The organism is Eubacterium sp. AM46-8 (assembly GCF_003466705.1).
GTDB lineage: Bacteria > Bacillota > Clostridia > Lachnospirales > Lachnospiraceae > Lachnospira.
The window spans coordinates 115,344-230,686 of record NZ_QSEU01000001.1 but is presented as its reverse complement, the minus strand read 5'-3'; the positions used below and the strand labels follow the sequence as shown (position 1 = coordinate 230,686).

Below are 115,343 nucleotides of genomic sequence, written 5' to 3'. Positions count from 1 at the left end.
AAGTGGTCGCTGTGGCAGGACGTTTGACTTCCTGTGTTTTTTCCGCACTCGGCTTTGAAGCTGTGGCTGGTCGCTCATGGGGACGGGTAGCTCCCGTTGTCGCTGATCCGTCAGCCTTTCGCTGTACCTGCCTTGCTTCTTGTGCCTTTTGAAGCTCCATACGCTTGTCAGCGATATTTTTCTTATGCTGTTCCTGCTTTTCCAAGCGTCCCGTCTGTCTGGACTGCTGTTCCTGCACCATGCCACGCTTAAAGTCAGACACGCTGGACTTTGCCTTTTCCTTTGCGGAATACACCGCATAAGCGGTCTGTGTCGGCATATCCTTGATATTCTCTTTGACAGCGTTTGCCTTGTCTTTCACTTTATTTTTCGTATCTAAGACAGCACCCACCTTTGAGCCTGCACGCTGTCCCATGCTGGAAGTGGTATTGCCCCGATTTTCTTTAGAAGCTGTATTTTTTCTTTCAGCTCGTTTTCCAGCAACGGCACTTCCAGCCACCGCACCAGCGACACCGCCCGAAATACCGCCAGCACTTACCGCCCTTGCAATACGGTGTTCCATACGCCTAGCCCTATGTCGCATAAACAGATACGGTCTGCGGAAAATTCTTCGTCCCATGCTTTGACTGTCATTAGCGTTCAAAGAGAACATACTCATTAAATCGCCCAGCTTCATGTAGATACCAGCGAAACATACTATCTGCAAAAACGCCACCATGAAAAACGGATAGTCTGTGGATATGTTATAAAACATACTGGAAATACTGAACGCCACCGTTACAATGAGCGTTATTCCTGCCCGTGTCATAATGGTATTAAACACCCTCACGATTGCCTGCTTTGCCATGCTTTCATAGCTCGGTATCATGGAAAGTAGAAAACTGATAGGTAAAAACATTGCAAAGATAATAAAAAGTATCTGGCTGAACAACATCATGCCCGTAAGTAAGAATACAAATATTGTTATCCCTAAATTGAAGAACAGTAGGAAGAACACCATGCCTAAACGGTTTACAACCTGCGGTATCGTCAGATTGTTGTTGTCGTTGTCCTCAATTTCTGTTTTCACGACTTCCTCTCTGGTTTTCCCGTCCTCGTCCTCTGGACTTGCCGATACAAGAGCGACCACACGGTCTGTCCCGATTTCCTCAGCGTTGCTGTTGCCGAATTGTAGAAGTAGCCACGGCTGTTGTACTTGAATAGAAAATAGGCTGTCCCGTATCAAGTCCACGCTGTCCTTGCCCTCGCTGTCAGAATTGGGGAGCATGATTTTTGTTCCCAAGTCCAAAGAAGCGGTACTGATGTCTGATGAAAATTCATTTATCTTCTTGATGTAGTCGGGAGCATAGGCAATAAAAGAAGCGGACAGCACGAACACCACCACAAAGTTGATAACGGCGTGAAGTGCCTTGCTGGTTTCCCGTTTTATCAGTCCCGTATAGGCAACATACATTCCCACCACTAAGATAATAAGAAGCAGAAAACCAACATAGAAGCCCGTAGAAGAAAAGCCGTTCTCGGTAACGCCTGCAAGGGTCTGTATGCTTTTTCCGATACTGTCTGCCATATCATTGATGAAGTCCAGTTTATAGGCTTCCTGCACCACATAGCCCGTAGCATTGCTTAAATAAAGGCTTATCGTCCAGACAAAGTTAGTAATGCAGTAAAGTCCGTACTGCACCGATTTTCCGATACCGTCCAGCCAGTTCCACGGAAGCCACGACCAGCTATTATCTACATAAAAATCAAGCTGGTAGTTGGAAAGAGGATATTTGGAATACAGATTTTCTGCGTTTATGGTATCGTCCACAAGCCCCGTCGCATGAGCCACCGTCCCCAGAAGTGAAAGCAGGATAAGGGAGAGTGCCACCACGAACAGAGCCATTTTGAGAACGTGGAAAATCTTCTTTTTTGTGAACGCACCTTTTATCCTTTCTTTCATCACTCCACCTCATTTCTCTGTACGGGCGGTCTGGTATCAAAAGCGTGTAATAGTTCTTCAAAGACTGGGTGTATCTGCACCACGCCGACACGCCCATATAAGTCCTGCAATAAGCATTGTCCGTTCTCCAAATCACGAAGCCGTTTCTGGTTGTTTTCGTCGTCTTTGTCGATACCGAAAAACTCTAAGGTCTGCTTTATCTCGTTAATATCGGTACTACGAAATGCAAATTTCAAGCCGATATTGTTTTTCAGACTTTCCTTTGAAACATCATAGGCAGACTGGGTAACGAAATAAACGCCTGCCTGCATAGCTCGTCCAGCACGAACTAGCTTGTTAGAGAGCGTTTCTCCTTGTGCCACATTTAAGAACGCCCACGCTTCGTCCAAATCGACAATCTTAAAAATACTTCTGTCCGAATGGATAAAATCAAGGGCAAAGGTACTAATCACAATCAGCATAGATACCGACAATAATTCAATAGTCGTGTATTCTTCAAAGGTCGTGTCCTTATCTGGCAGTACAAGGTCGGCTACTTGAATGATATTGAGCTGGTTATCAAGGCTGATTGCATTTTCCACCGTACCGTCTGAAAACAGCAGATGTGCAAAGTCGTAGTCCGTGAAGCTGTCGATATGGTCTGCGATATTTCTTGATATGGGCGTATCTTCACGGCGTAGCTCGTCTATTACATGGAGCAAGCCCCGACTGTCGCTCTGGGTAACGGAACGAACCGCTTTTCGTAACACGGGGAATTTTTCGCCGTCCCTAGAGGAAATACCCGTAAGGAATGTTAAGATGTCGATTGCCAGACTTTCAGCGTCTTTTACATTCTTCATAATCACGAATGGGTCAAGAAGTCCTGCATTTCCTTTATCGCTGGTTAAGTTTACGATATTGATTTCATGGGCGATTTCTGGGAGCGTTTCTTTCCAGTTGCCACGCTCTGATTTTGGGTCTAAGATAACCGCTTGTCCCCCAAAAAGAACCGAATAATACACCAGAAGATTGTTGCAAAACGACTTCCCACCGCCAAGCGAACCGACAAAAGCAGAAGCAAGGGCATTTGTAACTGTGCCTTTTACGCCCTGCGAAGCTAAAGACGGTTGCAGGTACACATTTCTTCCCGTATCAACGGAATAGCCCATATAGATACCCGTGCTTTCTCCTAACTGCTGGGTCGCTCCAAAGCCAAGCCCAGCCAAGAAGTCTGATTTTACATACTGCACATAGTCATTGATATATCGCTTGCTGGCAGGAAAAAATTCAGAATGAAGCCCCAGCATATCCCCAGCAGGACGCACCAGCTTTACATTAAGGTCGTCGTAAAAGTCCTTGACTTCATCACAACGGCGTTTCAGCTCGTCAAGATCGGGTGCAGACACCCGTATAACGTAGCTTAACTTATACATACTTTCTTTGCTCTGGTCTAAATCGGTTTCCAGCTCGTCCACGCTGTCTAATGCGTCCACCACATTTGAGCTGGTTTCACTTCCTGCTTGATAAGCGTGATTGTCAAGGTCTTTCAATTCCTTTTTCTTATTTCTTACTGTGGTAAGTGCTTTTCGGTTCTCCACGATTTCTACATTCATAGAAGTATCAACGGGAAATGTGAATTGCTGTTGCTGGAAATAGAAGATTTCAGACGACGGAAAATCAAGCTCGCCAACAATCGCATTGACAGTAAAGTAGGACACATAGCTTTCCTTGTCCTCATGTTCCAATCGTAAATACCGCTGGCTTTCCTCAATCACACACCTTGTCGGGCGGATAAGGTCGTAGTATTTTATCAGCGTTTCTTTCTTGTAGTTTTTCTTTGGTAGCTGGTACTCATAATCTTCATAGGCGATACCGTCCCTGCCGTAAAGATGTTCCATGAGATACCCAAAATCATTGATTTCCAAGCGACGCACCTTAAAGCGACGGGAGATTTTATTTTCCAGTAACTTTTCCATTTTCATGTAACGGTTGATTTCATTATTCGGCATGGAAACAAAGTCATTCATCAGCGTGTGGTTTACTTCATGGAGAAATTCTGTGAACGTCAGCCACGCCGATTTTTTGATGTTCTTCAGATTGAACTGTTCTTCCGTAACCATGAGCTTAAAGCCAAGAAAAAAACGGTAGTCCACTTGATTGTCCCCAATCATAGATACTAACGCTTCGGTCTGTTCGTCTATCTTCTGGCAGGCAACTTCCTTTAATTTTCCAGTTACCAGCTTCTTTGACTGCTCCTGCATACTGCGGATTGAGCTTTCTGTGGCAATCTGCAACGCATGAATTTTACCCTCACGGGACTGTGCAATGAGCTGTCGAAAGCTGTCATGCACGATAAATTTCTGCTCTGCGGATAGGAAAGAATAGTTATACGGTATCAGCTCATAGTAGGCGAATACCTCATTGTCCTTGTTCCAGACAAGGTTATTGTCAATATATTTTATCGGGAACATAGTTCACACTCCTTACTGCCGTGATTGTTTCATTCAAGGTCTGCTTATGCAGTTTTACGGCTTTTCCTGCATAAGTGATTTTAGGTCGCAGGGCATAGGTTATCTGTGATTTCAAAAAGCTGTACGGCTTCTTTCCGTCAAAGGTTTTCTGCGACATAAACCAAGTGAGAGCAACAGGAATACCGAAGTATTTGAGAAATGCTCCCTCAATCATGGAAAGTGGGGGAATATCCCCAAACAGAATGATGATAAATTCTGTAATCACAAACCATGTAATCTGTGTAAAGGTAACGGGAAAGGGCAAGTTAAAGTCATTGATTGCATACAAGACTTTTTCCACGTTCCAGATACCCGTATAAGATTTAATCTTTTTCAAGTTCTTTCAGCTCCTTTCGTAAGTTCTTCAAAGAGAAAAGGACAGCCATGTTTCAGACTGTCCCTTAAAAGAGAAATACGCTGTCAGTAGCAACAATGCTTGTCGCTGATCGTCCAGCGTTAATATGGTATCTCGCACATACCTCGGCTTGTTTCAATAAAGCAACCGCTTATATCCAAATCTCGCCCAAAAGCTTCATAGTCAATGTAGTTCTGTAAGCTGGGTGGAATGTCCCCAAGTGCCTGCAATTCGTCTATGTAGTAATAGGCAACGTCTGTCATAGTTTCACAGTCGGGATAATAATAAATGTCGTCCTTGTGTTCCACGACTTCTTCCAGCGTCCCGTAGTGACTGATAAATTCGTCCAGACATTCTACGATATAGTCGGGAAGTTCCTCTATCATTTCATACATAGAGTTCAGTTCTTCAATGGAAACATACTCGCCAATCGCAATGGGAAAGTTATCGGTATCATGGATTGCGTATTCCTCATACTGTTCATTCAAGCCGATTTTTTCTTTCACATCTTCCTCGTCAATAGGAAATGTGAACCAAGCACCAACTAAATAGCCCTCATTGTATTTGCCAAGATTAGCAATGTAAACCGCCATATCATCAATCATAAGCACCACCTCATTTCCTACTCTGGCAGTTCAAAGATACCGTGTTCTGTTACTAAAAATTTCCCGTGTTCCTGCAAGTGAGAAGCGTAAGCTTCAAAATCGAAATAGTATTCTTGACAGTCCTCAGATAAATGTTTGAACGTCGGGTCGTTCATCAGCTTTTGCCTTGCAACATCTATCATGCTTTTGCAGTCGGGATAAACGGTAATCACGTTTCTACAAATATAAAGTGCTTCTAAATTCTCAAACACGGTAAGAAGTGCTGTATATTCTTCCTGCATATCGCTTGAAAGCTGGCGGTACATAAAATCTAATTCGTTGAGCTGGTACACGCTTGTATGTTCGTGGACTTCATCAGCATAAGGCAACACCTTTTCGATAATACGGTAATCCCCACTTTCTGCACCGATACCTAACTTTTCTTCAAACTCGGCAACATCTATCGGCAGTTCAAACCAGTATGATATTGTTTCTTCGCCAGTTGTTCCTTTCGTTTCCACCAGCACCCTTGTTTCCTGCATTGTTCCTCACGTCCTTTCTGTTGTTTCATCACATCTTTTAAGGTCTGGTACGACATACCAAACACATATTTAGAAAAATCTTCTAACTGTCTTTCTTCATAATCGGCAGAGTTCAGTCGTTTCATTTCCTGCCACACCTTACGCTTGTAAGAGGGCAGGTCAGAAAGATAATCGCAACCGACTTTTACCTGCATATCTTTAAAAACATCGTTCATTTCATCACTCCAATCTGAAATTTTGGTAAGAAAAAAGCAGTCAATCCTAAGACTAACTGCTTTGTGTGTATGGATATGAAATTATCGCTTTCTATATGTGAGTACAATGCCGATTACAGAACCGATAAAAACAAAAGGTGCTAACCTTACAAACAAAAACTCGAACCCATGTAGTAGAGTGCCTACAATCGCTAATTCTGGGTTATTAAAATCCCAAGTCAAATATTCGCTATTCATAGTTGCAAGAGCAATAAATACTACTGCAATAATTACACATACTAAAACAAGTGAATAGCGAATAGTTTTAATTTTCCTTTCGCTTTTTTTAGCAAATTGAAGATTGATAATTTCAAGTTTTTCAGAAATATTCTTTAAATCTCCCTCGTTCAAACATTCTTCTTGTACGGTTTCTCCTAGCAAGGTACTTACAGATGTATCAAGTTCTTCTGCTAACAAAACAAGCATACTTGAGTCTGGAACAGATAAACTTTTTTCCCATTTAGATACTGTTTGCCTTACTACATTTAGCTTTATAGCTAATTCTTCTTGTGAAAGTCCTTTTGCCTTTCGTAGATTTCTAATATTTTCGTTTAACATAACCTATGCCTCCTTTGTTTTGATACAACTATTAAATATCAAAACAGCCGTTGCCACAAGCAACGCAAATTAACATCTGTTATTATTGCACCAAATTCATTTCTATCACGTAATTCATATCCACATTATACCATTCTCATATATGTGCTACAATAAAAATCGCTATGCACCGATAATCTTATTGAACAGCTCTAACAGTACATCTTTCACACCGCCAGCATTGAATACCAAGCCGACAGCAATTAAGGCAACTACCAAGAAGCCGATAAGTTTTGAAAACTCACGCTTGAAACCTAAGTAGATACCGATAACCACGATCGACATAAGCACCAAGCTTTGTGCATTTGATAAAAACCATTGATACAAATTTTGTCCGAAATTCATTTAATTGTCCTCGCTTTCTTTTAATTGTTTCATTTCATAGTCAGCTTCTTTGCCGACATTCAAAATACACATCAAGACTACGCCGATACCCATTCCCATAGATACCAGCAGGAAGTCTTTTAATAATACCCACATTTTTTATCACTCCTAACTTTCCACCAAATCTTTTGCAGGGGTCGTCTGTTGTTTGATTATCATTTCATGCTTTTCTGTGAGCTTTGCCTGCTGTTCGATTGTTTCCATGTAGTCTGTACCGTTTCCCTTATCAATCTTTTTCAGCATTTTTAAGGTCGGTGCTACCTGCCTTTGTACCCAACGCAATGTACGGTCTAAGGTGTAAGGCTCTGGCTTTGTCGTCAGCTTTAAGCTCTGTCTGTTATCGCCGATAAACCAAGCCCAACGGTCATTGAGTTTCCAGTCATTTTTCCGCTTGTCTGGTTCTTCATCAACAAACCGCACATACTGGTTGATGATAGAAAAGGCGGTCTGCTCTGCGTCATAATAGGTCAGCAAATCTCGTACTGCATAATAGGCACGTTCATTGCGAAGCCGTATCTCAAAACGATTGATAATGTCGGCTTCTTCCAGCGGTGTTCCTAACTTGACGTACTGCTCATAGTCCTTTTCATAGATACAGAAATACACATCTGATTTCAATGAACCAAGATAAAGGGTACGCCCCATATATTCTCTGTCGTCCTCTCTGTGCTTGATAAGCTCGCCCGACTGGTAAAACTTATAACTTCTGGACTTTCCGATATATTCCCGTTTCCTGCATTTTTCCGCAAGCTCTGGAATATCCAAAATGCCCGTATGGTCGTTGATAGCAAGGTCGATACGCTTCATCACGCCACCGTCTACGAGTGCGTCCATAAGAAAGTCATACCAGCTTCTTTGCTGTGCCAGCAGGTAACTTTCAAACTGTCTGCAACCACGCCCCTTTAATTCTAAAAGGACACCTTTTTCTTCGTCAGCCGACGTATAGATAAAGATGTCCCCTAAAGAATAATGCTCCGTATAACTGTAATGTCCGTAATCTTCATGGAGCATATAATTGATATTCAGTTTTAATATGTCTTTGATGATGTGCTGTATATCCAGCGTGGGAAAACGAATTTTCACATAATCAAACAGCATGGTAAGCGGTGCTTCTGGATTGAACCTTGCCAGTTCTTTATGCAGAGTTTCCAGAAGTTCTTTTGACGGCTTCATTTTTCCACTTTCTATCTTGTTGAGATATTCCCTTGTGATACCAGAAGCCAACGCCAACCTGCCTTGTGAGATACCATAAGCAATCCGTTTCTCCCGTAATTCTTTTATCCATTGTTCTTCATTCAGAACCATACCCCCAATCTGTAAAGTGTGAAGTTTTTTTAGGCGACTTCACAACTGAATTTTGCTAGAAAACCATGCCAGAAGCCTTATGTTTCCTATGTTTTTCGTCTATTGTCTATTTGCAAACGTACCCCTCTGTTAGATACCGAGGGGTTTTACCTGCTGGCGTGGCTTACGCCACACCAGCAACGGCTAGTCCGTGCCGTCGCCTTTCGCTTCGCACGTCGCCGTCCCGTCCTGCCTTGCTTGTGCAAGAGAGCCGATAGTCTGCAAAAAATCATGTCCTTTCGGGACTAAAGGCGTGTAAAACTCACTGATAACACTTGTTCCCACATCACAATAGCCACGCCCTTTGATACGCTTCTGGAAAAACTGCTTTTTCACATCTGAACCAAACAGCATACCGTAACCTAATTCGCTGATACGCCCAAGTCCCACACGGAAATTGAAGTTATCTCTGATACCGTCCGAGAAATACTTTGCATCTGGACGCTGGCAGGCAACGATAAGGAAATAACCTGCTTGTCGCCCTAACATAACGATTTTCTTTAACTGGCTAAGTAGGCTCACGCTTTCTTTTGTCCCCAGCATTTCAAAAAATGCCACATATTCATCAAAGATAAGAAAGCAGGGTGCAGTCCCAGATAGGCGTAGTTTTCGCCCGTCTTATAGTTCGGGTGTCGCTTCATTTCCTCACTTCGCTGTACCATGCCCTCATAAAAGGCATTGACGCAATCTATCATTTCTTCTTTGGTGTGATACACATTTCCCATAACTGTCCCTAAGTCTGCAAGGTCAGCGTTCTTCGGGTCTAAGATATAAAGGACAGCGTTGGTATGCAGTAAGGCTTCAATGAGCGTCAGCAGAAAATAGGTTTTACCGCCACCAGTCCCACCAGCAATCAGAGCATGAGGGAGTGCGTCATATTCCCAGACAAGATTTTTCATCAGTCTAAGACAGCCGTTTTCTGCCCGTACTTCATCAATGGTAATGCGGTTCGCTATCATATCATAAAGCAGGGTATATTCGATATAGCCGTCATGCAGGGTCTTGTCGGTCAGCTCACAATACAAGCCACTTTCCAATTTATCCTCTAACCGTAAAAGCTGGTCTTGATATTTTCCTAATGTGATTTCACATCGGATATGAAGCAGTCCCTTTTCCATTTGATAATAAATCTTTGGAAACCAGACGATTTTTTCCCTTGATCTGCTTTGCAGGTCAGTAAAAAAAACGCTGTCTTGTATGGTATCGGCTTCATACCACTTATTTTCCAGTATCATTCTTGCCAGCTTTTGACGGTGCAGGAGCTTCTTGAAACTGTCATAACAGAAGCGGTAATACAGAAAAGCGACCAATGCACAAACACCAGTCGCTATCAGTATGGTTATGAAGTTGTAAGGGGAAAGCGTCAAGCCGTTCTCTAACAAGCTGAAATGCTCCCAATCAGTACACATGAACTGTTTTATATTTAGTAGCAAAAGAACCGCCACAAATACAAACAGAAGCGTTCCTATGGAAAAATGGTAGACAAGGTGCTTGTCGCTGGCTCTGATACGGTGTCCTTTGTTCCAAATCTTACGCATAAATCAATCACTCCTTTCTGGGTAAGAAAAAAGCAGTCAATCCTAAGACTAACTGCTTATATCATTATTCGTGTTTTTTCCCAACAATATAGGTTGTTACTAACATTCCTATCAGCAAAATAATTATAGCTGGATATTTTACAGTATTCCATAATGAAATGCCACCAACTAAAAAACTGATATAGCAAATAATAGGATATAGAATAGCAGTTCCTAATGTAAATACTCTAAATACTGTTAATACATATCCCCAGTTTGCATTATTAAAAGATAGCCCTGCCATGTGTATTCTGAAAATTCCTTGTGATACAAAATTAACTTTATTTGTATCATAATATGTCGGTAATAATTCTTTCGCAAAAATGCAAAGCCAACTTGCAAACAAAAGCATTAACAAAGATATATACAAACTATCTCCCATTTGTTCTATGGAAATTCCAGAAACAGTTAATAATATTGCCTCTATAACTACCACACCGATTGAGATAAGAAATGCAAATATCCAGTTCTTTTTTCGTTGATGAATTGTATCACGCAACGACAAGTCTAACGAGTTTACAACAAGAGTTTCTACCACATCACTATTTAATGTCTTGTTCTCTTTTAATTTTTCTCCTTGTAAAAGTTCTGTTACTGTAATACCAAGTATATCAGCAATAGGGATAAGTAATGTAACATTTGGCATACTGTTTCCACGTTCCCATTTACTAACTGTTTTATCCGACACAAACAACTTATCTGCTAAGTCCTTTTGTGTCATTTGTTTTTCTTTTCGCACTTCGGCTAAAAATTGTCCAAATTTTTCATTGTTGATTTGATACATTTGTGCCACCTCCTATCGTTATTTTAACCATTTACGATAAGGTAGGCAATCTACTAACGGGAGAGTACCTCTATTTTTCTAACTTATGAGGAGAATTTTTATTTTTTCGGCTGTCCCTGCGGTGTATGGTTCTGTGGACTTCCTGCGTTCTGGTTTCCTTTATTCTTCAATACAATATCCTCTGCCTTTACATACCAGTCCACATCTGCACCCGTATAGGTCTTTCGTGATACCGTATCGGCTACGGGATTGACAAGCTCCACAACTGCATTGTACGGAAATTCCCTTAACGGTACTTCTGGCGGTATAGACACGGGGATAATTCCACCATGCAGACTGCACTTCAAATCATAGATACGCTTTTTAAGCTGGGTACTCGGTGTCCCGTCCTCATTCTGTAAGAACACATCACGCACTGCTGTAAATTTTAATTCTCCAAATGTTTTCTCTTTGTCAATAACAAATCCGTTTGATAATCTCATAACTTCTTCACTCCTTTACTTTTCTTCAACTGCTACAATATCATCAGCAACTAATACATAATCGGTATGTCCCATATCCCCGATTGCGTAACCTCTGCCGTATAACTTCGGATTGACAAGTTTTACTTTCTGCTCATACTTGAACTTCTTTTCGCCAGCCTGCACGGGAATTTCTACCACAACATTTTCGCCTTTCTGTACGTCGGAATAAAGGTTATAGCCTCGTCTGGCTAAGACCCTGCGATTATTTTTATCTCTTTCAAAGACTGGCTCGCTTTCGCCTGCAAATTCAAGAGTTCCAAAAGACTGTGCCATATCTGGCACGACATATTTCATTTCCATATTGTTTTACCTCGTTTCTTTCTATATTTGATAAGTTTTTTAATTGTGATTTCTTATTCTGGCGGTTTGGGAAGTACCAGCAATCCCTCAGATAGTAAAGGGTAAAATCAATGCTTACGCACCCTTGACTATCCGTGTTCTTGCAGGTTGTAGGCAGACAAGCCAGAATAAGCAAAAATCTGCCGTTTGACAGCTTCGGCGGAGAGCGTGATTTTTCTTTCATCATACCGTTACCGCCTTATGATTTCTTCATTTTACGGCGTTTGTAAAGATATGTTCCAGCCAGTCCACCAGCAGACGCAAGCAACATCACAACAAATGCCATTACATTTGTACTGTCGCCCGTTTTGGGACTGTCGCTAGGTCTGTTAGGCTTTTCTGGTGTCGGTGGTGTTTCGGTTTTCTCTGGTTCTTCTGGCTTTTCCTTAAAAGTAATCGTCTGTCCCTTATCCTCAATATCCTTATGCTCGGTAACTTTCTTCGGCTCGTCTGGATTGCTTAAATCGTATAATTCCTCAAAAGTTACAAGCTGTTTGCCGTCAAGAGAAGTAGCGTCAAACGTAAAAGCAACTTCCACTTTCATAGTTTCGCTGTCAGCAATAAAAGTGTAATCACTTTCCACACGTTTTCCATTGATAAGAAGTTCTGCATTTTCTTCTTTCAACATCTGCCAGCCCACAAGTTTGTACTGTGTACCGACTTCTAAGCCCTCTAAGGTTACGGTATCAATGATTGTAACGTCTTTTCCTGCTTTAAGCTCTTTGTTGCCGTCCTTATCGGTAGCGGTAGTATGTATCTTGATGATACGCTCTGTGATAAGTACCGTTTGCCCGTCGTCCTCAATGTCTTTGTGTTCTGCAACTTTTATGGGTTCGTCTGGATTGCTGAAATCATATAATTCTTCAAAGGTAACAAGGTTTTTGCCACCTAAAGCAGACGCATTGAATGTATAGGAAATTTCCACTTTCATTTCTTCATCATCAGCGACAAAGGTATAATCGTTTTCTACACGTTTCCCGTCAATGATAAGCTCGGCGTTTTCTTCCTTTAACATCTGCCAGCCTTTCAACTGATACTTTGTGCCTTTTGTAAGTCCGTCTAATTTGACAGTATCAACGATTGTAACCTCTTTTCCTGCAAGGATAGTCTTTTCGCCGTCTTTGCTGGTCGCTGTGGTATGAATAGAGATTTCTTTCTCGTATTCATCAGTCAAAGTCCCTAAATCAATCACAAGATTATTTCTTGATACCACGATTTCAAAAGGTGGGATAAGCTCAAAGCCTTTGTTGCTTTCAGAGCGTAATTCCTCGATGATGTAGGTATCATAAGGTAACGCACCCTTGCTGTCGTCTGGTTCAGAAGTTCCAAACCATACACCGTCCTCGCTGGTCTTGCCTGCGTTTGTATTGTGCTTATGAGAAGCCCATTCAGCAGAAGTGGAGAATTGCCCGTTATCATCAGTTACCACTACATGATTTTCACCCGTCGTCTTGCTTGTGATCCTAAAGGGAACATTAGCAAGACGCTTGTGTGTACCTGCACCGATTTTTACACCCTCAATATCTCCACGCTTAATCTGATTATAGATAGAATGAGCTTTGTCGGTTAAGTCCACGATTTTTCCATTTTCTGTGATTGTAAAATCAATCGGTTTTGCACCGTCAGTTAAGTAACCATCGGGAGCTTCACTTTCAACGATACGGAATTTTCCATAGGGTAAGAGGTCAGCAGAAGTAGAAGCGATACCCTCAATATCGGTACGAATTATCTTTACCACTTCATTTTTCTTGTATAACTTACCCTCAACCAATACTACATTATCATTTAAGGAAATGATGTCAAAGGCAGTATCTTTCAAAGTGGCACTTCCTTGTGGTTTGGTATCGCCCGTTTCTAAATCTCGTTTCTGAATTTTGACACCGCCACGGATAACCTTGTCAGATACGGAAAACTGGTTATTTCCAGTTAATACGGCAAGGTCGCCGTCCTCGGTAATCTGTGTAAGGTATAAGCCTTTTATCTGTTCGAACTTATCGCCAGCCTGCATATATGCACCCTCTAACAAGTATCCGTTTGGAGCTTTTATTTCCTCAACGGTTAGTGTCCCAAGTGGAAAAACCGCTTTACCGTCCTGCATATAGAAACTGTCGCCAGATACTTTGTATGTGTCCGCTAATTTTGTGATGTAATGAGTTATCCCATTGCTATCAGTTTCAGCGATTGTCTTTGTAACCCATGTACGAGTAGCTTCGGCAGGGAGATTGTCTTTGTTATAGAAGCCTGCATAATACTTCCATGTAAATTCCGCACCTGCTAAAGAAGCATTCCCCTGCGGATTGTCTTTCTGTGTTTCCATATCTATCTTGAAAAGCTCAATCAAAGTGTCTGTTACTTTCGGTGTATCTGATACTTTCAAAGTCGCTGTTTTTCCAGCTTCAACCTTTAAGGAATATACAGTTTTATCTACTTTATATCCTGCTGGTGCGGATAATTCCTTGATATAGACTGTGCCTGCTTTTACCTCTACAACATCTGTATTTCCGTTTTCATTAGTCGTAAGGGTGGCAAGCTGTTTTGTGCAGTCCTTATCAGCAAAGACACCATAGGTTGCACCAGCGATTGAGTAATTCCCGTTACCGTCTGTAATGCTGGCATTACTAGAAGTCTTTTGCAGTTTTGCATTTCCAACATTCAGTTTCGCCCAGAATTGTCCCAATTCCTGCCCCTCGCCAGATAGATATAACCGCCACATTCATAGCGTCCTTTATTTTCTTTGACAAAGGCTTTTGCACCAGAGAAAACTTCGTCCTGCGTAGTCTTTGGAATTTCATCATAAGAAGCTCGCACGTTATCACATTGCCAGCCAAGATGTACGCTCAATTTCTGCCAGACAACACATTGTTCCAACAGATAGACTTGTTTATAGTTCAATTCCTTGTGAGCTTCGCCATACTGTTTGACATACTCTAAGGATAACGCCACATCTGAAATCTGGTCGGCACTCATGCGTGAGCTTGCGTCAGCTCTGGTCTTATAGCCGTTCTTAAAATCTGTATTGATGTCAATACAATAGGCAGTTTCGCCCTCGACTTTCATATAGCCCTCATTGAATGTCGAACCAATAGAACCGTCATTCATTACTTTTTCAATGATACCGACACGTTCTGCACTTTCCGTCCAGTATTGCTTGCTTTCTGCATGAACGGGTGTAGTCGGTAAAGCAGTAACGACAGTTGCAAGAGCTAAGAAGCCCGTACACAATCGTTTCCATGTCTTTTTCATAAATCTAATGCTCCTTTCATTTTGGGTATAAAAATAGACGCTCATTTCTGAACGTCTACATTATTGAAAGGCTTGTCCTCTCACACATATTTTATTTTAATAGGTACAACAGTTGCCTTTCTCCTTGTATTTTCGTTGTTTTCATTACTTGCGTTATCTACAACCCCCATGTCCGGCATCTACAGCAATCTTATATTGAGCCATAATATCTCCGATAACATTAATCATATTATTGTATGCAAAAGACATAATAAGCGTACCTGTCACATATATTTATCTTAAGATGAGAAAGAGGACAGATTATGAACGTTGGATATGTACATACATTTGAAGTGCCAGAAAATAATATTGATAAAGGCCGATTGAAGGTAAGTGTTGTCAATGAAGAAAATGTGCCAATTAAAGGAGCGGCTGTAAGACTGTCGTATACAGGAAATCCTGATAATATAATAGGAGAAAGTGGTACAGACGGAGACGGGATAAGTATATTTAACGACTTAAGAACGCCTCCAATTGAATATAGCATGGAACCGGGGAACAGGCAGCCATTTTCAGAGTATGACATAGCTGTAAGTGCGCCAGGATTTGATAATGTAAATATATCAGGCAGTGATATGTTTTCGGGGGCGCTAAGCATTCAGAATGTAAAGATGTCTGCAAGGGATAATTCACAGAATAATATAGTCATACCTGTTAACACATTATATGGAGATTACCCACCTAAGATTGATGAGGAAGAGATTAAGCCTATGGGACAGTCGGGTGAAATTGTGCTTGACAGAGTTGTTGTTCCTGAAATTGTAGTTGTACATGACGGACCGCCTAAAGATACTGAGGCAGATAATTATTATGTTACTTATAAGGACTATATTAAGAATGTGGCAAGCTCTGAAATATATTCAACATGGCCGAGGCAGACAATTGAGGCAAATGTGCTTGCTATTATGTCATTTACATTAAACCGGGTATATACAGAATGGTATAGAAACAAATTTTATGATTTTACAATAACATCATCAACTGCATATGACCAGAAATGGGTTAATGGAAGAAATGTGTTCGAAAGTATATCACAGGTAGTAGATGATATATTTGACAATTATATATCAAGACCTAATGTAAAGCAGCCAATACTTACACAGTATTGTGATGGAAAGAGGGTGACATGTCCTAACAGACTTTCACAGTGGGGAAGCAAGTATCTGGGAGATCAGAATTATTCATCGATTGATATATTAAGATATTATTATGGTCAGGATGTGTATATTAATGCGGCAGAACAGATAAGCGGAATTCCTTATTCATGGCCGGGAACTAATCTTGATATAGGTTCATCAGGACAGAAGGTAAGACAGCTTCAGGAACAGCTTAACCTTATAGGAGAGTATTATAGTTCTATTCCGGTCCTAAGTACTGATGGAATATATGGTGAGCAGACGGCAGCAGCGGTTAAGGAATTCCAGCGGATATTTAATCTGCCACAGTCAGGAATAACAGATTTCCCTACATGGTTTACAGTATCAGAAAAATATGTTGCACTTGCAGGACTGGCAGAATTATAAGAATGTTAATGAGGTATGTAAGGCTGTCACTTTGTGGCAGCCTTTTTAGGAGGAACATTTAAACAGCCTGTCCAAGACATGTCTTAATGTCATCTTCTGGATTGCTTATAAGTCTTAACTGGAAAGTGTCTACAAGGTACTGTAATACATTAGGGCTTAAGAATGCTGGAAGTGTCGGACCAAGATAAATATTCTTAATACCAAGGCTTAACAGGGCGAGAAGGTCTGCAACAGCCTTCTGCTCATACCATGAAACAATAAGAGATAAAGGAAGTCCATTGACATCTGTATCAAATGCATCTGCAAGGGCATTGGCAATAAGAATAGCAGAATATACATCATTACACTGTCCGATATCAAGAAGCCTTGGAAGTCCGGCAACTGTGCCGAAATCAAGCTTATTAAAACGATATTTGCCGCATGCAAGGGTGAGAATCATGCAGTCATCAGGAACCATAGTGGCAAAATCAGTAAAATAACTTCTGCCAGGTCTTGCACCATCACAGCCACCAATCAGGAAAAAATGTCGTATCTGTTTTGATTTTACTGCTTCAACAAGTTCGCCTGCATGAGATAGAGCAGCTTCATGTCCGAATCCTACTAGAATTTCTTTTACTTCCTGTTCTTCGGTAAATCCTCCAAGTTCAAGAGACTGTTTTATGATTTCAGAAAAATCCTTTTCACCGTCAGGCTTCTTTTCTATATATTTTATGCCATCCCAGCCTACAACATTAGTAGAATATATACGGTCTTTATATGTGTCTCTTGGACGCATGAGACAATTGGTTGTCATAAGGATACAGCCGGGAAGATTATCAAACTGTTTTTGCTGGTCCTGCCATGCGCCGCCAAAATTACCTACAAGATGCTTATATTTTTTAAGACCTTCATAACCATGGGAAGGGAGCATTTCCCCGTGGGTATATATATTAATGCCAAGGCCTTCGGTCTGTTTAAGAAGCATTTCAAGGTCTTTAAGGTCATGACCTGAAACAATGATGAAGGGACCTTTCTTAATGTGAACGTTGACCGGGTGTGGTGATGGATTACCATATATGGTTGTGTTTGCTTCATCAAGTTTTTTCATTACCTCAATAGCCATATCGCCTGTTTTAAGAGTCAGACGGATAAGTTCTTCGACAGTCAGGGTGTTATCTGTTATGGCTTCGAGTGCAATGATATAGAAATTGTCAACATTATCACTATAGTATGAAAGTTCCCTTGCCTGATGACCGTAGGCGCTTATTCCTTTAAGACCATAAAGAATAGTCTGTCTTAATGAGCGGATATCAGGATCCAGAGTTTTGTCGTACATAATGCCTGCCATTGGCGCGTCACGCAGCATATCAGCTTTAGTTTCTGGCAGTTCGTATGCAGCAGATGGGGTAATATAATCAGTTGTCCCTACTATATTTTTTAGATTATTTTTGATGTCCTGTGATTGTTTAAGAAGATGGACATGGTCATCTACATTGAAATTAACATTGGTAAGAGTGGTAAAAAGACAATTCTCAATAAAGCTGACAACGGATTTGTCAACATTAAGTCCTGAATCCAGAATATGTCTGGCATAGAAGCTGATACCTTTCAGCTGATAGATAAGCAAATCCTGAAGATTGGCTATTTCTGGCGTCTTTCCGCATACGCCGAGTTTAGTGCAGCCTTTTCCGCCGGCTGTCTGTTCACATTGATAGCAGAACATATCGTATCCAAGATCCATATTATTACTCATATAATACTCCTTTTTGATTCATAATTATTAATTAATATTATGAATCCTGAATATCTGATTTATTCATAAATTTGTATGATATGACAATTTAATGATATAAAATGTATGGTACAATATTATATAGAAAGAATATGTGACGGAATCCGTCACATCCTTATCAAAAAGGAGATACGTGTTATGCATATATCAAAGAATTCTGCAACTCAGATTGTTGAAGAAATTTCAAAACTTGTTAAACAGAATATTAATCTTATGGATGAGACAGGACATATAATTGCAAGTTGTGATAAATCCAGAATAGGGGATTTTCATTATGGTGCATATAAGATTATATCTGAAAATCTTGAGGAATATTATATTGATGAAGATGATTTATCAAAAGGTATAAAAAAAGGAATTAATCTTCCACTTGAACTTGATGGCGGAATAGTAGGAGTGATAGGAATGACAGGTGGATATGAAGAGGTTATAACGTCTGGAAAACTGTTAAAAAAGATGACGGAAATTCTTTTGATGGAGAGTCGTGCAAACTATAGACAGCTTATGAATAAGCGTGTAAGGAATGCTTTTTATGAAGAATGGCTTATAAATGGAGGATATAAGAATGCTGATTTAGAAGACCGTGGAATGGCTTTGGGAATAGATATTAATAAGCCAAGAAGAGTGTTTATTGCCAGCATAGATGAGTTGGACAACCTTAAAGATTCACAGCAGGGACAGTCTCAGATTGCAAAATTTGAAAATGATGTTGATGCATTTTTAAAGAGAAATAATTATAAAATGCATTTCAGGAATGCTTCAAGACAGATAATAATCATAGATAATATGGATACGGAAAATGTGGTTAAATTTGCAGGAGAGCTGGCAGAATATGTGTGGGAAAAAGATAAGTTTGAACTGAATATTGGTATAGATTCAGCCCAAAGCTATGATATGCATGAAGCTTATGTTGAAGCACATAGGGCATGGACGGCTGCAGCTGAAAAACATGAACAGATTATATGCTATGAGGATATTAGTCTTGAACTTTTAATAAGCAATGTACCGACAGAGATTAAGCTTGAATATTTAAAGAAGGTATTTAAAGATATGGATTATAATGATATATGTGAAAATATTGCGTTGATGAAAGCGTATTTTAATGCACAGGGATCAATACAGAAAGCAGCAGACAATCTGTATATTCATAAGAATACATTACAATACAGAATATCAAAACTGAAAGAAATAACAGGACTTGATGTCAGGAAACCAACAGAAAGTCCAGCGTTGTATCTGGCATACATAATTACTGATGAATTAATTAATGAAAAATATGATTTACCATTATTGTTACATAATACAAAATAAAAATGATATTATGTGCTGTGTAACATTTTGCTATTAAACTTTACATGCTATTATTGTGTCATACAAAGCACAAAGATTTGTGCAAACCGTACAACAATAAAAAAGAAATGAGGTGTTTTTATGACAGGAGTAGCATTAATAATTGCATTTGTCTTGGCTATCATTGTGATGATAGTTGCAATTTCTAAGTTTAAGGTTCATCCTTTCTTAGCAATTATGGCGGTATCACTTATTCTTGCAATGTTGGCAGGGATTCCATTTGTTGATACTGTAAAACCAGACGGAACGAAGGTGTCTGGAATTCCAACAGTTATAGGAGCTGGATTCTCAGGTACATTCAGCAGCATCGGTATTGTTATTATATTAGGTGCATTGATTGGATCGGTACTTGAAAAAACAGGAGCAGCATTGAAGCTGGCAGATATGGTAATTAAGGTAGTAGGAAAGAAAAGACCAGAACTTGCAATAGAGCTTATGGGCTGGGTTGTTTCAATTCCTGTGTTCTGTGACAGTGGTTTTGTAATTCTTAATCCAATAAGAAAAGCACTTGTAAAAAGAACAGCAGTTTCAAGTGTAGCAATGACAGTAGCACTTTCAGCAGGACTTTATATTTCTCATGTGTTTATTCCACCAACACCAGGTCCGATAGCAGCCGCTAATACACTTGGAGTTGGAGATAATCTTTTACTTGTAATGGGACTTGGTGTTGTATGTTCAATATTTCCTCTTATTGCAGGTCTTGTATATGCTAAGTTTATTGGAAAGAGAGTAAAGAGTGCTGATGAAGTAACAGACAATGGAGAGGTTACTAAGACATATGAAGAATTAGTTGCAGAGTATGGAAAGCTTCCTAATGGATTTAATGCGCTGGCTCCAATTCTTGTACCAATCATTCTTATGGCACTTGGTTCAATTTCATCAATGGCTGGCTGGACCGGCGCACTTGACATAGCATGCCAGTTCCTTGGAAAACCAATTATAGCACTTGCTGTTGGTACAATATTCGCAATAATACAGCTTGCAACAGCACATAAGATGTCCGATTTTTACAATATTACCAATGAGACATTAAAGACAGTTGGTCCTATACTTTTTGTAACAGCAGCCGGTGGTGTATTAGGAAAGGTTATTTCATCAAGCTCAATGGTTGCATTTATTACACAGCATGCAGAAGTGCTTTCAGCAGTTGGAATATTCTTCCCATTCCTTCTTGCAGCAATATTAAAGACAGCACAGGGTTCTTCGACAGTTGCAATTACAACAACGGCAGGTATCATTGCTCCACTGCTTGGTGCACTTGGACTTGCTTCACCTGTTAAGACAGTACTTTGTGTAATGGCTATAGGCGCTGGTGCCATGACAGTATCACATGCTAACGACTCATACTTCTGGGTAGTTACTAATTTTGGTGACATGGATCCTGAACAGGGATATAAGACACAGACGGTATGTACATTAATAATGGGTATTGCAGCAATGGTTGAAATATTTATTCTTTCATTGATTTTATAATATATTTATAATATAAATGTTACATAATGCGGCTATACTTATGAGAACTATATGGACTTATTAGTATGACCGCATTATTCTATATAATAAAAGTTATAATAATAATACATTTAGAACAATATCAGGAGGATTATATATGGTTATAGGCTTTGTTGGATTGGGAATAATGGGAAAACCGATGGCAAAGAATCTTTGCAGAGCTGGATACACATTGATTGTTAATGACCATCACAAGGAAAATGTCGATGAGCTTGTACAGGCAGGTGCCAGAAGTGGTGATTTAAAACAGATTGGCATGGAAAGTGATGTAGTTATAACAATGCTTCCAAACAGTCCACAGGTAAAGGATGTAATGCTTGGGGAAAATGGTATTGCAGGCTATATGAAAAAAGGAACATGTTTTATAGACATGAGTTCGATTAATCCTGTCGACAGCAGATATATTGGTGATGTATTAAAAGAAAAAGGAATTGATATGCTTGATGCCCCTGTGTCAGGAGGAGAACCTAAAGCAATAGATGGAACAGTTGCATTTATGGTTGGTGGAGATGAGAAAACATTTGATAAGTATAAACAGATTCTTACACATATGGGGTCATCAGTTACAAGATGTGGTGAACTTGGAGCTGGAAATACAACAAAACTTGCCAATCAGATACTTGTTGCATGTAATATCCAGGCAGTTTCTGAAAGTTTTATTCTGGCAAAGAAAGCAGGAGTAGATCCTAAATGTGTATTTGAGGCAATAAAAGGCGGACTTGCAGGTTCTACTGTTATGAATGCCAAAGTTCCAATGATGATAGAGGATAATGTAGAACCGGGCTTCAGAATTGATTTACATATTAAAGATTTGAATAATGCACTGGAGTGTGCACATAGTGTTGGAGCTCCAGTACCCATGACGGCACAGGTTCAGGAAATAATGCAGTATCTGCATAATAATGGAGATGGAAGCAGCGACCACAGTGCAATTATACATTATTATGAAAAACTGGCAGACACAAAATTATAAATGTTGTTGACAGGTTATTATAATGTCAGGAAGGAGAATCTTATGAATAAAGAATTAAGAGCGGTTGCAGACAATATAATTGATGCGGCAATTAAAGCAGTTCTTCCGGATGAAGCAGTTAAGAGAACACTTAATGATACTAAATTTGATGGAAAGGTTATTCTTGTAGCAGTAGGAAAAGCCGCATGGCAGATGGCAAAGGCGGCAAGTGACTGTCTGGGAGACAGAATAAATGAAGGAATTGTAATAACGAAGTATGGACATGTAAAAGAGCCGATTGAAAGAATAGAATGTTTTGAGGCAGGCCATCCTGTTCCAGATGAGAATTCATTTAAAGCAACACAGGCAGCTATTGAGATGGTAAGCGGACTCAATAAGAATGATACAGTGCTTTTTCTTCTTTCAGGTGGAGGAAGTGCTTTATTTGAGAAGCCGAAGATTACAGGAAAAGAATTGCAGGATATAACTAATCAGTTACTTGCATGCGGCGCGGATATTGTTGAGATTAATACGATAAGAAAACGCTTATCAGAAGTAAAGGGCGGACGGTTTGCAAAATTATGTGAACCGGCGCATGTATTATCAATAGTATTATCAGATATACTTGGTGACCCACTGGATATGATTGCTTCAGGTCCGGCATGTGCAGATACAACAACATGTGAAGAAGCATGGCACATTGTAGAAAAATATAATCTTAATATAAGTGCAGATGTAAAAAAGCTGATGGATATTGAAACACCAAAGAAACTGGATAACGTAACAACATTTATTAATGGAAGTGTGCGTGAATTATGCAGTGCAGTATCAAGGGAATGTTCAAAGTATGGATATGAACCAGTAATGCTTACGGACCAGTTATGCTGTCAGGCAAAAGAAGCCGGAAGTTTTCTTGCATCTATAGCAAAGACACATTGTAAGTCAGGAAAGAAGCTGGCATACATAGCAGGCGGAGAAACTGTTGTTAATATTACCGGACATGGTAAAGGCGGAAGAAATCAGGAGATTGCATTATCAGCAGCAGAAGGTATTAAGGGAATGTTAAATGCAGCAGTATTCAGTATAGGCAGCGATGGAACAGACGGACCTACGGATGCGGCAGGTGGATATAGCGATGGTGATACAGCAGGAGTCTTAAAGAATAAAGGAATAGATATATTTGAAGTGCTTAAGAATAATGATGCTTATAATGCATTGAAACTAACAGAGGGGCTTATTATAACAGGTCCTACGGGAACAAATGTTAATGATGTTTCTGTGCTTCTTATAGGATAATATATTAAAATAGTACTACTGTGAAAAACAATCCCAGTGGTACTATTTTTTTGGAAAAATATTTTTAAAATGTATGAATTTGTGTAATGATGGTTGCACCTAAACCTGACTTTAATATTATAATCTTAAAAATTAATATTAAACAAAGCGACAGCCCCTTTTTGTGCAAAACATTATTCAGCCTGTATGGATTATTTCTTTCGAGAACCGTATATTTCATGAACTTTGGATTCAAGCTCCGCTATTCTTGATTCCTGCTCTGCTTTATACTGTTCATATTCATCATTGGCAATCTGAGAGAGAGTTTCTTCATTCTCGAGTGCTTCAAATGCCTGTGAAAGAGTATATGAATTAATAGAGCCTTCGCTGATCTTACTGCTTAGTTCTTCAAGAAAGCCTGTTATAGTAGAATCATTAATAGTTCCATCCTGCATATCTGCAAAATCAAATATCATTACGGCATCATTATTAGTTGAAATAGCCTGATTAATCAGATTGGTAAAAGCATTTGACGAACGGATAAAGCTGTAGGAAATGTATAACATTCCATTAGAAGCAGTTCCTGATGCAAATGTTTCGTTATAGCAGACAAGATGGCTGTAATCATTATCAAGTAATGATTTACGGGCTTCATCTGTATCATATGTATGTCTTAAGAAAAATGTTTCTTTAAGATTATAATTATTCTTAGTAAGATTATTGCGGACTTTTATTGCAGATGCAAGGACATCATCATCAAAGGTCATGCCTGAAAGCAGAATGTCGTAATTGTTATTCTGTGATTTTCTTATTATAGAGTCCAGCTCTTTGCTGTCGATAGAACAGTCAGCAATTATTGTTGGCGTGAAATTATAACCGGTCATCAGTTCTCTGATTGTATCAATATCATTGGCAGAAGCAGGAACGAATGCAAGAGTAGCACCTGCATTGGAGTTATCTGGGCTGCCAAGCTTCTGCTTTCTTGACTGAAGCTCGGCGTATATGTCGTTGATTTCATCCTGATATGGAGCAGCTTCTTTTTCAAGATTATTTAGCTCGTTCTGATTCTGTCTCTGGCTTCTGACTGCGAAAAACGAGCAGACACAGAGAGCACACACTGCTATAGTAATTATAATTTCATATATTTTTTTCATCGTTATATACTCCATTCATTATTTTATAGGAAAGTGTATCTTAAGGTGTTGATAATGTCAATGTATAGCACATAAGTACAGAAGAAGCAACAGTAAAAAGGGTCGAGCCAAGGCTTTATATTTTTTTAATAAATTCATTAGCACTCACCTCTTGACAGTGCTAACAATGAGATGTATAACATCAATTGTAAGAGGAAAACAATAGTTAAACAGTGAAGTTAAGATTTCATTGTAGCAGAAGGAGGTAATCGTATGAACATTAATAAATTTACACAGAAGTCTATTGAGGCTGTTAACCAGTGCGAGAAGATTGCCTACGATTATGGTAATCAGGAGATTGATCAGGAACATTTTCTGTACAGTCTCTTAACTATAGAAGATAGTCTTATCGCGAGCCTGATAGAGAAGATGGGAATTGATAAGGACACATTTATTAAGAATATTGAGACTCTGCTTAGCCAGAAGAATAAGGTTTCAGGAAATGTACAGCTTTATGTAAGCAATGATCTTAATAAGGTTTTAGTAAATGCAGAAGATGAAGCAAAGAGAATGGGTGATGCATATGTTTCTGTTGAACACCTTATGCTTGCAATGATTGCAGCACCTAACAAGGGTATCAAGCAGCTTTTTAAGACATATGGAATTAACAGGGAATCATTCCTGTCAGCCCTTGCGACAGTAAGAGGCAACCAGAGTGTTACCTCGGATAATCCAGAGGCAACTTATGATACTCTTAGCAAATATGCTACTGACCTTGTAGAAAGAGCTAAGGACGGAAAGCTTGATCCGGTTATCGGTAGAGATAATGAAATAAGAAATGTAATAAGAATCCTTTCCCGTAAGACTAAGAACAATCCGGTTCTTATCGGTGAGCCTGGTGTTGGTAAAACAGCAGTTGTTGAAGGACTTGCACAGAGAATCGTGAGAGGTGATGTTCCAGAAGGCTTAAAGGATAAGAAGCTTTTTGCACTGGATATGGGCGCGCTTGTTGCAGGTGCAAAGTATCGTGGTGAGTTCGAAGAAAGACTTAAGGCTGTACTTGATGAGGTTAAGAAGTCTGAAGGTCAGATAATTCTATTTATTGATGAAATTCACACTATTGTCGGTGCAGGTAAGACAGAGGGTGCTATGGACGCAGGTAATATGTTAAAGCCAATGCTTGCCCGTGGTGAACTTCATTGTATAGGTGCTACAACTCTTGATGAGCACAGAGAGTATATCGAGAAAGATCCGGCACTTGAAAGACGATTCCAGCCAGTTATGGTTGATGAACCTACAGTTGAGGATACTATTTCAATTCTTCGAGGTCTTAAGGACAGATACGAAGTGTTCCATGGAGTTAAGATTACGGATGGTGCACTTGTAAGTGCAGCTACTTTGTCAGACAGATACATTTCAGACAGATTTCTACCAGATAAGGCTATTGACCTTGTAGATGAAGCATGTGCAATGATTAAGACTGAACTTGATTCAATGCCTGCAGAACTTGATGAGAAGAGAAGAAAGATTATGCAGCTTGAGATTGAGGAGGCTGCCCTTAAGAAAGAGACTGATAATCTTAGTAAGGAAAGACTTGACGCATTACAGAAGGAATTGTCTGAATTAAGGTCTGATTTCAATATCCAGAAAGCTAAATGGGACAGCGAGAAATCTTCTGTTGATCAGGTAAGCAAGTTAAAGGAAGAGATTGACAAGATTAATACCCAGATAGCACAGGCTAAGAGAGAATATGATCTTAATAAGGCAGCAGAGCTTCAGTATGGTAAGCTTCCACAGGCACAGAAGGCTTTGGAAGAAGCTGAAAAGAAGTCAAGTAACAGAGATATGAGCCTTGTTCATGAAAGTGTTACAGAGGAAGAGATTGCTAAGATTATATCAAGATGGACTGGTATTCCGGTTAGCAAGTTAAGTGAGTCTGAGAGACAGAAAACTCTTAATCTTGATGAACAGCTTCACAAGAGAGTTATAGGACAGGATGAAGGTGTTACTAAGGTAACAGAGGCAATCATAAGGTCTAAGGCTGGTATTAAAGACCCGACTAAGCCGATTGGTTCATTCCTGTTCTTAGGACCTACAGGTGTAGGTAAGACAGAGCTTGCAAAGGCACTGGCTGAGAGTCTGTTTGATGATGAATCTAATATTGTAAGACTTGATATGTCCGAGTACATGGAGAAGTATTCAGTATCCAGACTTATCGGAGCGCCTCCAGGATATGTAGGTTATGATGAGGGTGGACAGCTTACAGAAGCTGTAAGAAGAAAACCATATTCAGTTGTTCTTTTTGATGAAGTTGAGAAGGCACATCCAGATGTATTTAATGTCCTCTTACAGGTACTTGATGATGGTCGTATCACTGATTCACAGGGAAGAACTGTGGATTTCAAGAACACTATAATCATAATGACAAGTAACATTGGTTCTTCGTATCTGCTTGAAGGCATTAATCCTGATGGCTCAATCAAGCCAGAGGCAGAGGAAGCAGTTATGGGTGATTTAAAGAATCATTTCAGACCTGAATTCCTTAACCGTCTTGATGAGATAATTATGTTCAAGCCTCTTACTAAGGATAATATCAGCAATATTATCAATCTTCTTGTTGCAGATGTTAACAAGAGACTTGCAGATAAGGAACTTGAGATTGTTCTTACAGATGCAGCCAAGGATTTCATAGTTGAGAACGGATTTGACCCAATGTATGGTGCAAGACCGCTTAAGAGATATGTTCAGAAGACAGTTGAGACACTGGCTGCCAAGTTAATACTTGCAGGCAATATCAATACAGGTGATGATATTGTTATTGACCTTGTAGATGGAAAGCTGACAGCCAGAGCCGCTGCGAGGGCTGTTCAGGGATAAAGCCTGATATTGAAATAAAAGCCTACTAAACTATTGCGTAATGCAAGTTTAGTAGGCTTTTGCTGATTTATGAAGTGCTGTCAATCTATTTTAATCAGATTAAGACATATTTATACAGAACTAGATAAACTGATTCTTTTCAGTATTATACTCATAATTAATTGTCTTTAACTTATCAGTTATCTCTTTTTCTGAAACCATATAAGATTTGCACAGTTCCTCTAATGTATTGTAATTGTCTCGAAGTTGTGTATTGACAAAGCTTAAAAGCATAACAGGGTCTTTAGGCATAGAAAAATCCTCCTTATATTGTGTTTTCAGTGATGGTTCTATTGTTGTACTATTTAGTACAGCATGAATATTTTCCCATATTAAGCATATTCTGTAAATGTAAGGCTTGTATATAAAATTGTATTAATTTTAGTACATTTGTGGTTGCACTAAAATGATTACTATGTTATAATTTTAACAACCTAAAGAAAATGGACTACTTGAATAACTGAATATTAAACTATGGAGGTTTTGTTATGGGTAAGAAATGGGTGTATTTATTCACAGAGGGTAACGCAGATATGCGAGAGCTTCTCGGAGGTAAAGGCGCTAACTTGGCAGAGATGACTAATATCGGTCTTCCTGTACCACAGGGATTCACAATTACAACAGAAGCTTGTACCCAGTATTACGAGGATGGTAGAGAGATCAATGATGAGATCATGGGACAGATTAACGAACATATCGAGAAGATGGAACAGATTACAGGAAAGAAGTTTGGAGATATGGAGAATCCACTTTTAGTTTCTGTTCGTTCTGGAGCCAGAGCTTCAATGCCAGGAATGATGGATACTATTCTTAATCTTGGACTTAATGAGGCTGTTGTTAATGTTATTGCACAGAAGTCTGGCAATCCAAGATGGGCATGGGACTGCTACAGAAGATTCATTCAGATGTATTCAGATGTAGTTATGGAAGTTGGTAAGAAGTATTTTGAAGAGCTTATTGACAAGATGAAGGATGAGAGAGGGGTTAAGCTTGATGTAGAGCTTACAGCGGATGATCTTAAGGAGCTTGCAACACAGTTTAAGGCTGAATATAAGTCTAAGATTGGCAAGGATTTCCCAGATGATCCTAAGGAACAGTTATACGGAGCTATTAAAGCTGTATTCCGTTCATGGGACAACCCAAGAGCTAATGTATACAGAAGAGATAATGATATTCCTTATTCTTGGGGAACAGCAGTTAATGTACAGTCTATGGCATTTGGTAATATGGGGGATGACTGTGGAACTGGTGTTGCATTTACAAGAGATCCTGCAACTGGTGCTAAAGGACTTTTTGGAGAGTTCCTTACTAACGCACAGGGTGAAGATGTTGTTGCCGGCGTAAGAACTCCAATGCATATTCAGGAAATGAGTGAGAAGTTCCCAGAAGCATTTGAACAGTTTAAGAATGTGTGTGCAACTCTGGAGGAACATTACAGAGATATGCAGGACATGGAATTTACAGTAGAGCATGGTAAGCTGTTCATGTTACAGACACGTAATGGTAAGAGAACAGCACAGGCAGCATTAAAGATTGCATGTGACCTTGTAGATGAGGGAATGAGAACAGAGAAGGAAGCAGTTGCAATGATTGATCCTCGTAATCTTGATACACTTCTTCATCCACAGTTTGATGCAGCTGCACTTAAGGCTGCAACTCCAGCAGGAAGAGGTCTTGGAGCATCTCCTGGCGCTGCATGTGGTAAGATTGTTTTCTCAGCAGAAGACGCAGAAGAGTGGAATGCAAGAGGCGAGAAGGTTGTTCTTGTAAGACTTGAGACATCGCCAGAAGATATTACAGGTATGAAGGCTTCACAGGGTATTCTTACTGTAAGAGGAGGTATGACAAGCCATGCAGCGGTTGTTGCAAGAGGTATGGGAACCTGCTGTGTATCTGGCTGTGGTGATATTGCAATGGATGAAGCTAATAAGAAGTTCACACTTGCAGGCAAGGAATACCATGAAGGAGATTATATATCTATTGATGGTACAACAGGCAACATATATGATGGGCAGATTCCTACGGTTGATGCCAAGATTGCAGGAGAGTTTGGAAGAGTTATGGAGTGGGCTGATAAGTACAGAAAGTTAAAGGTTCGTACTAATGCAGATACTCCTAAGGATGCCAGGAAAGCAAGAGAACTTGGAGCAGAAGGTATCGGACTTTGCCGTACTGAACATATGTCTTCGAAGAGGACAGAATTGCAGCATTCAGAGAGATGATATGTTCTGATACTGTAGAAGAAAGAGAAGCAGCACTGGATAAGATTCTGCCATATCAGCAGGGAGATTTCGAAGCACTTTATGAGGCACTTGAAGGTAATCCTGTAACTATCAGATTCCTTGATCCACCTCTTCATGAATTTGTTCCTACAGAGGAAGAAGATATTAAGAAGTTAGCTGAATCACAGGGCAAGTCAGTAGAGACTATTAAGAATATTATTGCAAGTCTTCATGAGTTCAATCCAATGATGGGACACAGAGGATGCCGTCTTGCAGTAACATATCCAGAGATTGCCAAGATGCAGACAAGAGCTGTTATCAGAGCTGCAATCAATGTTAAGAAGGCACATCCAGACTGGAATGTTAAGCCTGAGATTATGATTCCGCTTATCTGTGAGGTTAAGGAATTAAAGTATGTAAAGAAGACTGTTGTTGAGACAGCAGATGAAGAGATTAAGGCAGCAGGAATCGACCTTGAATATGAGGTTGGTACTATGATTGAGATTCCAAGAGCTGCACTTACTGCTGATGAGATTGCTAAGGAAGCTGATTTCTTCTGCTTTGGTACTAACGATCTTACACAGATGACATTCGGATTTTCAAGAGATGACGCAGGTAAGTTCCTTAATGCATACTATGAATCTAAGATATTTGAGAATGATCCATTTGCAAAGCTTGACCAGAATGGTGTAGGTAAGCTTATGGAGATGACAATAAAGCTTGGAAGACCGGTTAATCCGAATCTTCACATAGGTATCTGTGGAGAGCATGGTGGAGATCCTTCATCAGTCGCATTCTGCCACAAGATAGGTCTTGATTATGTGAGCTGCTCACCATTCAGAGTACCTATTGCAAGACTTGCAGCAGCACAGGCTGCTATTGCAGAAGAGAAATAATCCAATTTCTGACCATAACACGAGTTTCGGGGCATGGAAGGCGAAAGCTTTTCATGCCCCGAAATGTTTAAAATGGATGTAAAATGGAATATTTTTTCATTGCCCTAAATTTTATTATGTTCTATAATAATATGAAAATATATATTGATTGGAGCGTATTATGGAACAAAAGAAAATCGAACCTATTCGTGATGCCAGAAAGCTTGGTAAAGCGAAGATGCTGATTCTTGGTATTCAGCATATGTTTGCCATGTTTGGCGCAACTATTCTTGTACCTATTCTGGTATCAGGATACTTTCAGGCTGCCTGTGGTGAGGAACTTACCAGAGGTCTGTCTGTATCAGTAACACTTTTCTGTGCAGGTTTTGGTACATTGATATTCCACCTGTGTACTAAATTCAAAGTACCTGCATTCTTAGGATCTTCCTTTGCATTTCTTGGTGGATTCTACACAGTAGCTAATCTTGACAGCGGTATGTATGCTGGAATGTCAGCTAATGATAAAGCTGCTTATGCATGTGGTGGTATATTTGTTGCCGGAATGCTTTACTTTGTACTTGCACTTATAATTAAGCTTGTTGGAGTCAACAGAGTTATGAAATTCCTTCCACCTGTAGTTACAGGACCTATCATTATATGTATCGGTCTTTCACTTGCAGGTTCAGCTATTACAAATGCTTCAACTAACTGGTTACTTGCATTTGTTGCACTTGCTGTAATTATTATATTCAATATATGGGGCAAGGGACTTTTCAAGATTATCCCTATTCTTATGGGTGTAGTAATTTCGTATGTATTTGCACTTATTCTTAATGCATGCGGAGTACATAATCCTGATGGTTCAGCAATACTTAATTTCTCATCAATTGCATCTGCTTCATGGGTAGGAATTCCAAAGTTCCAGTTTATGAAGTTTGATGTAACAGCAATCCTTGTAATGGCACCTATTGCTATTGCAACAATGATGGAGCATATCGGAGATATGTCAGCTATTTCGGCTACAGTTGAAGAAAACTACTTAGCAGATCCAGGTCTTCACAGAACACTTATTGGTGATGGTGTTGCAACAGCATTTGCAGGTGCAATTGGAGGTCCGGCTAATACTACATATGGTGAGAACACAGGAGTTCTTGAACTTTCTAAGGTATATGACCCAAGAGTAATCAGAATTGCAGCAGTATTTGCAATTATACTTTCATTCATACCTAAGTTTTCATCAGTTATATCAACTATGCCAACAGCAATTATCGGTGGTATATCATTCATGCTTTATGGTATGATTTCAGCTATCGGTGTAAGAAATGTTGTTGAGAACAAGGTTGACCTTACTAAGTCAAGAAACCTTATTATTGCAGGTGTTATATTTGTATGTGGTTTAGGCTTCGGTGGTGGACTTACATTTACAATCGGTGGAACATCTATAACACTTACAGCACTTGCAATCGCTGCTATAGCAGGTATTCTTCTTAATGCTATATTACCTGGTAATGATTATGAATTCGGTAAGAATCCAGCAGGTGACAGCAGCCGTGGAGTTTATGTTATGAACACAGACTCTGAAAAAGAAGAATCAGAAGATAATAAGTAAATAACAATAAAATTTGGAGGTACTTAATAATGATGGATTTTGAGAATGAGAAGAATATAACTATATTTACACATCCACTTATCCAGCATAAGATTTCAATTCTTAGAGATAAGAAAACAGGAACTAATGAATTCAGAAAGCTCGTTGAAGAAATAGCTATGCTTGAAGGCTTTGAGGCTTTATCAGACCTTCCGACAGAAGATGTTGAGATTGAGACACCTATTGAAACTTGTATGACACCTATGATTTCAGGCCGTAAGCTTGCAATTGTTCCTATCTTAAGGGCAGGGCTTGGTATGGTTCCTGGTGTACTTTCTCTTGTACCAACTGCTAAGGTTGGACATATTGGAATGTATCGTAATGAAGAGACACATGAGCCGGTACCATATTACTGCAAGCTTCCACATCCAATTGAGGAAAGAACTATTGTTGTAACAGATCCGATGCTTGCAACAGGTGGTTCGGCAGTTGATGCAATTGACCAGATAAAGAAGGTTGGCGGAAAGCAGATTAAGTTCATGTGTATCATAGCTGCCCCAGAGGGAGTTGAAAAGCTTCATAAGGCGCATCCAGATGTTCAGATATACATTGGACATCTTGACAGAGAGCTTAACGCAGATGCTTATATTTGCCCAGGACTTGGGGATGCCGGAGACCGAATCTTCGGAACTAAGTAAATAATTATGGGCATGTAATTGCTTTGTGTTAAGAGATATGATAGTGTGTAAAATGCGGCTCCCAACGGGAGCCGTTTTTGTAACTTATATTATTTAATTAAGGAGATTTCGATGAGCAAGGAGGAAAACAGAAAGAATTTTTCTAAATATGTATCGCAGAATATTCTCGGAATGATAGGGTTTTCATGCTACGTTCTTGCTGACTCGTATTTTATATCTATAGCAAAGGGAGCAGACGGACTTACAGCATTAAATCTTGTTATGCCATTATATAGTATAATATTCTCAATAGGTGAGATGATTGGCGTAGGCTCAGCTATAAGGTATGCGATTAGTAAGATTAAAAAAGATGCAGATGCAGATGATTATTTCTGGAATGCATTAATATGGTGCATAATATCAAGTATGATATTCGTTTTTGCCGGAATATTTTTCTCAGCAGATATCATGCGTGTTCTAGGAGCTGATGAACATATTGTGGCAGTTGGGAATAATTACACTAAGATATTCATGTGTTTTGCACCGATGTTTATGTGTAACTATGTGACTAATGCATTTGTGAGAAATGACGGAGCCCCGGGAATTGCCATGAGTGCAACACTTTTTAGCAGTCTGTTTAATATAGTGTTTGACTATATTCTCATGTTTCCGATGAATCTGGGAATGGAAGGTGCAGCACTGGCAACAGCTTTGTCGCCGATTATCGGTATGGGAATATGCAGCATACATTTCTTCTCTAAGAAAAGCAGTGTCAGGCTTGTTGTGTGTAAGCCTTCAGTAAGAAAACTTGTGGCAGGAAGCCAGCTTGGTGTATCGGCATTTGTAGGAGAGATGTCGTCAGCGGTCATTACACTTGCTTTTAATTTCGTAATACTTAAGCTGACTGGTAATGTCGGAGTAGCTGCATACGGAGTTGTGGCTAATATTGCAATTGTCACAACTGCGGTATTTAATGGTGTTGCACAGGGAAGTCAGCCACTTATAAGCAGTTGTTTCGGCATGGGAGACAAGGATGGATGTACACAGTTAAAACGAATGGGATATACAACAGCATTTGTACTTGCAGCGGTTATGTATAGTATATTGTTTATATTTGCAGAACAGTTTGTCGCAGTGTTTAACAGTGAAGGTTCAGAAATGTTAAGGCTTTACGCAACAGAAGGCGTTAAGTTATATTTTATTGGAATATTCTTTGCGGGAATTAATATTGTAGGTGGCGGTGCATTCAGTGCAACAGAGGATGCGTTTAAAGCGGCAGTTGTTTCTGTGGCAAGAGGGTTTGTGCTGATTTTAGGCGCGGTTTTTGTGATGTCAGCACTTTTTGGAATGACAGGTGTATGGCTTGCGTATGCTGTCGCTGAGGGAATAACAACATTTATAATGCTTGTAATGGCGCTGAGAGTGTGATAGAATATTTGCGGACAAAATTATCCCAGAGATTGGGAAAATATGAAAGGAGTCTATATAATTATGAGCAATATTGCAGACAAATTTGAAGAACTTGGAGTAATTCCAGTAGTAGTATTGAATGATGCTAAAGATGCACTTCCATTAGCTAAGGCTTTAGTTGAGGGTGGTCTTCCTTGTGCAGAGGTTACATTCCGTACAGCAGCAGCTGAGGAATCTATCCGTCTTATGCATGAAGCATATCCAGATATGGTACTTGCAGCAGGTACAGTACTTACAACAGAGCAGGTTGACAGAGCTGTAGCAGCTGGTGCTTCAGTTATCGTAAGCCCAGGATTTGATCCAGAAATCGTTGATTACTGTATTTCTAAGAACATTCCTGTTATGCCAGGTATCGTTACACCTTCAGAGCTTGCTCAGGCTGTTAAGAGAGGCCTTACAAGAGTTAAATTCTTCCCAGCTACAGCTGCAGGCGGAATCAAGATGATCAAGGCTATGTGCGCAGCTTACACTAATGTAAGAATCATGCCTACAGGTGGTATCAACACAGCTAACCTTGAGGAATTCTTATCATGCGATAAGATCTTCTGCTGTGGTGGTTCATGGATGGTTAAGGGTGATATGATTAAGGCAGGAGAATTTGACAAGATTAAGGATATGACAGCAGAGGCTGTTGCTCTTGTTAAGAAGATCCGTGGCTAATCACCAGTGATTGTTAATAGCAAATATACATATAAACCCCGTATTCTGTTTTGCAGTATACGGGGTTTTGTACGTATATTATGTTTTTTAGTGAATTACAGATTAGAAAAAATATTCTCAATTTCTTCATGCGGAAGTACAAGAGCAAATCTTACATGACCTTCGCCAAGGCTTCCGAAGCTGCTTCCTGGTGTACATAAAACACCAGTCTTATTAAGAAGTTCCATAACATAATCAGCTGAACTGGTATAACCCTCAGGAATGGCAGCCCATACAAACATTGTGCCTTTAACATCAGCAGGTTTAAGTCCAAGCTTCTTAATTCCAGCTACGAGAGCATTTCTTCTTAACTCATATTCGGCACGGTTGTCAGCGACATATCCTTGCGGACCGTTAAGTGCAGCAACAGCAGCTTTCTGATATATAAAACTTGTTCCATAGTCGAATTGTGAGCGGACAGTTTTGAATTTTCTTACGATTTCACGGTTTCCGATAAGGAATGAAAGGCGCAGGCCGGTAAGATTATAAGTCTTAGAAAGAGAGTTGAATTCAACTCCGACTTCCATAGCACCTTCGTGGCTTAAGAAAGAGCCGCCAATTTGTCCGTCATATATAATCTCAGAATATGCGTTGTCGTGAATAATAATGATGTTATATTTCTTAGCAAATGCGATGAGCTTATCATAGAATTCATCAGGTGCAGTAGCACATACAGGGTTCAATGGATAAGAAACAACCATCATTTTGGCTCTTTTTGCAGTGTCTTCATCAATAGAATCAAAATCTATAAGATAATCATTCTCTGGAAGAAGATTGTAATAAGCAATCTGTGCATCGCACAGGAATGGTCCAATCTCAAATATAGGATATCCCGGATTAGGAACTAAGCATAAATCTCCCGGATTGCATAAAGCAAGGGCAATATGAGCCATACCTTCCTGAGTTCCGAATACAGAGGTGACTTCATCAGGTGTGATAACGGTGTTGTAACGGCGTTTGTACCATTTGCATACAGCGTCAAGTAATTCATCAGTATCACCAAGTGAGTACTTGTAATTCTCAGGGTCAAGTGCTGCCTCTGAAACAACCTTCATAACAGATTCATCAGGCTTGAAATCAGGAGTTCCTACAGTAAAGTTATATACCGGCTTTCCCTGTGCAAGTCTGTCATTCTTTTTCTGATTAAGTATATTAAAAATGTTGCTGCCAAAGCGGTCAGCTCTCTTAGAAAATTCAATATTCATATGTATACTCCATTTCTTTAAATGCGTATCTGCATGCATTTTATCCAGACCCGAAATATAGAAAAATTTCAAGCCTATCGAATAAGATACTAGCATAATTAACAAAAGTCAATTTTAAGGTGTATTTTTTGGCGAAAATGTGATAGCTTTATATATGTAAGTAGAAATAAAAATAAGATATGGCGGTTTGCAAATGTTACATACAGGAACATTAAACGGTAGAATGCAGACAGAAAGGAAAGGTAGAAGATATGTCAGTACAGGATTATCTTAGTGCAGTAAAGATTGGTAAAAAAGAATATCATGCGTGTGTAAATAAGGGTACGTACCCATATCTTCCGGTTTTGGAGGATATTATTGATGAAAACACTATTGACAGAGAAGTCAGTCTTGGAAGTGACCAGATTCCGTTAAGACTTGTGGTTGGAACATGTACAGCAGGTAGAACTACTGCATTTGCAGACAACTTCATGCCTATACTTGACTGGGGAACAGAATTTTCAGCAAAGTGGGCTTCGCTTAGCGACAGTCAGGTGAATGAAGGAATAAGAGACGATATTAAAGTATATGAGTACATGAATAAGTTCTATGTGCTTGAAGGTAATAAAAGAGTCAGTGTACTTAAGTATTTTAAGGCAGTGACAGTAAGTGCACAGGTTATAAGAAAGATACCTAAATACAGTGATGATCCTGATGTTAAGATATATTATGAATTCATGGATTTTTATAAATCTACCAAGTTAAATGATATATATTTCAGTAAAGAGGGCAGTTTTACAACTCTTATGGAGCTGGTTGGAATTACACCAGGAGAACCAATGGATGAGGATGATAAGAAAGATCTTGTTTCGTGCTATCTTAATTTCAGGCTTGCTTATGAATCAAGAGGAGGGGATAAGTTTGATTTCCCAACAGGAGATTCATTTTTACGCTTCATTCATATTCACGGATATGATGCTGTTAAGAAGATGACTAAGTCTGAAATGGCAAAGAATGTCGCCAAGACATGGGCTGAATTCGAGCTTCTTGATGACAACAGCGAGGTGGAACTTAAGATGACGCCGGCAGCAGCACCTAAGAAGAATATATTAAGCTATCTGCTTCCAATGGGTGGAGGAGTTAAGAAGCTTAAGGTTGGATTTGTGTATGAAAAGACACCGCAGGATTCAGAGTGGTGTTATGCACATGAGCTTGGAAGACAGTATATTGATGATACATTTGGTGACCAGATAGAGACATATGTTGAGGAGAATGTGATACCGGAGCAGAGTGATGAGGCGGCAATCAACAGACTTATAGAGAAAGGCTGTGACCTTATATTCGTGACATCTTCGGCGATGAATATGGCTGGACTTAAAGCCGCAATTGCACATCCGTCAGTAAAGATTCTTGACTGTTCTCTTAACATTTCACATAAATATATCAGATCATATTATGCTAGAATGTTTGAAGCAAAGTTTATAACGGGAATTATTGCCGGTTCACTGGCTGATGACGATAATGTTGGTTATATAGCTGATAATCCGGTTTATGGGGCATGTGCGAATATTAATGCATTTGCATTGGGAGTAAAGTTTGTTAATCCAAGAGCCAAGGTTTACCTTGAATGGAACAGTATTAAGGATAATGATTCTGAGGGGAATCTTGCTAAGAAGAATATAAGCATCATTTCTAATCAGGATATGATAACTCCGGGCAAGAGTAAGAGAAAGTTTGGGTTGTATAAGGCAAGTAATTCAGATAAGCATCTGGCTATGCCTGTATGGCACTGGGGTGTTTTTTATGAGAAGCTTATCCAGAGCATTATGAGTGGTTCATGGAGCAAGGATGAGGACGGCGATAATGTAAAAGCACTTAATTACTGGTGGGGAATGTCGGCAGGAGTTGTTGATCTTATATATTCAGAGAGTCTGCCATCAGCAACTAAGAGACTTGTAAAGCTCTTTGAGAAAGAACTTAAGGAAGCAAGGTTCAGAGTGTTTGAGGGTGAATTAAAAGATCAGCATGGTAATATAAAGGTTGAAGAAGGGAAGCTTATTGATCCTGAACATATAATTACTATGGACTGGCTGCTTGATAATGTGGTTGGCAGACTGCCTCAGTATGATGAACTTACAGATAATGCAAAATTAAAAATGGCACTTCAGGGTGTTGTCAAAGAAGAAGAATAGAAAGCATGCTGCCTGCAGTGGTGGCTGGGGAATTATTAATGAAAATACTTGTGTTAGCGGATGTTGAATCAAAGTACTTATGGGATTATTTCGAAAAGGAAAAATTGGAAGGCATAGATCTTATACTTTCAGCAGGGGATTTAAAGCCCCAGTATCTGTCGTTTCTTGCATCATTTTCGAAAGTACCTATTCTTTATGTGCATGGCAATCATGATGACTGTTATGATATACAGCCACCAGATGGATGCATTGATATAGAGAATAAGATATATGTGTATAAAGGTGTCCGTATTATGGGACTTGGTGGTTCTATACGCTATAAGAAGGGAAAAAACCAGTATACACAGAAAGAGATGAATCACAGAATTAATAAAATGTGGCTTTCAATAAAGAAGAACAGGGGCTTTGATATACTGCTTACACATTCACCGGCAGCGGGCATAAGTGATGGACCAGATGAACCGCATAAGGGTTTTGAAGGCTTTAATTATCTTCTTGAAAAATACAAGCCTAAGTATTTTATTCATGGACATATCCATAAGACATATCAGGTTAAGTTCAAGCAGGAATATCAGTATAACGAGAATACCAGAATAATTAATGGGTATGAGAAATATATATTTGAATATCCGGATACATAATAGATACCATGATACGTTTATCCAATTGTAAATGTATCATGGTGTTTTTGCGTTTTGTATAAATTATTAATATATATGGTACCAAAGTACTATGTAATATAAGTTTATTGAAATGTCAAAATGTGATAAAATTTAATACAAAGTTAGTGTAATTTAAAATATATTGCACAAAGAAATGTATCAGGAGGAAAAATACAATGAAAAGATTTAAAGACATGAAAAGCAAATGGGCACTGATTCTTGCATTTGTAATGATTGTGAGCGTTGTCGTACCAGCAGTTCTGTTTTCAGCAACTGATAATGTTAATGCTGCAACAGGAAAATCTTATGACAAAACAAGTCTTTCTTACACAGGAACTTATACAGATATAAGCCTTAAGAAGGATGCAGATTTTAAGAATGCAAAGTATGTATCATCTTCAGATGAGATTATTAGTGCATTACAATCAGCTAAAGCTGGAGATGTAATCATAATCAAAGGTGGAACATACAAGTTTTCTACAAGTGTTATTGTTAATAACACAATTAATGGACAGGATGGTTCATACATAATTGTTAAAGCAGAAGATAATCATGATGTTAAGTTTGATTTTTCTGCACAGGTATTTAATAGTCAGAACAGAGGTTTTATACTTGATGGTGATTACTGGTATTTTGGCGGTATTAATTTCTATGGAGCTGGTGATAACGGAGTATTGCTTGCTGGTAATAATAACATTTTTGAAAGATGTGTATTTGAAGCAAACAGAGATACAGGTCTTCAGCTTTCAAGGTATGATACAACTGCTGCAACTAAAGATTTATGGCCATCTAACAATCTTATTATTAATTGTACAGCATTTAATAACTGTGATTTTCCTGAGCAGGGAGGTACAGGAGAGAATGCAGATGGATTTGCAGCAAAGCTTACATGTGGCGAGGGAAATGTCTTTGATGGATGTATATCATACTGCAATTCTGATGATGGATGGGATTTATATGCCAAGACAGCTACAGGACCAATAGGTGTCGTAACAATTAGAAACTGTGTAGCATTTGCCAATGGAACATTAACTAACGGCACGCATTATGCTAATGGTGATATGAATGGTTTCAAGCTTGGCGGTTCAGGTGTAGGTACACCACATAATGTACTTAATTGTCTGTCATTTGATAATGGAGCAACAGGATTTACAGATAACAATAATCCATCAGCACTTACACTTACTAATCTTACAGCATGGGGTAATGGAAAGAATGCCAAAAAGGGCAATTTCGTATGCTACAGAGCTGGTTCAGGGGCCGAATATTCAGGCCTTATTTCAGTAAATGCAGTTGATTCAGATAAGTTTATGGGTAATGTGAAGAATTCTATATATTATAATTCTAAGAAGTACTATCAGCTTTCAGGCGATTCATTTACACAGATTCTTAATACAAGCGCAGGATATAAGTCAGGAACAGTGGTGAATAACCCTTCAAGTGCATCTGGAACATTTAAGAATATTAATAATACAATTAAATATACAGATAATATTGACAAACTCTTAAGAAATGCAGATGGAACAATCAATATGAATGGTCTCTATGAGACAACAGGAAGTTATTCATCTATGGGTGCAAAGTTCAATGTTGCTAACCAGATTGTATATGTAACTGGTAAATCATCAGATAATGATAAAGAAACAGAGGGCAGTTCAGAAAATACATCAGAGACAACAACAGCGCAGGAGACAACAACAGCGCAGGAGACAACTAAGTCAGACGAACCGGTATCAAGTGCTGCACATGTAATGAATTTTACAACTGATATTACAGAACAGAACGCTTACTTTACTATTTCGGGTAATTATTCAGAAAGCAAGGGAAGTGTTATATACAACGGTATGACACTTACAAAGTGTCTTAAGATTGAAACTGCAACAAGCATATCATTTACATGTGATACAGATTCAGAACTTACACTTGTATTCAATAGTAATTTTGCTAAAAAGATTAAAATTGACGGAGTAAAGACTGCAGCAACTAATGGTATTGTTAAAGTTAAAGTTGCAAAGGGAACGCATACAATAACTAAGGGTGATACTACTAATCTCTTTTATATTTCTGTAGCACCACTTGGTTCTCAGCAGGAGACAACAACAGCAGCACAGCAGACAACAACAGCAGCACAGGAGACAACAACAGCAGCACAGCAGACAACTACAGTTGGTCAGGAGGAATCAGCAACTAAGGGTACAGAGCAGGAGATAACAACAGCCAAGACAGAAAAGACTTCAACTGCAGCAAGTGGAGAAGTATCTGATAACTCAACCAAAACAGGTGACAGCAGTCATGTAATGGTATACGTGATTGTACTTGCAGCATGTGTAATAATATGTGTGGGTGTAGTAGTATTTTCAGCTAAGAAAAAGAAATAATGCTAAAAAACTCAAAAATCTCTTGCATTATCCTATAGGCTGTGATATATTTTCTTAGACACAAAAACAAATGTCCGTCACAGAAAGACAGAACAGAGGGAAGTGTCTTTGAGATTTTATATATTGAAGGAGTTAAAAATGAGCGATAAGTTAAGAGTTGGTATCCTTGGCGGTACAGGTATGGTAGGACAGAGATTTATAACATTACTTGAGAATCATCCTTGGTTTGAGGTTGTTTTAGTAGCAGCTTCAGGACGTTCAGCAGGAAAGCTTTATGAAGATGCTGTTGAAGGACGCTGGAAGATGCAGACACCAATGCCAGAGTTCGTTAAGAAGATGACTGTATATGATATGGATAAGGATTTTGATGAAATTGTTTCTAAGGTGGATTTCGTATTCTGTGCAGTTAATATGCCTAAGGACCAGATTAAGGCTATAGAGGAAAGATATGCTAAGGCAGAAGTTCCAGTTGTTTCTAATAACAGTGCTAATCGTTGGACACCAGATGTTCCTATGGTTGTTCCAGAAATCAACCCAGAGCATCTTGAAGTTATTAAATATCAGAGAGAAAGACTTGGTACTAAGAGAGGATTTATCTGTGTTAAGCCTAACTGTTCAATCCAGAGCTACACACCTGCTCTTAATGCATTAAAGGAATTCGGACCAAAGCTTGTTGTTGCAACAACATATCAGGCAATCTCAGGTGCTGGTAAGACATTTGAACAGTGGCCAGAGATGGTTGAGAATATCATCCCTTATATTGGTGGCGAGGAAGAAAAGTCTGAGAAAGAGCCTTTAAGATTATGGGGTAAGATTGAGGATGGAAAGATTGTTCCTGCAAGTGATCCGGTTATCACATGTCAGTGTATCAGAGTTCCAGTTCTTGATGGACATACAGCAGCTGTATTTGTTAACTTTGAGAAGAAGCCAACTAAGGAACAGATTATTGAAAAGTGGAGAAGCTTCAAGGGAGTTCCACAGGAACTTAATCTTCCAAGTGCTCCAAAGCAGTTCATCCAGTATCTTGAAGAAGATGACCGTCCACAGGTTAAGCTTGATGTAAATTATGAGAACGGAATGGGTGTTTCACTTGGCCGTTTAAGAGAAGACAGTGTGTTTGATTATAAGTTTGTTGGCCTTTCACACAACACATTAAGAGGTGCAGCAGGTGGAGCTGTTCTTATTGCAGAGCTTCTTAAGGCACAGGGTTATATCACTCCTAAGGATGCAGAATAATTAAATTCTAATATACACACATACCAGAAAAGAGATGTCAGAGATGGCATCTCTTTTTACTTGCTTAAAAACCTATTATGATATAAAATTATGAAACGACTTAAAGAGTAAAGAGGGGACATTTACATTGAAGGAAAATTATTTTTACGCTATGCTGTCGAGAATGAAATATATTAACAGATGGGGACTTATGCAGAACACACGTCATGAGAATCTGTGTGAGCATAGTCTTGATGTAGCATTCATAGCACATGCATTAGGAATTATTAACAACGAGATATATGGTGGGGATATTAATGCTGAAAGACTTGCAATTCTAGGCATGTATCATGATGTGACAGAGATAATTACAGGTGATTTGCCAACTCCGGTAAAGTATTACAATCCGGTTATAAGAAATGCATATAAGGAAGTGGAGCATGTTGCAGAGGATCAGATGCTGTCAGGTCTTGGAACAGATATAAGAGAACGTTACAGAGGTGTGTTATCTGAGACAGAAGAGGAAGAAGCACTTTGGAAGTATGTCAAGGCTGCCGATAAGATGTCAGCTTATATCAAATGTCTTGAGGAAAAGAAGTCTGGCAACATGGATTTTGCTGATGCAGAAAAGACAATACATCAGGCTATTGTTGATATGAATATTCCGGAAGCAGATTATTTTATGAAAGAATATATACCGGCTTATATGGGAACTCTTGATGCTTCAGGAGAATAATAATTGTGTAATAGACACAGAAATGAGGGATATAATGGGAAAATCCGTATATATCGCGGAAAAACCAAGTGTAGCGCAGGAATTTGCAAAGGCATTGCACGTGAACTTCACAAGAAAAGACGGATATCTTGAGGGTGGAGACCATATTGTGACATGGTGTGTCGGACATCTGGTAACTATGAGCTATCCGGATGCTTATGACCCTAATCTTAAGAGATGGAGCTTTGATACGCTACCATTCATACCGAAGGAATTCAAGTATGAGGTTATACCTGCAGTTGCAAAACAGTTTAATATAGTTAAAGACATTCTTACAAGGGATGATGTTGAATATATATATGTATGTACCGATTCGGGACGCGAAGGAGAATATATATACAGGCTTGTGAGGCAGGAAGCAGGCGTTAAAGGCAAAAAAGAACGCCGCGTGTGGATTGATTCGCAGACCGAGGAAGAGATTCTTAAAGGGATTAATACTGCAAAGGATATATCTGAATATGATAATCTGAGTGATTCAGCGTATCTTCGTGCGAAGGAAGATTATCTTATGGGAATTAATTTCTCAAGAGTTCTTACATTGAAATATGGACGCAATATTGCCAATTATCTGCACCTTGACAGGGCGGTTGTATCTGTCGGAAGGGTTATGACATGTGTTCTTGGAATGGTAGTAAGAAGAGAACGGGAGATAAGAAGCTTTGTAAAGACACCTTTCTACAGAGTTATTGGACAGGCACAGGCTGAAAATTCAACATTTGATGCAGAATGGCGTGTAAGTGATAAGAGTATGTATGCTGGTACGCCATATTTATATAAGGATAATGGTTTTAAGGACAGGGAGAAGGCAGAGGAGCTGGTTAATTTCTTATCTGACCCGCTGCCAGCACAGGGAGTAGTTGATTCTATTGAGAGAAAAAAAGAAACCAAGAATCCACCACTTCTGTACAACCTTGCCGAGATTCAGAATGAATGCAGCAAGCTGTTTAAGATAAGCCCTGATGAGACTCTTAATATTATTCAGGAGCTGTATGAAAAGAAGCTAGTTACTTATCCAAGAACTGACGCGAGAGTGTTATCAACAGCGGTAAGTAAGGAGATACATAAGAATATAGGCGGACTCAGGAATTTTGCTCCTGTGAAGGAGATTGCAGAGCATATATTGCAGAATAATATGCAGAAGGGGATTGAAAAGACAAGATATTGCAACGATAAAGCAATAACAGACCATTATGCGATTATTCCGACAGGACAGGGCTTTAATAATCTTAAGACTTTGTCAGTCACAGCAGCCAGAACTTATGAGATAATTGTAAGAAGATTCTTAAGCATATTCTATCCACCAGCTATTTATCAGAAGGTAAGTATTGCCAGTGATGTGAAGAATGAAAAGCTGTATGCTTCATTTAAAGTGCTTGTAGATGAAGGGTATCTTAGCGTAGCTAAGAACTCATTTGCAAAGGCGAGAAATGATGCAAAAGTAAAGGATGATGATAGCGTCGATAATAAGGATGATAATAAATGTGATGCGGCTTTATTCGAGGTATTGAAAAAATACAGAAAAGGTTCTACAATCACATTTAATGGGTTTAATATCAAAGAAGGTGAAACTTCACCTCCAAAGAGATATAATTCAGGTTCTATTATTCTTGCAATGGAGAATGCAGGACAGCTTATTGAAGATGAGGAACTGCGGGCACAGATTAAGGGTAGTGGAATAGGAACAAGTGCTACAAGAGCAGAGATTCTTAAAAAACTTAATACTATTAAGTATATTTCTATTAATTCTAAGACACAGATTATTACGCCTACATTTTTAGGTGAGATAATATATGATGTTGTAGACAATTCTATCAGGCATCTGCTTAATCCGGAGCTTACGGCAAGCTGGGAAAAAGGACTTACAGGTGTAGCAGAGGGGAATATTACAGCAGATGAGTATATGGAGAAGCTTGATGGTTTTGTTTCAAGAAGAACAAGGGCTGTTATGGCATTAAGGAATCAGGCTGGTCTTGTAGGACTTTTTAATGATACGGCTAAGAATTATAAGTAAATGAATGAAAGGAATTAAATATATGTGCGGAATTGCAGGATATGTAGGAGACAGAGAAAGCGCAGATGTACTTGTAGATGCATTATCTAAGCTTGAATACAGAGGATATGATTCAGCAGGTATTGCAGTATTTGATCATGGTAATATCAAGGTTAAGAAGTGCAAGGGAAGACTTGCCAACCTTGTTGAGAAGATGGATGAAGAAGGAAAACCACAAGGACATGTTGGAATTGGCCATACAAGATGGGCTACACATGGGGAACCATCAGATATCAATTCACATCCACATGGCAATAAGAGAGTTACTATTGTACATAATGGTATTATTGAGAATTACAAGAAGCTTAAGGATTTTCTTATTGGAGAGGGATATAGCTTTGCAAGTGAAACAGATACTGAGGTTGCAGCAAAGTTGCTTGATTACTACTATGATGGGGATCCGATGAAGACTATTGCAAAGGTGTTATCAGAGATTAAGGGTTCATACGCACTTGGAATTATGTTCAGGGATTTCCCTGATGAAATATTTGCAGTAAGAAAGGACAGTCCTCTTATTGTTGGTGTTGGAGAACATGAGAATTTCATAGCATCTGATGTACCGGCTATTATTCATTACACAAGAGATTATTATCTTCTTGACCAGAATGAGATTGCAGTTATTAAGAAGGATTTAGTTAAGATATATGATGTTCATGGCAATGAGATACATAAGGAATTAAATACAGCTGACTGGGATGTTGATGCTGCAGAAAAGGGCGGTTATGCTCACTTTATGCTTAAGGAAATCCATGAGCAGCCAGATTCTGTAAAGAGAACTATCATGCCAAGAATTACAGATGATATGCCTGATTTCAGTGCCGAAGGATTCAATCCTGACAAGTTAAAAAGTTACAATAATATATATATTGTTGCGTGTGGTACAGCAATGCATGCCGGAATGGTTGGTAAATATATAATAGAGAAGATAGCAAGAGTATCTGTAACTGTTGATATTGCATCAGAGTTCAGATACAGAGATCCTCTTATTAATGAAGGTGACCTTATGATTGTTATATCACAGTCAGGTGAGACTGCTGATACTAAGGCTGCACTTGAACTTGCAAAACAGGCAGGCGCTGATACTATGGCAATCGTTAATGTTAAGGGTTCTTCAATTGCTAGAGAAGCAGATATGGTTGTATATACACATGCAGGTCCTGAGATTTCAGTTGCTTCAACTAAGGCATATATGGTTCAGATATCAGTTATGTATTTAATTGCATTTGAATTAGCTTATGCTAATGGAAAGATGGATGAGGCAGAATGCAGCAGATACACTAAGATGCTTGAAGAAGTACCTGAGGTTATTGAAGAAGCCATTGCACTTGAGAGTAAGTGTCAGTTTGCAGCTTCTAAGCTTATTAATGCAGACAGTCTTCTTTATATAGGACGAGGTCTTGATTATGCACTCAGTATGGAAGGCTCTCTTAAGTTAAAGGAGATATCTTATATTCATTCTGAATCATATGCGGCAGGAGAGCTTAAGCATGGAACTATCTCGCTTATTACAGAACAGATGCCTGTAATTGCAATAGCAACACAGAAGAATCTTGAGGAAAAGACTATAAGTAATATTAAGGAAGTTAAGTCAAGAGGCGCATTTGTAGTGCTTATTGCAGAACCAGAGCTTGATATTGAGGATGGAGTGGCAGATATTGTTATTAAGCTTCCACAGGCAGATCAGCTCCTTATGCCTATGGTTGCGGCAGTTCCGTTACAGCTTATTGCCTACTATACAGCAGTTCTTAAGGGCAACGATGTTGATAAGCCAAGAAACCTTGCAAAATCTGTTACTGTTGAATAATTGATATAAAGAGGATATTAGATATGAATAACGATGCATTAAAGATAAGTAATCTGTACGACCTTAATGAAACTATTGCGGCAAAAGTGTTTGAAGGCTGTACATATCCATGGGAAGTACTTGCAAAGATTGGTGATTTTATTGTAGAACTCGGCAATACCCTGCCGGAAGATGAATATGAGATGCGTGGGGAGAATATATGGGTTCACAGAACTGCAAATGTATTTCCATCAGCTTATATTGCAGGACCTGCAATTATTGGTAAAGATGCCGAGGTAAGACACTGTGCATTCATCCGTGGAAAAGCTATTGTAGGTGAGGGTGCTGTTGTAGGTAATTCAACTGAACTTAAGAATGTAATTCTTTTTAATAAGGTTCAGGTTCCGCATTATAATTATGTTGGTGACTCAATTCTTGGCTTCAAGGCTCATATGGGTGCAGGCTCAATAACATCTAATGTTAAGTCTGACAAGAAGCTTATTACTATTAAAGGACCTGACTGCAATATTGATACAGGTATCAAAAAGATTGGTGCTTTCCTTGGAGACAATGTTGAGGTTGGTTGTGGCAGCGTACTTAATCCTGGAACAATTGTTGGAAGAGAGAGTAATATTTATCCGCTTTCAAGCGTAAGAGGCTTTATTCCGGCAGGTTCTATATATAAGAAGCAGGGCGAAGTGGTGACTAAGAGATAATTATGTGAAATTTTTGTTTTATTAATGTAAAAATGTTGTGTCTCACATTGACTAATGCAAAAGTTTGTGAGAAAATAGTCAAGGCTTGGACGACGGCTTCTGGCCGTCGTTTCATTTATAGTAAACACTATGAATTACGAAAGGAGTAATAAGATGATTTACACACAGGAAGTAGAGAATATGTGTCCAGTAGCACAGGGCGTTCATCATGGAGCAGCTCCAGTGCCAACAGAAGGTAAATGGGTACAGAATAAGAAGGTTGAAGATATTTCAGGTTTTACACATGGTGTAGGCTGGTGTGCTCCTCAGCAGGGTGCATGTAAGCTTACTCTTAATGTTAAGGAAGGTATCATTCAGGAAGCTTTAGTTGAGACTATCGGATGTTCAGGTATGACACATTCAGCAGCTATGGCAGCAGAGATTTTACCAGGACTTACAGTTATGGAAGCTCTTAACACTGACCTTGTCTGTGATGCAATTAACACAGCTATGAGAGAGTTATTCTTACAGATCGTTTACGGAAGAACTCAGAGCGCATTCTCTGAGGGCGGACTTGCAGTTGGTGCTGGTCTTGAAGATCTTGGTAAGGGACTTCGTTCTCAGGTTGGTACTATGTATGGTACATTAAAGAAAGGTCCTCGTTACCTTGAGATGGCTGAAGGTTATGTAACAGGTATTGCCCTTGATAAGGACAACCAGATTATCGGTTACAAGTTTGTCAGCCTTGGTAAGATGACAGACTTCATTAAGAAGGGTGATGACCCTACAACAGCATATGAGAAGGCTTGCGGACAGTACGGAAGAGTTGCAGATGCTGTTAAGATTATTGACCCAAGAACAGATGAAGAAGTTAAGTAAGGAGGACAATTAGAATGGCTTTATTTGAATCATATGAGAGAAGAATAGATAAGATTACTTCAGTTCTTAACAGCTATGGTATAGCTAGTATTGAAGAAGCTGAAAAGATTACTAAGGATGCCGGATTAGATGTATATGCTATGGTTAAGGGTATCCAGCCAATTTGTTTTGAAAATGCATGCTGGGCTTACACAGTAGGTGCAGCAATCGCTATCAAGAAGGGTGCAAGAAAGGCTTCAGAAGCTGCTGCAGCTATCGGTGAAGGTCTTCAGGCATTCTGTATTCCAGGTTCAGTTGCTGACCAGAGAAAGGTTGGTCTTGGACATGGTAACTTAGGAAAGATGTTACTTGAAGAAGAGACAGAATGTTTTGCATTCCTTGCAGGTCATGAATCATTCGCTGCTGCTGAAGGTGCTATCGGTATTGCAGAGAAGGCTAACAAGGTTAGACAGAAACCTCTTAGAGTTATCCTTAACGGTCTTGGTAAGGATGCAGCTAAGATTATCTCAAGAATTAACGGATTCACATTCGTTGAGACAGAGATGGATTATTCAACAGGCGAAGTAAAGGAAATCTCTAGAACAGCATACTCAGATGGTCTTCGTTCTAAGGTTAACTGCTACGGTGCTAACGATGTAACAGAAGGTGTTGCAATCATGTGGAAGGAGAATGTTGATATCTCTATCACAGGTAACTCAACAAACCCTACAAGATTCCAGCATCCAGTTGCAGGTACATATAAGAAGGAAAGACTTGAAGCTGGCAAGAAGTACTTCTCAGTAGCTTCAGGTGGTGGTACAGGACGTACACTTCACCCAGATAACATGGCAGCAGGTCCTGCTTCTTATGGTATGACAGATACTATGGGACGTATGCACTCAGATGCTCAGTTCGCAGGTTCTTCATCAGTTCCAGCTCATGTTGAAATGATGGGATTAATCGGAATGGGTAACAACCCTATGGTTGGTGCTACTGTAGCTGTAGCTGTTTCCATCGAAGAAGCTGCTAAGAACGGTAAGTTCTAATAAATAAATACAAAACCTGTTAATAAAGGCTTTTGAGGGCTTTCATATCGAGTTTGTCTGATGTGAAAGCCCTCTTTTTGTTTAGTATTTGGCTTATTATTGTGGAATGAGAGAGGAGGATTAATGGCAATGTATATGCATAATATGACATCAGCGGAAAGAGTACAATGGGAGAAACTCACAGACGCAGTAAGACATGATTTTACCAGAATTGATACAGGAGATATACCAAGAGAAACTTTGGAAAAAGTTGTATGTGATATGACAAGGGAAGTGTTGATGTTATATTTGAATTCACAATAACTCTGGGTTTTTCTTGACATTTTAATAAGAAATGTATAATCTTTTACGGATGGATAAATGAAAAGGAATGGAAAGGAATATTATGAGCTTCTCAGTTAAGAAAATAAATGCGAAGCATATTGCATTTGCAGCCATGGCTATAGCACTGGCATTTGTAACTTCTATGATTAAAATAATTAAGCTGCCAATGGGTGGCTCTGTAACATTGTTCAGCATGTTTTTTATTGTACTTATTGGATATTGGTATGGGTTAAAGGCAGGATTAGCGTCTGCGATTGCATACGGGGTATTGCAGCTGCTGGTTGATCCATACATTCTGAATATTCCACAGGTAATGCTGGATTATATACTGGGATTTGGAATGCTTGGTTTATCAGGAATATTTTCAAAGTCAAAGAATGGACTGATTAAGGGGTATGTAATAGGAGCAGCTGGAAGGTTTGTCTGCTCATTTCTGTCAGGATGGATATTTTTTGCGGTATATACTCCGGAATTCTTTAATAGTGCAATACTTTATTCATTTGTTTACAATGTCTCATACATAGGTCTTGAAGCCGTAATAACTCTGATTGTTATATCACTGCCACCTGTCAATAAGGCACTTTCTTATGTTAAGAATAATCTTGTATAGGAAAGTTATATAGAAATAAAAAGCTCATGGGGATTAACAATATCCTCATGAGCTTTTTAGTCGGCGTGACAGGATTTGAACCTGCGGCCTCGTAGTCCCGAACCACGCGCTCTACCAAACTGAGCCACACGCCGATGCCTAAATGTGATTTATATATTATAGCGTATCTACAGAGAAGTGCAAGCAAAAAAGCAAAATATATTTACATATTTGGTATTATAACTTTAAAATCAGGAATGAACAGACTTGCAAAATGTATCATAAAAGGGCAAAATATATTCATATTATTTCATTAATTACTAATTGATTATTAAAGATGAGAAAGAAGGATAGATATGGGACACGAACTTACTAAGAATGATATCAAAAAGATGGAAGAAGAGATTGAGTACAGGATACATGAGGTAAGAAAGGCTGCACTTGATGATGTCAAGGAGACAAGGGCTCAGGGGGACTTAAGTGAGAATTTCGAGTATCATGCAGCAAAAAGGTTTAAGAACAAGAATGAGAGCAGAATAAGATACCTGCAGAGAACTATTAAGAATGCGACTGTTATTGATGATTCATCAGCAGATGATGAGGTTGGCGTTAATAATACGGTTGAGGTATTGTATGAGGATGATGAAAGCACGGAGACTATTAAGATTGTTACTACAATCAGGGCTGATTCGTTAAGCGGTATGATCAGTATAGAGTCGCCCCTAGGCAAGGCACTTCTTGGACATAAGAAGGGTGACAGGGTTCTTGTACAGGTTAATCCACAGGTTGAATATTATGTTGTTATAAAAGATATATCTAATACTGATGATTCTGATGATAACATAACAAGTTATTAATAAAATATAAAATATATATTATTAGGTTGACACGATAGCGGAATACTTATATAATCTTAATATACATTTGTTTGTGTAAGATTATTATAAGGGGTGCCGCTTTTGCAGTTTAATAAAGCACAGATTCAGGCTATACAACATAATAAAGGACCGTGTATGGTAATTGCAGGACCAGGTTCTGGAAAGACTACAGTTCTTACACACAGGGTAAGGTATCTTATCGACAGATGCGGGGTCAAGCCGTCTGATATTCTTGTTATTACATTTACTAAGGCTGCAGCAGAGCAGATGAAGTTTAAGTTTAAGGGGCTGTCAGAAGGTAGAAGTTCAGCAGTAACATTTGGCACATTTCATGCAGTATTTTTTACCATACTTAAGGCAGCATATAATTATTCTGCACGCTGCATTATTACGCCACAGGTACAGCATGAATTCGTGAAAGACCAGATACACAGGCTTGAATTGGAGTATGATGATGAGAAGGAAGCTGTAGATGGTGTTTTATCTGAGATAAGCCGTGTTAAGGGTGAGGCTGTTAATATAGATGAATATGAGAGCAGATGCATTCCGCCACAGAGCTTCAGAATAATATACATGGCTTATGATGATATGCTTGTAAGAAAGCATCTGATTGATTTTGATGACATGATTGTACAGTGCCGCGAGCTTCTGATGCAGAGAGAAGATTACAGGAGGGCGTGGCAGAATAAATATAAGTACATTCTGATAGATGAATTTCAGGATATTAATAAGGCACAGTTTGATGTTGTGAGGATTCTTGCTGATGAATACAGAAATCTTTTTGTGGTGGGGGATGATGACCAGAGTATATATGGATTCAGGGGTTCTGCTCCACAGATAATGTTAGATTTCAATAAGTATTATAGTGATGCAGTGAGAATTGACATGTGTATTAATTACAGGTCAACGGGCAATATTGTGTTTGCTTCAAGGGCTGTAGCAGAGGAGAATGAGCATCGTTATTATAAAGATATAACGACGTACAATTCACAAGGAGATACTGTGTCTGTATATGAATTTAACAGTCTGAATGATGAGAAAGCATTTCTTGTATCAGAGATAAGAAGACTGATTGATACTGGAATAGCTGCTGATGACATTGCTGTGTTATCAAGAACTAATGTAATTGGGAATATGTATATGTCAAGGCTTGAAAGTGATGGAATTCCATGCTGCGATTACTCGGTAGTACAGGATATATATGAGCACTGGATAAGTAAGGATATTCTTACATATATAAGGATAGCACTTGGCAGCAGGGAAAGAATAGATTTTCTGCGGATTATTAATAAGCCGCTCCGATATATAAGCCGTTCATATATTACACAGCCGGCAGATATTAATGCATTGAAGAGAGGCTATGAGGGGAATGAACAGATGAGTAAACAGGTAGAAAAGCTGGTGTCTGATATTAGTATGATAAGAAGTATGCCTCCATTTGCAGCTGTTAATTATATAAGAAAGGGTGTTGGTTATGATGAGTATATAAGGAATTATATATATGAACACAAGGCTGATAAGGAAGAATTATATAATGTGCTTGATGAACTGGCACACAGGGCTTCACAGTATATGAATCTGTCACAATGGCTTGATGGTATTGCAGAATACATCAGGCAGTGCGATAAAGACAGACAGAATAATACATCAGACGGTGTGCATATGCTTACAATGCACAGCTCTAAAGGTCTTGAATATAAGATTGTGATGGTGATGGATGTATGTGAGGGAATAATACCGTATAATAAGGCGGTTTTAGATGAGCAGATAGAAGAGGAGAGAAGACTTTTTTATGTTGCTATGACAAGGGCAAAAGAAAAGTTGTATCTTCTGTACCCCAAGCAGAGATACAACAAAGATACAACCCGGTCACGCTTTATAGAAGAGCTTCTTACTGCTCGTTATCCTCTTCTTCGTACAGATCTTCATATTCCATAGCATCTAATTCTTCATCAAATGCTTCAGATACAAGCTCATATTCTTCATCAGATTCAATATTCTCAAGTACAGGTTCGTTGTCGCCTTCAACCTTGTATCTATAAAGATATACCTCATCGTTGTCTGCAGCTTCACCCTCAAGTGGAAGAAGTGCGATATAGTCGTTATCTCCAGCAGGGAATATGCGTATTATTGCACATTCACATTCTGTGTTATCGTCAAGCATAAGAGTTACTGTGTTATATTCCTGATTATTATTCTCCATAATGTCTCCGTTCTGCCAGTAATGGCTTTAGTATTTTCTCTACTCTAACAAATATTATGTATAAAAGCAATGAAAATAAAGAAAAAACACTTGCCATTTTATTATGTAAGGTGTATATTATGCATAAGTTAATAATTTAAGTCAAAGGGGACGATTTTAGCAACAACGCTAGGATTGTCCCCTTTTTGGTTAAATTAATAGCATTTACAACGAATATTATAATCTGGAGGTTCACGCCATGGATAAAATCGATAAGAAGATAATTACATTATTACAGCAGAATGCAAGAATGCCATTAAAGGCACTCGCCGAGAATGTTTTCCTTTCATCACCGGCTGTTTCAGCAAGAATTGAGAGACTTGAGAAGGAAGAGATTATTGAAGGATATGAAGTTAAGATTAATCAGTTAAAGCTGGGATATCATATAACAGCATTTATTAATCTTGAAGTTGCTCCTGTGCAGAAACCGGATTTCTATCCATTTATCAAGTCATGCCCTAATGTTGTTGAATGTAACTGTGTAACAGGTAATTATTCAATGCTATTAAAGGTTATGTTCCCGAGCACTATGGAACTTGATACATTTATCGGCCAGCTTCAGAAATTCGGAAGAACAAGCACACAGATTGTGTTCTCAACACCTGTTGCGCCAAGAGGTATTGATGTTAATCAGGAGATGCCTACAGATAATTAATCAAAAGTTCATAATTATTTCACCTATTAGCACTGTCAGACACTTGCTGTTTTGGCAGTGTTTTTGTTATAATTATCTAAGTTTAAATTTCGTGTTACGAGGAGGAATTATGAGTAAGGCTTCAGATATATTAGATAATGTAAGTAAGGTGATTGTGGGAAAGAGAAATGTTTCGGAACTTGTTCTGACAAGTATTATTGCCGGTGGGCATGTTCTTCTTGAAGATGTTCCGGGAACAGGAAAGACTATGATGGCGAAATCATTTGCCAAAAGTATAGATGGTGAATTTTCAAGAATTCAGTTTACACCAGACCTTTTGCCGTCTGATATAACAGGCGTACATGTGTACAACCAGAAAGAGGGGGAGTTCGTATTCAGAAGAGGTCCTGTATTTGCTAATGTTATTCTTGCTGATGAGATTAACAGAGCAACACCGAGAACTCAGTCGGCACTTCTTGAGTGTATGGAAGAACATCAGGTTACTGTTGATGGAGAATATTCTAAACTGGCAGAACCTTTTATAGTAATTGCAACGCAGAATCCAATTGAAACAGCAGGAACATATCAGCTTCCAGAGGCACAGCTTGACAGATTCCTTATGAAGATTAATATGGGATACCCGGAAAAAGATGATGAGGTACTCATTCTTAACAGATTCCTTACATCTAATCCAGAAATAACTCTTGAAAAAGTGGCAACCTGTGAGGATATTATTGCAATGAAGGAAGATGCTAAGAATGTATACATTCATCCGGTGCTTATTGAGTATATTGTTGAACTTGCAAGAATGACAAGAAATGAAGAAAATGTATTAACAGGTGTCAGTCCAAGAGGAACACTTGGCATGCTGAATGCTGCAAGAGCATATGCGTATGTATCAGGAAGAGATTATGTTGTGCCAGAGGATATTAAGATTTTGGCACCATATGTATGGGCACACAGACTTGTTTTACAGGCTGGTTTTATGAACAGAGATAATAAAGAACAAATCATAGGCAATGTTGTCTCGAAAACAGCAGTTCCTACTGAAGATTGGAATAGATAATGAATGTTTTGTTAATGCTTTTAGGTGTACTGATTGTGTACCTTGCTGTAAAGCTTGTGTACAGATATAACTGGAATAAAAATCTTACAGTGAGTCTTGAATTTGATAAAAAGCATGTGGTTAAGGATGATATTGTTAATATTACAGAAGTTGTTACTAATGCCAAGAGACTGCCACTTCCTTGTATTAATCTTAAATTTCAGGCTGCAAGAGAATTGCTTTTTACAGGTTCAGATACTAATTCAAGCGTATCGGATAAGACTTACCGTAATGATGTATTTTCTCTTCTTTCTAATCAGAGAATTACAAGAAAGGTTCCTGTCAGGTGCACAAGAAGGGGCGTTTACCGCATTTCAGGCCTTGAGATTGTATTTTCCGGCTTGTTTATGAATGAAATTAATGTTCTAAAGACTGGTAATAACTGTGAAATAACAGTATATCCAAAACCGGCAGACCCGACAGTGTTAAAACCAGTGAACAGCAGGATTTCAGGAGAAGTAGAACGAAAAAAATATATGCTTGAAGATCCATTTGTATTCAGAGGAATAAGAGACTATACGGGTAATGACAGCCTTAAGAATGTCAACTGGAAAGCAACGGCAAGAACCGGCAATCTTATGGTTAATGAATATGATGAGTCTGTCAGCCGGAATGTATGCATTCTGCTAAATCTCGAAGAAGACGGAGTGTTAAGGTATGATGCGGTTGACGAACAGGCTATAAGTATTGCAGCAGGAATATCACAGATGCTAATTGCATGTGGAATAAATGTTTCAATGCTCAGCAATGGATGTGATGTTGATACAAAGAGTCCGGTTGTAATAAATAATGGTTCTGGAACAGGACATCTCAATAATATTAATACTGCACTTGCAAGAATTGATACAGGAATTGCTATGGAAGAATACTCTGCTATGCTTGAAAAAATTCTTGAGCCGGATAATATGAGAATAGAAAGTGGATATGTATATGTTTTATCTCTGCAAGCAGAAGAAAGAAATTGCAGAGTGTTATTAATAAAATCAGCAGGCTTCAGGCGGATATGGTATGGATTGTACCACATTTTCCAGGAGATGATTATGGACTGGAATTATGTGATTTTGAGCCGGTTGGATGGGAAGTTAAGTGAGGAGAAGCAATATGAGTGAGTCTGTTGCGCGTTCAGGAAATAAAACATTATATGCGGCACGGTCAGTTGTGGAATTACTTAGTCAGTGTGTTGTTTTTATGGCATTTGCTGCAATGATAATTCTAGGGGTTGTTAAAAAATCTGATGAATATATTTTATATGCCACGCTGGTTACTATTCCTGTAGTTATTACATTTTTTGCAAGAAAATATATAAAGTCGTTGTTTCTTTTTGCAATGATTCATATAGTACTTATTGCAGCAGCAATTATGCTTGGAAGAACAGATGCTGAAAGTACGGCATATTTTGTAAGTGTGTTTGTTGTATGTGTACGATCTGTAAGTGTAAGGATTGCTAATGTAAGAAAAACTGAATATATGAAGGAGTCGCGGTTCAGCACTAAAACAGAAGATGTTAATGATGATGAAAAGAAAGCGGTAATGCAGACAACAGAGAGAATGTCAGTGGTGTATTGCATTGTTATGATTGTTGGAAGTACATTTGGAGGACAGAATGGCAGTACAAAACTTGTAAGTTTTGAATCTTTGATGTTTGCCCTTTTTATAATTCTTTTCCTTATAGGGAATCAGCTTAAAGGAGTTAATGATTTATTTATAAGTAATACAGGTAAATCCGAATTCCCAGCAAGAAGAATAACAGGCATTAATATGGCAACTGTGGCTGTTGTAGCTGTATTAATGATAATGGGAATGCTTCTGTTCTACAGAGGAGATGGTGGTAATATATTTGCACTGATGGGAAGTATCTTAGGTGTAGTATTCAGACCGCTTCTTAAATTGCTGCTCATGCTTATGAAAGAAAATGACGAAGCTCTGCCTCAGCAGCCAACTCAACCAATTAATAAGGATGATGCTTTGTATGACGAAACAGAGATAAAAGAATATGCGGATAATCCTGTTATGCAGGCAGTTTTCGTTGCTTTCACAGTGGTTATTATTACAGGGTTATTGATTGCTGTTATATATGTTATTGTAAGATATGCGAGAAAGTTCAAGGAATCAGGGGATGATAATGGAGATGAAGTTGAATTCATAGGAACAGGCAGGCATGAAAGAAAAATCAGAAGGTCTAAGCATGCTGTGGAGAAAACCAATCTTGCGGTTAATATGCAATATAGAAAAGCATTTAAAAATGCAGCGATGCCGGATAAGAGAAAAAGAAAAGAAAAGATGGCTGCAAAAAGTTTGGCTTATATGCAGCCTGAGGATATCACAAGAAATAATATTACTTCAAATGCTGTGACTGCTGAAAGAATTACAAGAAGTTATGAAAAAGCAAGATATTCTGATAAGAATATTTCCAAAGAAGAACTTGAATTTATGCTTGACTTTATAAAAAATGACAAGTATAATAAGCATACATAATAAGTAAATGCTGTGAAGAGGACTATTAGATAGGAACCAGAGTCAGAGAACTGCCGGGTGGTGCGAGGCAGTCGAAGGAACTTATTGAACTCGCCTTGGAGCTGCTACCTGAAATCATTATGAGAAGTAGGAGTAGCCGGAAGCCAACCGTTATAGTGGACAGAATATAATGCAATACATTTGTTGTACGTATTCAGTGAGTGCATAGCATAGCTATGAAGAAGAGTGGTAACGCGTGAGATTTATCTTTCGTCTCTTTGGGTAGAATTGCCCATGGACGAAAGATTTTTTTATGCTTATCTTTAAGGAAGCCTTTACTTATTAACAATACATATTTATATTTTCAGGAGGTTTTAGGAATGTTTGATTACAGACAGTATGAAAGAGGCTATTTTATGCCACCAGTTAAGTGCAATGACTGGGTTAACAAGGAGTATGTTGATAAGGCACCAATCTGGTGTTCGGTTGATTTAAGAGATGGTAACCAGGCTCTTGTTGAACCTATGAGTCTTGATGAAAAGCTTGAATTCTTCCAGATGTTAGTTGAAGTTGGATTTAAGGAAATTGAGATTGGTTTCCCTGCAGCTTCTGAGACAGAATATGAGTTCTGCCGTACACTTATTGAGAAGAATATGATTCCTGATGATGTTACAATCCAGGTTCTTACCCAGGCAAGACCACATATTATTAAGAAGACATTTGAAGCCGTAAAGGGTGCTCCGAGAGCAATAGTTCATGTATATAATTCTACTTCATTAGCACAGAGAGAACAGGTATTCAAGAAGTCTAAGGAAGAAGTTAAGCAGATTGCTATTGAAGGTGCTAAGTTATTAAAGGAACTTGCTGAAGCTGATGGAGGAAACTTCCTTTTTGAATACAGTCCAGAGAGCTTTACAGGAACAGAACCAGAGTATGCACTTGAGGTATGCAACGCTGTTGTTGATATCTGGCAGCCAACTCCTGATAAGAAATGTATCATCAATCTTCCTGCTACAGTTGAGATGTCACTTCCACATGTATTTGCAAGCCAGATTGAATATATGTCTAAATACATGCACAACAGAGAAAATGTTATTATTTCTCTTCATCCACATAATGACCGTTCGACAGGTGTTGCTGATGCAGAGTTAGGACTTCTTGCAGGAGCAGATAGAATTGAGGGAACACTTTTTGGTAATGGTGAGAGAACAGGTAATGTAGATATTATTACACTTGCGATGAATATGTATATGCAGGGTGTTAATCCTGAACTCAATCTTTCTGATATGCCACATCTTGCAGAAGTATTTGAAAGACTTACACAGATGAAGATTGATGACCGCCATCCATGGTGTGGTAAGCTTGTATTTGCAGCTTTCTCAGGTTCACATCAGGATGCTATATCTAAGGGAATGCATTACAGAATAGAAAATGATCCTAATAAATGGACAGTTCCATATCTTCCAATTAATCCGGAAGATGTAGGACGTACATATGATTCAGATGTTATAAGAATTAACAGCCAGTCTGGTAAGGGTGGTGTTGCTTATGTCCTTGAACATAATTATGGAATGATTGTTCCTAAGGCTATGAGAGAAGATCTGGGTTATGCTGTTAAAGATGTATCGGATGTTAATCATAAGGAACTTTCAGCAGATGAAGTTCTTGAGATATTTGAGAAGAGATATAAGAAATACACACCAGTATTCAAGATTTCTGAAGTACATTTCAAGCAGATTAATGGAATACAGACAGTCGTAACTATTAATGAGAATGGTGAGAAGTACAATGTTGAAGATGGCGGTAATGGTCGTCTTGATGCTGTAAGTAATGCTCTTGCCAGCCACTTTGGAAAGCCTTGCGATATCTTCTGTTATGAAGAACATTCATTAAAGAAGGGTTCTGATTCTAGTGCCATTGCATATGTTGGTATCACAGGAGATGATGGAAAGAATTACTTTGGTATTGGTATAGACCATGATATCATCAGAGCTTCTATTGATGCGTTAGAGTCAGCCATGAACAGAAGTCTTGAAGCTTAATATATTATTTAATTGAATAATCTGTAATAGTACCCATGTCCTTAACGTATACTAGAATGATAACGATTAAGGAACATGGGTTGTTTTATTTATGTAGAATTAAAAAATCCCCCTCAAAGGGGGAAGCGGTACTATAGTACTAATGCTATTATACGCTTGTGGGGAGAAAATATAGTTAAAGGGGTAAAACTATTGATTCAAACATTTCGGAGGGATGGTAATGTTTTTAAGAAAACGATTAAGTAGTTTGAGTGCAAAGTCGAAGAAAATTATTAGTGGTGTTCTTGTTGCAGTAATGGTTGCTGGTTCTGTGATTGCGGGAACTTCATTAAAGGCTGGGGCATATTCTAAGACACAGGATGTACTTGATGAACTGTTAGGAGCAGCTAAGCCATATGGTGTGGTTGCAGATGAATTTAAGAACGCTAATCATAATCAGACATGTTTTGCAACCAATAATCTTGTCATAACAGACCAGTGGCTGAGTGCCTGGCTGGATATGAGTGTGGGAACAACTTATATCAGAAGTTTTGATAACACAGGTTCGGCTGAGGTGTTTATTGACAGGAATGCATTTAATAATCTTGTTCTAGGAACAGATTACGATTATGTTCCGACGGAGAACAAGTGTTATATTAAAGGTGCTGACGGAAAAAGAACAGGGGCTGTCATTAACGTCAACAACTGTAAAGATACAATCAATGTTTATTATGCTGAAGATTATATGGACGTAACTGCAGCACTTGATAAGGTGTATGACAATTTTAAAGAATATGCAGATATTTCTGATGAAGAAGCTGACATCGTTATCAAAGCTAATGATGAGAAAAAGATTGATCTTTCATCATTTAAGGATAAGCAGATTGTAGTTGTTAATATGTATGCAAGTAATTATAAAGACTGGCAGGGCAATAAAGTATCAACTTATTATGGAGAAGGTCAGTTAAGTATAACTAATAAGGCTGATGGTCAGTTTGTTATTATGAATCTTTTAGGTGCAGATGGAGATGCAGAGGTTAAGAGATTCAGCATTAATGGAAAGAATTCAGGCGGATTAACAGATGTTGATATATCTGATACAGTAATATTTAATGCTGTTAATGTTTCAGGTAAGCTCAACATGGGGGAGATATGTGGTATAGTAGTTGCTCCAAGAGCAGATGTTACACTTACATCAACATGCAATGGAAGGGCAATTGCAAATACATTCGTTAATATTAATGGTCAGATGCATTTCATATCTGATTGCCAGCAGGAAGGTACAACAGCAAAGGAAACTGCTGCTGAGACAAAGGTTGATGAGTCCACAAAGATTGCTGAAGAGACTAAGGTAAATGAGACAACAAAGGCAGCTGAAGAAACAAAGGTAAATGAGACAACAAAGGCAGTTGAAGAAACTACAGTAAGTGATACAACAAAGGCTGATGCAGTAATTAAAGCTGATGATACAACAAAAGCTGAAGAGTCGATAAAGACAGGGGATGCGACTAAGAAAGCTGATGATATATCAGGCACAGATGTTACTAAGAAGAGTGGCGAAGTTGCTGGAGATGAAGAACAGGTAACAGGAAAAGACGGAGTGGCAATTGATGGTTCAAGAGTAAGAAAGAATGGTGAAGTTGCTGCTAATGAAGAAGTTGTAAAGACAGGTGACAACAATCATGTCTGGGTATATGTTATAGTTCTTGTAGCAGCAGTTGTTATATTCGGAACAGTTATTGTTATAAGCAAGAAGAATAATAAAAAATAATATTTACTATTAATTATTATTAAGGCACAGCATATATTGTTGTGCCTTTTTTATTGGAGTGGTATTGAAGCACTCTGTTTTTTTATGCTATAATGCAATATGTATGAGTCAAAGTAGGCTCTAAACACAAAATACAGTGAAGAACAAGGAGATGGAAGTTTTATGAAACATTTGATACTTGCATCGGGTTCACCAAGACGAAGAGAATTAATGAGTCAGGTAGGACTTGATTTTACTGTTGTTACAAGTGATGCAGATGAGAATATTAAAGAGATGGAGCCGGAAGATTATGTAAGAGAATTATCTTCTGCTAAGGCACAGTCTGTATTAGAGCAATATGCAGATAAAGAGGATTCTGTAATTGTTATAGGTGCAGATACTATTGTTTACCATAAGGGAGAGATTCTTACCAAGCCTAAGAATGAAGAGGATGCATTCAGAATACTTAAGTCTTTAGAAGGTCAGATACATCAGGTGTATACAGGTGTAACTATATGCAGTGCACATAAGAATGTAAGTTTTTATGAAAAGACTGATGTGTGGGTATATGATATGACTGATGAGGAAATCAGGGATTACATTAGCACAGGAGAGCCTATGGATAAGGCTGGTGCATATGGCATTCAGGGAAAATTCGCAGCATACATTAAGGGGATTGAAGGCGACTATAATAACGTTGTCGGACTGCCTGTTGCAAGACTTGTACATGAGCTTAAAGTATTTTAAGGAGAAAACATATGGTTAAATTCGTAGCAAGTGACCTTGATGGGACACTGCTTCTTAACGGAGCACAGAGCATTGATGAATCGGCTATACAGTATATCAATAAACTTGTTGACAAAGGCGTTATATTCGCACCAGCTAGTGGCAGGCAGATAACGAGTCTTAAGAGACTTTTTGGCGCTGTCAGTGATAAGCTTGCATATATTGCAGAGAATGGTGCTCTTGTGGAATACAAGGGTGAAACTATTGGAAAGACTGCGATGGATAGGAAGCTTGCGTTAGAGATAATTGAGGATGTAATTGAGCAGCCTAATTGTGAGGTGCTTGTATCAGGAGAACATACGGCATATATTAAGCCTAAGTCTGAAGAATATTATTACAGAATGACAAAAGTGGTCAATTATCATACTACATTAGTCGATAAGTTTACTGACATTGATGAGGATATATTAAAGATAGCTGTGTGTGATATGACAGGAATCAAGAACTCTAAAGAACATTTTATTAACAAATGGAGTGATAAGGCTTCAGTACTTGTATCAGGAGAACTTTACTTAGACCTTATGGATACTAATGTCAATAAGGGGAGAGGAATTGAACAGATACAGAAATATTTCAGCTTAAAACCTGAAGAATGTATGGCATTTGGTGATAATTATAATGATATCGCTATGTTGGATAAGGTATATTATTCATATGTTATGGAGAAAGCTATAGAAGATGTTAAGAAACACGGGCGTTTCGTAACAGGATGGGTAGAAGGAACATTAAGAGAGCAATTTAAGGATATAAGATAAGGAGATTTAAGTTATGGATAAACATATTGATGAGTGTGCGAAGGTGTTTTTAAGAGATCAGAAACAGCTTTTCGATGAGCCTGTTGCATATGATTTACAGGAGGCTAAGGAATTCTTAGAGGACTGTATGGCAGTATACTGCAAGGATATTAAAGAGTTAAGAGAAGTTATGGATGATGAAGGTATGGATGTATCTGATTTAAGCAATGATGAGCTTCTTGAGCAGTTAGAAGTATTCAAGCTTGATAATGGCGGATATTTCTTCGTGGAAGGATAGTACAGATGCGTATAAATGTTGTATGTGTAGGCAAGATTAAGGAAAAGTTTTATACCCAGGCAGTTGATGAGTATTCCAAGAGACTTTCAAGATATTGTAAGTTGGATATAGTTGAACTGGCTGATGAGAAAACACCGGATAATGCAAGTAATGTTGTCAATGAACAGATTAAGAATAAGGAAGGGGAGAGAATCCTTTCTGTCATTAAAGATGATGCTTATGTATGTGCACTTGCAATAGAAGGAAAAATGCTTGATTCTGTTGAACTTTCTGAGAAGATTGACAGACTTGGAATAGAAGGAACAAGTAACATAACATTTGTAATAGGAGGCTCTTTGGGACTTGCAGATGCAGTACTTAAGAGAGCTGATTATAAGCTGAGTTTTTCAAGGATGACATTTCCACACCAGCTTATGAGAGTTATTCTTTTGGAACAGATATACAGGGCTTACAGGATTATGAAGAATGAGCCATATCACAAATAATTAAAGAGGATAGAATATGAAAAGAAGAAAAAAACCATTTATTATATTAGCAGTTATTCTTGTTGTAGTTTTATTGGTTGCAGGATATATTAAGTTCTTTAATGGACGTCTGATATATTTTACAACAGGAATGAAGAGCGGTGAGCTTATTAAGACAGCAGGACAGAAGATAACTTATACATGCGAGGCAGATATTCTCATGTCTGATGTGAAGAAGGAATATGAGGAAATGTTTGGCAGTAATATATGGAGAGAGAAAATTGGTGATGCTGATTTTGAAAGCTATATTAAGGACCAGATTAAGAGTAAGTTAATGCGCGTCAAGGCTATGAATGTTAAGGCTAAGGAACGCGGTGTTGTGCTTGGAAGAGAAGAAAAAGATTCTGTGGGTAAGGCTGTTGATGCATTTTACAATGAATTAACAGAATCGCAGATAAGCAGTACAGGAATAACTAAGGATAAACTGAATACAATGTTTACTGAATTTGCAATAGCACAGAAACTCTACGATGACCTTACTTCCAGCATGGATATTGAAGTAAGCGCAGATGAGGCAAGAGTTATTGATATCCAGTATATTGTATCAGATTCAGAGGAAGATATTAATAAAGCATATAATCTTGTGAATTCAGGAAGTTCATTCTTTGCTGTTGCCAAGGAATACAATGCGGATGGCGAATATGAGTACGAACTGAAACGTGGCGAGATGGATGCAGCATTTGAAAAAGCAGCATTCAATCTGTCTACTGGTGAGATGAGCAGTATAGTTGAGTCAGCAGGCAGATATTACATTATAAGATGTACATCGGATAATGATAAGGCTAAGACCGAGGTTAATAAGTCTGCAATTCTTGAAAAGAGAAAGTTAGAGCAGTTTAATACTGATTTTGAGAAATATGAAGCTGGTATATATATGGAATTTAATAATAGCGAATGGAAGAAATTAAGTATTCAGGATGCGTATACGTTGGGAAGCAGCTTTGAGGATACTTTCAATGCGTATTTTGGAAAGTAAAGAGGAGAGTAATTAATAATGGCAGCTAATAAATATGATGCTAACAGTATATCAATACTGGAGGGTCTTGAAGCGGTAAGAATGAGACCAGGTATGTATATTGGAAGTGTCGGAACAAAAGGTCTTAATCATCTTATATATGAGATTGCGGATAATTCAGTGGATGAACATCTTGCGGGTTTTTGTACACAGATAAATGTAACTCTTAATGATGATGGAACAGCAACTATCAAGGATAATGGACGAGGTATTCCTATCGGAATCCATCCTAAAGCCGGAATACCTGCGGTTGAGGTTGTATTTACAGTACTTCATGCAGGCGGCAAGTTCGGAGATGGCGGATATAAGATATCAGGAGGACTTCACGGCGTTGGTGCATCTGTAGTTAATGCACTTTCTGTATGGCTTGAGGTTGAGATAAGAGTTGATGGTGGTGTGTACAAGCAAAGATACGAGCGTGGAAAAGCAACAGCGCCGCTTGAAAAGATTGGTACATGCAGAAAAAATGATACTGGTACAACTGTTACATTTCTTCCTGATGGAGAAATATTTGAAAAGACTAGATTCAAAGCAGACGCGATAAAGAGCAGGCTTCATGAGACTGCATATCTTAATCCGGGGCTTACAATTGAGTTTGAAGATAAGAGAAAGGGCAGTGAGGATAAGGAAACTTTCCATGAGCCTGACGGACTTAAGGCATATATCAAAGACCTTAACAATGGCAAAGAGACAGTATGCAATATCGTCTACTTTAAGAAGAAGCAGGAAGATATTGAGGTTGAAGTAGCATTTCAGTTTGTTAATGAATTTGAGGAAAATATTCTTGGCTTCTGTAATAACATATACACTCAGGAGGGTGGAACGCATATTACAGGCTTTAAGACCAAGTTTACAATGATTATCAACCAGTATGCGAGAGAACTTGGCATCTTAAAGGATAAGGATGCGAACTTTACAGGTCTTGATGTAAGAAATGGTATGACTGCAGTTGTTGCAGTTAAGCACCCTGCACCAAGATTTGAGGGACAGACCAAGACCAAGCTTGATAATCCGGATGCTGGTACAGTTGTTGCAAATGTAACAGGAGACGAGGTACAGCTTTATTTCGACAGACATTTGGACGACCTTAATGCAGTAATTGCATGTGCCGAAAAATCTGCGAAGATAAGAAAAGCGGAAGAAAAAGCCAAGACAAATATGCTTACAAAGCAGAAGTTCTCTATAGACAGCAACGGAAAGCTTGCCAACTGTGAGAGCAAGAATCCGGAGGAATGTGAGGTGTTCATTGTTGAGGGAGATTCAGCTGGAGGTTCAGCAAAGACTGCAAGAAACAGAAGAACTCAGGCAATTCTTCCAATCAGAGGTAAGATTCTTAATGTTGAAAAGGCAAGTATAGATAAGGTACTTGCCAATGCCGAGATTAAGACAATGATTAATTCATTCAACTGTGGATTTTTAGAGGGCTACGGCAATGACTTTGATATCAGCAGATTAAGATATAATAAGATTATTATCATGACTGATGCCGATGTGGATGGAGCACATATTGATACACTGCTTCTTACATTTTTCTACAGATTCATGCCTGAGCTTATTAATCAGGGACATGTATATATTGCTACACCACCTCTTTATAAGGTTGTTCCTAAGAAGGGCGAGGGTGAATATCTATATGATGACAAGGCACTTGAGGATTACAGAAAGAAGCATACTTCAGGAACATTTACACTTCAGAGATACAAAGGTCTTGGAGAGATGGATCCTGACCAGCTATGGGAGACAACTCTTAATCCTGAAACAAGAATTTTAAAGCAGGTTGAGATTGAGGACGCTAGGCTTGCAACTGAGGTTACAGCAATGCTTATGGGTACAGATGTACCACCTAGAAGAGAATTTATATATACGCATGCTAATGAAGCTGAGATTGATGCGTAAAAGCTAAAGGAGTAGAAAATGGCTGAGAAGATTATAAGGACTGAGTATTCTGAGGTTATGCAGAAGTCCTATATAGATTATTCCATGAGCGTTATTACAGCAAGAGCACTTCCTGATGTAAGGGACGGTTTAAAGCCGGTACAGAGAAGAGTGCTGTATGCCATGGACCAGTTGGGGCTTAATTACGACAAGCCTCACAGAAAGTCTGCACGTATCGTTGGTGATACAATGGGTAAATACCATCCACATGGTGACAGTTCAATATATGAGACACTTGTTGTACTTTCACAGGATTTTAAGAAGGGTATGGCGCTTGTTGACGGACACGGAAACTTTGGCTCTATCGAAGGTGACGGAGCTGCCGCCATGCGATATACAGAAGCTAAGTTAAAGAAGTTCACACAGGATGTATATCTTGCTGACCTTGATAAAAATGTTGTGGATTTCGTGCCTAACTTTGATGAGACAGAAAAAGAGCCTGAGGTTCTTCCTGTAAGAGTACCTAATCTGCTTGTAAATGGTGCAGATGGTATTGCGGTTGGTATGACAACTAATATCCCTCCACACAATCTTTCAGAGGTTGTTGATGCAGTATGTGCATATATGGATAATGAGGATATCACAACAGACGAGCTTATGCAGCTCTGCCCTGGGCCGGATTTTCCTACAGGTGGAATTGTAATTAATAAAAGCGAGCTTGGTGCAATATATGAGACTGGAACAGGTAAGATTAAGTTAAGAGGCAAGGTTGTATTTGAGCCTGCCAAGAACCGTTCTGAGAAGGACAAGCTTGTTATTACAGAGATTCCATATACAATGATTGGTGCTAACATAGGTAAATTTATATCTGATGTTGTAAGCCTTATAGAAACTAAGAAAACTACCGATATTGTCGACATTTCCAATGAATCTTCTAAGGAAGGAATAAGAATTGTCCTTGAACTTAAGAAGAACGCTGATGTCAAGAATCTTGAAAATCTTCTTTACAAGAAGACCAAGTTGGAAGATACATTTGGCGTAAATATGCTGGCTATCGTTGATGGAAGACCTGAGACCTTAGGTATTAAGGATATAATAAAACACCACATTAATTTCCAGTATGAGCTTGCTACAAGAAAGTACACAACACTTCTTGAAAAGGAGAAGGCTAACAGGGAGATTAAGGAAGGTCTTATAAGAGCATGTGATATTATTGACCTTATTATCGAGATATTACGAGGCAGTGCTAATCTTAAGATGGCTAAGGACTGCCTTGTCAATGGTAATGTCGAGGGAATCAAGTTTAAGTCAGAGCAGTCAAAAAAGCAGGCTGCAGGTCTTGATTTCACAGAGAGACAGGCTGGCGCAATATTAGAAATGCGTCTGTATAAGCTGATTGGCCTTGAAATTCTTAATCTTCAGAAGGAATATGATGAATGTGTCAAGAAGATTGAGAAGTATGAAAAGATACTTGGCAGCAGAAAAGAGATGGCTAAGGTTATCAAGTCTGACCTTCTTAATATTAAGAAGGAATATGGTGTTGAAAGAAGAACTGTAATTGAAGACGGCGAAGCTGCTGTATTTGAGGAAAAGAAGATTCCAGAGATGGAAGTTATGTTTATTATGGACAGATTCGGATATGCAAGAACCATTGATATGGCTGCATTTGAGAGAAATAAAGATGCTGTATTTAATGAGAACAAATATGTCATTCCGGTAATGAACACAGATAAAATCTGCATATTTACTGATACGGGAGACATGCATCAGTTAAAGATAAAGGATCTGCCATTCACTAAGTTCAGAGATAAAGGCACACCGATTGATAATCTGTGTAACTATGACAGCTCTAAGGAGATAATTGTGTACATTACTCCATTTGAACGACTTAAGAATCAGAAAATGCTGTTTGTCACAAGACAGGGAATGATGAAGCTTGTAGACAGCGAAGAATTCCAGGTTGCAAAGCGTACAGTTGCATGTACCAAATTAGCAGATGAAGATAAGCTTATCGGAATGTATTCAACAGACGCAAGAGTAGAGATTTATTCAAAGTTCTCACTTGATGGAGAAATCAAGGAAGAAGAGGTTGTCGAGAGCAACCAGAATGTAATTGTACAGACAGAAAATGGAGTGTTCTTAAAATTTCCATTAACAGACATTCCAATGAAGAAGAAGAGTGCTGTTGGCGTAAGAGGAATCAAGCTTTCAAAGGATGATTATATAGAAGATGTATTCCTGCTTACAGAAGGTGACGAGTTCACAATGGAATATAAGGGCAAGAGTATCAGCTTTGCCAAGATGAAGACGGCACACAGGGATACTAAGGGAACTAAGATAAGAGTATGATTTTAACGGTTGGGGAGTCGAAGAAGTGCTTCACACCATCACAACTAAGGTAAGCGGTCCTAGTTGCTGTAAATGCCGCCATATACAGAGTTTATAACGGTGCTGGAAATCAAAACGCGCTTCGCTTGAACGAGATTTCCAGCACCGAACTTTTGTATATGGCGGTATTAACACCCACACGGACAGCTTACAATTTAGTTGTGATAGTGTGAAGCACTTCTTCGACATGACAACCAACCTTCATATATATGATCATTATTACAAGCTTTTTGCTACAGCTAAGCTCTGTTTATTTGTGGTGGCGGGGATGTTGGGGAGATGTGAAGATAACTGAATGTAAACTGACCGTGTGGGTGTTATATGCCGCTGTATACAAAAGAGCGGGGAGGAAAAGCTCGTTCAAGCGAAGCGCGTTTGCTTTTCCTCCCCGTAATAAACTCTGTATATAGCGGCATTTACAGCCACTAGGTCAGTTTACCTGAAGTTATCTTTACATCTCCCCAACATCCTGTACAACCCCGAAATACTATTTAATTCTCTTCCATATATTTATCATAAATAGCAATAACCTTATTCATAACCTCCGGTCCCGGAGCACCAAGAGTAAGTCGCTTATCTACACAAGTCTGAAGGCTGATTGCCTCGTAGATATCTTCATCAAATACAGGGCTTACAGCCTTGTATTCTTCAAGTGAAAGGTCATCAAGTGCAATATTTTTCTCAATGCACATAAGAACAAGCTGGCCGACAATACCGTGGGCTTCTCTGAAAGGAACTCCCTTTTTAACAAGGTAGTCAGCAGCATCAGTAGCATTAGTGAAGCCGTTCTTTGCTGAAGCTTCCATTCTCTTATTATTGAATTTCATTGTATCAATCATGCCCTTGAAAAGGCTGATGCAGCCTTTGGCTGTGTCAAATGCGTCAAATGATAATTCCTTATCCTCCTGCATATCCTTATTGTAAGCAAGAGGAATACCCTTCATTGTTGTAAGAAGGCTCATAAGAGCACCATATACTCTGCCTGTCTTACCTCTTACAAGCTCTGCGATATCAGGGTTCTTTTTCTGAGGCATAATAGAGCTTCCTGTACTGAAAGCGTCATCAAGTTCTATGAATCTGTATTCATTAGAATTCCAGATGCATATTTCCTCAGAGAAACGGCTTAAATGCATCATGATAGTTGATAATGCAGATAAGAATTCAATAAGGTAATCTCTGTCAGAAACAGAATCCATGCTGTTGAGTGTTGGTCCGTAGAAACCGAGAAGAGAAGCAGTAAGTTCTCTGTCTAATGGATAAGTTGTTCCTGCAAGTGCACCTGCACCAAGAGGGCAGTAATTCATTCTTTCATATATGTCGCGAAGTCTGCTTCTGTCGCGCTTGAACATTTCGAAATATGCACCAAAATGATGAGCAACAGTAACAGGCTGTGCCTTCTGAAGGTGAGTAAATCCAGGCATGAATGTATGAGTGTTTTCTTTCATGATTCTTAAGATAACAGCCATAAGCTCTTTAAGCTCAGCATCAGTATTAAGAACTTCCTGTCTTGTGAAAAGTCTCATATCAAGAGCAACCTGGTCATTTCTGCTTCGTCCGGTGTGAAGCCTCTTTCCAGCATCACCGATTCTCTCGATAAGGGTAGCCTCCATAAATGTATGGATATCCTCGTATTCATCAGTGATTTCAAGCTTTCCTGATTCAATATCAGCAAGAATGCCCTTAAGACCTTCTACAATCTGTTCACTTTCGTTCTCAGGAATAATTCCCTGCTTGCCAAGCATAGTAGCATGTGCGATACTTCCTTCAATATCCTGCTTATAGAACTTCTGGTCAAATGAAATTGATGCATTGAAGTTGTTAACAAGCTCATTAGTTTCTTTGGTGAATCGTCCACCCCATAATTTCATTTATAAATCCTCCTTGGTTTCATTGTCTTTTAAATTATAATCTGATGTATCATCTTCGAAATCCGGAGATTCGAGATTATCAAAATCATTCATTTCATCAAGAATAGTTTCTTGTATATTCTTATTAAGGAAATTGTAGTCCTCATTATCAGAATGAGATTCTGCAACAGATTCTATAACAGGAAGTTCAAGATACTTTCTGATGAAAACAGGCCAGTTATAAGTATGTATTCTGCCGTTCCTTATAAGACGGGCAGACACATATATGCCAATCAATATAATAATGCTAAATGCAGTTAAAACGCAACCCAATATTAAATTGTGTGGAACATACCTTAATTCAAGTGAGTGTGTTCCGGCTGGAACATCAACACATAACAAAGCGTTCTTCCATACAAATGTATCTACACGTTTGCCATCAACATATACAGACCATCCGGCATCGTACGGAATAGAAAACAGAACAGTCTTGTCAGAAGATAAGCTGATTGATCCTTTAAAATGAGTATCTGTATATGAATCAACCTGATAACTTTCTGCATTGAGAATATTGTAAGCTTTGATTAACTTATCAGAATCAAGCATATAAGCAGTAAGATTCATACCTGTTTCGGCGGTAACTTCCACTGTGTCAGATTTTGTGACATAACCTACATCAATAATTCTGTTATTACTCTTTAAGTTACTGTAAGAATAAGATTTGTCTGAATTATTAAGCGTTACGGTTATGTAATCAACGGACTGGTTGGCAGCTATAAGATACAAATGTCCATCTTTTTGTGGCTTTATAGTACACTCTGATTCGTTAGGAAATTTATCAACTACAGTGAATACATCACTTATCCCTGTCATATTCTGAATCATAAGATTCTGGTTTTCAATACTGTTATTGGCAGTCATGAAATTCATTTTGGAAGCAGACTGTTCATTAATAGCAAATCCTATCGGAAGAGTATAATTATTTTTATATATGAACTCACCGTCACTTCCTGTATAGTAGCTTCTTAAATTACTTTCTGCAAGAAGCTTGTTGCTTATGGTATATTTAACAGAGAATATCATATCAGTTACTTCTGTGAGACCATTGCATCCATATGCATTGGTTGAATTCTCTAAACCAAGATAATTGAATAGTTTTGATATACCTGCATTACATGTAGAAGAAAATGTGGATACAGTTTTGTAATTATGCCATGCACCATCATTTTTGGTTCTTGCACCAAAAAGCTTGTCCATACGGTAAAATGAATCGTCGTTATCAGCAACTGTTTTAGTAACAGTCTTTACTGCATCATAATCAAGAAGATATGATGTACGGCTCGTTGTACCGATACCTGTCGAATCCATATTAAGAGTACATTCTATGATTGATACAGAAAATGTAAGCAGAAGTACAAGCGGTATTTTAAGCTTTGCATTATTGTTAATAAACATAAGAAGAGCATATAACAATATGAATATTCCACTTACATATGCAATCTTGAATGAATAAGTACTTCCCTCCGCCATAAATAACTGTTCAAAAAGAACAAGCAGACCGATTGAAATCCATAATGAAGTACCAATCTGTTTATTAGATAACTCTTTTATATTATATACAGCCTCAAAACACATAGTAAGAACAAAAAATATGTAGATAAAAGACTGTCTGCATGGAAGACTGTTTGGAAAATGCAGCCCGTGCCATATATAATTAGGTATATTGAGGTTAAATGCTGTTAAGAAAATCAGAAGAATTATACATTTTCCGATTTTTTCACGGGCATTGATTTTTTTGCACATAACATAGAGCGGAATAAGCAAAAATACAGCAACACCACAATATATGTTAGGAAAATGTTCAAGTCCGAGATGGACAGGAACATTAATAAGCTGCCTTGTAAGCATTGAAAGTATACTGAAATATGATTTTAACTGTGCAGGAAATGAAGTGTCACTTGATGCAGATAAAGAAAATGTATAAAATTCTGGCAGTAAAAGGCAGGCACCAAGTCCGCCTGCGAGGAGTGAATATATACAGAAATTAATGAATTTCTTTACATATTGTAATATGCTTACCGGACCATTATATGAAATCATAAGTACGATAAAGTAAATAACAACAGAAATACATACCATGATTGAAATATAATAGTTGGTAAATATACATAATCCCAGTGTTACACAGTAGAAGATACATTTATTTTCATTAACAAGTCTTTCAAGACCAAGCATTATAAGTGGTAATAACATTACGCAGTCAAGCCACATGATGTTCCAGCTGTATGCTGCAATGAATCCGGACATTCCATAGAACATGCCAAACAGGGCAGCCATACAGTTTTTAGTATTAAAATGTTTAGTTATGTAATATGTTATTGCAAGACTGCTGCCAGCAATTTTTAATATGATAAGAGAATTCATAATCTCAATCATATATTTCTGCGGAAATAATACAATAAACCAGTTCGCAGGACTGGCAAGATAATACGCATATAATGATGTAAAGTTAGTTCCCATACCAATATCCCATGAATAGGTAAGACTTTCACCATTCCTTATCTTGTGCCACAATTCTGAAAAGAAAGGGGCATACTGGTGATACATGTCTGATCTTAGATAGCAGTCGCTTCCCCATGGAAATATTTCCCGGGTATAATAGAGTGCTACCATCATAATTAAAGGAAGCACAAATGCTATTACATAAGTCAGATTAGAATTAAGAATTGATTTCTTTGAAGATGTCATGGCTTTCCTCCCTTAGCCGATAATAGTAACATTTTACCAAAGAACGAAAAAAGTGTAAACAATTATAGTTAAATTAGACTTGTATTCGATAGGACAATTTTGTAAAATAGAAAGGTACGCAAAAGGGATTTCCTTAGGGTAATACTTAAGGAGAGTGTACATGGATTACAAGCAATTATATAAGAAACACAAAAAAGCTGTACAATACACAATATGTGCAGTTTTTATAATGATAGCAGGTGTTATATATCTGGCTGGAAGAAAGAATATGTCTGCGTCTGAGGACACATTTGCAGATAAGGGTGTCTTAAAAGGTACAGAAGAAGTGAGTGGTACTGATTATGAAACATTAGTCAGTGACATATATGTGTATATATGCGGACATGTTAATTCACCAGGGGTTGTTAAGTGTCAAAGCGGCATGAGATTATATGAGGCAGTTGAACTGGCGGGAGGGGCTGATGATTCTGCTGATATGTCTTTAGTAAATCTGGCAGAACCGGTTAATGATGGGGAACGTATATATATACCATCATATGGTGAAGATATACCTGTTATGGAAGAAGAGACAAATGGGCTTATTAATATTAATAAGGCAACGGCTGAGGAACTGATGACGCTTCCGGGGATAGGAAGTTCAAGGGCAGCAGATATAGTAAGTTACAGGACAGATAATGGCAGATTTCAGACCATAGAAGATATTATGAAAGTATCTGGAATTAAGGAAGCTGCATTTAACAAGATAAGGAATTACATATGCGTATGATGAAGGCATATTGGTGAAAAGTAAAAGGAGTGGATTATGGCAGGCAGAGTTTTGGTTGTTGATGATGAGAAAATGATTGTTAAGGGACTTAAGTTCAGTCTTATGCAGGATTACAGTGTTGTAGACTGTGCTTATGACGGAGAGGAAGCCCTTGAATATGCTAAGAACAATGAATATGACATAATCCTTCTTGATATAATGCTTCCTAAGCTTGATGGATTGTCAGTATGCCAGCAGATAAGAGAATTTTCAGACGTTCCTATTATTATGCTTACAGCCAAAGGTGATGATATGGATAAAATACTTGGACTTGAGTATGGTGCAGATGATTATATTACCAAGCCATTTAACATTCTTGAGGTTAAAGCGAGAATGAAAGCAATCTTAAGAAGAAATTCAGTTACAGAAAAGAAGGTTGCAAAGAGTAATATAATTAATGCAGGTGATATGAAGATAGACTGCGACAGCCGTAATCTTTATATTGCGGGAAGACCGATTAATCTTACAGCCAAGGAGTTTGACCTTCTTGAACTGTTGGCAGTTAATCCTGGCAAGGTATACAGCAGGGATAACCTTCTTAAAGCTGTTTGGGGACAGGATTATTCAGGCGATGGCAGAACAGTGGATGTCCATATGAGAAGACTTCGTGAGAAGATTGAAGATAATCCAAGTGAACCAAAGTATGTTCACACTAAGTGGGGAGTAGGTTACTATTTTAATGTTTAATAAAAATAAGAAAAGAAATGACCATAGAAGAATCTTTTTTGACAGGGGATTTGAGTCTTTTTTTAGGTTCATTAATAAATATTCAACAAGACAGTTTGCGGTTGCTGCAGTTATAATTGCGGCGGCTGTAATCAGTACATTTGAAGGATTTGAATATATATATAAGGAGTCTGTAATTACAAGACAGACAGCTATAATACAGAATGAAGCTGTTCTTATTGCAGCAGAGTATTCTAATTATGAGAGTCTTGATGCGGCAGAGAATAATAATATGAACAGCAGGCTCAGCAGTTATTCAGCACTTAACCAGATAAGAATAAGAGTTGTTGATCTTAATTATGTTGTCAGTGTTGATACTTATTCAATTGATACGAATAAGACAATTCTTAATTCAAGAGTATTCGATATATTCAGTAATCATAAGAACAGTTCAGGATATGATAAGAAGACCGGCAATATACAGGCTGCAGTTCCTGTATACAATGATTCGGGCACATTTATAGCTGTTCTTATTGCAGATCTTGATTATACAGAGATTGATGCAATGTTTCATGATGTTAACGGACAGAATAATAATATCAAAGTCGTTATCATAACAATATGCCTGGTAGTACTTATTATAGGGATATATTTACTTAACAGACCGGTAAAGCGTGTGCTTGATATTGTTTCTAATGTAAGTGCAGGACACACTGATGAGCGGATTCCTGTTAAAGGTTATACAGAGATACGTGAGATAGCTGATGATTTTAATAACATTATGGACAGGGCTAATGAGACAGATCAGTCCAGAGCAGAATTTGTATCTAATGTGTCACATGAATTAAAGACTCCTATTACGTCAATCAAAGTGCTTGCAGAGTCACTTAATACTCAGGAGAATGTTCCTTTAGAGGTGTATCAGGAATTTATGCAGGATATTGTAAGTGAGATTGACAGGGAAAGTAAGATTATTGAAGATCTTCTTACACTTGTAAGAATGGACAAGTCAGCAGCAATACTTAATATTTCATCTGTTAATATGAACGAGCTGCTTGAGATGACACTCAAGAGGCTTAAGCCATTGGCACAGAAAAAGAATATTGAACTGCTTTTTGAAAGTTTCAGACCTGTTGTTGCACAGATTGATGAAGTCAAGATGACACAGGTTATATCCAACCTTGTTGAGAATTCTATCAAATACAATGTGGAAGATGGATGGGTACATGTTTCACTTAATGCAGACTATCAATATTTCTATATAAGAGTTGAAGATTCAGGAATAGGAATACCAGAAGAAAGCATTAATAAGATTTTTGAGAGATTTTACAGGGTTGACAAGGCAAGATCCCGTGAAACAGGCGGAACAGGACTTGGACTTGCAATCGTGAAGAACATTATTCTCATGCATCATGGTACAATAAAGGTTCACAGTGAAGAGAATATCGGAACAACATTTACAATGAGAATACCGCTTAATTATGTTGACAGCCAGCAGTAATGCAGACAGAAGTATGCCGGTGGAATAATTATAAGCCGTTAAGAATTACAAGATAAAAAGGAGGCAGTTATGATGGGACATATAAGGAAAGCTATTATGAAATTAACATTCGTTATAATTGTTATTTCAGTCACATTTATAACTGTTTCATGTTCTTCGCAGAAGGAAGGAACTGCATATTCTGTATATTATCTTAATGAAGATGGAACATCACTAACTGAAGGCAGGGTGTACATTGAAAGTCAGGATGCTGTTTCTGTTGCAAATGAACTTATTGAAAAAATGAATGTGGCAAAAGGCAGGCATACAAGCATAATTAAGCCAGTGTATGTATCGCAGCCGGCGGTTGAAATTAATGGAATATATGCAGATGTCTATTATGACAGCTCTTATTATGGAATGAAACCAAGTACTGAAGTACTTTACAGGGCAGCAGTTGTAAAAGAATTGTCACAGATAAGTGATGTTCTGTATGTAAGATTTTATGTTGATGGTAAGGATGCTGTGTATGAAGATGGAACAATCATAGGAAATATGAGTGCAGAGGATTTCGTTGATACACAGGAAGGGGATATTGCAGATGTGAAGTGGAAAACAATTAATCTGTATTTCGCTAATAAATCTGGTGATGCTCTTGTAAAGAACAGTCAGAGAATCTGTTATAACAAGAATGTATCTGTAGAGAAGGTTGTTGTAGAACAGCTTATCAAAGGAACAAGTGAAGCAGGATGTTATCAGAGTATACCATCAAGCACCAAGCTTCTCAGCATATCAGTTGTAGACAAAATATGTTACGTTAATTTTAGTCAGGAATTCGTGAATGATATGGTTAATGCCAGGAGTAATATTGCAATATATTCGGTTGTTAATTCACTTGCCGGACTTGATGGTATTGACGGTGTAAAGATTATGGTAAAAGGCAATTCTAATCTGATGTACAGAGATGTTATAAGTCTTGATACAGTATTTTATATGAATAATGAACTTATTAATAAAGATGTAACTGATAATTAGTTGATTATGGTGGTCGTTTCTGGAAAGGATTTTATTGAGAAGGCCATTTTTAGTGGCAGCAGTTCTAAGCGTTGCTGCCGTATATTTTTCTGTATATGCTTCTGCATATATCGTGATTATAGTGGGGATTCTGGTGGCTGCCGGATTTCTCATATATCTCAAGCACACAGGAATCCCCATATTTTATGTGCTTTTTATTATGATGTTTCCAGTTATGTGTCTAAGAACTAAAGATTATACAGATAAGCTGCAGTTTCAGGGAAACCTGTCTGAAAAGTTGTATACTGCAGATGTTAAAGGTTATGTAACGGGCATTATGCGTGGAGACAACTCATATACAATCCAGATAAGGAATGCACGAATAACTCTGGATTCATGTGGAACCCGGTTAAAATGTGGCATAAATATATACTCTAAAGAAGATTCTTTCGTTGCTGGCGATTATGCAAATCTTAAGGTCAGCCTGAAAGACTACAGTATGCCTACCAATGAGGGGCAGTTTAATTCGAGAAAATATTATACATCACAGGGATTCATATATTGTGCAGATGTGATTGAGGTAATAGAAGTAAAAAGGGACAACACGTATCTTTCTTATGTATACAGATTGTCTGAGTCTGTAAAAAATATATATAAAAAAGTGTATTCTTCGCATAATGCCGGAATTATGCAGTCAATTGTGCTTGGAGACAGATCAGGGCTTGATGATGATGTGAAAATGCTTTACCAGAAGAATGGAATATCACATATTCTGGCTATAAGTGCACTTCATGTTTCACTTGTAGGAATGTGTATATATGATTTTCTGAAAAGAAAGACAGGAAGAATAGTATCGGCATGTATCAGTACATTTCTTATCCTGTCATATCTGTGTATGACAGGATACAGTGCATCTGCAAGCCGGGCAGTGATAATGATTCTTGTATATATGCTTGCTGATGTGCTTGGAAGAACGAGTGATGGAGCAAATACACTAGGCATTGCAACTGTTATTCTTCTCTGGATTAATCCGTATAATATTGTTAATTCAGCTTTCTGGCTGTCATTTCTTGCTATGTCAGGAATTATATTTGTTAAACCGCTGCTCTCTGATGATAAATCAATATTAATATATGTAAAACGTCCAGATAAAAAGCATATTACATTCAAGCAAATGATTGTGTTCGGGTTAGCGGATTCAATTATAACAGGAATTAGCATTACAATAACAACACTGCCTGTTATGCTTGTTATATCTGGTCAGGTGCCTGTAATAAGTCTGTTTCTTAATATAATTGTGATTCCGCTTATGTCCGTTATAATGATGAGCGGAATATTTACAGGGATTACAGGAATGTTTTCAATTGGTGCTGCATGCTTTTTTGCAGGTGCTGGTGGGTATATACTTGATTTCTATAATGTGCTTTGTAAAATTTCATCACATTTTAAATATGCTGTAATAGTTACGGGAGCACCGGATAATTCAAGAATTGTGTTATATTTCATGGTTCTTATAGTCTGGGTGCTAGTGCATGTTTTATTAAAGAATAAAAGAGCAGATACTATATGTCTGGGTCTTCTTATGCTGGTTATGACAGGACTTCATTATGATATCAATGCAGATATGAAGGCAGCCATGCTTGATGTGGGACAGGGGGATTCTATTGCTGTGCATACTAAGGATGGTCTGAATGTTTTATTTGATGGAGGAAGCACGACAAAGAAGAATGTTGGTAGATATACTATATACAGTTATCTAAAGCATTGTGGGGTAAGAAAGCTTGATTATGTATTTGTCAGTCATCCTGATAAAGATCATATCAATGGAATATATGAACTTATTGAAATGCGAGACAATACATTTGAGATTGGAACTGTTGTGCTGCCGGAAATCAGGCGGAATATGGCAGTAAAGAAGCAGGTTGATGATGATATGTCGAAGTTAGAGAAGACATTGAAAGCTGCTGGGATTAATGTTGTTTATGCTGTTGCAGGTGATTGTATTAAATCGGGAGAATTTTCGGTTAAGTGTATGCACCCATGCGATGGTTACGATTACGAGTCAGCTAATGATTATTCTGCTGTATATCTTGTAGAATATGGAGATTTTTCTATGCTTATGACAGGTGATGCGGAAAAGAAGGCAGAAAAGTGCATTGTTGAGGATGTCAATAGGATAGCAGGAGATGCTGACACATCAGCACGGCTTGTGTCAGTTAATATATTGAAAGTCGGACATCATGGAAGTAAGGGGGCAAGTTCAGAAGAATTTTTAAGTTATGTAAAGCCTGAAACTGCATTGATATCTTGTGGAGCAGGTAATTCATATGGACATCCTCATACGCAGACTTTACAGAGATTGTCGGGGATTGGAGCAAAGGTGTATAGGACAGACGAAAGTGGAGAGATTGCGGTGCGTGTCAGGGAGGGCTCGTATAAAATTGAGATGTTTAAAAAATTGAAAGGATAGAACCGAGAAGATGCGGAACAGATTGTGAGGAAATATTTTTCAACTTGAACCACTGGTACATATCTGATACTATTATTAAAGATTAGAAACGGAGGCAGCAGGTTTGAAGGTCATAAGTGATGATATTAAGAAGGGTGAATTTAAGAGCGTGTATCTTCTGTATGGAGAGGAAGAGTATCTTAAGAAGCAGTACAGAGACAGATTAAAGAATGCTATAGCTGGTGACGATACAATGAATTATTCATATTATGATTCGGATAATGCCAGCGTTAAGGATATAATTGATGTGTGTGAAACACTGCCTTTTTTTGCCCAGAAGAGACTTGTTATAATGGAAAATACCGGTTTTTTGAAAAGTTCTAATGACGAGCTTGCAGATTATATTAAGCATATTCCTGATTATCTTGTTATTGTTATGGTAGAAAAAGATGTGGACAAGCGTAATAAGGTATATAAGGCGGTTGATTCTGTCGGGTATGTATGCGAGATGAAGCCACAGACAACTGCTACTCTTGAAAAATGGATAGCGGGACTTCTGGCTAAAGATAGTTTAAGAATAAGCCGTGATGCATGTGACCTGATCCTTGATAAGACAGGTGCAGGCATGGATTATATAAAGCAGGAGACTGAGAAGCTTGCAAGTTACTGTCAGGGAAGGGATGTTGTGACAGTAGAAGACGTTGAGAAAGTGTGTGCCACACAGACGACAAGCCATATATTTGACATGATAAGTGCGATTGCCAACAAGAAACAGCAGCAGGCACTTGATTTATATTATGATTTATTGGAATTGAAAGAACCTCCGATGAGAATACTATATCTTATAGTCAGACAGTTTAACGGAATATTGCAGGTGAAAGACCTTATGTCAAGGGGAGTTTCAGGGAAAGAGATTGCCTCAAGGATAGGAGCTGCACCATTTGTTGCCGGTAAATATCAGGCACAGGCAAAATATTTCGAGATGAGTACACTTCTTGATGCATTGAATGAATGTGCGAGAACGGAAGAAGCAGTTAAGCAGGGAAGGCTTAATGACAGGCTGGGAGTAGAGCTTATTATAATTAAATACAGTAAATAAAAAAGAACCCGGTGCGAGTGGGTGTCAGCACCGGGTTCTTTAAATTATTAAAATTCTTATTAAGCCATTGCGTTAACAGCTTTAGTAATGTGAGATACTTTTCTTGCAGCAGCGTTCTTGTGGAAGATTCCCTTAGAAGCAGCTTTCTCGATCTCAGCTATAGCAACAGGGAGAGCTTCGTTAGCAGCAGCCTTGTCACCAGCAGCAACAGCAGCCTCTACCTTTTTGATATAAGTCTTAACTCTAGACTTAATCGCCTTATTTCTTTCAGCTCTTACCTGACTTGTAATTACTCTCTTCTTAGCAGATTTAATGTTAGCCAATCCGTACACCTCCAAATCATAATTCAATAATAATATCTGTTTCGCATTAAAGCCGGACACGGACGATCTAATGTAAACATACTCACACATTTTATAGTAGAAAAATCTATATGTCAAGAACCAAATGAAGATTTTAGTATAAAAATTTGATTTTTCTACACAATATGTTGTGAGGTGATATGAAAAATGGATAATATCGTGGTGAGAACTGACCTTGCAGTCGAAGCTAATGAAGAGGCTATGAATGGTAGTGGAAGACTAAAAGGCATCAGATTAAGGGAAAGTAAGAAATCAAGAATGGGTGTTAAAGTCACAGAACTACAGGTAACAAATCATTTGGGCGAAGCCGCAATAGGAAGACCTAAGGGAACGTATCTTACAATAGAAGCAGATGAGATTACAGGCGGTGACGAGGACTATGCCAAAGAGGTCATATCTACACTTGCAGGATATATATTCAAGCTTTTAAAACGGATGAATAAGAATGTAAAACCAGAGAGAATCCTTGTTATAGGACTTGGCAACAGAAATATAACATCGGATTCATTAGGCCCTGAGGTTGTAGATAACATTTATATTAATATAAGAGAGGGCGGGGATACCGGAGTATGCACGCTTAGTCCGGGAGTTATGGCACAGACTGGAATTGAAACAGCTGGAATTATTAAAGGTGTTGTAAGCCAGATAAAGCCAGATGTATGCATTGCGATAGATGCGCTTGCAGCAAGAAGCGTGAACAGATTAAATAGTACAATACAGCTTTCTGACCAGGGAATTAATCCCGGCTCAGGTGTTGGTAATCACAGAATTGGAATAACTAAGGATAATATTGGTGTACCGGTGCTTGCAATTGGCGTTCCGACTGTTATAGATGCGGAAGGTATTATTCAGGGGGCAGGTAAAATGTATGTAACCCCGAAGGACATTGATTCAGACATCAGGAATATAAGTATTATAATATCCAAAGCAATTAACCGTGTTGGCGTTCATATTCATGGATGACATGAATACAATATAATGGTAACGCAAAACAAGGAGGCTGTATGGGTGATAGGAAGTACAGGCCTGTGTATATGTTTATATTCACAGGCTTAATACTCATGGTGATTATGATGAATTATAGTTTTAATCTTATATATTATGTTCAGAACAGAATCTATGAAAATGCAGTAAAAACGTTGTTTCCTGTAGAAACATATTTTGAAGATAACTATGATGAAAATTCAGGTTCTGTATGGGTTGACTCGGAATATGTTTTCGGAATGACACAGGATGATAAAGTTCCGGCAACGCAGACGGATGAAGGAGTTGTCGAGGCAGGAGCAGGAGCACTTTCACAGGATACACAGCAGAGTGCACCGGGAAATGTCTATAATATATCAGATTTAAGAAATTATGATTTTCTTATGAAATTCTACACAGTCACATCAATTACTAATCTTACACCAGAAATAATGCGTCCTGATGAGTTTCTTGCAAAAGACCTGTCTTTGGAGAAAAATGTGGATTCTCCGCAGATACTGATATTTCACACACATTCACAGGAAGGATTTACGGATACTGCAGAAGGAGACACATCTACAACAATAATCGGAGTAGGCGATTATCTTACAGATTTACTTACTAATACATATGGTTATAACGTATATCATGATACAACTGTATATGATTATGTTGACGGAAAGCTTGACAGAAGTAAAGCGTATACATATGCAGAAGAAAATGTTGCAAGAATACTTGAAGAGAATCCATCAATTGAGGTTGTAATTGACCTTCACAGGGATGGAGTTCCTGATACAACGAGACTTGTAACGGAAGTAAATGGTGTATCAATGTCTAAAGTTATGCTGTTTAACGGAATAAGCTATAGTAAGACAAAAGGAGATATAGGATACCTTTACAATGCCAACAGGGATGATAATCTTGCAATGAGTCTGCAGATGTATCTGTTAGGAGAAGAATATTATCCGGGTTTGTTAAGAAAAATATATATTAATGCATACCGCTACTGCCTTCATATGAAAGGCAGATCAATGCTTATTGAGGCAGGAGCACAGACTAATACCAGTACAGAAGTAAAAAATGCTATGGTACCATTAGCTGATATGCTTGACAGACTGCTAAGAGGGGAGAAAGCTTACACGGAGTGATTGACGTATGTCTTGTTTTTACTTCGCATATTACCTATAATAATTATCACATACTAATAATAGGAGGCAGATATGAGTAGTAACAACATTTTAGCAGACTTACAGCCACAGGCTGTGTTTAAATATTTTGAACAGATATGTGCAATTCCACATGGTTCTGGTAATGTGAAGAAGATAAGTGATTATCTGTGTGAATTTGCAAAAGAAAGGAATCTGTGGTTTAAACAGGATGAAAGTTATAATGTAATAATCAAGAAACCTGCCAGTGACAGTGAAAGCAAGGCGGCACCGGTTATTCTGCAGGGACATATTGATATGGTAGCAGTAAAGACAGATGATAAGGTTAAAGATATGGAAAAGAAGGCCTTGACCTGTATATAGAAGACGGATATGTCAAAGCCGACCGCACAACTCTTGGCGCAGATGACGGAATAGCAGTAGCTTACGCACTTGCAATATTGGATAGTAAGGAAATGAGCCATCCACCAATAGAGGCTGTCTTTACAGTTGATGAAGAGGTTGGGATGACAGGTGCAGAGGCGATTAATCTTGACTGCCTTGATGGTAAGATTATGCTTAATATAGACTCTGAAGAAGAGGGAATATTCCTTTCGGGATGTGCAGGCGGAGCAACTTTAAAGGCTTCTTATCCATTGAATAAATCGGACATTACAGGAACAAAGATTACAATAAAGATTAACGGACTTACAAGCGGACATTCTGGAACAGATATAATATGCCAGCGTGCTAATGCTAATATTCTGATGGGACGACTTCTTTTTGCAGTTAAAGAATGTGTTAATATTGTAAGCATATCGGGTGGTGAAAAAGACAATTCTATAGCTCCATTTGCCAATGCGGCAATAATGACTCAGGAACCAGATAAGGTTACCGAGCTTCTTAATAATACTGCAAATGTATTAAAAGAGGAATATTCAGTAACAGACTCACAACTTATTATTACAATAAAAAATGAAGCTGAAAGCAGATGCCAGGCATGTGATGATAAAACAAGCCAGATGATAATAAATGTGCTTAATTATATACCTGATGGTGTTATTAAGATGAGTAATGATATTAAAGGTTTGGTGCAGACATCACTTAATCTTGGTGTTGTTAGTTCTGATGAATCAGCATTTTATACAACATATCTTGTAAGGAGCAGTTCCCAGAGCGAGAAAGAATACCTTACAGATAAAATTGGAGCGATGACTGATTATCTTGGTGGAACATATGAACTTGCAGGAGTATATCCGGCATGGGAATTTAAGAAAGATTCTGCGATAAGAGACATGCTGTGTGATTCTTATAAGAAGCTTTTTGGAAAGGATGCGCTTGTAGAAACAATGCATGCAGGTGTCGAATGTGGAATTATGGCAGCTAAGATTGACGGACTTGACTGTGTATCTTTCGGCCTGATATAATTGATATTCATACTGTCAAAGAGAAACTTGATATTGAATCAACAAGAAGAACATGGGAACTTATAACTGAAGTTCTTAAACAGCTTGCATAACTTAATAACTATATCTTGTATATGTCGTATCCGGGGAAATGCATTTTTGCAAGCAGAAACCTACCAGATACGACATTTTTATACCGATTATAACATAAAAATGACGGATTATAACAAAAAGGTCACAATACTATATATATTATTGACAAATATTATATATTAATATAATCTTATACTCGTACAAAACATTTATATTTATCCATGCGCAGGGATATGAGAATTTGAAAGGGAAAGGTATATGGAGTATAAGAAGTTTGTCGAATATATTAAGAAGAATACAGAGTATATTGCAGGAGAGGGAGGCAATGTTACTATCAACCATGTGATTAAGAATAATGGTTGCGAGATGGATGGACTTGTAATTATGGAAAAGGGGAAGGATATTGCACCGACTATATATCTTGAGGGGTTTTATGAGGAGTATACCCGGGGAGAGAATATCAGAAATATTATAAAACAGATTGAGACTGTATATGAGGAGAATAAAAATAATGTCACATTTGATGTTAATATTCTTAAACAGTTCGAGACAATAAAAGACAAGATTGTCTATAAGGTTGTCAATTACAGAAGCAATGAAAAGCTGCTTGAGCAGGTTCCGCATAAAAGAATACTTGATCTTGCTGTGGTGTTTTATTGTCTGCTGGACAAGGAATACGAAAAAAGTGCGACAGCGCTTATATACAATAATAATCTTAAGAACTGGAAAGTAACAATTGATGATGTTTATAAAGCTGCTCTGAAGAATACCCCTGACCTTTTGCATTGCAGGATAAGTTCAATGGCTTCGCTTTTTGAAAAATGTGGGGTTAATGTTGATGGAAAAGAGATTGATTTAAGAGATTATGTTCCATCTGATATGTACATTCTCACTAATGAAACGAAGCTCAACGGTGCAGCATGCATTCTTTATGAGAATGTATTATATGATTTTGCACAGAAGCTTGGTGAGGATCTGTATATACTGCCTTCATCAGTGCATGAGGTTATACTGCTTCCTAAATTGTCTGTGTTCGAGAAGGATGAACTTGTTAATATGGTAAGGGAAGTTAATACTGAAGGGGTAGCAGCAGAGGAAGTTCTGTCGGATCATGTGTATGAGTATAACAGAACCCAGAGACTTATAACTATGTAGAATAATCTAGTTAATAATCAAGTAATGTACATGATGGGATTCGAACCCACGATCTTCCGCTCCGGAGGCGAACGCTTTATCCAGCTAAGCTACATGTACATAATATATATTAATTTATATTCTTATCTAATATACATTATTAAATTAAAACCCGCAACAATTGAATTAATTTTTTTCTTTTGTTAAAATTAATACATCTGTATTATAAAAATTGGAGGGAGAATGTCAGAGCGTATTAATAAATATCTCAGTGCCCATGGAGTCTGTTCAAGACGAGAAGCTGACAGGATGATACAAGAAGGACGTATCACAGTTGATGGCAGGATTGCAGCTATGGGTGAGATGGTAGAGAACAATACAATTATATGTGTTGATGGCAGAAAGATAGACAGCAGCACACCACCACAGGTAGTCATAGCTTTTAATAAGCCTGTTGGAATTGTATGTACCACAACTGATAAACAGGGGAAGAATAACATAGTAGATTATATAGGATATAAAGAACGAATATATCCTGTAGGCAGACTGGACAAGGATTCTGATGGACTTATACTGCTTACTAATGATGGTGACATGATGGACAAGCTGCTTCGTTCTGTTAATGGACATGAGAAAGAATATATTGTCTCAGTTAATAAACCAATTAATAGAGACTTTATAAAGAGAATGTCGGGGGGAATATATCTTAAGGAACTCGACAGAACTACAAGAAAATGTGTTGTAGAAAAGATATCAGACAGGACATTCAGAATAATTCTTACACAGGGACTTAACAGACAGATAAGAAGAATGTGTTCAGAATGTGGATATAGTGTAACTAAACTGACAAGAATAAGAATTATGAATGTGCAGCTTGGCGATTTAAAGTCAGGCGAGTACAGAGAGCTTGACGGAAAAGAACTTAATACACTTTATGAGCAGATATATAAGTAGTTATGTAAGGAGTGGATTATGGATTTATTACAGGAATATTCAGAACTTAAGAAGACTATAGATTATCATATGGACAGATATTACAATCAGGACGAACCAGAGATAAGTGATTATGAGTATGATAAGCTTATGATAAGGCTTAAGGAGATTGAGAAAGAGCATCCTGAATGGGTGACAACTGATTCACCTTCACAGAAGATTGGTGGAACTGTCAAAAGAGAAGCCGGAGTCAAGGTGACTCATAATGTACCTATGTTATCTATAGAAGATGTGTTTTCAGAAGATGCAGTGTGTGCATGGATTGATAAGGTTCATGCCATGCATCCTGACTGCACATTTTCAGTAGAGACTAAGATTGACGGCTTAAGCATGAGTTTAAGATATGCAAAAGAAGCTGATGGAAAGCTGCATTTGCAGTTGGCAGAGACAAGAGGAGACGGTCTTATTGGTGAGGATGTTACAGCTAATGCAAGGGTAATTGGTGATGTATTACAGGTTATTGATCTTCCTTATGATTCACTGGAACTTCGTGGTGAAGTGTATATGAGCCATGAGGATTTTGAAAAATATAATGAAGAACAGGAAAGACTTGAGAAAAAGACAGCTGCTAATCCTAGAAACCTTGCAGCCGGAACATTAAGACAGCTTGATACTTCAATTACTAAGAAGCGAGGCCTTAAGATGTTTGTCTTTAATGTACAGGACGGACCAGCTGAGATTATGGAAAGCCACAATAAGGGAATGGATATATTAAAAGCAGCAGGTGTGCCGGTTGTATATCATAAGATATGCAAAACAAAAGATGAGGTTGTCAGTGCCATTGATGAGATAGGAAGAATGAGAGAAGAACTTCCATATGATATTGATGGGGCTGTTGTTAAGATTGACCATATTGCTTTCAGACAGGAGTTTCCGGCAGGAAGTAAGTATTCAAGCGGACATATTGCATACAAATATCCGCCAGAAGAAAGAGTTGTTGTTATGGATGATATTCTTGTAGATGTGGGAAGAACAGGAAAACTTACATTTACAGGAATATTCCATGATTCGGAAACCGGAAAGCCTGCAAGGCTGTGTGGTACAAGTGTATCAAGAGCTACTCTTCATAATCAGGATTATATTACACAGATGAATGTAGGAATAGGTGGAGAATATAAACTGTTTAAGAGTGGTGAGATTATTCCTAAGCTTAATGGCTGCGTAAAGGTACCTGAGCATGTATTTGAAGCACCAAAGGTATGTCCTGTATGTGGAGAGCCTCTTATAAGAGAAGAAGATACAGCAGATATAAGATGCGTCAATCCTTCATGTGCAGCACAGTTGTCAAGAACAGTGGCGTATTTTACATCACTCGACTGCATGAATATTATGGGTCTTGGTGAAACTCTTGTTGATGCTCTTATAAAATATGGATATATACACAATTATGCTGATATATATACATTGAAAGAACACCGTGATGAACTGATTGAAAAGGGAATTATAGGAAAAGAGAAGAATACTGATAAGCTGATTGCTGCTATTGAGAAGTCTAAAGAGAACACACCGGACAGACTGCTTACTGCACTTGGAATAAGAAATGTTGGCAAGAATACAGCCAAGCAGATTATGAATTATTATGATAATCTTATGGCGCTTGCTGATGCGGGCGAAGAAGAACTGCAGAATATTCCTGATATAGGTGCAACTACAGCTAAATGTATACATGACTTTTCCATGATGAAGCTAATATTGAATTGCTGGAAAGGTTAAAACAGTCAGGTCTTAATATGCAGATGCCAGAGAAAAAAGAAATGTCAGATAAGCTTGAAGGAAAGACGATTGTTGTAACAGGAAGCTTTGATAATTACAGCCGTAAGGATATGGAAGAACTGATTGTTTCTAATGGAGGCAAAGCAACAGGAAGTGTCAGCAAAAAGACTGATTATCTTGTTGCAGGAGAGGCAGCAGGCTCTAAGCTTGATAAGGCTAATTCACTGGGGATTAAGGTGCTTACGATTGATGAATTTATGGAAATGATAAAGTAGAGAAATAACAGGTTGAACAATTCGCTGATGCGATTGAAACATCATATAAAGAATCTCTTTCAGAATCAAGTTCAGCTTCTTGCAGATACAGAGAAATACATCAAACAGATGAAGTGTACAGAGTAATGGAGAAGTGGAAAGAATTATATGGAGGATGATTTTTTAGTATAAACAAATAAATAATAAACTCTTTGTCTTTAAAACATAAAATCCATGTACTTGCCAAATATAAGTACATGGATTTTTGTATTTTAATATTAAGCGTATTTATCTATAAAATCACATTTAAATGCAATAATTATCATAACTCTCGTTAAGGTCATAAGGAGTTATCTGGTATACATAATAATTCAGCCAATTCGTATAGAGGTTGTTAGCGTGGCTTCTCCATGAAAGCAATGGTTTTCTGTTGCAGTCATCATCCGGATAATAATTAACTGGAAGGTTAGGTTCAATTCCTTTGTCAATGTCACGCTTATATTCCTGATCAAGAGTTAATCTGTCATATTCAGGGTGTCCCATGACAAATATTTCTTTTCCACCATCACCAAGAACAATATATATTCCTGCTTCATCTGAATCTGCAAGAATTTTAAGTCTTGGATTATCCAGAATCTGCTGTCTGCTTGCCTGTGTATATCTTGAATGTGGTGCCATGAATACATCATCAAAGCCTCTTACTAAAGGCTCTTTTCTATTCATAACTCTGTGTTTGTATACACCCGAAAGTTTCTTAGAAAGTAATTCTTTCTTGACACCATAATGATAATATAATCCTGCCTGTGCGCCCCAGCATATATGAATTGTTGATGTAACATGCTTCTTAGACCACTCCATTACTGTTGTAAGTTCATCCCAGTAATTAACCTCTTCAAAGTCAAGTTTCTCGACAGGTGCTCCCGTAATAATCATTCCATCATAATTATTATTCTTAATTTCTTCAAAAGTCTGATAAAACTTCTTAATATGTGAAGCTGATGTATTCTTTGAAACATGTGATGACATCTGCAAAAATGTAACATCTATCTGTAAAGGTGTATTAGACAGCCCTCTTAAAAGCTGTAATTCTGTATCCTGCTTTATAGGCATAAGATTAAGAACTATTATCTCCAAAGGTCTTATATTCTGTGAAATAGCTCTGTTTTCGTCCATGACGAATATATTTTCTTCTTCCAATTCTGCTTTAGCTGGCAAATCACTCTGTATCTTAATTGGCATTATTATTCCTTCTTTCTGTTATCGTTGTTGTCTGATTATATCATATCACTTTCAATAACTGTACTAATGGAAGTGAATTTTCTTTACATTTTTTGAACTTTAGTATCAAACATTTTAAAATTATGCTATTTAATTTAAATATTGGAAGAACAAATTGAGTAAAAGTAGATATATTATAGAAAAAAATAATTTTTTAGAGTCTTGTAAGAAAGCTGGTAAGTTATTTGGCAAAAGAAAATAAAAAGAGCATGATATATCTGCATGGATAATGAGGAGTATTATAGATTTTGCATATTCTTTATTAGATGAAGTAATAGGGTTTAACCCAGTAGAGATTAATATGCAGCCTTTGCATTGCTATGATTCAGAATATAAGCCGATGTATTTGGCATTAAAAGAAGTACATATGAATTATGACAAATAATGTATATTAATTTATTTGATATGCCTTATGTACATCCCACCCTTTAAAAATTCCCAATCCCATGTTATAATCATTAATCATCAGAAAACGGAGATAAGAACATGAGCGTAGTAACAGAAAAGTCAAAGTGCAGAATTCTTAAATTAGCATCAATGCTTGCGGTAACTATGGGAATTATAATGGCATTTTATGCGTTTTATATTATGTCGGAGCTATATTCATTTTCAGCAACAGAGCAGGGAAAGGCATTATATATGATTGTCAAGCTGCTGAATATAGCATTTATAGCAGTTATTGTGGAAGGAGTTTACTTTGCAATTGCTGGATTTTATGGAATGACAAACATAGGTGCTGTTGATGCTGTAAAGAAAATCAAAGTTTATGGAATTGTTATGACTATAGCAGGAGTTGTTGATTTAATAATAGTATTTGTGGTATCTAAGTATTCAATAACTGGTAACACGCTGATTCTTATATGCCTTCCGGTTGTAATAGGAATTATGTATCTTGCAGGTGCATTTTATAATGAAAAGCTGATAAAGAATAATAATGGTGTGGAAGGTGATGGCAATGATTGATCCGAATGGAATAATGCCACTTAATTTCTTTAAATACAAGGGTGTGTATACAGGACAGCACAATGGAATGAGATATATGCTTAAGCAGACAGGAGAAAAGCCTGATTTAAAGCTTTCTGCGTGCGTGTGGAGAGGACCATATGCTTCATGTGCTGTTAAGGAAGAAGATAAGACAACAGAGATATTTGAACTGACAGAAGATGGTCGTCTTGCTGCCGTGGAATGGATAAGGCAGCAGTACGAATCCAGACTTGACTATTGGGAAGCGGCGCCGTCTATAAAGGACGCTGTTCCGATTGTTCATGAATAAAGAGAATAATATATACAATGCAGCATATGGCTGCACCGGTAAGCAGGAGAGTGTATTCTTCTGCTTCTTTTATTATAAGACCAAATACAATGCGGCATATAATTCTTGATGAAAATATAGATATGACCGCAATACATAATGGCACAATTATACTGCCAAACGGGTCTGGCTGGATGTTCAGCTTCTTGTATATATTAAAAATGTAAAGCAGACTCATGCATATGTTGCTAATAAGAACACCATACAGATAACCGGTTATGCCAAGCTTTGGAATAAGCAGAAATACACAGGCAAGCCGGATGATAATTCCGGTTATATTAATTATGAATGTAAGGGTGGTATGTCCCATGCCATTAGTCACGCTTGTAAGGCTGATTTTTAAGTAGAGGAAAGGACACAGCCATGAAAGAATGCAGGTGTATATGTATACAGAGTCTTCGTGGAACATCATTGCACCTAGCGCGCACCATAGTTAATGAATAAAAATATGCTTATAATGCCGAGACTCAAACACATGGAAACTGTTCTTTTTACTGTCACAGCAAGATGGTCAGACAGGACATTCGAACTTTCATCAGATACCTTTGGAAGAAGCATAAGTGCAAATGAATTAGCTGCCGTACATGGAAAAAGCACAAGTGGAAGAGCCATTCCTGTAAGTATACCAAACTGGCTTATTGCATCATCTTTTGACAGTCCATGCATGCACAGGATTGCGGGAATAAGAATTGCTTCTGCCCCTTCAAGCAGATGCAGAATAGTCTGATTGGCGTTAATTGGAAATGCATATTTAACAATATATTTGTATTCACGGAGTGAACAGGACAGCTTCTGCGTCATGCTTTTATTATGAAGGGAACGGAAAAACAGCGGAATAGCACAGTATGTTGCAGCTGCAAGTTCACCGAATATATTACCGGTAACTGCATCAGCAATTGATATTGTTGATACATTTTTTATGCGCACATAAAGTATAATAGTGCCAATACGCACAAGCTGTTCTATAAGCTGCGAGGAGGCAGGCAGAAAAGATTCCTTCTGACTGTAATAGTAATTAGACAAGCAGTTATGTATGCACATGAATGGCAGAGAGATTGCAGTTATACGGATAATTCCCTCACAGCGGCTTTCCATAAATATGTGATTCGCTATGAAATCACTGAATATAAGAAATAAAAACATAACGGCAATTGAAAGAGAAATAGTAATCTTTAATACGCAGAAAAGCCATTTTAGAGATGGTGATGATGCTGAATATTTTGAAACAGCTACAGAAAATCCACTACAGCATACTGCAAATGCAAGCGCAATAAGTGGTATGCACATCTGGAAAAGTCCGACTCCTGAAGCACCTGTATAATTAGTGAGAAGTATCCGAAAATAAAATCCGAGCAGTTTTGAAAGAACGCCGGCAGCTGTAAGTATTATTGCAGATTTGAATATGCCACCTTTTAAGGATAATTTATTATTCATAGCAGACACCACAGATTAACTTATTAACAATATATGCCCTGTCTGAATACAATATTATAAGGAATTGCAGGGCGGAAATATAATGATATATATGGACAATGCGGCGACAACTGCCGTCAGAAAAGAAGTGGCTGAAGCAATGCTTCCATATCTTTTGGGAGATTATGGAAACCCGTCAGGTGTGTACAGGTTGTCTGAAAAAGCTAAAAATGCTGTTGAGGAATCAAGAAGTACTATTGCGGATATAATAAATGCTGACAGAAATGAAATATTTTTTACTTCCGGTGGAACAGAAGGGGATAACTGGGCAGTTAAAGCAGAGAGTCTTAAAAGAAAACAGGGACATATAATAGTAAGTTCAATAGAACATCATGCTGTGACCGAATCGGCACTGTGGCTTAAGGATTACGGGATAGATGTCACATTTGCACCAGTTGATGAGCAGGGAATTGTTAAGCTGGAACAGTTAGAAAAAATGATTAGAAATGATACATTTTTAGTGTCAGTTATGCTTGCTAATAATGAAATTGGAACTATCCAGCCGATAGAAAATGTATGTGAAATTGCGCATGAGTATGGTGCAAAGGTTCATTCTGATGCAGTGGCGGCATTTGGACATATTGATGTTGATGTGAAAAAGCTGGGCGTGGATTTCTTAAATGTAAGCGGACATAAGATATGCGGACCAAAAGGCGTAGGATTTCTGTATGTCAGGGGCGGAAAGCCAGAACGGTTCATGCATGGAGGCGGACAGGAGAACGGACTTAGGGCAGGCACTGAAAATGTAGCCGGGATTGCAGGACTTGCAACAGCAGCAAGAATTGCTTATGAAACACTTTGTGACAGGGCAAGGCAGGAAAAGAGAATCAGTGACTATATGATTAAGAGAATACTAAGAGAAATTCCTTATTCAAGGCTTAATGGAAGCAGGGAATGCCGTGTTACAGGTAATATGAATTTCAGCTTTCAGTATGTTAATGGCGGAATGCTTGTTGTAATGCTTAATAAGCAGGGAATATGCGCGTCTGCAGGTTCAGCATGTACATCTAATTCAGGAAAGCCATCACATGTCCTTCTTGCACTTGGACTTGATGAAAAAATAGCAGAAGGTTCACTAAGACTGACAATTAACCATACAATTACACACAGGGAAGCTGATTATGTGGTTGAGTGTATTAAGAAAGATGTTGCCAGACTGCGGGAATTGGCTTAATATTAATATATCAGACAGTTACGGAGGTTAAAATAATATGTGGTACGAAGAAGCGGTGTTTTATCAGGTATTTCCACTTGGATTTTGTGATGGATTAAGAGACAACGACGGGGTGATGAACAGATGCATATCAGAATTTGCAGACTGGATACCGCATTTGCAGAAGTTAGGAACTGATGCGGTGTATTTTTCTCCAATTTTTGAGAGCGATTATCATGGCTATGATACAAGGGATTACCGTGTGATAGATAAAAGAATAGGAACTAATAAGAATTTTGCAGAGCTTGTGTCAAAGCTGCATGAGGCAGGAATAAAGGTAGTCATTGACGGTGTGTTTAATCATGTCGGAAGGGGCTTCTTTGCATTTAAGGATGTATGTGAGAAAAAATGGGATTCTGCCTATAAGGACTGGTTTAACATCAGCTTTGATGGCAATTCACCATATAATGACGGCTTCTGGTATGAGGGCTGGGAAGGATATTACAATCTTGTGAAGCTCAATCTGAATAATCCTGATGTGGTTAATTATCTTATTGAGTCAGTGCGCGGCTGGGTTAATGAATTTGATATTGATGGAATCAGACTTGATGTTGCGTACTGTCTTAACAGGGATTTTATGAAGCGTTTAAGATACGAGACAGACAGGATGAAGCAGGAGTTTTTCCTTGTAGGAGAAATGCTTCATGGCGATTACAACACAATTGTGGGTAATGAGTGCCTTCACAGTGCAACTAATTATGAGTGTTATAAGGGGCTGTATTCAAGCTTTAATTCAATGAATATGTTTGAGATTGCACACAGCATAGAAAGACAGTTTGGAAAAGAACCATGGTGTCTGTATACAGGAAAACATCTACTTACATTTGTTGATAACCATGATGTTTCAAGGATTGCCAGCACACTTACCAATAAAGCACATCTGCCACTTATATATGCACTTATGTTCGGTATGCCGGGAATTCCATGTATATATTATGGAAGTGAATGGGGATGCGAGGCCGTTAAGGGCAGCGGCAATGACAATATCCTGCGTCCGGCGTTTGATAAGCCAGAATACAACGAGCTGACTGATACAATAAGTTCATTAGGACAAATGTATCATAACAGCAGGGCTTTAAGCTATGGTGATTACACAAAGAAAGTGCTTACAAACAGACAATATGTATTCAAAAGGGAAGCAGATGGAGAAAAAGTGCTTGTTGCAATTAATGCAGATGAGAATGAGTACACAGCGTACTTTGATACAGAATGTGCAGATGCACTTAATCTTATAACAGGTAAGAAGGAAGACTTATCTGGAAAAATAGTTCTTCCACCTTACAGCTTCAGATTTTACAGATGTATGTAGAAGGTGCAGATAAGATACATGTATATAAAATAAGCCTGAGCTCATCATAATCTGATGAACTCAGGTTTTCTTTCATTAAATATTGTGTAGTAATTAAACCCTGCGTTCTTAAGCATATCTGCCACGACATCAAATCTGTAAGCAAAAAACTTAACTTCGTGTGCATCAGAACCTACAGTGATTATCTCTCCTCCGAGGTCGTGATAGATTTTAACAATATCAAGGCATGGATTAGGTTCATGCATTCCGTATTTAAGACCGGCAGTGTTGATCTCAATTCCTTTTCCTTGCTCAATGATTGTTTTAAGAATTATGCAGATTAAATCGTTAAAATCGTGCCAGTTATATGTGTAAGAATCGGCAGGTATATATCTTGCAATATAATCAAGATGACCATACACATCAAAGTTGTGACAGCAGCCAAGATTATCAAGAATACTTTCGTAATAAGTTAAAACAGTATCCTTTGCAGAACGTTTCTCCCAAAACTCAGGGTAGTAGGGATCTTCTCCATATACAAGATGTGACGAGCCTATTATGAAATCAAGCTGCTTTTCAGAATCATAAGCATTAACTCTGTCAGCGACGCTTCTCATAAGTCCCTGTTCAACACCTATGTGAATATTGATTTTATCTTTGTATGATTCTTTCAGATTCTGGAAATACTTAATGTATTCCGGAAAATCAAGGTCAAACATGACTTTTCCATCTTCTAAAGGAGCATCAAAGTCATTATGGTCGGTAAAACAGATGTGTTTAAATCCCAGTGAAATAGCATTGTTAACAACATTTACAGGGTTCTCCTCTGAATCAGAAGAGAACATAGTATGTATATGTGAATCTGATAACAGCATAGTAATGTCCTCCATCAAATATTAGTCATATGCTTAAATGTCAATATACATTATACATAAACATAATTAATCCGCAATTGATATTTTTGATGTTTATGTAGAACATGTAAACTAATGTAAAATATAGGTAATTTTTCCTTGAAAATGATTATTAGTATTGATATTATTAAAAAGACAGCGTATAAATTCTGATTATGTGAATGCGCATAGATGTAGAAGTACCAACTACGCTGTCCGACCTTGACTTTTATGCGCAGATAGGAGCTTTAGTGAGTTTTGAATTGATACACATTGTGATTATTCTTCTCGGAGGAATAGCGCTTTTCCTTTTTGGAATGCAGCTTATGGGAGATGGATTAAAGAAAGTGGCTGGTGGCAAACTGGAAGTTATTCTGTATAGATTAAGTAATACACCTCTTAAGGGAGTACTGCTTGGTACAGGTGTTACGGCAATTATCCAGTCATCGTCGGCAACTTCTGTTATGGTTGTTGGTTTTGTTAATGCCGGTATGATTAAAATGAAACAGGCTATCGGTATTATTATGGGAGCAATTATTGGTACATCTGTTACAGGATGGGTGTTATGTCTTTCAGATATCAGTGGTGGTGCCGGATGGGTAGACTTACTTTCAACAGAGGTTCTTGCTGCTGTTATTGGTGTTATCGGAATCATGTTCAGGATGTTCTGTAAGAACCCTACAAAAAAGCATATAGGTGATATTATGATAGGTTTCTGTATTCTTATGGTAGGAATGCAGAACATGAGTGCAGCAGTTGCACCATTAAGATCTGAGCCGGCATTTATTGATATGCTGACTAAGTTTTCTAATCCATTTATAGGAATACTTATAGGACTTTTGGTTACTGCCGTTTTGCAGAGTGCATCTGCTACAGTTGGTATTCTTCAGGCTTTATCAGTTACAGGAGCTATTTCATTTTCAGTAGCACTGCCTATTATAATGGGTATTGCTGTCGGAGCTGCCATGCCTGTTATCATTTCTTCATTTGGTGCGACTACAGATGGTAAGAGAACAGCATTTGTATATCTTCTTGTTGATGCACTTGGTGCTTTAATATGGGCAGTAGTATTTTATAGTGTTAATCATTTTGTGCATTTTTCATTTATGGACAGAACGATGACAACTGTTTCGATAGCATTTGTGAACTCATTATTCAGAGTTGCAACAGTTGCTGTACTGTTTCCATTCATCAGATTCCTTGAAAAGATGGTATGTGCAATCTTCAAGGAGGTTGTTGATGAGGAAGATAAAGATATTGTTGAAATCAGTGTACTTGATGACAGATTTATTGCTCATCCTACAGTTGCTATTGAACAGGCTAAGAAAGTTCTTTGTTCAATGGCACATATGGCACAGAAAAATCTTATTCGTTCCATGGAACTGCTCGATACATTTTCGCAGATAAAATACGACAAGATTCAGAGAAGAGAAGATAAGGTTGACAGATATGAGGATAAGCTTGGAACTTATCTTGTAAAGATTACACAGCAGGAGCTTACTCCTGGACAGAATAAGGAGGTTTCAAAGCTCCTCCATACAATTTCTGATTTTGAGAGAATAAGTGACCATGCTGTTAACATATCACAGGCAGCAGCAGAACTGTTTAATGAAAAGCTTAGGTTTTCTGATTGTGCTGTTGAAGATGTTGAACTGATGTCATTAATTATGAAAGAAATAGTTGGAAATGTAATAGATGCATTTGAACAGAACAAGGTTGAATATGCCTATAAGACAGAGCCGTTAGAAGAACTCGTTGACATATATTGTGATGAAATGAAGATGAATCATGTCAAGCGTGTCCAGAAAGGTGAATGTACACTTCATCAGGGCTTTATATTTAATGACCTTCTTACAGATTTCGAGAGAATTGCTGACCATTGTTCTAACGTGGCAGTTGCGATTATTGAGCTTGAGTTAAATGTGTTTGATACACATGAGTATCTTATTAATCTCAAGAAAGATAATGGAACTAATTTTGATAAATATTTTGAGGAATACAAAGAAATGTTTCCTTTAAGCCAGTATTAAGCAGAGATTAGTGTTAAGTAAACAATATTGGATACAGAATTTGTTAAGATTTCGTCAAAATGACTAATTGATAATGAGTTATTATTGAAAAAAGTGCAAAAATGTAAAAATTGGGAAGAAAGCCTTGATATTTTGCTTCTTCTTATGTAAAATACACGGTAGTTGAAATTTTAACAAACTATGTTATAAAAATTCATTTTAGGAGGAATTGTTTTTATGTCAGTAAAAGTTGCAATCAATGGTTTTGGTCGTATCGGTAGACTTGCATTCAGACAGATGTTTGGTGCAGAAGGATATGAGGTAGTTGCTATTAACGATTTAACAAGCCCTAAGATGCTTGCTCATCTTTTAAAGTATGACTCATCACAGGGAAGATATGTTAACTTCGGTGAGGAAGATCAGGTAACAGCTGATGATGAGGCTGGTACAATCACAGTTAAAGGCAAGACTATCAAGATTTACAAAGAGCCAGATGCTAATAACTGCCCATGGGGAGAGATTGGCGTTGATGTAGTTCTTGAGTGTTCAGGATTCTATACATCTAAGGCTAAGGCACAGGCTCATATTAATGCAGGTGCTAAGAAGGTAGTTATCTCAGCTCCAGCTGGAAACGACCTTAAGACTATCGTTTACAATGTAAACCATGAGACACTTACAGCAGATGATCAGATTATCTCAGCTGCTTCTTGTACAACAAACTGCTTAGCTCCTATGGCTAAGGCACTTAACGATTGTGCAACAATCGAGTCAGGTATTATGTGTACAATTCATGCTTACACAGGTGATCAGATGATTCTTGATGGACCACAGAGAAAGGGTGATTTAAGAAGATCTAGAGCAGGTGCTTGCAACATCGTTCCTAACTCAACAGGTGCTGCTAAGGCTATTGGTCTTGTTATCCCAGAACTTAACGGAAAGCTTATTGGAGCTGCTCAGAGAGTTCCAACACCTACAGGTTCTACAACAATTCTTAATGCTGTAGTTGCTAAGAAGGTTACAGTTGATGAAGTTAATGCTGCAATGAAGGCTGCTGCAACAGAGTCATTCGGTTACAATACAGAGCAGATTGTATCTAGCGATATCGTTGGTATGAGATTTGGTTCATTATTTGATGCTACTCAGACAATGGTTAATGAACTTCCAAACGGTGGCTGCCAGGTTCAGGTTGTTTCTTGGTATGATAATGAGAACTCATACACAAGCCAGATGGTTAGAACAATTAAGTACTTCGCTGAATTAAACTAATCATTTAGATTGTTTTTGCCGGAGAATGGTATGACTATTCTCCGGTTTTTTATAAAGCTGTATATGTAGCTATTTTATGTATTATATGGAGGATATTAATATGCTTAATAAAAAGTCTATTGATGATATCAATGTAAAGGGCAAAAGAGTATTATGCAGATGCGATTTTAATGTACCTTTAGATGGAAGCAGAATTACAGATGAAACAAGACTTGTAGCTGCTCTTCCAACAATCAAGAAGCTTATTGCTGATGGAGGAAAGGTTATTCTTTGTTCACATCTTGGAAAGCCAAAGGGACCAGATGCTGCATTTTCTCTTGCTCCAGTTGCAAAGAGACTTTCAGAACTTCTTGGTCAGGAAGTTAAGTTTGCAGCAGATGATACTGTTGTAGGCGATAATGCAAGAGCAGCTGTTGCTGCAATGAATGATGGAGATGTTATTCTTCTTGAAAATACAAGATTCAGACCAGAAGAGACTAAGAATGGTGAAGCATTTTCTAAGGATTTAGCTTCTATTGCAGATGTATTTGTTAATGATGCATTTGGTACAGCTCACAGAGCGCATTGTTCTAACGTAGGTGTTACACAGTATGTTGATACAGCTGTTGTTGGATACCTTATGCAGAAGGAAATTGATTTCCTTGGAAATGCAGTTAATAATCCTGTAAGACCTTTCGTTGCAATTCTTGGTGGTTCAAAGGTTTCTTCTAAGATTTCAGTTATCAATAATCTTCTTGATAAGGTTGACACACTTATTATCGGTGGTGGTATGTCTTATACATTCCAGAAAGCACATGGTGGTAATGTAGGTCAGTCATTAGTAGAGGATGATTATCTTGATTATGCTAAGGATATGATGAAGAAGGCTGAAGAAAAGGGTGTTAAAATGCTTATTCCTATCGATACAGTTGTTTCTAAGGAATTCAGCAATGATGCTCCTTCACATGTTGTAGAAGCAGGACATCAGGCAGATGACGACATGGGTATGGATATTGGACCTAAGACATGTGAACTTTACAAGGAAGCTTTAAAGGATGCTAAGACTGTAGTATGGAATGGACCAATGGGAGTATTTGAATTCCCTAATTTCGCAGCAGGAACAATTGCTGTTGCAGAAGAACTTGCACAGCTTAAAGATGCTACAACAATCATTGGTGGTGGTGATTCAGCAGCTGCTGTTAACAACTTAGGATTTGGAGATAAGATGACACACATCTCTACAGGTGGTGGAGCATCTCTTGAATTCCTTGAAGGTAAGGAACTTCCAGGTGTAGTTGCAGCTAACGATAAGTAATTAATTTTACTGACATAGTTATATAATAATATTTTCATCCAGGCCTTATTTTATTAAGTAAGGCCTGGATTTTGTTATTTATTTCACAATCTATACTTGAAATATGTACCAAAGTATGCTATTATTTATTTTACTAGGATAGTTATATCGGAATAATTTAATAGGATTGTCCATATATATGTTATTATGGATTATTTCCTGTGGGGAGGCGTAGAATGAGAAGAAAAGTAATAGCAGGCAATTGGAAGATGAATATGACACCAAGCCAGGCAGTTAAGCTTGTTACTGAATTGAAACCGAATGTTAATAATCCGGATGTTGATGTTGTGTTCTGTGTGCCATCAATTGACATAGTACCTGTAGTGGAGGCAGTGAAAGGATCTAATATACATATTGGAGCAGAGAATGTATATTATCAGGAGAAAGGAGCATTTACCGGTGAATTATCGCCAGAGATGCTTGTTGATGCGGGGGTAAGCCATGTTATCATAGGACATTCAGAAAGAAGAATGTACTTTAACGAAAGCAATACAGTTCTTAATCTTAAGCTTCATAAAGCTCTTGAACATGACATTATCCCAATTCTTTGTTGTGGAGAGACACTTGAACAGAGAGAAAAAGGGATTACGCTTGATTTCATTAAAGAACAGATAGTAGAAGCATATGTTGGTGTTACTAAAGATCAGGTGCTTCATACAATAGTTGCTTATGAGCCAATCTGGGCTATTGGAACAGGAAAGGTTGCAACTACAGCGCAGGCACAGGAAGTATGCGGATTTATAAGAACTGTATTCGAAGAGTTATATGATAAAGAAACAGCGGATCAGATAAGGATTCTTTATGGAGGAAGTGTTAATGCTTCTAATGCAGCAGAGCTTTTTGCCCAGCCTGATATTGATGGTGGACTGGTTGGAGGTGCAAGTCTCAAGCCGGATTTTGCGGATATAGTTAATTATAATAAGTAAATAAGCATGAAAAGACCTTGTTTTGATGATAATATTCAAGACAAGGTCTTTGATTTTTTTTATAAATGTGCTATCATGCTATAGGCAATTAATTAGAATACATTTAAAGGAGAATCACATTATGAGTAAAAAACCAGTAGTTTTAATGGTGCTTGATGGTTATGGTTTAAATGATAGAACAGAGGGTAATGCTATTGCTATGGCTAACACTCCTGTTATGGATAAGCTTATGAAGGAATGCCCATTCCAGAAGGGATATGCTTCAGGACTTGCTGTTGGTCTTCCAGACGGACAGATGGGTAATTCAGAAGTTGGTCATATGAATATTGGTGCTGGTAGAATTATTTATCAGGATCTTACAAGAATTACTAAGGATATTGAAGATGGTACATTCTTTAAGAACGAAGAATTACTTGAGGCAATGGAGAACTGCAAGAAGAATGATTCGGATCTTCACCTTTTCGGACTTTTATCAGATGGTGGTGTTCACAGTCATTTAAGCCATGTATATGGACTTTTAGAGATGGCAAAGCAGCAGGGAGTGTCTAAAGTATATGTTCATGCGTTCCTCGACGGGAGAGATACACCTCCAGCTTCAGCTAAGGGATTTGTTGAGACACTTGAGAATAAGATGGCAGAAATAGGAGTTGGTAAGGTCGCATCTTTATCAGGCCGTTACTATGCAATGGACAGAGATAATAACTGGGATAGAGTAGAAAAGGCTTATGATTCACTTGTAACAGGTGATGGCATTAAGGCCGAGTCAGCTACACAGGCACTTCAGGAGTCATATGATAATGGTAAGACAGATGAATTCGTTGAGCCAACAGTTATCTGTAAAGATGGTCAGCCACTTTCATTAGTTAAGGCTAATGATTCTGTTATATTCTTTAACTTCCGTCCAGACCGTGCAAGAGAGATGACAAGAGCGTTCTGCGATGATAAGTTTACAGGATTTGAAAGAAAGACAGGATTTATTCCATTAACATTTGTATGTTTCAAGGATTATGATGAATCAATCCCTAACAAGAAGGTTGCATTCAAGAAAGAGATTATTAAGAACACATTTGGTGAATTCCTCGCTAATCATGGAAAGAAGCAGTTAAGACTTGCTGAGACAGAGAAATATGCACATGTTACATTCTTCTTTAATGGTGGTGTTGAAGACCCTAATGTTGATGAGTTCAGATTACTCGTTAACTCACCTAAGGATGTTGCAACATATGACTTAAAGCCAGAGATGAGTGCTCCGGAAGTAGGTATGGACTTAGTTGAGGCTATAAAGTCTGACAAATATGATGTTATTATTATCAACTTCGCTAATCCTGATATGGTTGGACATACAGGCGTTATTCCAGCTGCAATCAAGGCTGTAGAGAAGGTTGATGAGCTTGTTGGAAAGGCTGTAGATGCAGTAAAGGATGTTGACGGAGTTCTCTTCATCTGCGCAGACCACGGAAATGCTGAGAAGATGATTGATTACGAAACAGGAGCTCCACATACAGCACATACAACTAACCCTGTTCCATTCATTCTTGTTAATTATGATGAGAATTATACACTTCGTGAGGGTGGAAGATTATGCGATATTGCTCCTACACTTATTGAAATTATGGGACTTGAGAAACCGGTTGAGATGACAGGCGAGTCTCTTCTTGTGAAGAAGAATTAATCAAAGGGTTGAAATTAATTTGTTGATTTTTCTTGCACAAAATGTTTATTTGTGATAGAATGACCTATGTTGCCGTATTGGCATAATTATGTAATAAAAAGCGCATGATGCGCAGGAATGAGGATGGTATGAATAAGATAATTCCATTGTTTCATATGTCTGTCGGAGATGTATTAAGAATTGGTTTAATGGGAGTATTTGTAGTAATTTGTATAGCTTTAGCAATAATAATTCTTATGCAGGAAAGTAAGCAGAACGGATTGTCAGGAACAATTAGTGGTGCTGCTGATTCATACTGGGGTAAGAACAAGGGCCGTTCAATGGAAGGCAAGCTTGTTAAGATAACCAAGATTCTTGTAATTCTTTTTGTTGTTATAGCAGTTATACTTAATTTTAATTTCTAAATTACGGACACTCTTAAGAAACGGATAATTTCTTAAGAGTGTTTTTGCTTTTACGAGCAATCTGGTAGAATCTGTATATTTAATGGTTAGAAAGGGATATAAGGGATATGGAGAAGGATATATTTAAACAGCGAAGACAGATGCTTGCTGATATGATTCTTAATAATGAACTGTATGTTCCAATGAAAGCTAAAGAAATCGCTATGCTTCTCGATATTCCTAAAGCTAAGCGTTCAGAGCTTATGGAAGTGCTTGACAGTCTTGTTGCAGATGGAACAATAGGTGTATCAAAGAAGGGTAAGTATATGAAGCCTGAAAATGTAGCACTTGTTGGAACATTTGAAAGCACAAGCAGAGGTTTTGGTTTTGTAGTAATACCTGACAGGGAAGATGATATATTTGTCAAGGCTAATGACACGATGAATGCTTTCTATCATGATAAGGTCAAGGTTGTGATAACTACTGAGAAGAATGGCGGTAAGAGGGCTGAAGGTAAGATTGTTGCCATTCTTGAGCATGAGGTTAAGGAAGTTGTCGGAACATTCCAGAAGAACAGAACGTATGGTTTTGTTATTCCTGATAATGCCAAGATTAACTGTGATATATTTATACCGCAGGAATTCATGAATGGAGCGGTTGAAGGTTCTAAGGTAGTTGCTTCTATAAGTGATTACGGCAGCCAGAGTAAGAATCCACAGGGAAAGGTTACAGAAGTACTTGGACATATAGATGATCCGGGCGTGGACATAATGTCTATCATCAAGGCATATGATTTACCAGTGGAGTTCCCTGAATCAGTTAAGAAGGTACTTAATGATATTCCTGATATTGTCAGTGAGAAGGATAAGGCTGGAAGAGTTGATTTAAGAAATGTGCAGATGGTTACTATAGATGGTGAGGATGCGAAGGATTTAGATGATGCTGTATCTATCTCGAAAGAAGGTCCTGTATATCATCTGGGTGTTCACATTGCAGATGTAAGCCATTATGTTACAGAGGGAAGCGCACTTGATAAAGAAGCACTTAAGAGAGGTACAAGCGTTTATCTTGTAGACCGTGTTATTCCTATGATTCCGCACAAGCTGTCTAACGGTATATGCTCACTTAATCAGGGTGAGGACAGGCTTGCACTAAGCTGCCTTATGGATATTGATGAAAAAGGCAATATTGTAGGACACAGAATATGTGAAACTGTTATTAATGTAGACAGAAGGATGAGCTATACAAGTGTAAAAAAGATTCTTGTAGATAATGATACTAATGAAATTATGAAGTATAAAGAGCTTGTTCCAATGTTTCATATGATGGAGGAGGCTGCGGAGCTTCTTAGAAAGAAGAGATTTGCAAGAGGTTCGGTTGATTTTGATTTCCCTGAAAGTAAGATTATACTTGACGAGAATGGCCACCCGACTGATATTAAGCCGTATGACAGAAATGTAGCAACTAAGATTATTGAGGATTTCATGCTTGCTGCTAATGAGACTGTTGCAGAGGATTATTTCTGGCAGGATATGCCATTTCTATATAGAACTCATGAGAATCCTGATCCAGAGAAAATGCGTAAGTTAGCCACGTTTATTAATAACTTCGGTTATACATTAAGACTTACTGATGATTTAAGACCTAAGGAGATTCAGAAGCTTCTTTCAGAGATAGAAGGTTCTGACGCTGAGAATCTTATAAGCAGACTGACACTCCGCTCTATGAAGAAGGCAAAGTATACTACTGAATGTGTAGGACATTTTGGACTTGCTGCCAAGTATTACTGTCATTTCACATCGCCTATCAGAAGATATCCTGATCTCCAGATTCACAGAATTATCAAGGAGAATCTTCACGGAGGTTTAAGTCCTAAGAGAGCTGACCATTATGATGCAATATTACCGGATGTTGCTGTCCAGACAAGTGCAATGGAGCGACGCGCGGCAGACGCTGAAAGAGATACAGACAAGCTTAAGATGGCTGAGTATATGGAACAGTTTGTCGGAGAAACATTTGACGGAGTTGTTTCGGGTGTTACCGCGTGGGGCGTATATGTTGAACTTCCAAACACTATCGAGGGCATGGTTTCTGTCAATAATATGAAGGGCTTCTATACATTTGACGAGGAACACTATGAGATGATAGGAGAACTTGGAAACAGAAGTTATAAGCTTGGACAGAAGGTTAAGGTTGTGGTTATAGGCACCGATAAGATACTAAGAACAATTGATTTTGCATTTGCATAGAATAGAATGGAGACTGACATGGCATCAAAAACAAGCGCATCAGGAAACAGACTTATAGCGAACAATAAGAAAGCTTATTTTGATTATTTTATAGAAGAAAAATACGAGGCAGGTATGGTACTTCACGGCACTGAGGTTAAATCAATCAGAGCAGGTAAGTGCTCAATTAAGGAATCTTACATTAAGATTGAGAATGGTGAAGTGTATGTATTAGGTATGAATATTACACCATATGAGAAGGGAAACATATTCAATAAAGACCCTTTAAGACCTAAGAAGTTGCTTCTTCACAAGAATCAGATTAATAAGCTTACAGGTGAACTTACAATTAAAGGATACACACTTGTTCCGCTTCAGGTATATCTGAAAGAGGGAAAGGTGAAGATGGAAATAGGTCTTGGAAAAGGTAAGAAGAACTTTGACAAGAGAGATTCTATTGCAAAGAAAGACCAGATAAGAGATGCACAGAAGGAATTCAAGAACAAGAATCTCAGATTTTAGAAATATTTTATCAGTTTTGAATCACAAGTTCATTGACTTGGCATTATGCCAATGTTAATATAAATAAGCAGGTGAAACTGCTTACACACGGGCTAGTAAAGGTTTCGACGGGGATCTTGAAGCTGGTGAAGCTATCCGCAGGAAAGCGTCAAATTCCAAACTTAAATATAAACGCTAACGATAATTTAGCATACGCTGCCTAATTGCAGCAGTCTGACTTAAAGCACCTACACTTTAAGACCCAGGCTTCGAACATGTAGGAAACGACAGTATCAAAGCTTTGAGGTGCTGGTCGTATCATGAAGCTACTAAAGGTACAAGGGTGTTGATTCCCGTGCACCGGAGGGAATGTCAAATAATCAACTATGATAGTAGAAGAACAGGGAATGGGTTTTCGGACAGGGGTTCGACTCCCCTCTGGTCCATAGGGAAAAGGGAGTGAGGAAGCGTGAGCTTCTTCGCTCCCTTTTTCCTATGGACCAGAGGAAGTCTTATTAATGGATAAAACATGGCGTAGCCGGGTTTTTGGACAGGGGCGCACGAGGTCCGGTGGACCTCGCTTTGCGCCGACCGGAGCGGAGCGAAGAATTCGACTCCCCTCTGGTCCATTTTTGATGCAAAATCCGAACTCTTTGAGTTCGGATTTTGTGCGTTAAGCATCTTATTAATTAATAATTCAGATGTTCTTTTATTAATATCCATATCCGTACAGATTTTTTGAAGTGGATGACCTTATATGTAACACGCTTGGTGGAATGTTAGGATTTGTTATGACACCTGTATTCGTATTCATGCTTCCTAAGCATGAGAGAATGGATGAGATTGCATATAAAAGAGGGCAGGTCGTTTCGGAATTCAGAAGAGCGGTTGCGTGGATTATTGACATTGTGGTTATAATATTTGATGGAGAGTGATGTAATTGCTTTTATAATGTCTGGAAAAATGCCATTCATGCCTTCCCAGAATTCATTTTCAATATTTGTCATAGTAATCCCCTTTGATTAGCTAATTAAAAGTTACGAACAAAAACTACATTAATTATAACTCAGTATACGGGCAAAAGTATACAAAAATAATTGAATTAAAAACATGAATATTATACAATCATTATAGCAATAGTAAAGATAAATTTACAGGGGAACGTGGAATGAGATTATTATCGGATATAGTGGAGTCAATCAGGCAGGTATGCAGATATGAGAAAACTGTCAGAGTAGATACCAAGGCACTTCAAAGTGTCATGATGATATTTGTATTAGTTATGTTGCTGATTGACATAGAGAATTTTAAGCTTGGTAAATATATTATCGGTGGTGTGACACTGGCAGTTGCAGTTATGAGTATAGTGCTTGTAATTGTATTAAAATACATTAAAAATGTATACAGGATATGTCAGGCTGCTGTTGTAGTATTTTTTATATTGGCAGTTATTATATCAATTGAAGGAACTAATGATGGCTTTTCACTATTATGGTTTTTATTACTGCCAGTCATAACACTTGTGCTTTTAGGCATGCCATTTGGTGCACCGGTGTGTATATTTTTTGGTTTGTATATTACGGTGTTATTCTGGACTCCTCTTAATAATATGCTTATATATAATTACACAAGGGATTATTTATTCTATTATCCGATTTTTTACTGGGGTTTCTGTCTTCTTGTAGTTGCCATGGATATTTTCTATAAGCTGTATCAGATAAGACAGGCGGACAATGAGAAAAATCTTGAAGCAGAAGTACTTGAAGCTGTAGAGGGGACTAAGAAACTTATGATTGATGCTGTTACAGCAATAAGCCAGATGCTTGATGAAAAGGATGTATATACACAGGAACATTCAAAGAGGGCTGCAGAGTATTCCAAGCTTATCGCAAAGAACCTGAAGGCGCATGAATTCACAGACGAAGAGATTTCACTGATATATAGAAGTGCCTTTCTGCATGATATTGGCAAGATTGCAGTTCCAGATGCGGTACTTAACAAACCTGCAAAGCTTACAGATGAGGAGTATGGAATAATGAAGAATCATACAGTCTGGGGCGGTCAGATATTATCTGGTCTGGAATTTCTTCCACAGGCAGATATGGGGGCTGTGTACCATCATGAAAGATATGATGGTAAGGGCTATCCATATGGAATTAAGGGAGAAGAACTTCCATGGATGGTAAGAATAATCAGTGCAGCAGATTCACTTGATGCGATGAATTCTAACAGATGTTACAGAAAGCATTGTGATAAGGATTATATTATTGGTGAATTTGAGAAGGGCGCTGGAACACAGTTTGATAAATCTGTTGCAGAAACTGTAATTACATTGATTGAGGAAGGCAGGATAGTAATATAGATATGTCAGAGAATACCAGAGTAGTATCACGAATAAAGCATATATGGGAAGTGATAGTGTGTCCATATGAAGATAAAAGCCTTGCATTCTGGATTAAGGTTGTATTTGAATTTATATGGGCTATCAGTATTCCTAATGGAATTGTCTATGGGGCACCAGATGATTATATAATAGCATTAATTATAATGGTCACAGTTCTTTTTATTAATATAATGGTTTCAAGATTTTATTACAGAACATGGATAGATGCGATAGTGTGCATAATTCTAAGCATACCAGTATTTTATGTGTATTATCATGCGAGTATCGGATATTTCAGCGTAATGTTTTCCATGATATTTGCATGTGGAATTGTATTCGTGCTTGGAATACGTAACAGCATTGTGCTTAATTTTGTATTTTTAATTATGGTAATTGTGTGTTTCAGGCTCAATGTTGATATGTCAGCCAAGTTTATATACGGCGATAATATAACGCTTCGTTTTCCATATCTGTTTATATGTTTCGTTCTTATATCATACTGCCTTATGTATATTATCCAGCGTTACTGGGTTGAAAAAAGAAAGAGAAACCAGATACTTGAGGAACGTGTGCATGATGAGAGGAAAAAGCTTGAATCTATGTCAATGAAGGTTATCGATACAATGTCCAAAGCTCTGGCAGCCAAGATACCGGGAGAAGAGGAGCACTGTAATAATGTGGCAGAGTATTCAAGGAGTATTGCACAGAGAATGAATCTTGATAAGAAATCATGTGATGATGCTTATAAGGCAGGATTACTGCATGAGATTGGAATGATTGGCATACCGGATGCACTTATTAACAGGGTTGATCTTACAGATGACGAGTATGAGATTTTTAAGACCTATGTCAGTAAGGGGTATCAGATTATTAATATGTTACAGACAGATGAATCACAAGGAATTGCACAAGCAGTCAGATATCACCGCGAGAATTATGACGGAAGTGGTTTTAATGAGGGTATAAGTGGCGATGATATTCCATTGCTTGCACGTATTGTTGCAATAGCTGATTATGCTGACCGACACATAGGCAGGAATGAAGACATATCCGATATCAGGGACAATATTGAAAGGATGGCAGATACAGTATTTGATCCGATTTGTGCCAGTATTATGGTTGAAATACTCAGCTAAGGCAGGTATGTCTGATAAGTTAATTATGGTTTTATCTGTTGATATATTATTCACCTGTTGATAATGGAATAATAGCGGTATAATATGAATAACTGGTGATGAATCTGTGAAAAAAGTTTGAACCGTGGAGATTAATATATAACAATGAGTGAATTGAATATAATAGAAATAGAGCATGGAATATCTTATATCACACCATCGGAATCGCCGTTGTCGTCTAATGTTGTGGTAATTGAGGGAAGTGATGATATATGGCTTTATGATGTCGGAAATCATCCCGATGTTATAGAACATTTAAAAGAGATTAATTGTGATGGTAAAAATATTAATATTGTATTGTCACATTTTTATCTTGACCATATTGGCAATCTGGATAAAATATGCGGATTATGGAAGAATGATGAATCGCAGGATAAAGGACATCCACAGATAAAAGACAGGATAAAAATTTATCAAGGGAAATATACTTATAAGCACACTAATAAAGGTGAAATTGTATCTGATGATATGTATATTGATGCTGGTTTTCATAAGTTTCATATATTTCAGCTTCCGTCATGTCACTCAAAAGGAAGTGTAGCAATGGAAGTAGACGGGAGATATTGCTTCCTTGGAGATGCATTGTATCCGGCAACTAAGGGTCCAGTAAGAGAATATAATAAAAGCCTTTTAAAAGAAGAGATTAATGCGCTTGAAAAGATAAAAGCACCATATTTTATGCTTAGTCATAAAGAGCCATTTGCACGACCTAAAAATGTAGTGATGGCGTGGATAGAGAAGATATATAAGGGGTTGTGATGAGGATAAGAAAGTACAAGTGGACTATGCTCATTATAAGTGGAATAATTGCGGGCATAGTATTTACAGGTTGTGTGTGGCCTGTATCTGAGGCAGAAGAGGATAATTCAATTAATTATAAATCAATATTTATTGAAAAGCTGAATGCTCATTGGAAATTACAGATTCCAGAATTACAGGATGGCAGCGATACGAAAATTAAAGAAGTAGGAAAAGGAACAGGTATTTCGTTTGACAATTATTCAAGTGAATATTTTTATTATGACGATTCAGATAGTGCATTTGTATTTAATACACCAGTCAGTGCCCCCAAAACTGTTAACACAAAATATGCACGTTCTGAATTGCGGGAAATGATGGGAGACGATAAAACAGTGAACTGGGACTGGAATGGCAGACATTGTCTTGATGTTGAAGAGGCAGTGACAAAAATTCCAGCAAATGGCAGAGTGATGGTATGTCAGGTGCATGGGATATATCCAAATGGTGATAATGGACCAGTTCCTTTGAAGGTAATATATGAGGGAAACAAAAAACGGCTTGCTATTACTTATAAAGCACATCCTCAATCATATGAAGACCAGAAAATATATTATTTTGACGAAGTAGAGCTGAACCAGAAATTCACAATATCTATACAGATAATTGATGGTACAGGTTATGTTTCAATTAGTAGTAATGGAATATCACAAAAATATGAATATAGTTATAATCCGGTAACAACAGGTTGGATTGATTTTTATAATTATTTTAAAGCTGGAAATTATATTCAGGATTGTGAAGATAATAGTGAGAATGCAGGCTCAACAGTCAAAATGTACAATATAAACGTAACTCATGAATAATCTATATCATGAGTACAGCCATGATTTAACAAAAAATATTGTAATTGAGGTTAAATTGATTTACAATTTATGGTAGTGATTTTAAGGGAGGTTATAGAAATGGATTTTACAACATTACAGAAAGCTATGATTGATGCCATGAAGGCAAGAGATAAGGCGAGAAAGGATTCTATAGCAGTACTTGTATCTGCGGCTAAGAAGCTTGCTATTGATTCGGGCTGTCGTGAAGATATTCCTGATGAGATGGTAGACCAGGCTATATTAAAAGAGATTAAGAGTATCAAGGAACAGATAGATACTTGTCCAGCGGACAGAACTGAGTTATTAGAAGAATATAATGCACGTCTGGCTGTTATGTCAGAGTTTGCACCTAAAATGCTTTCAGAGGATGAGGTAAGAACAATTCTTAATGAGAAGTTTGCAGACGTCATAGCTACTAAGAACAAGGGTCAGATAATGAAAGCTGTCATGTCAGAGCTTAAGGGCAAGGCTGATGGCAAGGTTATCAATGCGGTTGTGGCTGAGATGTGCAAGTAGTTATATTTTAAATGTAAATCTATAGATATATCACAAATTGATTTTTGATTAAATTGCAAAATACGCTAAAGTATTTTGAATCAATGACAATATAAGATATGTAATCAATAATAAATGATTAACATGGGATGCAGCAATTTGAAACAGATTGTTGCATCTTTTTTATTTTATTATAAGTGATTGCCACTTAATACACAAAAGCGTAAAATATATAATATCGTAATATAGGAATATACAACATTTCAGGAGGAGTCAGCTATGAACAGAGCTGTTGTTTATTATTCATTATCAGGAAATACAAAGGAAGCTGCAAAGGTTATTGCAAGAAAGCTGGGAGCAAAAATCTTTGAGATAGATTTAGTTAAGCCATTACCCAAGAATACAGTGAGGCAGATGCTTGTTGGAGGAATGCAGTCAACATTTGGAAGAAGACCTAAGATAAAAGGTGTTCCGGATAACATAGATTATTATGACGAAATTATATTGGGTATGCCAGTATGGGCAGGTATGCCTGCGTCTCCGGTCAACACATTTATAAAAAATTACGGCGTGGCAGATAAAATTGACGCTGTGTTTACATTCAGTGGTGGCGGAGACAATGACAGATGTCTTGCACAGTTGTCAAAAAGCCTTAAGAATTTAAAGAATCAGGATGCGTTAGCAGACCGCAATAGTAATGCTGCAAAGGATAATCAGGAGAAGCTTGAAAAGTTTGTTATGAGTATCAAGTAGAAATGTATGCTATAATGGACATATTGATAAAGTTGATTACAATATAACTGGAGGATACAAGCATGGACGAAAATGTAAAGAAAAGAAATGAAGTACTGGCACAGACTGTGATTAAAGGCTTACAGTCAAGAAACATGTCAGGATATTATGCAGAAGATAAAGAAGCAGCATTAAAGCAGGCTTTGGAGTTAATTGATGAGGAAAGCACGATTGCTATGGGCGGCTGCCACAGTGCGCAGGAGATTGGACTTGTAGAGGCTTTGAAGGAAGACAATTACAATTATATAGACCGTTCAAAGATGACTCCAAGAGAGGGACTTCTGGCTTCATATGACGCTGATGTGTTCTTATCAAGTGCAAATGCAATGACAAGTGATGGAATTCTTGTCAATATTGATGGCAATTCCAACCGTGTTTCATGCATAGCGCAGGGACCAAAGAAGGTAATCTTCATAGTTGGAATGAATAAAGTCTGTTCAGACCTCGATTCGGCAATGAAGCGTGCAAGAAATATAGCTGCACCAACCAATGCACAGAATTTTAATGTCAAGACACCATGCAAGACAACCGGAAAATGTTTTGACTGTAAATCACCAGACACATTATGCTGCCAGTTCCTGATTACAAGATATTCACGTCATGTCGGAAGAATACATGTAATACTTGTAAATGACACACTTGGTTATTAAAAGGAGAAATTATGATTAACAGACTTCATATGGCAATGATTGAATTATATAAAGGAGACGCTAAGAGAATACAGCATTTTTGCAAGGTTCACAGCTATGCAAAGCTGATTGCACAGATGGAAAATGTTGATGAAAAAAGTCTTTTTATAATCGAAACAGCGGCGCTTACACATGATATCGGGATTCATATATGTGAAGAAAAATATGGTGAGTGTGGTGGCAGGCTGCAGGAAAAAGAAGGCCCGGCTATCGCAGCAGAACTTCTTGACAGGCTTGGCTTTGACAGCAAAGTATCAGAAAGAGTGCAGTATCTGATAGGACATCATCATACTTACAACAATATTGACGGCATTGATTATCAGATACTTGTTGAGGCAGATTTCTTAGTTAACATATGCGATGATAATCTTACAAAGGAAGCAGCATTAAAGGCATATAACAGCATTTTTAAGACAGAATGTGGTAAAAAGATATGTCGGGAAATGTTCGGGCTTGAATAATATATTTATCAACAGAGTACACATTTTAAACATATTTATCAGATAATATATAGACAATTAATTCACCGTGAAAGTGAGGATTACATATGGATAAGATGAAGATTTTGGTAGTAGATGATGAAAGCAGAATGAGAAAGCTTGTAAGTGATTTCCTGACAAGAAAAGGTTATGTTGTTATTGAGGCAGCTGATGGTGTTGAGGCTGTTGATACATTTATGGAGAATAAAGATATTGCTCTTATAATTCTTGATGTTATGATGCCAAGAATGGATGGCTGGGAAGTGTGCAGGCAGATAAGAAAGGATTCTAAAGTTCCTATTATTATGCTTACAGCCAAGGGTGAGGAGATGGATGAACTACAA

97 protein-coding genes, 2 tRNA genes, 1 other RNA gene, 4 pseudogenes and 1 other annotated feature (2 of these 105 cut by a window edge) are annotated in these 115,343 nt (G+C 38.0%); of the genes and pseudogenes, 75 read left to right on the top strand and 29 right to left on the bottom strand.

Going from position 1 to position 115,343, the window contains the following annotated elements; all coding sequences use genetic code 11:
• From DW963_RS01110 to DW963_RS01035, 15 genes and pseudogenes are all read right to left on the bottom strand, one after another.
• On the bottom strand, positions 1–1,942 hold the 5' portion of the coding sequence (locus DW963_RS01110; protein ID WP_117913518.1) for a CD3337/EF1877 family mobilome membrane protein. 260 nt of this gene lie to the left of the window's left edge; only the first 1,942 of its 2,202 coding nucleotides appear in the window; its start codon is at positions 1,940–1,942; its stop codon lies beyond the left edge, outside the window.
• A complete protein-coding gene (gene tcpF / locus DW963_RS01105) occupies positions 1,942–4,392 on the bottom strand; it encodes a conjugal transfer ATPase TcpF (protein ID WP_117913517.1) in 2,451 nt (816 codons plus the stop codon). The genes DW963_RS01110 and tcpF overlap by 1 nt, the downstream gene beginning before the upstream one ends.
• Positions 4,370–4,768, bottom strand: a complete 399-nt coding sequence (locus DW963_RS01100) for a conjugal transfer protein (protein ID WP_004843362.1) — start codon at positions 4,766–4,768, stop codon at positions 4,370–4,372. The genes tcpF and DW963_RS01100 overlap by 23 nt, the downstream gene beginning before the upstream one ends.
• A gap of 119 nt (positions 4,769–4,887) precedes the next feature.
• Positions 4,888–5,391: an antirestriction protein ArdA gene (locus tag DW963_RS01095; RefSeq protein WP_117913516.1), complete on the bottom strand. Its 504-nt coding sequence runs from the start codon at positions 5,389–5,391 to the stop codon at positions 4,888–4,890.
• A gap of 17 nt (positions 5,392–5,408) precedes the next feature.
• Positions 5,409–5,912 (bottom strand): antirestriction protein ArdA, encoded by a 504-nt coding sequence (locus tag DW963_RS01090; protein ID WP_117913515.1) that lies wholly within the window; start codon positions 5,910–5,912, stop codon positions 5,409–5,411.
• The gene (locus DW963_RS01085; RefSeq protein WP_117913572.1) at positions 5,831–6,127 is read right to left on the bottom strand and encodes a conjugal transfer protein; all 297 of its coding nucleotides are present in this window, start codon (positions 6,125–6,127) and stop codon (positions 5,831–5,833) included. The genes DW963_RS01090 and DW963_RS01085 overlap by 82 nt, the downstream gene beginning before the upstream one ends.
• An 81-nt stretch (positions 6,128–6,208) precedes the next feature.
• Complete coding sequence (locus DW963_RS01080; RefSeq protein WP_117913514.1) at positions 6,209–6,724, bottom strand: helix-turn-helix domain-containing protein; 516 nt, start codon at positions 6,722–6,724, stop codon at positions 6,209–6,211.
• Between the two features lie 162 nt (positions 6,725–6,886).
• The gene (locus DW963_RS01075; protein ID WP_003060793.1) at positions 6,887–7,108 is read right to left on the bottom strand and encodes a hypothetical protein; all 222 of its coding nucleotides are present in this window, start codon (positions 7,106–7,108) and stop codon (positions 6,887–6,889) included.
• Positions 7,109–7,222 (bottom strand): annotated as a pseudogene (locus tag DW963_RS13175) (DUF3789 domain-containing protein); the annotation flags it as partial.
• Between the two features lie 33 nt (positions 7,223–7,255).
• On the bottom strand, positions 7,256–8,452 hold the full coding sequence (gene mobT / locus DW963_RS01065) for a MobT family relaxase (protein WP_117913513.1): 1,197 nt from the start codon (positions 8,450–8,452) through the stop codon (positions 7,256–7,258).
• Between the two features lie 183 nt (positions 8,453–8,635).
• A pseudogene (locus tag DW963_RS01060) lies at positions 8,636–10,029 on the bottom strand (FtsK/SpoIIIE domain-containing protein).
• A gap of 64 nt (positions 10,030–10,093) precedes the next feature.
• Positions 10,094–10,852 carry a helix-turn-helix domain-containing protein gene (locus tag DW963_RS01055; RefSeq protein ID WP_117762155.1) on the bottom strand — a complete coding sequence of 253 codons (759 nt, stop codon included), beginning with the start codon at positions 10,850–10,852 and terminating at the stop codon, positions 10,094–10,096.
• A gap of 98 nt (positions 10,853–10,950) precedes the next feature.
• Positions 10,951–11,334: a YdcP family protein gene (locus DW963_RS01050; RefSeq protein ID WP_008370415.1), complete on the bottom strand. Its 384-nt coding sequence runs from the start codon at positions 11,332–11,334 to the stop codon at positions 10,951–10,953.
• Between the two features lie 15 nt (positions 11,335–11,349).
• Positions 11,350–11,676, bottom strand: a complete 327-nt coding sequence (locus DW963_RS01045) for a YdcP family protein (RefSeq protein ID WP_117913512.1) — start codon at positions 11,674–11,676, stop codon at positions 11,350–11,352.
• Positions 11,677–11,914: 238 nt separating this feature from the next.
• A pseudogene (locus tag DW963_RS01035) lies at positions 11,915–14,958 on the bottom strand (SrtB-anchored collagen-binding adhesin).
• 302 nt (positions 14,959–15,260) lie between these two features.
• Here DW963_RS01035 and DW963_RS01030 point away from each other — a divergent pair.
• Positions 15,261–16,520 (top strand): peptidoglycan-binding protein, encoded by a 1,260-nt coding sequence (locus DW963_RS01030; protein WP_117913510.1) that lies wholly within the window; start codon positions 15,261–15,263, stop codon positions 16,518–16,520.
• Positions 16,521–16,578: 58 nt separating this feature from the next.
• Here the strand turns inward: DW963_RS01030 and hcp are convergent, their stop codons facing one another.
• On the bottom strand, positions 16,579–18,252 hold the full coding sequence (gene hcp / locus DW963_RS01025; RefSeq protein ID WP_117913509.1) for a hydroxylamine reductase: 1,674 nt from the start codon (positions 18,250–18,252) through the stop codon (positions 16,579–16,581).
• 177 nt (positions 18,253–18,429) lie between these two features.
• On the opposite strand from hcp, the gene DW963_RS01020 reads away from it, so the two are divergent.
• From DW963_RS01020 to DW963_RS01005, 4 genes are all read left to right on the top strand, one after another.
• Positions 18,430–19,602: a CdaR family transcriptional regulator gene (locus DW963_RS01020; RefSeq protein ID WP_158568601.1), complete on the top strand. Its 1,173-nt coding sequence runs from the start codon at positions 18,430–18,432 to the stop codon at positions 19,600–19,602.
• A 120-nt stretch (positions 19,603–19,722) separates the two neighbouring features.
• Entirely contained in the window at positions 19,723–21,114 is a 1,392-nt protein-coding gene (locus tag DW963_RS01015; RefSeq protein ID WP_117913507.1) for a GntP family permease, read from the top strand.
• Positions 21,115–21,250: 136 nt separating this feature from the next.
• Positions 21,251–22,126 (top strand): 2-hydroxy-3-oxopropionate reductase, encoded by an 876-nt coding sequence (garR, locus tag DW963_RS01010; protein WP_117913506.1) that lies wholly within the window; start codon positions 21,251–21,253, stop codon positions 22,124–22,126.
• Between the two features lie 42 nt (positions 22,127–22,168).
• Positions 22,169–23,401 carry a glycerate kinase type-2 family protein gene (locus DW963_RS01005; protein WP_117913571.1) on the top strand — a complete coding sequence of 411 codons (1,233 nt, stop codon included), beginning with the start codon at positions 22,169–22,171 and terminating at the stop codon, positions 23,399–23,401.
• Positions 23,402–23,592: 191 nt separating this feature from the next.
• Here DW963_RS01005 and DW963_RS01000 read toward each other — a convergent pair whose 3' ends face one another.
• Positions 23,593–24,534 (bottom strand): hypothetical protein, encoded by a 942-nt coding sequence (locus tag DW963_RS01000; protein WP_117913505.1) that lies wholly within the window; start codon positions 24,532–24,534, stop codon positions 23,593–23,595.
• A gap of 252 nt (positions 24,535–24,786) precedes the next feature.
• Here DW963_RS01000 and clpB point away from each other — a divergent pair, with 252 nt between their 5' ends.
• On the top strand, positions 24,787–27,390 hold the full coding sequence (gene clpB / locus DW963_RS00995; RefSeq protein ID WP_117913504.1) for an ATP-dependent chaperone ClpB: 2,604 nt from the start codon (positions 24,787–24,789) through the stop codon (positions 27,388–27,390).
• A gap of 120 nt (positions 27,391–27,510) precedes the next feature.
• On the opposite strand, the gene DW963_RS00990 is transcribed toward clpB, so the two are convergent.
• On the bottom strand, positions 27,511–27,681 hold the full coding sequence (locus DW963_RS00990) for a DUF4250 domain-containing protein (protein WP_022097680.1): 171 nt from the start codon (positions 27,679–27,681) through the stop codon (positions 27,511–27,513).
• Positions 27,682–27,917: 236 nt separating this feature from the next.
• On the opposite strand from DW963_RS00990, the pseudogene ppdK reads away from it, so the two are divergent.
• From ppdK to DW963_RS00965, 5 genes and pseudogenes are all read left to right on the top strand, one after another.
• A pseudogene (ppdK, locus tag DW963_RS00985) lies at positions 27,918–30,547 on the top strand (pyruvate, phosphate dikinase).
• A 160-nt stretch (positions 30,548–30,707) separates the two neighbouring features.
• A complete protein-coding gene (locus DW963_RS00980) occupies positions 30,708–32,135 on the top strand; it encodes a uracil-xanthine permease family protein (RefSeq protein WP_012739489.1) in 1,428 nt (475 codons plus the stop codon).
• Positions 32,136–32,164: 29 nt separating this feature from the next.
• Positions 32,165–32,812, top strand: a complete 648-nt coding sequence (upp, locus tag DW963_RS00975; RefSeq protein ID WP_012739488.1) for a uracil phosphoribosyltransferase — start codon at positions 32,165–32,167, stop codon at positions 32,810–32,812.
• 111 nt (positions 32,813–32,923) lie between these two features.
• Positions 32,924–34,219, top strand: a complete 1,296-nt coding sequence (locus tag DW963_RS00970; RefSeq protein WP_117913503.1) for an MATE family efflux transporter — start codon at positions 32,924–32,926, stop codon at positions 34,217–34,219.
• A 63-nt stretch (positions 34,220–34,282) separates the two neighbouring features.
• The gene (locus DW963_RS00965) at positions 34,283–34,921 is read left to right on the top strand and encodes a bifunctional 4-hydroxy-2-oxoglutarate aldolase/2-dehydro-3-deoxy-phosphogluconate aldolase (protein ID WP_117913502.1); all 639 of its coding nucleotides are present in this window, start codon (positions 34,283–34,285) and stop codon (positions 34,919–34,921) included.
• A gap of 95 nt (positions 34,922–35,016) precedes the next feature.
• Here DW963_RS00965 and DW963_RS00960 read toward each other — a convergent pair whose 3' ends face one another.
• Positions 35,017–36,165, bottom strand: a complete 1,149-nt coding sequence (locus tag DW963_RS00960; protein WP_117913501.1) for an aminotransferase class I/II-fold pyridoxal phosphate-dependent enzyme — start codon at positions 36,163–36,165, stop codon at positions 35,017–35,019.
• Between the two features lie 251 nt (positions 36,166–36,416).
• Here DW963_RS00960 and DW963_RS00955 point away from each other — a divergent pair, with 251 nt between their 5' ends.
• The 12 genes from DW963_RS00955 (at position 36,417) to DW963_RS00900 (ending at position 50,732) form a co-directional block, all read left to right on the top strand.
• Complete coding sequence (locus DW963_RS00955; RefSeq protein WP_117913500.1) at positions 36,417–38,336, top strand: BMP family ABC transporter substrate-binding protein; 1,920 nt, start codon at positions 36,417–36,419, stop codon at positions 38,334–38,336.
• A gap of 38 nt (positions 38,337–38,374) precedes the next feature.
• Positions 38,375–38,977 carry a metallophosphoesterase family protein gene (locus DW963_RS00950; RefSeq protein ID WP_117913570.1) on the top strand — a complete coding sequence of 201 codons (603 nt, stop codon included), beginning with the start codon at positions 38,375–38,377 and terminating at the stop codon, positions 38,975–38,977.
• 197 nt (positions 38,978–39,174) lie between these two features.
• On the top strand, positions 39,175–41,376 hold the full coding sequence (locus DW963_RS13210) for a right-handed parallel beta-helix repeat-containing protein (RefSeq protein ID WP_158568600.1): 2,202 nt from the start codon (positions 39,175–39,177) through the stop codon (positions 41,374–41,376).
• Positions 41,377–41,514: 138 nt separating this feature from the next.
• The gene (gene asd, locus DW963_RS00940) at positions 41,515–42,612 is read left to right on the top strand and encodes an aspartate-semialdehyde dehydrogenase (RefSeq protein WP_012739480.1); all 1,098 of its coding nucleotides are present in this window, start codon (positions 41,515–41,517) and stop codon (positions 42,610–42,612) included.
• Between the two features lie 127 nt (positions 42,613–42,739).
• Positions 42,740–43,327, top strand: coding sequence for a 5'-deoxynucleotidase (yfbR, locus tag DW963_RS00935; protein WP_117913499.1), 588 nt, complete (start codon positions 42,740–42,742; stop codon positions 43,325–43,327).
• Positions 43,328–43,361: 34 nt separating this feature from the next.
• Entirely contained in the window at positions 43,362–45,377 is a 2,016-nt protein-coding gene (locus tag DW963_RS00930; RefSeq protein WP_286168867.1) for a DNA topoisomerase, read from the top strand.
• A 22-nt stretch (positions 45,378–45,399) separates the two neighbouring features.
• Positions 45,400–47,220 (top strand): glutamine--fructose-6-phosphate transaminase (isomerizing), encoded by a 1,821-nt coding sequence (gene glmS / locus DW963_RS00925; protein ID WP_117913569.1) that lies wholly within the window; start codon positions 45,400–45,402, stop codon positions 47,218–47,220.
• 23 nt (positions 47,221–47,243) lie between these two features.
• Complete coding sequence (locus DW963_RS00920) at positions 47,244–47,915, top strand: LbetaH domain-containing protein (RefSeq protein ID WP_117913497.1); 672 nt, start codon at positions 47,244–47,246, stop codon at positions 47,913–47,915.
• Between the two features lie 153 nt (positions 47,916–48,068).
• Complete coding sequence (locus tag DW963_RS00915; RefSeq protein ID WP_022097694.1) at positions 48,069–48,773, top strand: iron-sulfur cluster assembly scaffold protein; 705 nt, start codon at positions 48,069–48,071, stop codon at positions 48,771–48,773.
• A gap of 14 nt (positions 48,774–48,787) precedes the next feature.
• Positions 48,788–49,798: a GGGtGRT protein gene (locus DW963_RS00910; RefSeq protein ID WP_012739474.1), complete on the top strand. Its 1,011-nt coding sequence runs from the start codon at positions 48,788–48,790 to the stop codon at positions 49,796–49,798.
• 123 nt (positions 49,799–49,921) lie between these two features.
• On the top strand, positions 49,922–50,101 hold the full coding sequence (locus DW963_RS00905; RefSeq protein ID WP_117913496.1) for a hypothetical protein: 180 nt from the start codon (positions 49,922–49,924) through the stop codon (positions 50,099–50,101).
• A gap of 67 nt (positions 50,102–50,168) precedes the next feature.
• Positions 50,169–50,732 carry an energy-coupled thiamine transporter ThiT gene (locus DW963_RS00900; protein ID WP_117913495.1) on the top strand — a complete coding sequence of 188 codons (564 nt, stop codon included), beginning with the start codon at positions 50,169–50,171 and terminating at the stop codon, positions 50,730–50,732.
• Positions 50,733–50,792: 60 nt separating this feature from the next.
• On the opposite strand, the gene DW963_RS00895 is transcribed toward DW963_RS00900, so the two are convergent.
• Positions 50,793–50,866: transfer RNA gene (locus DW963_RS00895), tRNA-Pro, on the bottom strand.
• Positions 50,867–51,067: 201 nt separating this feature from the next.
• On the opposite strand from DW963_RS00895, the gene DW963_RS00890 reads away from it, so the two are divergent.
• Both DW963_RS00890 and DW963_RS00885 read left to right on the top strand, forming a co-directional pair.
• Positions 51,068–51,568, top strand: coding sequence for a GreA/GreB family elongation factor (locus DW963_RS00890; RefSeq protein WP_012739465.1), 501 nt, complete (start codon positions 51,068–51,070; stop codon positions 51,566–51,568).
• Positions 51,569–51,670: 102 nt separating this feature from the next.
• The gene (locus tag DW963_RS00885) at positions 51,671–53,527 is read left to right on the top strand and encodes an ATP-dependent helicase (RefSeq protein WP_117913494.1); all 1,857 of its coding nucleotides are present in this window, start codon (positions 51,671–51,673) and stop codon (positions 53,525–53,527) included.
• Here the strand turns inward: DW963_RS00885 and DW963_RS00880 are convergent.
• Positions 53,481–53,792: a DUF1292 domain-containing protein gene (locus DW963_RS00880; RefSeq protein ID WP_022097202.1), complete on the bottom strand. Its 312-nt coding sequence runs from the start codon at positions 53,790–53,792 to the stop codon at positions 53,481–53,483. The genes DW963_RS00885 and DW963_RS00880 overlap by 47 nt on opposite strands.
• Positions 53,793–54,030: 238 nt before the next feature.
• Here DW963_RS00880 and DW963_RS00875 point away from each other — a divergent pair, with 238 nt between their 5' ends.
• From DW963_RS00875 to DW963_RS00815, 13 genes are all read left to right on the top strand, one after another.
• Positions 54,031–54,486 carry an Lrp/AsnC family transcriptional regulator gene (locus tag DW963_RS00875; protein WP_012739463.1) on the top strand — a complete coding sequence of 152 codons (456 nt, stop codon included), beginning with the start codon at positions 54,031–54,033 and terminating at the stop codon, positions 54,484–54,486.
• A 109-nt stretch (positions 54,487–54,595) separates the two neighbouring features.
• Positions 54,596–55,531: an AAA family ATPase gene (locus DW963_RS00870; protein ID WP_117913493.1), complete on the top strand. Its 936-nt coding sequence runs from the start codon at positions 54,596–54,598 to the stop codon at positions 55,529–55,531.
• Positions 55,531–56,679, top strand: a complete 1,149-nt coding sequence (locus tag DW963_RS00865) for a DUF58 domain-containing protein (RefSeq protein ID WP_117913492.1) — start codon at positions 55,531–55,533, stop codon at positions 56,677–56,679. Before DW963_RS00870 ends, DW963_RS00865 begins: the two co-directional genes overlap by 1 nt.
• On the top strand, positions 56,672–58,045 hold the full coding sequence (locus DW963_RS00860) for a hypothetical protein (protein WP_117913491.1): 1,374 nt from the start codon (positions 56,672–56,674) through the stop codon (positions 58,043–58,045). The genes DW963_RS00865 and DW963_RS00860 overlap by 8 nt, the downstream gene beginning before the upstream one ends.
• A gap of 3 nt (positions 58,046–58,048) precedes the next feature.
• Positions 58,049–58,305, top strand: a binding site (T-box leader).
• Between the two features lie 99 nt (positions 58,306–58,404).
• The gene (locus DW963_RS00855; RefSeq protein ID WP_117913490.1) at positions 58,405–60,066 is read left to right on the top strand and encodes a 2-isopropylmalate synthase; all 1,662 of its coding nucleotides are present in this window, start codon (positions 58,405–58,407) and stop codon (positions 60,064–60,066) included.
• A 220-nt stretch (positions 60,067–60,286) separates the two neighbouring features.
• Positions 60,287–61,816 carry a hypothetical protein gene (locus DW963_RS00850; protein WP_147347570.1) on the top strand — a complete coding sequence of 510 codons (1,530 nt, stop codon included), beginning with the start codon at positions 60,287–60,289 and terminating at the stop codon, positions 61,814–61,816.
• 162 nt (positions 61,817–61,978) lie between these two features.
• Positions 61,979–62,542, top strand: a complete 564-nt coding sequence (locus tag DW963_RS00845; protein WP_117913488.1) for a Maf family protein — start codon at positions 61,979–61,981, stop codon at positions 62,540–62,542.
• 11 nt (positions 62,543–62,553) lie between these two features.
• Complete coding sequence (locus tag DW963_RS00840; protein ID WP_117913487.1) at positions 62,554–63,336, top strand: HAD family hydrolase; 783 nt, start codon at positions 62,554–62,556, stop codon at positions 63,334–63,336.
• 13 nt (positions 63,337–63,349) lie between these two features.
• A complete protein-coding gene (locus DW963_RS00835) occupies positions 63,350–63,613 on the top strand; it encodes a glyoxalase (protein ID WP_117913486.1) in 264 nt (87 codons plus the stop codon).
• A 5-nt stretch (positions 63,614–63,618) separates the two neighbouring features.
• Entirely contained in the window at positions 63,619–64,098 is a 480-nt protein-coding gene (gene rlmH, locus DW963_RS00830; protein WP_117913485.1) for a 23S rRNA (pseudouridine(1915)-N(3))-methyltransferase RlmH, read from the top strand.
• Positions 64,099–64,114: 16 nt separating this feature from the next.
• Complete coding sequence (locus tag DW963_RS00825; protein ID WP_117913484.1) at positions 64,115–65,113, top strand: peptidylprolyl isomerase; 999 nt, start codon at positions 64,115–64,117, stop codon at positions 65,111–65,113.
• An 18-nt stretch (positions 65,114–65,131) separates the two neighbouring features.
• Complete coding sequence (locus tag DW963_RS00820) at positions 65,132–67,048, top strand: DNA gyrase/topoisomerase IV subunit B (RefSeq protein WP_117913483.1); 1,917 nt, start codon at positions 65,132–65,134, stop codon at positions 67,046–67,048.
• An 18-nt stretch (positions 67,049–67,066) separates the two neighbouring features.
• Positions 67,067–69,376 (top strand): DNA gyrase/topoisomerase IV subunit A, encoded by a 2,310-nt coding sequence (locus DW963_RS00815; protein WP_117913482.1) that lies wholly within the window; start codon positions 67,067–67,069, stop codon positions 69,374–69,376.
• A gap of 530 nt (positions 69,377–69,906) precedes the next feature.
• On the opposite strand, the gene argH is transcribed toward DW963_RS00815, so the two are convergent.
• Together argH and DW963_RS00805 are read right to left on the bottom strand one after the other, a co-directional pair.
• Positions 69,907–71,283 carry an argininosuccinate lyase gene (gene argH, locus DW963_RS00810; protein ID WP_117913481.1) on the bottom strand — a complete coding sequence of 459 codons (1,377 nt, stop codon included), beginning with the start codon at positions 71,281–71,283 and terminating at the stop codon, positions 69,907–69,909.
• Positions 71,284–74,010 carry a YfhO family protein gene (locus tag DW963_RS00805; protein ID WP_117913480.1) on the bottom strand — a complete coding sequence of 909 codons (2,727 nt, stop codon included), beginning with the start codon at positions 74,008–74,010 and terminating at the stop codon, positions 71,284–71,286.
• Between the two features lie 160 nt (positions 74,011–74,170).
• Here DW963_RS00805 and DW963_RS00800 point away from each other — a divergent pair, with 160 nt between their 5' ends.
• The 6 genes from DW963_RS00800 (at position 74,171) to holA (ending at position 81,523) form a co-directional block, all read left to right on the top strand.
• Positions 74,171–74,776, top strand: a complete 606-nt coding sequence (locus DW963_RS00800; protein ID WP_117913479.1) for a helix-hairpin-helix domain-containing protein — start codon at positions 74,171–74,173, stop codon at positions 74,774–74,776.
• 36 nt (positions 74,777–74,812) lie between these two features.
• The gene (locus DW963_RS00795; protein WP_117913478.1) at positions 74,813–75,502 is read left to right on the top strand and encodes a response regulator transcription factor; all 690 of its coding nucleotides are present in this window, start codon (positions 74,813–74,815) and stop codon (positions 75,500–75,502) included.
• Positions 75,495–76,982: an ATP-binding protein gene (locus DW963_RS00790; RefSeq protein WP_117913477.1), complete on the top strand. Its 1,488-nt coding sequence runs from the start codon at positions 75,495–75,497 to the stop codon at positions 76,980–76,982. The genes DW963_RS00795 and DW963_RS00790 overlap by 8 nt, the downstream gene beginning before the upstream one ends.
• A 69-nt stretch (positions 76,983–77,051) precedes the next feature.
• Positions 77,052–77,996 (top strand): GerMN domain-containing protein, encoded by a 945-nt coding sequence (locus tag DW963_RS00785; RefSeq protein ID WP_117913476.1) that lies wholly within the window; start codon positions 77,052–77,054, stop codon positions 77,994–77,996.
• A gap of 52 nt (positions 77,997–78,048) precedes the next feature.
• A complete protein-coding gene (locus DW963_RS00780; protein ID WP_158568599.1) occupies positions 78,049–80,445 on the top strand; it encodes a DNA internalization-related competence protein ComEC/Rec2 in 2,397 nt (798 codons plus the stop codon).
• Positions 80,446–80,548: 103 nt separating this feature from the next.
• Positions 80,549–81,523: a DNA polymerase III subunit delta gene (gene holA / locus DW963_RS00775; protein ID WP_117913474.1), complete on the top strand. Its 975-nt coding sequence runs from the start codon at positions 80,549–80,551 to the stop codon at positions 81,521–81,523.
• A 59-nt stretch (positions 81,524–81,582) separates the two neighbouring features.
• Here holA and rpsT read toward each other — a convergent pair whose 3' ends face one another.
• On the bottom strand, positions 81,583–81,846 hold the full coding sequence (rpsT, locus tag DW963_RS00770) for a 30S ribosomal protein S20 (RefSeq protein ID WP_022098190.1): 264 nt from the start codon (positions 81,844–81,846) through the stop codon (positions 81,583–81,585).
• 186 nt (positions 81,847–82,032) lie between these two features.
• Here rpsT and gpr point away from each other — a divergent pair, with 186 nt between their 5' ends.
• The 5 genes from gpr to DW963_RS00745 all read left to right on the top strand — a co-directional run bounded on the left by gpr (position 82,033) and on the right by DW963_RS00745 (position 86,647).
• Complete coding sequence (gpr, locus tag DW963_RS00765) at positions 82,033–82,848, top strand: GPR endopeptidase (RefSeq protein WP_117913473.1); 816 nt, start codon at positions 82,033–82,035, stop codon at positions 82,846–82,848.
• 41 nt (positions 82,849–82,889) lie between these two features.
• Positions 82,890–83,996: a stage II sporulation protein P gene (locus tag DW963_RS00760; protein ID WP_117913472.1), complete on the top strand. Its 1,107-nt coding sequence runs from the start codon at positions 82,890–82,892 to the stop codon at positions 83,994–83,996.
• 72 nt (positions 83,997–84,068) lie between these two features.
• Positions 84,069–84,377 carry a hypothetical protein gene (locus tag DW963_RS00755; protein WP_117913471.1) on the top strand — a complete coding sequence of 103 codons (309 nt, stop codon included), beginning with the start codon at positions 84,069–84,071 and terminating at the stop codon, positions 84,375–84,377.
• Entirely contained in the window at positions 84,368–85,420 is a 1,053-nt protein-coding gene (pepD, locus tag DW963_RS00750) for a beta-Ala-His dipeptidase (protein WP_117913470.1), read from the top strand. Before DW963_RS00755 ends, pepD begins: the two co-directional genes overlap by 10 nt.
• 330 nt (positions 85,421–85,750) lie before the next feature.
• Positions 85,751–86,647, top strand: coding sequence for a DUF5688 family protein (locus DW963_RS00745; RefSeq protein ID WP_117913469.1), 897 nt, complete (start codon positions 85,751–85,753; stop codon positions 86,645–86,647).
• Between the two features lie 25 nt (positions 86,648–86,672).
• Here the strand turns inward: DW963_RS00745 and DW963_RS00740 are convergent.
• Positions 86,673–86,746, bottom strand: a tRNA-Arg gene (locus DW963_RS00740).
• Positions 86,747–86,869: 123 nt separating this feature from the next.
• Here DW963_RS00740 and DW963_RS00735 point away from each other — a divergent pair.
• From DW963_RS00735 to DW963_RS13860, 3 genes are read left to right on the top strand one after another with little or no spacing between them, the layout of a single operon-like run.
• A complete protein-coding gene (locus tag DW963_RS00735; protein WP_117913468.1) occupies positions 86,870–87,580 on the top strand; it encodes a pseudouridine synthase in 711 nt (236 codons plus the stop codon).
• An 18-nt stretch (positions 87,581–87,598) separates the two neighbouring features.
• On the top strand, positions 87,599–89,332 hold the full coding sequence (gene ligA / locus DW963_RS00730) for an NAD-dependent DNA ligase LigA (RefSeq protein WP_353652743.1): 1,734 nt from the start codon (positions 87,599–87,601) through the stop codon (positions 89,330–89,332).
• Positions 89,317–89,607 carry a BRCT domain-containing protein gene (locus DW963_RS13860; RefSeq protein WP_353652742.1) on the top strand — a complete coding sequence of 97 codons (291 nt, stop codon included), beginning with the start codon at positions 89,317–89,319 and terminating at the stop codon, positions 89,605–89,607. Before ligA ends, DW963_RS13860 begins: the two co-directional genes overlap by 16 nt.
• Positions 89,608–89,892: 285 nt before the next feature.
• Here DW963_RS13860 and metA read toward each other — a convergent pair whose 3' ends face one another.
• Positions 89,893–90,825 (bottom strand): homoserine O-acetyltransferase MetA, encoded by a 933-nt coding sequence (gene metA, locus DW963_RS00725; RefSeq protein WP_117913467.1) that lies wholly within the window; start codon positions 90,823–90,825, stop codon positions 89,893–89,895.
• A 525-nt stretch (positions 90,826–91,350) separates the two neighbouring features.
• On the opposite strand from metA, the gene DW963_RS00720 reads away from it, so the two are divergent.
• A complete protein-coding gene (locus DW963_RS00720) occupies positions 91,351–91,827 on the top strand; it encodes a hypothetical protein (RefSeq protein ID WP_117913466.1) in 477 nt (158 codons plus the stop codon).
• Entirely contained in the window at positions 91,820–92,137 is a 318-nt protein-coding gene (locus DW963_RS00715) for a hypothetical protein (RefSeq protein ID WP_242865576.1), read from the top strand. Before DW963_RS00720 ends, DW963_RS00715 begins: the two co-directional genes overlap by 8 nt.
• Here the strand turns inward: DW963_RS00715 and DW963_RS00710 are convergent.
• On the bottom strand, positions 92,103–92,588 hold the full coding sequence (locus DW963_RS00710) for an MATE family efflux transporter (RefSeq protein WP_117913465.1): 486 nt from the start codon (positions 92,586–92,588) through the stop codon (positions 92,103–92,105). The genes DW963_RS00715 and DW963_RS00710 overlap by 35 nt on opposite strands.
• A gap of 5 nt (positions 92,589–92,593) precedes the next feature.
• Positions 92,594–93,610: an oligosaccharide flippase family protein gene (locus DW963_RS00705; protein ID WP_117913464.1), complete on the bottom strand. Its 1,017-nt coding sequence runs from the start codon at positions 93,608–93,610 to the stop codon at positions 92,594–92,596.
• A gap of 82 nt (positions 93,611–93,692) precedes the next feature.
• Here DW963_RS00705 and DW963_RS00700 point away from each other — a divergent pair, with 82 nt between their 5' ends.
• Both DW963_RS00700 and DW963_RS00695 read left to right on the top strand, forming a co-directional pair.
• The gene (locus DW963_RS00700; protein WP_117913463.1) at positions 93,693–94,823 is read left to right on the top strand and encodes a cysteine desulfurase family protein; all 1,131 of its coding nucleotides are present in this window, start codon (positions 93,693–93,695) and stop codon (positions 94,821–94,823) included.
• A 37-nt stretch (positions 94,824–94,860) separates the two neighbouring features.
• Complete coding sequence (locus DW963_RS00695) at positions 94,861–96,171, top strand: alpha-amylase family glycosyl hydrolase (RefSeq protein ID WP_117913462.1); 1,311 nt, start codon at positions 94,861–94,863, stop codon at positions 96,169–96,171.
• 44 nt (positions 96,172–96,215) lie between these two features.
• On the opposite strand, the gene DW963_RS00690 is transcribed toward DW963_RS00695, so the two are convergent.
• Positions 96,216–97,025, bottom strand: coding sequence for a histidinol-phosphatase HisJ family protein (locus tag DW963_RS00690; RefSeq protein WP_286168856.1), 810 nt, complete (start codon positions 97,023–97,025; stop codon positions 96,216–96,218).
• A gap of 269 nt (positions 97,026–97,294) precedes the next feature.
• On the opposite strand from DW963_RS00690, the gene DW963_RS00685 reads away from it, so the two are divergent.
• From DW963_RS00685 to DW963_RS00595, 19 genes are all read left to right on the top strand, one after another.
• On the top strand, positions 97,295–99,073 hold the full coding sequence (locus DW963_RS00685) for a Na/Pi cotransporter family protein (RefSeq protein WP_286168854.1): 1,779 nt from the start codon (positions 97,295–97,297) through the stop codon (positions 99,071–99,073).
• Positions 99,074–99,289: 216 nt separating this feature from the next.
• Positions 99,290–100,318, top strand: a complete 1,029-nt coding sequence (gene gap / locus DW963_RS00680; protein WP_012739424.1) for a type I glyceraldehyde-3-phosphate dehydrogenase — start codon at positions 99,290–99,292, stop codon at positions 100,316–100,318.
• Between the two features lie 100 nt (positions 100,319–100,418).
• Positions 100,419–101,612 carry a phosphoglycerate kinase gene (locus DW963_RS00675; RefSeq protein ID WP_117913459.1) on the top strand — a complete coding sequence of 398 codons (1,194 nt, stop codon included), beginning with the start codon at positions 100,419–100,421 and terminating at the stop codon, positions 101,610–101,612.
• A 215-nt stretch (positions 101,613–101,827) separates the two neighbouring features.
• Positions 101,828–102,577 (top strand): triose-phosphate isomerase, encoded by a 750-nt coding sequence (tpiA, locus tag DW963_RS00670; RefSeq protein WP_117913458.1) that lies wholly within the window; start codon positions 101,828–101,830, stop codon positions 102,575–102,577.
• A 121-nt stretch (positions 102,578–102,698) separates the two neighbouring features.
• The gene (gene gpmI / locus DW963_RS00665) at positions 102,699–104,249 is read left to right on the top strand and encodes a 2,3-bisphosphoglycerate-independent phosphoglycerate mutase (protein WP_012739421.1); all 1,551 of its coding nucleotides are present in this window, start codon (positions 102,699–102,701) and stop codon (positions 104,247–104,249) included.
• A 128-nt stretch (positions 104,250–104,377) separates the two neighbouring features.
• Positions 104,378–104,653 (top strand): preprotein translocase subunit SecG, encoded by a 276-nt coding sequence (secG, locus tag DW963_RS00660; RefSeq protein ID WP_022097408.1) that lies wholly within the window; start codon positions 104,378–104,380, stop codon positions 104,651–104,653.
• A 107-nt stretch (positions 104,654–104,760) separates the two neighbouring features.
• Complete coding sequence (gene rnr / locus DW963_RS00655; RefSeq protein WP_117913457.1) at positions 104,761–106,881, top strand: ribonuclease R; 2,121 nt, start codon at positions 104,761–104,763, stop codon at positions 106,879–106,881.
• Positions 106,882–106,899: 18 nt separating this feature from the next.
• Positions 106,900–107,382: an SsrA-binding protein SmpB gene (gene smpB / locus DW963_RS00650; protein WP_022097410.1), complete on the top strand. Its 483-nt coding sequence runs from the start codon at positions 106,900–106,902 to the stop codon at positions 107,380–107,382.
• Positions 107,383–107,471: 89 nt separating this feature from the next.
• Positions 107,472–107,810: a transfer-messenger RNA gene (gene ssrA, locus DW963_RS00645) on the top strand.
• A gap of 294 nt (positions 107,811–108,104) precedes the next feature.
• The gene (locus DW963_RS00640) at positions 108,105–108,296 is read left to right on the top strand and encodes a hypothetical protein (protein WP_181990423.1); all 192 of its coding nucleotides are present in this window, start codon (positions 108,105–108,107) and stop codon (positions 108,294–108,296) included.
• Between the two features lie 233 nt (positions 108,297–108,529).
• Positions 108,530–109,723 carry an HD-GYP domain-containing protein gene (locus DW963_RS00635; protein ID WP_117913456.1) on the top strand — a complete coding sequence of 398 codons (1,194 nt, stop codon included), beginning with the start codon at positions 108,530–108,532 and terminating at the stop codon, positions 109,721–109,723.
• Between the two features lie 2 nt (positions 109,724–109,725).
• Entirely contained in the window at positions 109,726–110,880 is a 1,155-nt protein-coding gene (locus DW963_RS00630) for an HD-GYP domain-containing protein (RefSeq protein WP_117913455.1), read from the top strand.
• Positions 110,881–111,024: 144 nt separating this feature from the next.
• Positions 111,025–111,678 (top strand): MBL fold metallo-hydrolase, encoded by a 654-nt coding sequence (locus tag DW963_RS00625; protein ID WP_117913454.1) that lies wholly within the window; start codon positions 111,025–111,027, stop codon positions 111,676–111,678.
• A complete protein-coding gene (locus DW963_RS00620) occupies positions 111,678–112,523 on the top strand; it encodes a polysaccharide lyase family 7 protein (protein ID WP_055215149.1) in 846 nt (281 codons plus the stop codon). Before DW963_RS00625 ends, DW963_RS00620 begins: the two co-directional genes overlap by 1 nt.
• Before the next feature lie 99 nt (positions 112,524–112,622).
• Positions 112,623–113,060, top strand: coding sequence for a GatB/YqeY domain-containing protein (locus DW963_RS00615; protein WP_117913453.1), 438 nt, complete (start codon positions 112,623–112,625; stop codon positions 113,058–113,060).
• 258 nt (positions 113,061–113,318) lie between these two features.
• The gene (locus tag DW963_RS00610; RefSeq protein WP_117913452.1) at positions 113,319–113,792 is read left to right on the top strand and encodes a flavodoxin; all 474 of its coding nucleotides are present in this window, start codon (positions 113,319–113,321) and stop codon (positions 113,790–113,792) included.
• Between the two features lie 62 nt (positions 113,793–113,854).
• Complete coding sequence (locus tag DW963_RS00605) at positions 113,855–114,481, top strand: lactate utilization protein (RefSeq protein WP_117913451.1); 627 nt, start codon at positions 113,855–113,857, stop codon at positions 114,479–114,481.
• 11 nt (positions 114,482–114,492) lie between these two features.
• On the top strand, positions 114,493–114,981 hold the full coding sequence (locus DW963_RS00600) for an HD domain-containing protein (protein WP_117913450.1): 489 nt from the start codon (positions 114,493–114,495) through the stop codon (positions 114,979–114,981).
• Positions 114,982–115,067: 86 nt separating this feature from the next.
• Positions 115,068–115,343 carry the 5' end (the start) of a response regulator transcription factor gene (locus tag DW963_RS00595; protein WP_117913449.1) on the top strand. It continues 402 nt past the right edge of the window, so only the first 276 of its 678 coding nucleotides appear in the window; it begins with the start codon at positions 115,068–115,070; the stop codon falls past the right edge of the window.

Bases quoted from the DNA above. Each gene is read 5' to 3' on its own strand.
- tcpF (WP_117913517.1), bottom strand. From the start codon at position 4,392: ATGTTCCCGATAAAATATATTGACAATAACCTTGTCTGGAACAAGGAC.
- DW963_RS01095 (WP_117913516.1), bottom strand. From the start codon at position 5,391: ATGATTGATGATATGGCGGTTTACATTGCTAATCTTGGCAAATACAAT.
- DW963_RS01090 (WP_117913515.1), bottom strand. From the start codon at position 5,912: ATGCAGGAAACAAGGGTGCTGGTGGAAACGAAAGGAACAACTGGCGAA.
- DW963_RS01085 (WP_117913572.1), bottom strand. From the start codon at position 6,127: ATGAACGATGTTTTTAAAGATATGCAGGTAAAAGTCGGTTGCGATTAT.
- DW963_RS01080 (WP_117913514.1), bottom strand. From the start codon at position 6,724: ATGTTAAACGAAAATATTAGAAATCTACGAAAGGCAAAAGGACTTTCA.
- DW963_RS01075 (WP_003060793.1), bottom strand. From the start codon at position 7,108: ATGAATTTCGGACAAAATTTGTATCAATGGTTTTTATCAAATGCACAA.
- mobT (WP_117913513.1), bottom strand. From the start codon at position 8,452: ATGGTTCTGAATGAAGAACAATGGATAAAAGAATTACGGGAGAAACGG.
- DW963_RS01055 (WP_117762155.1), bottom strand. From the start codon at position 10,852: ATGTATCAAATCAACAATGAAAAATTTGGACAATTTTTAGCCGAAGTG.
- DW963_RS01050 (WP_008370415.1), bottom strand. From the start codon at position 11,334: ATGAGATTATCAAACGGATTTGTTATTGACAAAGAGAAAACATTTGGA.
- DW963_RS01045 (WP_117913512.1), bottom strand. From the start codon at position 11,676: ATGGAAATGAAATATGTCGTGCCAGATATGGCACAGTCTTTTGGAACT.
- DW963_RS01030 (WP_117913510.1), top strand. From the start codon at position 15,261: ATGAACGTTGGATATGTACATACATTTGAAGTGCCAGAAAATAATATT.
- hcp (WP_117913509.1), bottom strand. From the start codon at position 18,252: ATGAGTAATAATATGGATCTTGGATACGATATGTTCTGCTATCAATGT.
- DW963_RS01020 (WP_158568601.1), top strand. From the start codon at position 18,430: ATGCATATATCAAAGAATTCTGCAACTCAGATTGTTGAAGAAATTTCA.
- DW963_RS01015 (WP_117913507.1), top strand. From the start codon at position 19,723: ATGACAGGAGTAGCATTAATAATTGCATTTGTCTTGGCTATCATTGTG.
- garR (WP_117913506.1), top strand. From the start codon at position 21,251: ATGGTTATAGGCTTTGTTGGATTGGGAATAATGGGAAAACCGATGGCA.
- DW963_RS01005 (WP_117913571.1), top strand. From the start codon at position 22,169: ATGAATAAAGAATTAAGAGCGGTTGCAGACAATATAATTGATGCGGCA.
- DW963_RS01000 (WP_117913505.1), bottom strand. From the start codon at position 24,534: ATGAAAAAAATATATGAAATTATAATTACTATAGCAGTGTGTGCTCTC.
- clpB (WP_117913504.1), top strand. From the start codon at position 24,787: ATGAACATTAATAAATTTACACAGAAGTCTATTGAGGCTGTTAACCAG.
- DW963_RS00990 (WP_022097680.1), bottom strand. From the start codon at position 27,681: ATGCCTAAAGACCCTGTTATGCTTTTAAGCTTTGTCAATACACAACTT.
- DW963_RS00980 (WP_012739489.1), top strand. From the start codon at position 30,708: ATGGAACAAAAGAAAATCGAACCTATTCGTGATGCCAGAAAGCTTGGT.
- upp (WP_012739488.1), top strand. From the start codon at position 32,165: ATGATGGATTTTGAGAATGAGAAGAATATAACTATATTTACACATCCA.
- DW963_RS00970 (WP_117913503.1), top strand. From the start codon at position 32,924: ATGAGCAAGGAGGAAAACAGAAAGAATTTTTCTAAATATGTATCGCAG.
- DW963_RS00965 (WP_117913502.1), top strand. From the start codon at position 34,283: ATGAGCAATATTGCAGACAAATTTGAAGAACTTGGAGTAATTCCAGTA.
- DW963_RS00960 (WP_117913501.1), bottom strand. From the start codon at position 36,165: ATGAATATTGAATTTTCTAAGAGAGCTGACCGCTTTGGCAGCAACATT.
- DW963_RS00955 (WP_117913500.1), top strand. From the start codon at position 36,417: ATGTCAGTACAGGATTATCTTAGTGCAGTAAAGATTGGTAAAAAAGAA.
- DW963_RS00950 (WP_117913570.1), top strand. From the start codon at position 38,375: ATGAAAATACTTGTGTTAGCGGATGTTGAATCAAAGTACTTATGGGAT.
- DW963_RS13210 (WP_158568600.1), top strand. From the start codon at position 39,175: ATGAAAAGATTTAAAGACATGAAAAGCAAATGGGCACTGATTCTTGCA.
- asd (WP_012739480.1), top strand. From the start codon at position 41,515: ATGAGCGATAAGTTAAGAGTTGGTATCCTTGGCGGTACAGGTATGGTA.
- DW963_RS00930 (WP_286168867.1), top strand. From the start codon at position 43,362: ATGGGAAAATCCGTATATATCGCGGAAAAACCAAGTGTAGCGCAGGAA.
- glmS (WP_117913569.1), top strand. From the start codon at position 45,400: ATGTGCGGAATTGCAGGATATGTAGGAGACAGAGAAAGCGCAGATGTA.
- DW963_RS00920 (WP_117913497.1), top strand. From the start codon at position 47,244: ATGAATAACGATGCATTAAAGATAAGTAATCTGTACGACCTTAATGAA.
- DW963_RS00915 (WP_022097694.1), top strand. From the start codon at position 48,069: ATGATTTACACACAGGAAGTAGAGAATATGTGTCCAGTAGCACAGGGC.
- DW963_RS00910 (WP_012739474.1), top strand. From the start codon at position 48,788: ATGGCTTTATTTGAATCATATGAGAGAAGAATAGATAAGATTACTTCA.
- DW963_RS00905 (WP_117913496.1), top strand. From the start codon at position 49,922: ATGGCAATGTATATGCATAATATGACATCAGCGGAAAGAGTACAATGG.
- DW963_RS00900 (WP_117913495.1), top strand. From the start codon at position 50,169: ATGGAAAGGAATATTATGAGCTTCTCAGTTAAGAAAATAAATGCGAAG.
- DW963_RS00890 (WP_012739465.1), top strand. From the start codon at position 51,068: ATGGGACACGAACTTACTAAGAATGATATCAAAAAGATGGAAGAAGAG.
- DW963_RS00880 (WP_022097202.1), bottom strand. From the start codon at position 53,792: ATGGAGAATAATAATCAGGAATATAACACAGTAACTCTTATGCTTGAC.
- DW963_RS00875 (WP_012739463.1), top strand. From the start codon at position 54,031: ATGGATAAAATCGATAAGAAGATAATTACATTATTACAGCAGAATGCA.
- DW963_RS00870 (WP_117913493.1), top strand. From the start codon at position 54,596: ATGAGTAAGGCTTCAGATATATTAGATAATGTAAGTAAGGTGATTGTG.
- DW963_RS00865 (WP_117913492.1), top strand. From the start codon at position 55,531: ATGAATGTTTTGTTAATGCTTTTAGGTGTACTGATTGTGTACCTTGCT.
- DW963_RS00860 (WP_117913491.1), top strand. From the start codon at position 56,672: ATGAGTGAGTCTGTTGCGCGTTCAGGAAATAAAACATTATATGCGGCA.
- DW963_RS00855 (WP_117913490.1), top strand. From the start codon at position 58,405: ATGTTTGATTACAGACAGTATGAAAGAGGCTATTTTATGCCACCAGTT.
- DW963_RS00850 (WP_147347570.1), top strand. From the start codon at position 60,287: ATGTTTTTAAGAAAACGATTAAGTAGTTTGAGTGCAAAGTCGAAGAAA.
- DW963_RS00845 (WP_117913488.1), top strand. From the start codon at position 61,979: ATGAAACATTTGATACTTGCATCGGGTTCACCAAGACGAAGAGAATTA.
- DW963_RS00840 (WP_117913487.1), top strand. From the start codon at position 62,554: ATGGTTAAATTCGTAGCAAGTGACCTTGATGGGACACTGCTTCTTAAC.
- DW963_RS00835 (WP_117913486.1), top strand. From the start codon at position 63,350: ATGGATAAACATATTGATGAGTGTGCGAAGGTGTTTTTAAGAGATCAG.
- rlmH (WP_117913485.1), top strand. From the start codon at position 63,619: ATGCGTATAAATGTTGTATGTGTAGGCAAGATTAAGGAAAAGTTTTAT.
- DW963_RS00825 (WP_117913484.1), top strand. From the start codon at position 64,115: ATGAAAAGAAGAAAAAAACCATTTATTATATTAGCAGTTATTCTTGTT.
- DW963_RS00820 (WP_117913483.1), top strand. From the start codon at position 65,132: ATGGCAGCTAATAAATATGATGCTAACAGTATATCAATACTGGAGGGT.
- DW963_RS00815 (WP_117913482.1), top strand. From the start codon at position 67,067: ATGGCTGAGAAGATTATAAGGACTGAGTATTCTGAGGTTATGCAGAAG.
- argH (WP_117913481.1), bottom strand. From the start codon at position 71,283: ATGAAATTATGGGGTGGACGATTCACCAAAGAAACTAATGAGCTTGTT.
- DW963_RS00805 (WP_117913480.1), bottom strand. From the start codon at position 74,010: ATGACATCTTCAAAGAAATCAATTCTTAATTCTAATCTGACTTATGTA.
- DW963_RS00800 (WP_117913479.1), top strand. From the start codon at position 74,171: ATGGATTACAAGCAATTATATAAGAAACACAAAAAAGCTGTACAATAC.
- DW963_RS00795 (WP_117913478.1), top strand. From the start codon at position 74,813: ATGGCAGGCAGAGTTTTGGTTGTTGATGATGAGAAAATGATTGTTAAG.
- DW963_RS00790 (WP_117913477.1), top strand. From the start codon at position 75,495: ATGTTTAATAAAAATAAGAAAAGAAATGACCATAGAAGAATCTTTTTT.
- DW963_RS00785 (WP_117913476.1), top strand. From the start codon at position 77,052: ATGATGGGACATATAAGGAAAGCTATTATGAAATTAACATTCGTTATA.
- gpr (WP_117913473.1), top strand. From the start codon at position 82,033: ATGGATAATATCGTGGTGAGAACTGACCTTGCAGTCGAAGCTAATGAA.
- DW963_RS00760 (WP_117913472.1), top strand. From the start codon at position 82,890: ATGGGTGATAGGAAGTACAGGCCTGTGTATATGTTTATATTCACAGGC.
- DW963_RS00755 (WP_117913471.1), top strand. From the start codon at position 84,069: ATGAGTAGTAACAACATTTTAGCAGACTTACAGCCACAGGCTGTGTTT.
- DW963_RS00745 (WP_117913469.1), top strand. From the start codon at position 85,751: ATGGAGTATAAGAAGTTTGTCGAATATATTAAGAAGAATACAGAGTAT.
- DW963_RS00735 (WP_117913468.1), top strand. From the start codon at position 86,870: ATGTCAGAGCGTATTAATAAATATCTCAGTGCCCATGGAGTCTGTTCA.
- ligA (WP_353652743.1), top strand. From the start codon at position 87,599: ATGGATTTATTACAGGAATATTCAGAACTTAAGAAGACTATAGATTAT.
- metA (WP_117913467.1), bottom strand. From the start codon at position 90,825: ATGCCAATTAAGATACAGAGTGATTTGCCAGCTAAAGCAGAATTGGAA.
- DW963_RS00720 (WP_117913466.1), top strand. From the start codon at position 91,351: ATGAGCGTAGTAACAGAAAAGTCAAAGTGCAGAATTCTTAAATTAGCA.
- DW963_RS00715 (WP_242865576.1), top strand. From the start codon at position 91,820: ATGATTGATCCGAATGGAATAATGCCACTTAATTTCTTTAAATACAAG.
- DW963_RS00710 (WP_117913465.1), bottom strand. From the start codon at position 92,588: ATGATGTTCCACGAAGACTCTGTATACATATACACCTGCATTCTTTCA.
- DW963_RS00705 (WP_117913464.1), bottom strand. From the start codon at position 93,610: ATGAATAATAAATTATCCTTAAAAGGTGGCATATTCAAATCTGCAATA.
- DW963_RS00700 (WP_117913463.1), top strand. From the start codon at position 93,693: ATGATATATATGGACAATGCGGCGACAACTGCCGTCAGAAAAGAAGTG.
- DW963_RS00695 (WP_117913462.1), top strand. From the start codon at position 94,861: ATGTGGTACGAAGAAGCGGTGTTTTATCAGGTATTTCCACTTGGATTT.
- DW963_RS00690 (WP_286168856.1), bottom strand. From the start codon at position 97,025: ATGCTGTTATCAGATTCACATATACATACTATGTTCTCTTCTGATTCA.
- gap (WP_012739424.1), top strand. From the start codon at position 99,290: ATGTCAGTAAAAGTTGCAATCAATGGTTTTGGTCGTATCGGTAGACTT.
- DW963_RS00675 (WP_117913459.1), top strand. From the start codon at position 100,419: ATGCTTAATAAAAAGTCTATTGATGATATCAATGTAAAGGGCAAAAGA.
- tpiA (WP_117913458.1), top strand. From the start codon at position 101,828: ATGAGAAGAAAAGTAATAGCAGGCAATTGGAAGATGAATATGACACCA.
- gpmI (WP_012739421.1), top strand. From the start codon at position 102,699: ATGAGTAAAAAACCAGTAGTTTTAATGGTGCTTGATGGTTATGGTTTA.
- secG (WP_022097408.1), top strand. From the start codon at position 104,378: ATGAATAAGATAATTCCATTGTTTCATATGTCTGTCGGAGATGTATTA.
- rnr (WP_117913457.1), top strand. From the start codon at position 104,761: ATGGAGAAGGATATATTTAAACAGCGAAGACAGATGCTTGCTGATATG.
- smpB (WP_022097410.1), top strand. From the start codon at position 106,900: ATGGCATCAAAAACAAGCGCATCAGGAAACAGACTTATAGCGAACAAT.
- DW963_RS00635 (WP_117913456.1), top strand. From the start codon at position 108,530: ATGAGATTATTATCGGATATAGTGGAGTCAATCAGGCAGGTATGCAGA.
- DW963_RS00630 (WP_117913455.1), top strand. From the start codon at position 109,726: ATGTCAGAGAATACCAGAGTAGTATCACGAATAAAGCATATATGGGAA.
- DW963_RS00625 (WP_117913454.1), top strand. From the start codon at position 111,025: ATGAGTGAATTGAATATAATAGAAATAGAGCATGGAATATCTTATATC.
- DW963_RS00620 (WP_055215149.1), top strand. From the start codon at position 111,678: ATGAGGATAAGAAAGTACAAGTGGACTATGCTCATTATAAGTGGAATA.
- DW963_RS00615 (WP_117913453.1), top strand. From the start codon at position 112,623: ATGGATTTTACAACATTACAGAAAGCTATGATTGATGCCATGAAGGCA.
- DW963_RS00610 (WP_117913452.1), top strand. From the start codon at position 113,319: ATGAACAGAGCTGTTGTTTATTATTCATTATCAGGAAATACAAAGGAA.
- DW963_RS00605 (WP_117913451.1), top strand. From the start codon at position 113,855: ATGGACGAAAATGTAAAGAAAAGAAATGAAGTACTGGCACAGACTGTG.
- DW963_RS00600 (WP_117913450.1), top strand. From the start codon at position 114,493: ATGATTAACAGACTTCATATGGCAATGATTGAATTATATAAAGGAGAC.